Source organism: Streptomyces sp. NPDC001728, assembly GCF_040297565.1.
In the GTDB taxonomy this organism is placed as follows: Bacteria; Actinomycetota; Actinomycetes; order Streptomycetales; family Streptomycetaceae; genus Streptomyces.
The window spans coordinates 55,909-156,243 of sequence record NZ_JBEOZK010000019.1; the positions used below are offsets into that span (position 1 = coordinate 55,909).

The 100,335-nt window shown below is 71.3% G+C and carries 88 protein-coding genes and 1 pseudogene (1 of these 89 only partly in view); 30 read left to right on the forward strand and 59 right to left on the reverse strand.

The features are described 5' to 3' along the window. Positions 1–398, forward strand: the 3' portion of a protein-coding gene (locus ABT154_RS25430) for a helix-turn-helix domain-containing protein (RefSeq protein WP_351859376.1). 475 nt of this gene lie to the left of the window's left edge; 398 of the gene's 873 nt are visible here — the last part of the coding sequence; its start codon lies off the left edge, out of view; the stop codon is at positions 396–398. A gap of 268 nt (positions 399–666) precedes the next feature. On the opposite strand, the gene ABT154_RS25435 is transcribed toward ABT154_RS25430, so the two are convergent. From ABT154_RS25435 to ABT154_RS25460, 6 genes are all read right to left on the reverse strand, one after another. Beyond that, positions 667–1,296, reverse strand: a complete 630-nt coding sequence (locus ABT154_RS25435; protein WP_351859378.1) for an HAD-IA family hydrolase — start codon at positions 1,294–1,296, stop codon at positions 667–669. A gap of 290 nt (positions 1,297–1,586) precedes the next feature. Further along, positions 1,587–2,822, reverse strand: a complete 1,236-nt coding sequence (locus ABT154_RS25440; RefSeq protein WP_351859380.1) for an MAB_1171c family putative transporter — start codon at positions 2,820–2,822, stop codon at positions 1,587–1,589. 148 nt (positions 2,823–2,970) lie between these two features. After that, positions 2,971–3,492, reverse strand: a complete 522-nt coding sequence (locus ABT154_RS25445; RefSeq protein WP_351859382.1) for a hypothetical protein — start codon at positions 3,490–3,492, stop codon at positions 2,971–2,973. A gap of 585 nt (positions 3,493–4,077) precedes the next feature. Further along, entirely contained in the window at positions 4,078–5,298 is a 1,221-nt protein-coding gene (locus ABT154_RS25450) for a damage-control phosphatase ARMT1 family protein (RefSeq protein ID WP_351859384.1), read from the reverse strand. A gap of 60 nt (positions 5,299–5,358) precedes the next feature. After that, on the reverse strand, positions 5,359–5,805 hold the full coding sequence (locus ABT154_RS25455; protein ID WP_351859386.1) for a hypothetical protein: 447 nt from the start codon (positions 5,803–5,805) through the stop codon (positions 5,359–5,361). Between the two features lie 32 nt (positions 5,806–5,837). After that, positions 5,838–6,524 (reverse strand): hypothetical protein, encoded by a 687-nt coding sequence (locus tag ABT154_RS25460; RefSeq protein ID WP_351859388.1) that lies wholly within the window; start codon positions 6,522–6,524, stop codon positions 5,838–5,840. A 290-nt stretch (positions 6,525–6,814) separates the two neighbouring features. On the opposite strand from ABT154_RS25460, the gene haaT reads away from it, so the two are divergent. The 5 genes from haaT to ABT154_RS25485 all read left to right on the forward strand — a co-directional run bounded on the left by haaT (position 6,815) and on the right by ABT154_RS25485 (position 12,315). Further along, the gene (gene haaT / locus ABT154_RS25465) at positions 6,815–9,586 is read left to right on the forward strand and encodes a cyclophane-containing RiPP biosynthesis TPR protein HaaT (protein ID WP_351859390.1); all 2,772 of its coding nucleotides are present in this window, start codon (positions 6,815–6,817) and stop codon (positions 9,584–9,586) included. 110 nt (positions 9,587–9,696) lie between these two features. Next, positions 9,697–9,876, forward strand: a complete 180-nt coding sequence (gene haaA / locus ABT154_RS25470; protein WP_351859392.1) for a HaaA family cyclophane-containing RiPP peptide — start codon at positions 9,697–9,699, stop codon at positions 9,874–9,876. Positions 9,877–9,889: 13 nt separating this feature from the next. Further along, the gene (locus ABT154_RS25475) at positions 9,890–11,050 is read left to right on the forward strand and encodes an FxsB family cyclophane-forming radical SAM/SPASM peptide maturase (RefSeq protein WP_351859394.1); all 1,161 of its coding nucleotides are present in this window, start codon (positions 9,890–9,892) and stop codon (positions 11,048–11,050) included. Positions 11,051–11,135: 85 nt separating this feature from the next. Beyond that, on the forward strand, positions 11,136–11,612 hold the full coding sequence (haaN, locus tag ABT154_RS25480; RefSeq protein WP_351859396.1) for a cyclophane-containing RiPP N-acetyltransferase HaaN: 477 nt from the start codon (positions 11,136–11,138) through the stop codon (positions 11,610–11,612). Between the two features lie 463 nt (positions 11,613–12,075). Continuing rightward, positions 12,076–12,315, forward strand: a complete 240-nt coding sequence (locus tag ABT154_RS25485; RefSeq protein ID WP_351859398.1) for a DUF7660 family protein — start codon at positions 12,076–12,078, stop codon at positions 12,313–12,315. A 29-nt stretch (positions 12,316–12,344) separates the two neighbouring features. Here ABT154_RS25485 and ABT154_RS25490 read toward each other — a convergent pair whose 3' ends face one another. The 10 genes from ABT154_RS25490 to ABT154_RS25535 all read right to left on the reverse strand — a co-directional run bounded on the left by ABT154_RS25490 (position 12,345) and on the right by ABT154_RS25535 (position 22,125). After that, a complete protein-coding gene (locus tag ABT154_RS25490) occupies positions 12,345–13,157 on the reverse strand; it encodes a class I SAM-dependent methyltransferase (protein ID WP_351859400.1) in 813 nt (270 codons plus the stop codon). A 44-nt stretch (positions 13,158–13,201) separates the two neighbouring features. After that, positions 13,202–14,053, reverse strand: a complete 852-nt coding sequence (locus tag ABT154_RS25495) for a phytanoyl-CoA dioxygenase family protein (RefSeq protein ID WP_351859402.1) — start codon at positions 14,051–14,053, stop codon at positions 13,202–13,204. Next, positions 14,053–16,209 carry a phosphoketolase family protein gene (locus ABT154_RS25500; RefSeq protein WP_351859404.1) on the reverse strand — a complete coding sequence of 719 codons (2,157 nt, stop codon included), beginning with the start codon at positions 16,207–16,209 and terminating at the stop codon, positions 14,053–14,055. Before ABT154_RS25500 ends, ABT154_RS25495 begins: the two co-directional genes overlap by 1 nt. Further along, positions 16,206–17,282, reverse strand: a complete 1,077-nt coding sequence (locus tag ABT154_RS25505; protein WP_351859407.1) for a nucleotidyl cyclase domain-containing protein — start codon at positions 17,280–17,282, stop codon at positions 16,206–16,208. The genes ABT154_RS25500 and ABT154_RS25505 overlap by 4 nt, the downstream gene beginning before the upstream one ends. Before the next feature lie 86 nt (positions 17,283–17,368). After that, positions 17,369–18,079 carry an HAD family hydrolase gene (locus tag ABT154_RS25510; protein WP_351859409.1) on the reverse strand — a complete coding sequence of 237 codons (711 nt, stop codon included), beginning with the start codon at positions 18,077–18,079 and terminating at the stop codon, positions 17,369–17,371. Continuing rightward, complete coding sequence (locus ABT154_RS25515) at positions 18,076–19,239, reverse strand: enolase C-terminal domain-like protein (RefSeq protein ID WP_351859411.1); 1,164 nt, start codon at positions 19,237–19,239, stop codon at positions 18,076–18,078. Before ABT154_RS25515 ends, ABT154_RS25510 begins: the two co-directional genes overlap by 4 nt. After that, positions 19,239–20,303 carry a radical SAM protein gene (locus ABT154_RS25520; protein ID WP_351859413.1) on the reverse strand — a complete coding sequence of 355 codons (1,065 nt, stop codon included), beginning with the start codon at positions 20,301–20,303 and terminating at the stop codon, positions 19,239–19,241. The genes ABT154_RS25515 and ABT154_RS25520 overlap by 1 nt, the downstream gene beginning before the upstream one ends. 73 nt (positions 20,304–20,376) lie before the next feature. Then, entirely contained in the window at positions 20,377–21,294 is a 918-nt protein-coding gene (locus ABT154_RS25525) for a Fe(II)-2OG oxygenase family protein (protein WP_351859414.1), read from the reverse strand. Positions 21,295–21,325: 31 nt separating this feature from the next. Then, entirely contained in the window at positions 21,326–21,511 is a 186-nt protein-coding gene (locus tag ABT154_RS25530; RefSeq protein ID WP_351859416.1) for a hypothetical protein, read from the reverse strand. Positions 21,512–21,591: 80 nt separating this feature from the next. Further along, the gene (locus ABT154_RS25535; RefSeq protein ID WP_351859418.1) at positions 21,592–22,125 is read right to left on the reverse strand and encodes an ATP-binding protein; all 534 of its coding nucleotides are present in this window, start codon (positions 22,123–22,125) and stop codon (positions 21,592–21,594) included. A gap of 235 nt (positions 22,126–22,360) precedes the next feature. Between ABT154_RS25535 and ABT154_RS25540 the strand changes: the two genes are divergently transcribed. Next, positions 22,361–23,719, forward strand: coding sequence for an NsdA family TPR-like regulatory protein (locus ABT154_RS25540; RefSeq protein ID WP_351859420.1), 1,359 nt, complete (start codon positions 22,361–22,363; stop codon positions 23,717–23,719). A 6-nt stretch (positions 23,720–23,725) separates the two neighbouring features. Here ABT154_RS25540 and ABT154_RS25545 read toward each other — a convergent pair whose 3' ends face one another. Further along, the gene (locus ABT154_RS25545; RefSeq protein ID WP_351859422.1) at positions 23,726–24,520 is read right to left on the reverse strand and encodes a fumarylacetoacetate hydrolase family protein; all 795 of its coding nucleotides are present in this window, start codon (positions 24,518–24,520) and stop codon (positions 23,726–23,728) included. Positions 24,521–24,824: 304 nt separating this feature from the next. Between ABT154_RS25545 and ABT154_RS25550 the strand changes: the two genes are divergently transcribed. After that, complete coding sequence (locus ABT154_RS25550) at positions 24,825–25,412, forward strand: DUF3558 domain-containing protein (RefSeq protein WP_351859424.1); 588 nt, start codon at positions 24,825–24,827, stop codon at positions 25,410–25,412. 19 nt (positions 25,413–25,431) lie between these two features. Here the strand turns inward: ABT154_RS25550 and ABT154_RS25555 are convergent, their stop codons facing one another. Further along, on the reverse strand, positions 25,432–26,022 hold the full coding sequence (locus tag ABT154_RS25555) for a hypothetical protein (RefSeq protein ID WP_351859425.1): 591 nt from the start codon (positions 26,020–26,022) through the stop codon (positions 25,432–25,434). Positions 26,023–26,154: 132 nt separating this feature from the next. Between ABT154_RS25555 and ABT154_RS25560 the strand changes: the two genes are divergently transcribed. Beyond that, complete coding sequence (locus ABT154_RS25560) at positions 26,155–26,517, forward strand: hypothetical protein (protein WP_351859427.1); 363 nt, start codon at positions 26,155–26,157, stop codon at positions 26,515–26,517. Next, the gene (locus ABT154_RS25565; RefSeq protein ID WP_351859429.1) at positions 26,507–26,923 is read left to right on the forward strand and encodes a DUF6093 family protein; all 417 of its coding nucleotides are present in this window, start codon (positions 26,507–26,509) and stop codon (positions 26,921–26,923) included. Before ABT154_RS25560 ends, ABT154_RS25565 begins: the two co-directional genes overlap by 11 nt. Positions 26,924–26,940: 17 nt before the next feature. On the opposite strand, the gene ABT154_RS25570 is transcribed toward ABT154_RS25565, so the two are convergent. Together ABT154_RS25570 and ABT154_RS25575 are read right to left on the reverse strand one after the other, a co-directional pair. Further along, positions 26,941–28,407, reverse strand: coding sequence for a hypothetical protein (locus ABT154_RS25570; RefSeq protein WP_351859431.1), 1,467 nt, complete (start codon positions 28,405–28,407; stop codon positions 26,941–26,943). A 24-nt stretch (positions 28,408–28,431) separates the two neighbouring features. Beyond that, a complete protein-coding gene (locus ABT154_RS25575) occupies positions 28,432–28,716 on the reverse strand; it encodes a hypothetical protein (protein WP_351859433.1) in 285 nt (94 codons plus the stop codon). Positions 28,717–28,957: 241 nt separating this feature from the next. On the opposite strand from ABT154_RS25575, the gene ABT154_RS25580 reads away from it, so the two are divergent. From ABT154_RS25580 to ABT154_RS25600, 5 genes and pseudogenes are all read left to right on the forward strand, one after another. Beyond that, a complete protein-coding gene (locus ABT154_RS25580) occupies positions 28,958–29,290 on the forward strand; it encodes a hypothetical protein (protein ID WP_351859435.1) in 333 nt (110 codons plus the stop codon). Further along, complete coding sequence (locus tag ABT154_RS25585) at positions 29,287–29,712, forward strand: hypothetical protein (protein ID WP_351859437.1); 426 nt, start codon at positions 29,287–29,289, stop codon at positions 29,710–29,712. The genes ABT154_RS25580 and ABT154_RS25585 overlap by 4 nt, the downstream gene beginning before the upstream one ends. Positions 29,713–30,005: 293 nt before the next feature. Then, positions 30,006–31,070: a lipoate-protein ligase LplAB gene (gene lplAB / locus ABT154_RS25590; RefSeq protein ID WP_351859439.1), complete on the forward strand. Its 1,065-nt coding sequence runs from the start codon at positions 30,006–30,008 to the stop codon at positions 31,068–31,070. Between the two features lie 72 nt (positions 31,071–31,142). After that, positions 31,143–31,664 (forward strand): annotated as a pseudogene (locus ABT154_RS25595) (lipoate--protein ligase family protein); the annotation flags it as partial. A gap of 225 nt (positions 31,665–31,889) precedes the next feature. Next, on the forward strand, positions 31,890–32,702 hold the full coding sequence (locus tag ABT154_RS25600) for a serine protease (protein ID WP_351859440.1): 813 nt from the start codon (positions 31,890–31,892) through the stop codon (positions 32,700–32,702). On the opposite strand, the gene ABT154_RS25605 is transcribed toward ABT154_RS25600, so the two are convergent. Together ABT154_RS25605 and ABT154_RS25610 are read right to left on the reverse strand one after the other, a co-directional pair. Next, positions 32,656–34,197 carry an NCS1 family nucleobase:cation symporter-1 gene (locus ABT154_RS25605; RefSeq protein ID WP_351859442.1) on the reverse strand — a complete coding sequence of 514 codons (1,542 nt, stop codon included), beginning with the start codon at positions 34,195–34,197 and terminating at the stop codon, positions 32,656–32,658. The two genes, ABT154_RS25600 and ABT154_RS25605, sit on opposite strands and share 47 nt — an antisense overlap. 192 nt (positions 34,198–34,389) lie before the next feature. After that, positions 34,390–35,943, reverse strand: coding sequence for an SDR family oxidoreductase (locus tag ABT154_RS25610; RefSeq protein WP_351859444.1), 1,554 nt, complete (start codon positions 35,941–35,943; stop codon positions 34,390–34,392). Between the two features lie 179 nt (positions 35,944–36,122). On the opposite strand from ABT154_RS25610, the gene ABT154_RS25615 reads away from it, so the two are divergent. Next, entirely contained in the window at positions 36,123–37,160 is a 1,038-nt protein-coding gene (locus ABT154_RS25615; RefSeq protein WP_351859446.1) for a MerR family transcriptional regulator, read from the forward strand. A 20-nt stretch (positions 37,161–37,180) separates the two neighbouring features. On the opposite strand, the gene ABT154_RS25620 is transcribed toward ABT154_RS25615, so the two are convergent. The 8 genes from ABT154_RS25620 to ABT154_RS25655 form a co-directional block, all read right to left on the reverse strand. Continuing rightward, positions 37,181–38,047, reverse strand: a complete 867-nt coding sequence (locus tag ABT154_RS25620) for a DUF1295 domain-containing protein (protein ID WP_351859448.1) — start codon at positions 38,045–38,047, stop codon at positions 37,181–37,183. Continuing rightward, positions 38,044–39,354 carry a class I SAM-dependent methyltransferase gene (locus ABT154_RS25625; protein ID WP_351859450.1) on the reverse strand — a complete coding sequence of 437 codons (1,311 nt, stop codon included), beginning with the start codon at positions 39,352–39,354 and terminating at the stop codon, positions 38,044–38,046. Before ABT154_RS25625 ends, ABT154_RS25620 begins: the two co-directional genes overlap by 4 nt. Beyond that, complete coding sequence (locus ABT154_RS25630) at positions 39,351–40,094, reverse strand: DUF1365 domain-containing protein (protein WP_351859452.1); 744 nt, start codon at positions 40,092–40,094, stop codon at positions 39,351–39,353. The genes ABT154_RS25625 and ABT154_RS25630 overlap by 4 nt, the downstream gene beginning before the upstream one ends. Then, a complete protein-coding gene (locus ABT154_RS25635; protein ID WP_351859454.1) occupies positions 40,091–41,350 on the reverse strand; it encodes an NAD(P)/FAD-dependent oxidoreductase in 1,260 nt (419 codons plus the stop codon). The genes ABT154_RS25630 and ABT154_RS25635 overlap by 4 nt, the downstream gene beginning before the upstream one ends. A 96-nt stretch (positions 41,351–41,446) precedes the next feature. Beyond that, positions 41,447–42,079 carry a sigma-70 family RNA polymerase sigma factor gene (locus ABT154_RS25640; RefSeq protein ID WP_351859456.1) on the reverse strand — a complete coding sequence of 211 codons (633 nt, stop codon included), beginning with the start codon at positions 42,077–42,079 and terminating at the stop codon, positions 41,447–41,449. A gap of 134 nt (positions 42,080–42,213) precedes the next feature. Then, on the reverse strand, positions 42,214–43,587 hold the full coding sequence (locus ABT154_RS25645) for a cryptochrome/photolyase family protein (protein ID WP_351859458.1): 1,374 nt from the start codon (positions 43,585–43,587) through the stop codon (positions 42,214–42,216). Between the two features lie 210 nt (positions 43,588–43,797). Then, positions 43,798–44,460, reverse strand: coding sequence for a fasciclin domain-containing protein (locus ABT154_RS25650; protein WP_351859460.1), 663 nt, complete (start codon positions 44,458–44,460; stop codon positions 43,798–43,800). A gap of 84 nt (positions 44,461–44,544) precedes the next feature. Next, positions 44,545–46,314, reverse strand: a complete 1,770-nt coding sequence (locus ABT154_RS25655) for a molybdopterin-dependent oxidoreductase (protein ID WP_502969585.1) — start codon at positions 46,312–46,314, stop codon at positions 44,545–44,547. A gap of 307 nt (positions 46,315–46,621) precedes the next feature. Between ABT154_RS25655 and sigK the strand changes: the two genes are divergently transcribed. From sigK to ABT154_RS25675, 4 genes are all read left to right on the forward strand, one after another. Next, positions 46,622–47,209, forward strand: coding sequence for an ECF RNA polymerase sigma factor SigK (gene sigK / locus ABT154_RS25660; RefSeq protein WP_502969586.1), 588 nt, complete (start codon positions 46,622–46,624; stop codon positions 47,207–47,209). Next, a complete protein-coding gene (locus ABT154_RS25665) occupies positions 47,206–47,952 on the forward strand; it encodes an anti-sigma factor (RefSeq protein WP_351859462.1) in 747 nt (248 codons plus the stop codon). The genes sigK and ABT154_RS25665 overlap by 4 nt, the downstream gene beginning before the upstream one ends. Positions 47,953–48,248: 296 nt before the next feature. Next, positions 48,249–48,452, forward strand: coding sequence for a hypothetical protein (locus tag ABT154_RS25670; protein ID WP_351859464.1), 204 nt, complete (start codon positions 48,249–48,251; stop codon positions 48,450–48,452). 111 nt (positions 48,453–48,563) lie between these two features. Continuing rightward, the gene (locus ABT154_RS25675) at positions 48,564–49,361 is read left to right on the forward strand and encodes a TrmB family transcriptional regulator (RefSeq protein ID WP_351859466.1); all 798 of its coding nucleotides are present in this window, start codon (positions 48,564–48,566) and stop codon (positions 49,359–49,361) included. Between the two features lie 22 nt (positions 49,362–49,383). Here the strand turns inward: ABT154_RS25675 and ABT154_RS25680 are convergent, their stop codons facing one another. After that, positions 49,384–50,370 carry a helix-turn-helix transcriptional regulator gene (locus tag ABT154_RS25680; protein WP_351859468.1) on the reverse strand — a complete coding sequence of 329 codons (987 nt, stop codon included), beginning with the start codon at positions 50,368–50,370 and terminating at the stop codon, positions 49,384–49,386. Positions 50,371–50,722: 352 nt separating this feature from the next. Here ABT154_RS25680 and ABT154_RS25685 point away from each other — a divergent pair, with 352 nt between their 5' ends. Both ABT154_RS25685 and ABT154_RS25690 read left to right on the forward strand, forming a co-directional pair. Then, a complete protein-coding gene (locus ABT154_RS25685) occupies positions 50,723–51,508 on the forward strand; it encodes an AfsR/SARP family transcriptional regulator (RefSeq protein ID WP_351859470.1) in 786 nt (261 codons plus the stop codon). Next, positions 51,505–52,035, forward strand: coding sequence for a hypothetical protein (locus tag ABT154_RS25690; RefSeq protein WP_351859472.1), 531 nt, complete (start codon positions 51,505–51,507; stop codon positions 52,033–52,035). The genes ABT154_RS25685 and ABT154_RS25690 overlap by 4 nt, the downstream gene beginning before the upstream one ends. Here ABT154_RS25690 and ABT154_RS25695 read toward each other — a convergent pair. The 17 genes from ABT154_RS25695 to ABT154_RS25775 form a co-directional block, all read right to left on the reverse strand. Further along, entirely contained in the window at positions 52,008–52,964 is a 957-nt protein-coding gene (locus tag ABT154_RS25695; protein ID WP_351859474.1) for an LLM class flavin-dependent oxidoreductase, read from the reverse strand. The genes ABT154_RS25690 and ABT154_RS25695 overlap by 28 nt on opposite strands. 47 nt (positions 52,965–53,011) lie before the next feature. Continuing rightward, positions 53,012–55,831: a type 2 lanthipeptide synthetase LanM gene (gene lanM, locus ABT154_RS25700; protein ID WP_351859476.1), complete on the reverse strand. Its 2,820-nt coding sequence runs from the start codon at positions 55,829–55,831 to the stop codon at positions 53,012–53,014. Next, positions 55,828–58,014, reverse strand: coding sequence for a peptidase domain-containing ABC transporter (locus ABT154_RS25705; protein ID WP_351859478.1), 2,187 nt, complete (start codon positions 58,012–58,014; stop codon positions 55,828–55,830). The genes lanM and ABT154_RS25705 overlap by 4 nt, the downstream gene beginning before the upstream one ends. Positions 58,015–58,241: 227 nt before the next feature. Next, a complete protein-coding gene (locus tag ABT154_RS25710) occupies positions 58,242–58,415 on the reverse strand; it encodes a class II lanthipeptide, LchA2/BrtA2 family (RefSeq protein ID WP_317873406.1) in 174 nt (57 codons plus the stop codon). 256 nt (positions 58,416–58,671) lie between these two features. Continuing rightward, positions 58,672–59,409, reverse strand: coding sequence for an ABC transporter permease (locus ABT154_RS25715; protein ID WP_351859480.1), 738 nt, complete (start codon positions 59,407–59,409; stop codon positions 58,672–58,674). Next, positions 59,406–60,323 carry an ABC transporter ATP-binding protein gene (locus ABT154_RS25720; protein WP_351859482.1) on the reverse strand — a complete coding sequence of 306 codons (918 nt, stop codon included), beginning with the start codon at positions 60,321–60,323 and terminating at the stop codon, positions 59,406–59,408. Before ABT154_RS25720 ends, ABT154_RS25715 begins: the two co-directional genes overlap by 4 nt. 58 nt (positions 60,324–60,381) lie before the next feature. Continuing rightward, positions 60,382–62,523, reverse strand: a complete 2,142-nt coding sequence (locus tag ABT154_RS25725; protein WP_351859484.1) for a peptidase domain-containing ABC transporter — start codon at positions 62,521–62,523, stop codon at positions 60,382–60,384. After that, positions 62,523–65,462, reverse strand: coding sequence for a type 2 lanthipeptide synthetase LanM family protein (locus ABT154_RS25730; RefSeq protein WP_351859486.1), 2,940 nt, complete (start codon positions 65,460–65,462; stop codon positions 62,523–62,525). The genes ABT154_RS25725 and ABT154_RS25730 overlap by 1 nt, the downstream gene beginning before the upstream one ends. Positions 65,463–65,564: 102 nt before the next feature. Continuing rightward, positions 65,565–65,735 carry a plantaricin C family lantibiotic gene (locus tag ABT154_RS25735; protein ID WP_332436736.1) on the reverse strand — a complete coding sequence of 57 codons (171 nt, stop codon included), beginning with the start codon at positions 65,733–65,735 and terminating at the stop codon, positions 65,565–65,567. 845 nt (positions 65,736–66,580) lie between these two features. After that, positions 66,581–67,594 (reverse strand): TIGR03842 family LLM class F420-dependent oxidoreductase, encoded by a 1,014-nt coding sequence (locus tag ABT154_RS25740; protein WP_351859488.1) that lies wholly within the window; start codon positions 67,592–67,594, stop codon positions 66,581–66,583. Between the two features lie 47 nt (positions 67,595–67,641). Further along, positions 67,642–69,045 (reverse strand): dihydropyrimidinase, encoded by a 1,404-nt coding sequence (gene hydA / locus ABT154_RS25745; protein WP_351859490.1) that lies wholly within the window; start codon positions 69,043–69,045, stop codon positions 67,642–67,644. 83 nt (positions 69,046–69,128) lie between these two features. After that, positions 69,129–70,409: an aspartate aminotransferase family protein gene (locus ABT154_RS25750; RefSeq protein ID WP_351859491.1), complete on the reverse strand. Its 1,281-nt coding sequence runs from the start codon at positions 70,407–70,409 to the stop codon at positions 69,129–69,131. Then, positions 70,406–71,248, reverse strand: coding sequence for a nitrilase-related carbon-nitrogen hydrolase (locus ABT154_RS25755; RefSeq protein WP_351859493.1), 843 nt, complete (start codon positions 71,246–71,248; stop codon positions 70,406–70,408). Before ABT154_RS25755 ends, ABT154_RS25750 begins: the two co-directional genes overlap by 4 nt. Before the next feature lie 194 nt (positions 71,249–71,442). After that, positions 71,443–72,894 carry a UL36 very large tegument protein gene (locus ABT154_RS25760; RefSeq protein WP_351859495.1) on the reverse strand — a complete coding sequence of 484 codons (1,452 nt, stop codon included), beginning with the start codon at positions 72,892–72,894 and terminating at the stop codon, positions 71,443–71,445. A 118-nt stretch (positions 72,895–73,012) separates the two neighbouring features. Then, positions 73,013–73,396, reverse strand: coding sequence for a PPOX class F420-dependent oxidoreductase (locus ABT154_RS25765; RefSeq protein ID WP_351859497.1), 384 nt, complete (start codon positions 73,394–73,396; stop codon positions 73,013–73,015). Positions 73,397–73,406: 10 nt separating this feature from the next. Then, complete coding sequence (locus tag ABT154_RS25770) at positions 73,407–73,598, reverse strand: hypothetical protein (protein ID WP_351859498.1); 192 nt, start codon at positions 73,596–73,598, stop codon at positions 73,407–73,409. 190 nt (positions 73,599–73,788) lie between these two features. Further along, entirely contained in the window at positions 73,789–74,163 is a 375-nt protein-coding gene (locus ABT154_RS25775; RefSeq protein ID WP_351859500.1) for a winged helix-turn-helix transcriptional regulator, read from the reverse strand. A gap of 61 nt (positions 74,164–74,224) precedes the next feature. On the opposite strand from ABT154_RS25775, the gene ABT154_RS25780 reads away from it, so the two are divergent. Next, a complete protein-coding gene (locus tag ABT154_RS25780) occupies positions 74,225–74,899 on the forward strand; it encodes an NAD(P)-dependent oxidoreductase (RefSeq protein ID WP_351859502.1) in 675 nt (224 codons plus the stop codon). A gap of 34 nt (positions 74,900–74,933) precedes the next feature. On the opposite strand, the gene ABT154_RS25785 is transcribed toward ABT154_RS25780, so the two are convergent. After that, positions 74,934–75,185 carry a helix-turn-helix domain-containing protein gene (locus tag ABT154_RS25785; protein WP_351859504.1) on the reverse strand — a complete coding sequence of 84 codons (252 nt, stop codon included), beginning with the start codon at positions 75,183–75,185 and terminating at the stop codon, positions 74,934–74,936. A 32-nt stretch (positions 75,186–75,217) separates the two neighbouring features. Between ABT154_RS25785 and map the strand changes: the two genes are divergently transcribed. Beyond that, positions 75,218–75,985 carry a type I methionyl aminopeptidase gene (gene map, locus ABT154_RS25790; protein WP_351859506.1) on the forward strand — a complete coding sequence of 256 codons (768 nt, stop codon included), beginning with the start codon at positions 75,218–75,220 and terminating at the stop codon, positions 75,983–75,985. Between the two features lie 119 nt (positions 75,986–76,104). Here map and ggt read toward each other — a convergent pair whose 3' ends face one another. Continuing rightward, entirely contained in the window at positions 76,105–77,913 is a 1,809-nt protein-coding gene (gene ggt / locus ABT154_RS25795; protein WP_351859508.1) for a gamma-glutamyltransferase, read from the reverse strand. 105 nt (positions 77,914–78,018) lie between these two features. Here ggt and ABT154_RS25800 point away from each other — a divergent pair, with 105 nt between their 5' ends. Next, the gene (locus tag ABT154_RS25800) at positions 78,019–78,750 is read left to right on the forward strand and encodes a hypothetical protein (RefSeq protein WP_351859510.1); all 732 of its coding nucleotides are present in this window, start codon (positions 78,019–78,021) and stop codon (positions 78,748–78,750) included. Here ABT154_RS25800 and ABT154_RS25805 read toward each other — a convergent pair. Further along, positions 78,701–79,957: a cytochrome P450 gene (locus ABT154_RS25805; protein ID WP_351859512.1), complete on the reverse strand. Its 1,257-nt coding sequence runs from the start codon at positions 79,955–79,957 to the stop codon at positions 78,701–78,703. The two genes, ABT154_RS25800 and ABT154_RS25805, sit on opposite strands and share 50 nt — an antisense overlap. A gap of 131 nt (positions 79,958–80,088) precedes the next feature. On the opposite strand from ABT154_RS25805, the gene ABT154_RS25810 reads away from it, so the two are divergent. Then, positions 80,089–80,454 carry a CocE/NonD family hydrolase C-terminal non-catalytic domain-containing protein gene (locus ABT154_RS25810; RefSeq protein WP_351859514.1) on the forward strand — a complete coding sequence of 122 codons (366 nt, stop codon included), beginning with the start codon at positions 80,089–80,091 and terminating at the stop codon, positions 80,452–80,454. A gap of 37 nt (positions 80,455–80,491) precedes the next feature. Here ABT154_RS25810 and ABT154_RS25815 read toward each other — a convergent pair whose 3' ends face one another. The 8 genes from ABT154_RS25815 to pcaDC all read right to left on the reverse strand — a co-directional run bounded on the left by ABT154_RS25815 (position 80,492) and on the right by pcaDC (position 87,140). Next, positions 80,492–81,349 (reverse strand): amino acid ABC transporter permease, encoded by an 858-nt coding sequence (locus ABT154_RS25815; protein WP_351859516.1) that lies wholly within the window; start codon positions 81,347–81,349, stop codon positions 80,492–80,494. After that, entirely contained in the window at positions 81,346–81,990 is a 645-nt protein-coding gene (locus tag ABT154_RS25820; RefSeq protein ID WP_351859518.1) for an amino acid ABC transporter permease, read from the reverse strand. Before ABT154_RS25820 ends, ABT154_RS25815 begins: the two co-directional genes overlap by 4 nt. A gap of 31 nt (positions 81,991–82,021) precedes the next feature. Beyond that, the gene (locus ABT154_RS25825; RefSeq protein WP_351859520.1) at positions 82,022–82,939 is read right to left on the reverse strand and encodes a glutamate ABC transporter substrate-binding protein; all 918 of its coding nucleotides are present in this window, start codon (positions 82,937–82,939) and stop codon (positions 82,022–82,024) included. A 14-nt stretch (positions 82,940–82,953) separates the two neighbouring features. Then, entirely contained in the window at positions 82,954–83,700 is a 747-nt protein-coding gene (locus ABT154_RS25830) for an amino acid ABC transporter ATP-binding protein (RefSeq protein ID WP_351859521.1), read from the reverse strand. 135 nt (positions 83,701–83,835) lie between these two features. Continuing rightward, entirely contained in the window at positions 83,836–84,279 is a 444-nt protein-coding gene (locus ABT154_RS25835; RefSeq protein ID WP_351859523.1) for a DUF6278 family protein, read from the reverse strand. An 80-nt stretch (positions 84,280–84,359) separates the two neighbouring features. After that, positions 84,360–85,139, reverse strand: coding sequence for an exodeoxyribonuclease III (locus tag ABT154_RS25840; RefSeq protein WP_351859525.1), 780 nt, complete (start codon positions 85,137–85,139; stop codon positions 84,360–84,362). Positions 85,140–85,235: 96 nt separating this feature from the next. Continuing rightward, positions 85,236–85,868, reverse strand: coding sequence for an MBL fold metallo-hydrolase (locus tag ABT154_RS25845; protein ID WP_351859527.1), 633 nt, complete (start codon positions 85,866–85,868; stop codon positions 85,236–85,238). Positions 85,869–85,877: 9 nt separating this feature from the next. Next, positions 85,878–87,140, reverse strand: coding sequence for a bifunctional 3-oxoadipate enol-lactonase/4-carboxymuconolactone decarboxylase PcaDC (gene pcaDC / locus ABT154_RS25850; RefSeq protein ID WP_351859529.1), 1,263 nt, complete (start codon positions 87,138–87,140; stop codon positions 85,878–85,880). A 362-nt stretch (positions 87,141–87,502) separates the two neighbouring features. Here pcaDC and ABT154_RS25855 point away from each other — a divergent pair, with 362 nt between their 5' ends. From ABT154_RS25855 to ABT154_RS25870, 4 genes are all read left to right on the forward strand, one after another. Then, positions 87,503–88,114, forward strand: coding sequence for an RNA polymerase sigma factor (locus ABT154_RS25855; RefSeq protein ID WP_351859531.1), 612 nt, complete (start codon positions 87,503–87,505; stop codon positions 88,112–88,114). After that, entirely contained in the window at positions 88,111–88,437 is a 327-nt protein-coding gene (locus ABT154_RS25860; protein WP_502969587.1) for a hypothetical protein, read from the forward strand. Before ABT154_RS25855 ends, ABT154_RS25860 begins: the two co-directional genes overlap by 4 nt. Positions 88,438–88,742: 305 nt before the next feature. Continuing rightward, positions 88,743–98,225, forward strand: a complete 9,483-nt coding sequence (locus ABT154_RS25865; protein ID WP_351859533.1) for an SDR family NAD(P)-dependent oxidoreductase — start codon at positions 88,743–88,745, stop codon at positions 98,223–98,225. Positions 98,226–98,410: 185 nt separating this feature from the next. Next, on the forward strand, positions 98,411–100,335 hold a 1,925-nt coding region (locus ABT154_RS25870; RefSeq protein WP_351859535.1), incomplete at its 3' end, for a type I polyketide synthase.

Genomic DNA, 100,335 nt, shown 5'->3' on the forward strand with positions numbered 1-100,335 from the left:
ACCTCCTGCAGCACGGGTACGTTGGTCAGGAAGCGCCCTCCGATGAGGAGATTGCGCGGATCGTCAACGAGCATGCGGGCGTGGCGGCCGTCACCGCCGACGACATCGCCGCCCTTCGTGCGGGCGCCACGACGGAGGCTTCTGATGTGGTGCGTGCCGGCCTAGCTGAGGCGCTTCAGGTCGACGCAGCCCTCTTCCAAGATGATGCCGAGGTCGACCCTGCGGCCCGCGAATTCCTGGAGGCACTCCGCTTCCTCGGCTCGATTCACCGAGGGCAGATCCTCGGCCTGGCTGCCCGCGGCAACGGCGGGGGTCTGTCTGCCGAGATGATGGCCAAAATCAACGAGCTCGTCGGAGAGCTGAAGCACAAGCTGCCAGAGGTGCAGGACGGGCAGTGACGCCGTCGGCGAGTGCTCCTCGGGGTTGTCTGAGGCGTTTCCGCTCGGCTGGCTTAGGGTCTGACGCCGATCGTCGCCCCTGCGTGGACCGGGGCCGGTACGAGCTATTCCGGCAGCCGCGTCAGTGGTCGACAACAGCGAAGGGACTACGGCGATGCCCTTTGTTGGGGCATCGCCGTAGTCCCTTCGCTGTTGGTGTGGGCGAGCAGGGCCAGCGGCTCGGCTCCGACATCGAGGCTGGTCGGACCACCGCGCGTCTGACGCCGGGCTACGACGCCGTGAGGTCCACGCCGAGCAGTTCGGAGAGAGTGGCCACCGTCTGCCGGGGGTCCTGGTTGTGCACTCCCGCGAGACCGAGCTGTTCTGCTGCCTGGACGTACGCTTCGGTGTCGTCGACGAAGACGCACTCCTCGGCCGGCAGATCCATGAGCTTGAGCGTGATCTCGAAGAGCTCAGCGTCAGGCTTGCGCAGCAGGTGCTGCTCGGAGATCACCACGACGTCGTACAGACGCTCAAGCTCGTAGCCGTCGTACAGGTCCCAAGGGGCGAGCCCCACGCTGTTGGACAGGATGCCCACCTTGGTCCCGGCCCGCCTCGCTGCGGCTGCCGCATTGATCATCAGCGGCTCGGGACGAAGGTCGCCGAAGATGCGGCCCATCAGGTTGTCAGCCGGCACGCCCAGCATCTTGCCGGCGAACTCGTTCCACTCAGTCTGGGAGACCGTTCCGCGCTCGAGGTCGCTGGTGATCCGGACACCCTCCTCGTCCTTGTACAGGGCCGTGAGGCAGGCTCCCTGCGGGAGGCCCTCGCGCTGCTCGAACGCGAGCACTGCGGGCAGCAGCGGAGTGGTGAGAACGCCTCCGAAATCGAGGATGAGGCCCGTGCGGCGGTTGGACATGCGAGAACTCCAGATTGCTGAGATTTCGGACGCCCATCCAAACCGGATAGCGTCACTGCCCGGCTACATGTGGCGACGGGAGTAGAGGTGCGTCGCAGGCCGGGGGTGCACTTACGAGGCGGAGCAAGACCTATCAGTCCGCATGACCCACGGTACCAGCCCAGTTCATACGGCGGACGGTGCTAAATCTCACTCACCGACCCGCCATTCAAGATCGCTATGCATCCTGGTTTCGCTCGTCGGGAAATTGAGTCCGGACCGAGAAATGAGACTGTGAAGCTAATAGCGGGCTAGCTACCCGGTTCGGATTCCACCTCTATGGAGTGCAGGAGAAGCTCCCGAGCTTGATCCGTGGTGATGTGCGAGTAGGCCATACTGACTCGCGCAAGCCACGCCGCTTCACTTTCGGTGTCAACGAACGGTTTCTCTCTCAGAGGGGCAGTGGCATACAGGTTGGCTTGCGAGCTGTCAGCGGCCTGGAGTGCGGCCTTAATCCAGTACGCTTCCGCGGCCGGCTCAGGGTCGGGGTGCGCTGCGGTGATGTCCTCGGCGGCGAACATCAGGTCTCGTGGAGCGTAATAGCGCAGCTTCTCACAAGCGTCAGCAATGTCCTGAGTCCATCGGTCCAGGCGAACATCGATGGGGACACGTATGTGCCTGAGTTCAGCGAGACGCCGCCCTGGCGGATACAGGCTCGTCCCGGGAAACGCGTCCACCATGTCGAACCAGAGCGGGTAAGTCCTGTACAGGGTGCGCCAAGTTCTCCACCGGGCCGCCGCCGCACGAGTGGTGGGAATGCTCACACCTACGGCAACGATCAGGAAGAGCAGGTTCATCCATATCGCTGTGGCATCGACCAGGAGCCGGACCGTGGAGGGATTTAAAGGGAACGCGACCGCAGCCCAAAGGATGGCGATGCGCGCCAATGTATGGGTCAGCCCCATCCACATGGAAATCCCCATCAAGCCCAGCCCGACACGCATGCTCGTGTCCTCGACCCGTCGCGCCGCCCTCGTCCACTGATAGCCGCAGACTGCGGTCGTGATGAGTGGGAAGAAGTAGAACACGGTCATGTAGACCGCGACCCCCCATTGCCCGGCGTGGTCGATGAGGAAGTTCTGGCTCGGCTTGTCGCGGTCCACCACCGTGAAGAACAGGACCGTGAGCAGAATGACGCCTATCGCTCCCGTCCCATAGGACGCGCGTGCGATCCGGCGGGAGACCGCTACGTGCCGGGGCACGACCGTCTCCGAGCTCTTCCCGTAGCTGGTGGCGACGTAGGTCAGGGCCGCGATGATCGCCGCGGTGCTGGCGAAGTGCCTGAGCAGGGCGCTCAGGTCCACTACTGGAATGCGATCCACCGCATCCATCACTGCTGGCGTGTAGAGCCAGAGCGCTACGGCGAATCCCGCATAACCGCCCCAGAGGGCCCGACGGTGAGCGTCGGCGTACCGAACTGCAGGGAATCGCCATACGGCGATGAGGGTCATCACGGCCGCAGTAAGGTATTTGATGTAGTCGAACACGGAACCAGTGGGTATCTATGCCGGCTGCACGCATCGCCGGCCCGGAAGGTCGGCCGGCCGCAGCCTTGATTGCCAATAGGTGGACTGCGCGATGTGACGGAAGCCGTAGGCCGAGAGCTGCGCCTCAGTGGTCGCCAGTCGATCGCGGCTAGAGTCGTCGCCGCGGTGGAGCAGCGACCGGGTGAGCAAGTGAATGCTCCAGGAGGCTGACCATGTCATCGCCCGTGAAGGACTGACGGCGCGCCAGCCGCTTGATCAACGAGGCCGAAAGCTCGGCCTGCTTTTCTTCGGAACTGCCGAAATCTACGCGCCCTTGAATCAGGGCCGACGGGAAACGTCGAAGCACTTCCTGACGAACGCGCTCAGGGACGTATCGCTCGATCTCCGCATCCGTCAGGGAGGTCCCGTGGTTCAGCCACTCATGCGCGAGCTCATGGAGAATGATGTGCTCGGTCTGATTACGACTTGAACGGCGGCGATAGAGAATGATCGTGGACTCCGGCGCTTTGACCCGGAGGCCACATGCCGTGCCCAGGCCCCCGTCGGTGTCATCCAGTGGCACTAGCCGAATCTGACGACCCAGCGCGCCCTCCATATTCCGCACCAGCGCCTCGACGCTGAAGGGTGCGGGGATGGGGAGATCGGCGAGCAGGCTCTCACATTCTTTCACGAGGGCGCGCCGTGAAGGGTCCCTACGCCAACGCATCGTTGCTCCATTGAAATGCCACTGAGGTGTTCACTGCCAGCCCGCGAGGCGCTAGTAGCCAGGAGCTTGTGCTTGGGGTGCGCGGTGGTCGGCCGACACACGCTGTCTACTCCCAATCGTACAAGGAGAAAAGTGCGATCAATGCGGGACGGGCTGTTGTGAAGGTCACCCAAGCGCGACAGTCTCGCAAATCTGGATCCCAAGATCGAAATTGAGTGACGGCGCGTTGATTGAATTTTGAATGCTTCTGTAGGGAGGCCGGTCCGCCGCCCTACTTCTTGAGTCGCCTCCAGCAAATGGGGCTGGAGGCGAGGGAGATGAAGACGTTGTGAAGTTCAGTGCGGCGTTCCCAGCGGACAGCGAGGCGTTTGAACTGGTGGAGCAGGGTCGGCTCGACGCCGCAACGGAGCTCGCCCGGCCCCTCGATGTTCGGGGCGCCCCTGCGGGAGATGACCGGAAGGATCCGGCGCCTGCACGGTTCACGGCGGTTGGGGTCGGAGTCGTATCCCTTATCGCCGAGTGATACGGAGTCGGCCCACGCTCTCAGGTCTACGGGCGCACTTGGATCAGCGCGTGGGTGCCGCTCGTACGCCAAACAGCCCCGGACCGTTCGAGGGTGTCCAGCGTTCCTTGCTCCAGGCCGACGATGACGTCGGACTTCAGGGTCCGGAGTGCCGCGACGGCCCCTGGGAAGTAGGCCGTGCGCTCGGCGAACGGCACGGTCGGGTGCCACAGCCGATCGCCCACCAGACGGCGGTAGTTGAGGTCACCCTTCAGGATCGTGAGCGCGGCATCCGCGAACTCCTTCCGCAGGTCCTCGGGCATCTCCTCGTACGGCAGCGGAGCGCAGAAGAACGGGTGGGTGCGGGCCTCCAGGCTTCCCGCGGCCATGGCCTTCCAGAGTCGACCGCCGATCCGGCCGGCTTCGCCGGGTGCCTCGGTGAGGCGGCGCAGGCAGTCGACCACGTCCGCGGTCATCGCGTCGGAGACGTAGTACGGATACGGCTTGACGTGAAGCACGACCCGCTCGGCATGCCCCTGTTCAAGGAGGTGGTCGATGAGGACGAGGTCGGGAATCAGCTCACGTCCCGCGTTGTCGGCCACCACAGCGATGGTGGCCGAGGCACCGGCGGGCAGGAGCTGCCACAGCGTGGCGCTGTCGTCGGCGACCAGCGCCGAGGCTGCGGCGTCATCCACTGCCGGCTCCCCCGCCGAGACCTGGAAGCCGAGGTCCGCGCGGTTGCCCCAGAGCGAGGCGTGCAGGAGGGCCGTGGCCCGCTGCTCGGCCGACGCGCTCGCGAGCGCGTCGAGGGCCCGCAGTTCCCCTTCCACCGCGTCGCCTCGCAGCTCGGCCTGCTTAAACGGCGCGAAGGGGTCGACTCCCTGCCACGGACCGGGACCGAAGTACCCGACCGCGTCCAGGAGCCTGCGATAGAAGTAGCTCTCCGCCCACAGGAACGGGGTGTCGTACCACGAGCGCCCGAAGTGCTCCTGTCCCCAGGCCGCCCAGCGCTCGTGGTCGTGGTCCGCGGGGGCGAGTGGTCGGACGACACCGTCGGTGATCTCGTCCAGCAGGGCGTCGAGGGCCTCCTGCTGCCGGCGGCCGTACGGGAAGGCGTCCCGCACCTGCCGGATGAGGGCGGGGTGGCGCTGGGCCAGCACACCCCGGGCGAACGAGCCGGGCTCGTTACCCAGGACGGTCGGAGCACCAACTGTGCCGGCGTCGCGGACAGCCTCGTCGCCCGAGGCGCGGGAGGTCTTCTCTGTCATGGTGCCGAGGCCCTTCGCATGTCGCTCATGCGGCCATGATCCCCGTGGGCGTGCTTGCTGTCAGTCCAGCCCGCCGGTGGCTTCGAGGTGGGCGAGGAAGGTGGCCACGAGGCGTGGGCGGGGGAGGTCGGGGACGAGCGCGTCGGGCAGGTCGGCTTCCAGACCCCATTCCGTGTTGAAGGTGATGCCGCTGCCGTCCGGGACGACACTTCCCCACAGCCACCGGACGAACTCCGCTGCGGCCTGGGCCGTGCAGTCCTCGACGGCGATGCCTTCCGGGGACAGCTTGGCCATGCCCTCCAGGTCCTCCTCGCCGACCGTGATGCCGAAGTGCATGACAGACCCGCGAACGGGGCCTTCGTCCCCCTCGTCGATACGGACGAACGTATCCGTCTCACGCTCACGCAGCTTGGCCTCGATCCCCTCGTAGGTCAGGCCCCAGGTGGAACCCTCGGCGGGGCCGAAGACGTACATGGTGCGGAGTTCGGCCAGTTCGGACGCATCCACGCGCTCGCTCCCCCATCGTGTGCTGCCGTTGGTCAGGGTACGTATCGCGCATCAGCGCGCTGGCTGGTGAGGTGCTGTTCCCAGCCCTCTTCCAGCAGCCAGGCGGCAGCGCTGATTCTCTCCAGTGCCTCATCGGCCGCTTCGTCGTCGAAGTCCCACGTGGCTGGGTGGCTTCGCCACTGGGGGTCGACGTCGTCGATGAGACGGTGCGCGAACGAGTTGCGGCGCTCCCTCAGCCACGACACGTGGTCTTCGAGTTCCTGGCGATCGACGGTGTCCTGCCAGCGCTCGGCGAGCACTCGGGCCTTTCGGGTGAGACCTGCCCTGTGGAGATCCTCGTCGCCCGGTTGGTCGAGCAGCCGATTCATCAGGGACTCCAGTGCGGCGACGGCAGCCACGACGATGACGCCGGCGCTGATCTGGCGTGTGCTTGTGTCGAGTTCGTACATTGACTCGTCGAGCATCATGTCGCTCTCCCCTTCCCACCCAGCGACCCTGTGACTCCCACTCTCCCGCGCCTCACGGAGCTCGGTCAGTTCCGCATCGATGCTCTTCGCGATCTTGCTGCGCAGCCAGGCGAGAGAGGAGAGGCGGTATTCGAGGTCGACGAACTCGATGCGGTTGTGCCGACTGACGAAGTACTCATCGCCGTATGCGAGGAGATACCAGCCGTCCTTGGTGTCGTCGCCTTCGTGGCTCTCAAGTTCTGCCTCGGTCATCTGCGTGAACCTCTCGTACGGACCTGACATAACTGATCAGCCTCTCACGCTGGAGCCGATCAGCCTCAGGGATTTCGGGGCAGGCCGATGTCGTGATCTCGCAGGGCTGGATCCGGACGCGTTATGGCGCTTCGGTGACCTTGACCGAGGTCGCCTCCGCTGGTCCCCTTGGGCAGTTGAGCGTCGAACTCGGGGGGCTTCGTGAATGGTCCTGATCTTGGAGCGCTGTGTCGCGTGAGTGGCGTGCCAGCAGAAGAGACTCGCTCCCCCAACGAGTGGGCGGATCGCGCATGAGGTTTCGACGCGGGATCTCGATCGCCGTCGTGGCCGCCGGCGGGGTCGTGACGACCATGCTCGTGGGGCTGGTCACGAACGCGGTGTCCGAGTCGGAGTGGCCGGGGTGGCTGGGGTGGCTGCAGAGGCATGCCTGGTTCTCGTTCGTGCTGCTCGGGGGGCTGCTCGTGGTGATGACGGTGTTGGCCGCCCTGTCGGATTCACGGACGACCGTGCGGCAGCCCGAGTCGGCGCCCCAGAACGAGGCCGAGCCGCCGGGAGCCGCGCTCGTGTTGCGGGCGCTGCCGCGCGACACCGCGGCGTTCACGGACCGGGGTGCGGAGCTGGCGGCGCTCGTGGGGTCGGTGAGGGCGGCGCAGGAGAGTGGTGAGGCGCTGCCGGTGCATGTGATCGACGGGATGCCGGGGGTGGGAAAGACGGCGTTCGCCGTGCACGCCGGGCATGTGCTGGCGGAGCGGTTCCCGGACGGGCAGCTGTTCGTGAACCTCAACGGGCACACGACCGGGCGGAGCCCCGTGCAGGCCGGCGAGGCGCTGGCGTCCTTGCTGGCGGCGACCGGAGTGCCCGCGGGGCGTATCCCGGCCGGGGACGACGTGGGGGCGGTCACCGAGGCCAGGGCTGCCATGTGGCGGAGCGGTCTCGCCGGGAAGAAGGCGCTGCTCATCCTCGACAACGCGGCCAGCTATCGGCAGCTGGAGCCGCTGCTTCCCGGCGCGGGCGACTGCCTGGTGCTGGTGACCAGTCGGAAGCGGCTGGCGGCGCAGGAGGAGGTGGTGCTGCCGGTGGTGGCGCTGCCGCAGGACCACGCCGTCGACTTGTTCGTACGACTCAGTGGGCGGCCGGCGGCGTCGCTCGACCGGGACGTGGTCGCGGAGCTCGTCGGGCTGTGCGGGTATCTGCCGTTGGGCGTGTCCCTGCTCGCGGCGCGGCTGCGGCACCACCCGTCTTGGGGCGCCGAGGACCTCCGCGAGCGGCTGGTGGCCGCGCGGGATCGGCTGGGGGAGCTGCGGGCCGGGGAGCGGGCGGTGGCGGCGACGTTCGAGCTGTCGTACCAGGACATGGAAGAGGAGCACAGACGCTTCTTCCGCGGGCTGGGCTTCTACCCTGGGACCGACCTCGACGCCTATGTCGGTGCCGCGCTCGGCGACGTGACCGTGGCGAAGGCGCGGCGCCAGCTCGACGCGCTGTACGACGCCCACATGATCGACGAACATCCGGGGAGCCGGTACCGGCTTCATGATCTGTTACGTGATTTCGCCCGCGGTCTCGCCGACGAGGGAGGCAGCAGTATGGAGCAGACCGAGGCCGTTCAGCGAGTGTGCCTCTACTACCTGGCCGCTCTCGCCGCCGCGAACCGGCACATCGTACGCGGAGGCGTGGTCGCACCCTTACCGCTCGATGAGGCGGCCTCGGTGGAGACCCCACGCATGGAGTCCCGTGCGGCGGCCCTCGGCTGGCTGGAGAACGAGCGGGCCAACGTCCTCGCCTGCATCCGGCGCGCGAGCGGTCTCGCCCTGCACGAGCTCGTCATCCGCATGGCCGCCGCCATGGCCCCGTTCCTGCGGCAGGCCGGCCCCTGGGATCAGGCCGTCGGGCTCCATCGGACAGCCGCCGACGCCGCCCGGCACACCGGCGACCGCAAGGCCCTCGCCGGGGCGCTCGCCGAGCTTGGAGTCGTACGGCGCTTCATGGCCGCCTACCCCGAGGCGGTCGAGGCGCTCAACGAGGCGGTGGAGGAGTACGAGGCCGCGGGCGACCGGCGCGGCAAGGCCGACGCGCTGAACCAGGCCGGCATCGTCTGGCTCATGACCGCCGACAACGACGCCTCTGCCCGTGCCCAGACCGAGGCCCTCGCGCTCTACCGCGAGGTGGGCGACAGGCTCGGGCAGGCCAACGCGCTCGCGGATCTCGGCATGGCGCGCCGGCAGACCGGCCGGTTCGACGCCGCCGTGGAGGCCCAGAGCGAGGCGCTGTCGATCTATCGGGAGCTCCACGATCGGTACGGGGAGGCGAACTCCCTCCGGGACCTCGGCGTCGTGCACCGCCTCACGGGCGAGTACGAGCAGGCGGCGCGCCGACACCGCGAGGCGTACGACATCTACGTGGAGCTCGACGACCGGACCCACCAGGCGTACGCACTCAACGAGCTGGGCGTCGTGAGGAGGCTGACGGGCGACGTCGTCGGTGCCCGGGAGGCGCATGGCCAGGCGCTGGAGCGCTTCACCGAACTCGGGGAGCGGTTCGGTCGCGCCAACAGCATCCGCAACCTGGGGGCGCTGGAGCGCGTGTCAGGGAGCGCCACCGAAGCGGTCCGGATACTGGAAGAGGCTCTGAGTGCGTTCCGCGATCTCGGCAGCCGCGGCGGGGAGGCCGCCGCCCTGAGTGAGCTGGGCGCTGCCCGATGGATGCTCGGCGAGTGGGATGAAGCCATCGAGGCATTCCGACGCAGCCTGGACCTCCACCGGGAACTGGGGGACCGGTGCGGCGAGGCCGAGGTACTGAACCACTGGGGGCCCTTGGTGCGGGCCTCCGGGGAGGCGGAAATTGCACGGGGGTACTTCGAGGAGGCCCTCGCCCTGGCTCGAGACATCCGCTCTCCGCTGGAGGAGGCGCGGGCTCTGGAAGGGGTCGGCCGCTGCGACTTGATCACGACCGGGATGACGCGGGCCGAAGGCTATCTGCGGAACGCCGCCGCCCTCTACCGGCGGCTCGGAGCCGATGCGGCGGCCCAGGAACTCGAAGAGCTGCTCGCCCCACGAGCCGGATAGGTCGGTCGTCAGCTGGCCGGAATCCGTATGCCGCCGACGACAACAGCACTGCTACGGTGCCGAGTCGGTCTGTCGCTTCAACCGCCATCGCACACCACGAGGAGCGTTGAATGTCGCCACGTACGCCCATGCTCGCGCCGCCCGTCTGCCCAGAATCCATCGAGGGCAATGCAGTCCTGGAACGGATCGCCGCCCGCGTACAGCAGCGACTCGACGAGGAGAAGTCCGAGGCGGACGGCTTCGCCGAGGGGCCTCACGCGGCGTCGCTCATCTGGCCCTGGTGGTTCTGAGCGTCGGCATTTGATGAACTCGCTCGAAGAGACCGCACCTTTTCGGACCTTCATCCTCAAGGTCGCAAACCGCTGCAACATCGATTGCGACTACTGCTACGTCTTCAACTCCAACGACCAGTCGTGGCGGCACCTGCCCGTCCGGCTCGGCGTGGACGTGGCGAGGGAGGCAGGCCGGCGCATCGGCGAGCACGCCACGGCGCACGGCCTGCCGGCCGTCCATGTCGTCCTGCACGGTGGGGAGCCGATGCTGGCTGGCCGCCGCCACGTGACCGAGCTCATCGACGCCGTACGCGAAGGCGTCCCGGCGGAAGTGAAGGTCCGCTTCGAGCTTCAGACCAATGGAACGCTCCTCACGAAGGCGTGGCTCGACCTGTTCGAGAAGTACGGGGTGGTCGTCGGCGTGAGCCTCGACGGGCCCCCGACCGCTAACGACCGGCACCGACTGACCCACACCGGTCGGTCCAGCTCGGCGGCCGCCGTGCGCGGCATCGAGCTGCTGCGGAAGCGGCCGCACCTCTTCGCTGGTCTCCTCGCAGTCGTGGACCTGGCCAACGACCCTGTCGAAGTCCACGACTACCTGGCGTCCTTCGAGCCGCCGGTCATCGACTTCGGTCTTCCACACGCCACCCACGAAGACCCGCCGCACCGAGACAACCTCGACGTGCCCGAGTACGGGCTCTGGATGAGCCGGGTGTACGGTGCCTGGCTCGCCCGGCCCGAGCACCGGCACAGCATCCGGATGCTGGAGGACATCGTGGCGCTCAGCTCCGGCGTGCGCGGTGCGGTGGAGACACTCGGCCTGGCCCCGCCGACGAGTGTCGTGATCGAGTCCGACGGGACGATGGAAGCCGTGGACACGCTGCGCTCCGTCGAAGAGGGCGCCTCCCGGCTCGAGCTCGACGTCTTCCAGCACTCCTTCGACGAGGCGTCGCGTCACCCGAAGCTCCTGCACCGGGCAGACGGCAGGGCTGCGCTCGCCGAGAAGTGCCAGAGCTGCCCTCTGGTGGAGGTCTGCGGAGGCGGCTACCTCCCGCACCGCTTCAGCGCTGCCCACGGCTATCGGAACCCCTCTGTCTACTGCGCGGACTTGGAGTACCTGATCCGCCATGTCCAGGGCTCGCTGCGCGCGAGCGGGTGGGACGCGTACGCGCCGACCGCGCAGTCTCCATGAGACGGCGGGCCGTAGCGCCGCTGAGGCGTCGAGCGTTGGAGCAGGTGAGCGAAGTGAACGACGATCGAGGAACGAGGAGTTGTAGATGACGGTGACGATCCGACCTGCCGAGCAGCGGGACGTCCACGCGGTGGCCGAACTGATCGAGGAGATCGAGCGGTTCTACGGATCGACCGAGATCCAGCCCTTCGAGGAGCGGCGCGCGCAGGTGGAGGAGGCGCTGTTCGGCGCCCCGCCGCTGGCCTCCGCCCTCCTGGTCGAGGACGAGGCCGGGGACATCGTGGGGCTCGCCGCATACTCCTTCCTGTGGCCGGCGGCCGGCTCCACTCACTCCCTGTTCCTCAAGGAGCTGTACGTTCGCGACACCCTGCGGCGCCAGGGCATCGGTGCCCAGCTCATGGACGAACTCCGGGCCCTGGCCGCCGCGCGCCCGGGGTGCGGCCGTGTCGAGTGGATGACGGACCGCGACAACCCCGTCGCCCGCGCGTTCTACAAGTCGCTCGGGTTCGCCGAGTTCGATGGGAAGATCGTCTACCGGATCGAGACGACCGGCACGGTGTAAAGGGACGCGGGGCTGTGAAGGAAGAACTCTGCGAACGATGCGAGCTCATCGTGGGACTGGGCTGCTGCTGCCCGGCGAACGGCACCGCGCCCAGGGCGGAGCGGCCCGCGTCGCCGATTCGGCGGGAATGGCGGGGCTTCCCTGCGGACACCATCCTGATCTCGCCCACGCGGTACGCGCACCTGCCAGGGGCTTGTACTCACCTGGAGGACGAGTACATCAAGGCACCTCGGTGGGGATGGATTCCGGACCCGCCGTCCGGGCTCTGGGACCGGCTGAACGTCACCCATCCGGCGACCGCGACAGAGGGCAACACTGCCCGGCAGGCTGTAGTGAGGTGCAGCGCCTGCCAGAAGGCGGTGTCGTAGCGGATGCGCCGTGTGGATGGTCGCCTGGTTCGACCCGGTCGCTGATCTTGTTATGACTCTGGATCCTGAACGATCACGCTGGGTACGTTGTCGCCATGCTCCCCGAACCGCGCAGCCGTGAAGAGCTGGTCACCTTCCTGCGTGACCTACACGAAGACTTCCGTGCCCGTGGCCACGAGTGGGAGAACAACACTCTGGACGACTTCCTCGAAGCACTCGCAGCGTGGGTGAACGACTCCCCAGGTGCGTACCGCCAAGGGGGAGAGCAGATCCCCCCTGACGGAGACTGGACCTTCATTGCCCGAGCCCTCCACGCAGCCACCAGCTACGAGTAGAGCGGGGCTCCGCGGCTCTCCAGCGTCGCTCAGGGCCTGGTGGCGATGACCGCCTCGGTCCGGATCACCTCGTCGAACCGTCCGGACGGGGCGAAGGCGAGCAGCGCCTCGCGCAGGTCGCGCTCGAAGGCGTCCTTCTTCTCGCCGAGCTGGGCGGGGCTGGAGTAGGAGAGGCTGAAGACCCAGCCGATGACCTCGTCCACGGTGCGGGCCATGGTGTGGTCCCAGCGCGCGGTTTCGACCTGGGAGAACGGGCTGCGGGCGAGGACGTCCTGGTGGCGTTCCTTGGGGTGGGTGTAGGTGCCGGAGCCGGCGCGCCGGTCGGGGCCGAGGTAGCGGGTACGGACCTCGTCGGCGACCTGCAGCCAGGGGGCGGGCTCCAGGTCGCCGGGGGCGCCGCCGGAGGCGAGGACGATCGCTCCGCCGGGCTCGATGATCCGGTCGAGATCGCGGGCCACCTGGTCACGGTCCATCCAGTGATAGGCCGCGCCCATGACGGTGAGGAGCACGGGCCCGATGTCCATCGCCGGGAGGGTGATGGAGTCGCCCTCCCGCCAGGTGATGTTGGTGATGCCGCGTTCGGCGGCCAGGCGGCGGCCCTCTTCGAGCATGCCCTTCTCAGGGTCGACGGCGACGACCTCGCTGACGAGCGGGGCGAGTTCGAGGGCGATGATGCCGGGGCCGGCACCGAGGTCGAGGACACGCTGGGTGCCATCCAGGCCGAATCGGTCGGCGAGCAGGGCGTAGAACTCGGGCGCGTAGCGGGGCCGGAAGGCGGCGTAGTACGGCGCGGTGGACGCGAACAGCTCTTTGGGCTTGTACGAGGGGGTGGAGGAGGTCACGGGTCCAGTCTCTCGCGGGGGTGCGGTCAGGGGCGGGTGATCGGTCAACGAGCCGGGGCCGTAGTCAGGTGCTGCCACCACTCGGTGATCGGACGGGCGCCGGAGCCCTCGCGGGCGACGGAGCCGTCGGGGTTGCGGTCGCGGGCGCCGAGAAGCTGCCGCTCGACGGCGTCGAGGTCCAGCCGGTCGAGAAAGCCGGGGACGGGGTCGTCGACCGCGTTGAGCCACCGGTAGCCGTACTGCATCATCACGGCCAACCGGTCGTGGCCGGAGCGGTTGAGGCCGCCGGCGTGCCAGGTGCGGTTCTCGAAGAGCACCACGTCGTACGGGCCGATGTCCGGAGTGATCGCGCCGGGCGGGTCGATGTCCCCCTCAGGGACGGTGACGGGCCCGGTGCAGGTGTGGCTGCCGGGCACGAACATCGTGAACCCGGCGTCCGGTCCCGGATCGGTGAGGAAGTACGCCACCTTGATTGCCAGGCGAGGCGTGTGCTCGACGCCGAGGTCGGCCATGGTGGAGGACATGTCGCGGTGCCATCCGTGCCGGAACGGCACGCGGATGGTGCGCTGCTCGTCGGGCAGGGACGGCATGGCGATCAGGTTGCTCGACATCAGGTGGATGTTCGGGCTGAGCAGGTCGACGAGGGTGGGCAGGACGGCCGGGTTGGCGACGAGCGGTAGGAAGGCGTCGTCCAGGGCGACGACGCCGCGGAAGCCGTCCTTGCCATCGACCGAGCGGTCCCGGCCCACGGTGCGGTCGGTGGCGAGGAGCCGTACGGCTGCCTCGGCCGCGCGGTCGCGGACCTCGGGGGAGAGCGCGCCGCGCAGGATGAGGAGGCCGTCGCGGTCGAAGGCAGCCAGCTGCTTCGGGTCGGGTGTGGACGGCGGGGTCGTCATCACGGCTCCTTGAGCATCGAGAGCGCCCGGGCGGTGAGCGCGGCGGCGGACATGCCGCAGAGCTCCAGCAGGTCGGCGGACGGAAGGGGGCGGCCGGGGTCGCGGTAGCCGACCACCCGGACCCGGGCGGCTTCGCCGCGGGCGGCGAGGAGGGCCCGTACGGCCGGTGCCTGCGTGACGGTGGCCAGCAGTACGGGAACGCCGGCCGGGAACAGGCGGGCGAAGGTGCCGTCGGGCAGCGCGGCGGGCCAGGTGTCCGGTTGGCCGAGAACGGTGAGGTCGTTGATGTGCACGTACTGGATGCGCGTGTCCGGGCGGGCGGCGGCGATCCGGCCGGCCGCGGCAGACAGCTCGCGCGCCGCGACATCGCCGGCGGAAGCCAGGACGATGTCCGGATGCTCCTGATCGGGGTTACTCAGGTGGGGCCAGATCGCGGCGCCGTTCGTCATCTCCTCGTGGAAGGTGTCCGGCGGGAACGTGAGCCTGTGGTGCTTGTCGGCGATCAGGAAGTTCGCCCGGTCCCGCCCGGTGAGCATGGCCGTGAGGGTCGCGGCCGCGCGGGTGGCGTCGGCCGGGGTGTAGACGTGCACGGTGGGGTTCTCGGTCTCCAGCATCGCTGAGACGAGCCCGGGGTTCTGGTGGGTGTAGGTGTTGCGCCAGCCCAGCGAGGTGATCAGGTAGTTGATGTTCGGTAGCCCGCCCATGCCGGTCGCGGTCCGCGCGCCGCGGTGCTTCAGGTGCTGTACGAGCAGGCTGGTGTTGACCGCCGCGAACGCCTCGTACGTGGCCAGAAGCGCGTCGCGGCCGGTCTCGGTGTAGCCCTGGAGCCAGGCGTGGCAGATCTCCTCGTTGAGGATCTCGCTCGCCCATTCCGGCAGCCGGTCGTCCCCGGCGTCGGCCAGGCGCAGTCGGTTGGAGGCGGCCTCGTCCGGGCTGAACAGCCGGAACGAGCCAGCGGCGGCGCGCTCGCGGATCACGGCGCTGACCAGCGGCCACGCCGGTTCTCCCCGGACGGCGAGCGGCGCTACCGGTGGGGCGGGGCGGGGCCGGGCCAGCGGGTGTGGCAGCGCCTGCCGTACGAGGTCGGATGGCTGCCCCCGGTCGGTGAACAGTTCGGCCGGCTCGTACGAGGCAAGCCAGGCGGCGAGGGCGGCGAACTCCTCCCGGTTGCGGGCGGGATCCTTCAACGGGGTCTTGTGGACGGCCGGGGTTCCGGCGATCTGGCGGCCCGCGACCTGCTCGGGGCCGGTCGCGCCCTTGGGCATGGTCAGGACGATGACCGGCTGCAGCCGGGCGACACCGAGCGGCCGCAGCCTGGCGAACACCTCGGCCAGGACCGTCCGGAAGCCGGCGGCGTCGGAGCCGTCGTGGAGGAACGGCTCGTACCCCAGGCCGGTGAAGTACGCGCGCAGTTCGTTCTCGTCGAGCCCGGCCAGGAGGGAGGGGCCGCCCATCCGCAGGCCGTTGGCCAGCACGACGGGCAGTACGGCGCCGTGCAGCCCGGACCCGAGCAGCGCCCGCCGGGCCGTCCAGGCGGCCGCGGCGGCGCCGGTCTCCAGCTCTCCGTCGCCGAGCAGCGCGACCACCAGGCGGTGCGGGGCGTCAAGGACCATGCCCTGCGCGACGGCGAGCGCCGGTCCGAGCTGGCCGCCGGTGTAGCGCACGCCAGGGATGAGCGGCGTGATCTCTCCGCCGTAGGCGCGGGTGTGGGGGAAGCCCTCGGCGAGCGCGCGCAGGTCTGCGGCGGACCAGCCCGGGCCGTTGCCGGTCAGGGTGAGGGTCTTGGTCAGGTACGCGTGAGCCAGCGCCGACGGCCCGGCGTGCCCGGCGCCGTGGACGACCAGGACCTCGCTGCCCGGGGGCCGTCCGGCGGTGAGCGGCCCCAGGTGCGCGAGCATGAAGTTCACCGGTGGGCACACCCCCCAGTGTCCGCTCGGCGCCTCCTTCACGTCCTCCACCCGCAGCGGCCGGGCGGGCAGCACGTTGTCGTTCAGGTACAGCTGCGCGGCGCACAGGTAGTTCAGCGCCCGCCACGCGGCCGTCACGGCCGCGTCCGGCACACGGGCCGCGGCGTGCGCGGCGGCCTGGCTCCAGTCGGGGAAGTCGCCCGGGCCCGCCACGGCGGCGGGCCCGGGGAGCAGGGCGGTCTTGGTCACCGTGCCGCCCCCTTCCGGGCGGCGACCGCGTCCACGGCGGCGGTGACCCGCCCGGCCCGGATCTCCTCCGTGCCGGCCTCGGTGATCAGATGGAGGATCTGCGCCTGCTCGTGAGCGGGCACCGCGCTCCAGTCCAGCCCGGTCCGCTCCAGGGCAGCGGCCAGGTCCTCAGGCACGCTGCGCGGGGTGCGGTCCCGCACGCCCCGCACCGTCAGCGGCACTCCGGTCACGCCGTCGGTGAGGGCCGCGTACGGCACCGCGGCCTGGCCGCGCAGCGCGTAGGCGACGACGGTCTTGGAGCTGCCGGTGGGGAAGGTGACGCGCAGCTGGGCACCGCGCTGGCCGACCGGCCCCCGACAGGGCAGCAGCAGGAAGTCCCGGCCGCCGATCCGCTCCGGCCGGGCCACGACACGCACGACGTCGGACGCGGCCGGCAGCGGGAGCAGGACCACCGGATCAGGCCCCGCCTGGTCGGACTCGGACAGGAGGGGCGGTCGGGTGACGGCGATGATGCCGCCCTGGCCGCCCCCGGCTCGCCGCGCCGCCTTGTGCGTGAACAGCGTCCGGTCCACCGCCGCGAGCAGGGCGTCGGTGAAGGCGTGCTTCCAGCTCCGTTCCCGCTCGGCGGGCAGGTCGTCGGCGGTGACGTACATCAGGGCGAAGGAGACCGTCACCGGCAGTACGGCGCCGAGCCGGTCCCGCAGCACCCCGAGGGCTTGGTGGAACTGGGTGGCGTCGTCCACGACCGCGGCGAGGATCACCTCGTCGCCGCCGAAGGTCGCCGCACATCCGGAGTCGAAGGGCTGCTCGCGGAACCACGCGCGGGTCGTGGCCCCCACGGTCGCCATGACCTCGTTGCCGGCCAAGTGCCCGTAGGAGGTCGGGTTGGTGGAGTTCGTCCGCTCCACGTGGTCCTTCAGCCCGTCGACGTCCCCGATCGCCAGCGCCACCAGCCGTCCCTCGTCCAAGGCGGCGGTCAGGCAGCGCGGGATATGGCTGTGGAAGTCGGGGAACGCGACGAGGCCGGTGACCGCGTCCTCGCGGCTGCCCTCGCACCAGGTGCGCAGCGGCATCTGACTGGGGTCGAACAGCGGCACAGACGAGGTCAGCGGATCGTGGACAGGCGGTGCTTCCGGGTGGGGCGTACGGGACGGCTCCATTAGCCGGCCACCTCCGATGTGATCGTTTCCGCCGCAGCCCGGGCGGGCAGCAGCAGCGGGAGGGTGTTGAGGGAGTGCAGGCGCGGCGTGGACGCGGCCGGCATCTGTGGGCCAGTCGTGTGCTGCCGGTCCAACCAGGCCGTGTGCCAGCTGGCCGCCGTGGCCCCGCGTACGTCGGCGCTCATCGAGTCGCCGACGTGCAGCAGTTCCTCCGGCCGCAGCCCGCTGGCGTGCTCGACAGCGGCGAACGCCTCCGGCTCCGGCTTGATCGCGCCGGTGCGCGCCGAGTAGAAGATGCCGTCCAGCAGCTCGCGGAACGCGGGAGGATCCTGCTCGGGCACTGAGGAACCGAGCGCGTTGGTCATGGCGTACAGGGCATAGCCCCTCGCCCGCAGCTCGGCGAGCATGTCCGGCACGTCCGGGTACAGCTGCGGCTCCTCAGCCCGGCGCCGGGCCCGCTCCAGCACCTCGGTGAGCGGGCCGGTGAGCCCGGGCCGCCCGAAGTCGGCCGCGATCTCGTGGGCGAGGTCCCGCGGGGTGACCAGGCGCCGCTTGGCTCCCTTGCCCATCAGGGCGCGGGCCTCCTCCAAGGAGATGCCGAGGACCTCGGCGACCTGGCCGGTCGTCGCCACCGGCTCCGGGCGCACCAGCGTGCCCCCCAGGTCGAAGCAGACCGCCCGCACCCTGGACCACATCACCCGGCCGCTCACGACCCGATCTCCCACGTCGGGAGCGGCGAGGAGGTGACCGGCAGCGGGGCGAGCCCGGCCCCGGGGCTCGACGGCAGCAGCCCCGCCTCCACGACGGCGGCCTCAGCGAACACCTGCTGCCGCAGCGGCTCCAGCGTCAGATGCCACTCCACCGCCGGAATCTTGTCCCGGCAGCACGCCCCGGCCAGCGCGAGCGCCGCCCACAGCCGGTCGCCGTGCGGGAACGTCGCCATCCCCAGATCGGCGGCGACCTCGGTGGTGTGCAGGGAGCGGGCCAGCCCGCCCGACCAGCCCGGGTCGGTCTGCCACACGTCCACCGACCCGCCCGTCAGCAGCCGCATCTGCTCGTGCTCGTCGACCGCGTGCTCACCGGCCGCCATCGCCACCCCGGCCCCGGCCGCCCGCAGCCGGGCCCAGGCGAAGCCGCCCGACTCCAGCAGCTCCTCGGCGAACGCGACATCCAGGTCGGCCAGCACGGGCATCAGGGCCAGCGCCTCGTCCAGCCGGCATCGGCGCAGCCCGTCGACCATGAACCGGCCGTCGCCCGCCGCCTCCCGCAGCGCCCCCAGCACCCGGCCGACGACCCGCGGCCCCTGGCGTAGCAACTCCTTGGTGAGCGGCCACTTCTGCCCCCAGAACCCCTGCTCGGCGATCCACGCCGCCGCCTTCACCGCCTCCGGACGGCTCGGGTCCAGGCCGAGCGCGGACGCGTACACCGGCACCCGCTCCCGTACCGTGCCGCCCAGCAGCTCCGGCACCGACCGGCCCGAGGCCCTCGACGCCAGATCCCAGCACGCCAGCTCAACCGCCGACACGGCCTGACGGGCATGCGCACCCTGCTGGTGCCGACCCGCCCGCGGCCGGTAGACGAGCTTGCGCGGCGCCGCCGCATCGTGCCCGACGAGCCCGTCGGCGAGGGTGTCCACGACGAGCCGCGCCACGCCCTCCCCGACGGGCGCGTGCCAGCCCGAGACCCCGTCGCCGACCACCTCGATCGCGAACCGCGTCCGGTGCTCCGGCCAGGACGGACCCGCCGGCGCCACCGCCACCGCGGCCACCGCGTCCGACAATCCCTCCGGCATACCGGCCGGCTGCCCGGCCACCGGCCACACCCGCACCGCCCGCACCACCGTCACGGCCCCGCCGTCCCGCCCGGCCATCAGATCCGCGCCCCGGTCAACTGCTCACCGGCGAACGTGTACGCCCACGGCGAGCGGTAGTTCTGCCACCACTGCGGCCGCAGCCTCGTCTCCGCGAACAGCTCCTCAACCGCGCGGCGCATCGTCAGGTTCCACTCGATCGTCTCCGACCCCGGCGTGCGGTAGACGTCCATGTACGGGTTGTGGGCCTGGTACGTCTGGAACCGCGGGAACGTCGTGGTCACCGGCACCAGCCGCTTCAGGTTCTCCACGGCCTCCTCGATCGGGTCCAGGCCCACGATGTACGTGAAGTCCGTGGCGATGCCCCGCTCCTTAGCCGCCCCGAGCGTGGCGACCATCTGGTCGATCGTCAGTGCGGCCTTGGACTGCTTGAGGATGTTCGCCCTGTTGGTGAAGCACTCCACCGTCAGCGTCAGGTGGAACGGGCCGAGCTCGGCGGCCCGGTCCAGCCCCGCCTCGCTGGTGAGGACTGACGACAGGAAGTGCAGGGTCCCCTCGCAGCCGGTGCTGCGCATCGCGGCGCGCACGCCCTCCAGGTGCTCCAGGGCCAGGTGCTCGTAGAGGAAGCAGCCGGTGCACACCGTGACGGTCTCCACGCCCGACAAGTCAGCCATGCCGGAGTTCGCCGCGAGGGTGGCGAAGTAGCCGGGCAGGTCGAGTTCTCGGATCGCCGGGTCCGAGGCGCCCTCCAAGGTGTTCGGGCAGAACGTGCACCCGGTGCACTGCGAACGCGCGTTGGAGTTGAGGGTGAGCATCTTCGTGCCGTTGCGCCAGTAGCCCAGCACGGCGTCGTCGTCCTCGATGCCGACGACCGTGCCGACCCGCTCGCCGTGGAGCCGCAGTTCGCGCTCGTCGATCTCGAAGGGCGAGTCCTCGCGGCCCAGGGAGAGGATCAGGTACGACGGGTCGTCCGGCCGCGAGTCCAGCTCCAGCCGAAACCGCATCCGCGGCTTGTCCAGCGACGAGCGCGCCCCGCAGCTGTTCAGCGCGAGGAGCAGTACGTCCTCGCGGTTGATCTTCCTCTCACGGGCCACCTCTTCCAGGTGGCTAACGGATTCGAGCATCGGCTTCCCTCTCTGGTGTCTGGTGTCTGGTGTCTGGTGTCTGGTGCTGCGATCCCACCCGCCGTGACGGTCGTCATGCCATGGCCTCCGGCGTCGCCGTGTGCCGCGCCTGACCGCGGAGGAAGATCTGCAGGAGGAGGCGGCGCTCGTCCTCGGGTACGTCCTCCTGGCCGCCGCCGAGGGCCTCGCGGCCGTGGCAGCACAGGTGCTGGTTGGTGATGAGCAGGTCGCCTCGCTCGAGCAGGAACCGGCGCTGCCCGACGATCAGTTCGCGCTCCAGGGCCCGGGCCGCCTTGACGTACGGGTCGGCGGGGTCGGCGTCCGCGAGCATCTTGGCCGTGAACCGGACGAAGCCCTCCGACGGCGGCAGGCCGTCGAGGATCGGGAACGGCTGCCACTCCTCCCCGACGCCCGTGAGCTCGAAGAACGACCCGTCGACGTACTGCGGGTGGGTCAGCAGCTCGGCGTCTGCATAGCCGAGCCGGTTTACGGCGCGGCGCACCTGCGAGACCAGGCTGTGGCCCTGGCCTCTGGGATCGGGGCGGACGCACAGCTGGGCGATGTAGTCCGACGGGAGGGTGGAGTTCACGACGTCGATGTGCATCGGGTCGATGGCGAGGTTGGTGCCGAGCGGCTGCCACAGCGGCCAGTGGTCGAAGGCCCGCAGCGGCGTCGCGATCAAGGAGAGCAGCGCGGTCACTGCCCGCAGGCCGGCCTCCTCGGAGTCGGCCGCGTCGAGCAGCGCGGCCAGCTCGAAGACCGCGAAGCCCTCGCCGTCGAGGGCGCCGAGCATCTGGTGGCAGGTCGTGGTGAACTCGGCGAGGCGGGGCAGGCCGGCCAGCACCCCGTGGTACCGCGCGGCGGTCTCGGGCGAGAGCTCGCCGTCGTTGCCGAGCCGCCACTCGGGGAGGCCGGTGGCCCGCCGGGCGAGGTCGGCGACGAGCTCCTTCGGCAGGGTCACCCGGTATTCGGGCACGGAGCGGGAAGTCATGGAGCACTCCTCGTGGGAATCAGCAGGTGGGCTACGGATACGGGAGGTCGGTGCGGTCGACGGCGACCCGGATGATCAGCAGGACCGGCACGACAAGGACCGCGAACTGGAACCAGCCGAAGCCGTAGCGGCGGAGCAGCCGAACGGGGTGGCGGAAGGCCCAGCGCGACCGGGCGAACCGCCGATGGGGGATCGTGGCTCTGGGCGCCGAAATCACCGCGTCTGCGCTTCGATCCGCGTACACGACGACCCGGGTGCCTGGCGAGACTCGCGACGGTGGGTTCTCAAACGCCTCGCTCATGCCGCCCGGCCCCCGTTCATCGGGGAGGTCTCCCGCGTGATCGGAAAGACGCACCAGGCGACCGTGCCGTCGTCGGTGAACCCCCAGCTGCCGCCGAGCTCCGCCACGAGCGCGTCCACCAGCCAGAGGCCGCGCCCCTGCTCCGCCTCGGCCCTGGCCTGCCGGGGTCTCGGTACCTCGGACGGCGAACCGTCGTCGACCTCCAGCCGGACTTCGTCGCCCACGCGGCGCATGCGCAGGCCCACGGCCTCGCTCGTCCCGTGGACGACCGCGTTGCCGACCAGTTCCGAGATCACCACCTCGGCGGAGTCGACCCGCGCCTGCGGCACCTGGCACAGGGCGCGCAGCCAGGCCGTTCCGATGCGCCGCGCCTGCGAGACCCGCGAGGCGTCGCTGACGAAGGAGACGTCCACGGGCGACGGCGCTATGCGCGCGCTGCTGCCGGCCGTGGGGACGCCACGGCAGCCCGTGAGGCTCGCGCTGATGATCGAGGTGGCAACCGAGGACGCCATCGCCCAGCCCTTCCGCATGTCCGATCCTGGTGGCGAGACGTGGCCGGGAGGCCGCGCCGTCGCGGTCCCCGAACGATGACGGGGGGCCGACGGACTTTCCTACGGCCCCGATCTCGTCGTTCTGGCCCCCGGTTGGTCCTGCCGTGGTCTTCTGGGACTCGAGTGCGTCCTGCCGGGCCGAAAGGTGGGCAGGTGATCGACAATCGCCGCGTACAGGCGAGGGGCCTGACGGCGTCCATGCGAAGGGGGCACGGTGGGCGACAGACAGCTGACGGTGTTCGGCGGACTCCTACGGGAACGCGGCTGGGGATACGCGCGGTTCAGCCGCGAGTTCCGGAAGGTCTGCTCCGACCTGCGTCTGGACGACGTCACGCCACAGCGCAAGCAGTACGACCGGTGGCGTACGGGGCAGATCAAGGGCGTGCCGCGCGCCGAAGCGTGCGAGGCACTCGAGGGCATGTTCCCGGGCTGGACGGCCGAGAAGCTGCTCGCCTTAACGGACTCCTCGCCGCTGGTCGCTGCCGGCGACGCCACACCGACACGCACCGAGCAAGAACCGGAGCGCGCCGCCGAGACAGGGGCGAACGTGCTCCTGGAGGAGGACGAGATGAAACGGCGAACGCTCATCCGTGGGCTGGTCGTCGGAACGACCCTCGGCATCACGGAGGCGGCCCTGGAGGTCATGGCCGCCGCACGGCAGCGCATGGACACGGCGCTGGAATCGTCGGCCGTAGGGCCGGCGACCCTGGAGCGCTGGGAGGCCACGGCCTTCGAGTACGCGCACGCCTACCAGACCGTGCCACCGCATCGGCTCCTCGCCGACGTCCTCGCCGACTTCACCGAGGTGGAGCGGCTGTTGGAGCAGCGGCAGCCCATCCGCTATCGCCGACGCCTCTGTCGGGTCGCCGCGCAACTCGCCGCGTTGGCTGGCATCTTCGCCTCTGCCCTCGGCGCCCACCGCGAGGCACGCGGATGGTTCCACACCGGACGCCTCGCTGCCTCGGAGGCCGGTGACAACCAGCTCGAAGGAGCGCTCACCGTACGCTCGGCCATCGTCTCCCTCTACTACGGGACCCCCGCGTCCGCCCACGAGCAGGCCGCCCGGGCACGCCACATCCTCGGCGACACGGTGGGGCCCGCCACCACCCGCGGCCTGCTCGTCGAGGCCCGCGCGCTCGCTCGCATGGGGCGCGGAGACGAAGCGCTGCCGCTGCTGCGCCAGGCCGAGGACGCGTTCGGCCGACTGACCGCCGAGGACCGCGACGACCCTTCCTTCGGCCACACCGAGCGGCAGTTCCTCTGGCACCTCGGCAACGCGTGGACGCACCTGGGCCGCACCGAGGACGCCTGGCAGGTCCAGCGCCGGGCTCTCGACCTGTACCCGCCCACCGAGTACCTCGACCCGACCCTGATCCGATTGGACCGCGCGACGTGCCTGGCCCAGAGCGGCGAGCCGGAGGAGGCGTACCGCAGCGCCACGCAGGCCCTGACGTGCCTACCGGACGAACACCGCACCGGCATGGTCATGAAGTACGCCACTGACTTCAGCCGCACCGCCGGACACGCCCAGATTCCCGCCGGCAGGGAGTTCGCCGAGCTGCTGCGAGCCTGAGCCGAGCTAGGGGCCGACCACGGGATTGACGAGGGCGCCGATCCCGGAGACGTGCACCGCGACCTCGTCGCCCGGGACGACCGGGCCCACCCCGGCCGGCGTGCCCGTCAGGAGCACGTCCCCCGGTTCCAGCGTGACCGCCGCCGTGATGTACGCCAGCAGGGAGGCGACCGGATGCAGCATGGTGTCCGTACCGGCCGACTGCCGCTCCTCGCCGTTCACCTCGCAGCGCACGACGAGCTTCGTCGGGTCGAGGTCTGTGGTGATCCACGGACCGAGCGGGCAGAACGTGTCGAACGCCTTAGCCCAGGACGGCTGCCCGTCCTCCCGCTGGATGTCCCGGGCGGTCACGTCGTTGGCGCAGGTGTAGCCGAAGACGTACTCCAGCGCGTGCTCGGCCGGCACGTCGCGAGCCGTGCGTCCGATGACCACGGCGAGCTCGGCCTCGTAGTGCACTTCGTGAGACTGGGCCGGGTAGCGGATCGGCTCCCCGGGGCCGATCACGGCGGACGGAGGTTTGAAGAAGAGCCGGGGCGCAGCCGGCGTGTCCAGGCTCAACTCGGCGATGTGGTCGGTATAGTTCCTGCCGACCGCGACAATCTTCCCGGGATTGACTGGGGCGAGCAGCCGTACGTCGTGGAGCGGAGCACGGCGGCCAGTGGCCTCCGCCGTTCCCCTCACCGGATCGGCGCTCAGCACCTCCAGGACGTCGTCCCCGTCCTCGGCGATGAGGCGCCCGTGAAGGACGTCGCCCTTCCACTCGAACCTGGCCAGCCGCTGCGATTCACCCGTCAGCCTCATGCCTGAACCGTACCTTCGTGTCGAGAGCTTTGGGCCTGGGAGCCGATCCGAACGCGTGGAGTACACCCGGGTCTTACCGCCTGCCATGGCGCACACGTAGACGTCGATCCACTAGACGCTGCGGCGTCGGAGGCCGGTCCGGGAGCGTACGGTCAGGTTTGGGCCGGGCGATCGGAACTGGCCACCCTGAGCGGTCGCCTGGTCCGGAACTGAGTGATCGGTCCCGTCGTCGAGTGGCGACTGGTTAGGGTGATCAACGCCGCCGCGCCCACGGCCTGGCCCTTCGATCCCACAAGGAGAAGCAGTGCGTCCGCAGTTGCGTATGTGGCCCCTGGTGCCGCTGGCCGTTCTGGCGTCGGCGTGTGCCGCGGCCGATCAGCAGCCGGCCACGTCCGCGAAGGCGGACTCCGGGCAGCACGTGGCCGCGGCGCCGATCAACACCGGCGGAGTGACCGAGAGCTCCGTCTGCGCAGCCAGCCTCACAGAGGCCCAGCAGAAGGCCATCGGGGTGTGGGACGCGAAGCCGATGTCCGGAAAGGGCGAGGTCAGCTGCTACTTCTCCATGACTCCGGATGAAGACAACCCGGCCGGCTACGTGGTCTCCTTCTTCAAGAACGAGGAAGCTCTACTGCAGACCGCCGACGGAACGGACCCCAGCCCCACGAAGGCCGTGCCGGTCACGGTGACGGGACGTGGTGCGGCCCGGCAGGTCATGTACGGCGACGACTGGCGGGCGTCGCTCACGGTGGACATCGGTGCCGGTCAGTTCCTCTTCGTCGAGAGGTATTCGCCGGCTCACGTGGTGTCCGAACAGGACCTCAACGCCCAGGCGCGCAAGGCAGCCGAGCAGGTGCTGGCGAATCTGGAAAAGGGCGGCGCCAAGGGCGCGTGACGGCTGGGGCTCGTGCGCGTCAGCGGCACTGGGTAGGACGCGTTACAGGATGGCACTCGCGCCCGGTTACCGCGCAGACCTGAGGAGGTCTGCCACGGTACTCAGCTATCCGGGCCGCGTGCTCGGCGCGAATGAGTTGCTCCGCTTCGGCAAGGCTGGCGAGGCCGTGCCCTTCGCTCCATACTGCTCGCGCGACTTCGCGGATCGTCATGAAAGCGAGTTCTGGCAGCGGCTCGTCGAGCTGATCCCGTGCGGCCCCCTTCCGCGCGGCTCGAACGCCGGGGTTATTGGCTGCGGGTCGTGACGTGTGGCTGAGCGCGCGTTCGCGAATGATCTGCTCTCTGGCCCGGTCGATCGATCTGGCGATCGAGGTGCCCCAACTGCCCGAGAAGAACCCGTGGTCCGCTTGGGCCATGCACATCCGGGCGGCGATGCTCCCTTCGCGTAGTTCGATGATCAGGGCCTCCAGCTCCTCAACGGAGCTTCCACCGGAGGAGTGGGCACGCTCAGCGGCCAGGCGCGAGGGCAGGAAGTCGCGGAGAACCGCCGCCTTCACCATCACCTCGGCCGCGCCTCGGATCGCGACCTCGTACGGAACGACGTCATTCATAGAGCCAGCATGCGCTCGACGGCCGCACAACGCGCTGGGCTACGAGGAAGCTGGTTCGGCGGAGCGCCCGCAGAGCTATCCTGCGCGGCTCATTCGACTTGACTGCGACGAGCCGGAGCTTAGGCTCCCCCGGTGACGACGCCGAATCGCTTCCAACTCACCTTTGACGGACGTTCCTACGCTGTGGCGGTCGACGGCCGGGACGTGAGCGAGCACGTAGCCGGAATGGATGTCCACGCCGTACCTCACGAGCTGCCACGTGTCGTGCTGCAGCTGAGTCCCATGGCCACGTGGCCCGCCGAACTGGACCTTCTGGCTCGGGTCGAGATCGGCGCGCCGCCGGATCCCGGCCCGGCCGCCGCCGCGTTCCTGGAGGCGATGGACCCGGTGGAGGTGGAGCGGGCGGCGCTTGCGCGGATGGACCTGGAGAACGCGAAGGGCGGGGGGACGGCCGCGGTGCTGCGGCAGTTGGTGGAGTGGGCCCGTGGCACTTGATCTGTCAGGGGTGCGTCGGGTGGTGGAGGGGATGCTCGAGGACGAACTCGAGCTCTGGAGGGACAGCGGCGGGACCTCCCCGCCGGTTCTCAACGAGGAATCCGGAGCGCTCGTTCAGAGGGAAGAAGGCCAGGTGATGGTGTGGGCTGGTCCAGGTGCGATCCTGCGCCGCGGGCAGCTTGCCGGGGCACCGCCGCTTGCCGGTGCAGTCGCAGCGCTTTCCACCACAACCACGTATCAGGCGCTGCTCCCTCTGGCTGCCCCGCCTGTGGTGAAAGATGATGGGCTGCGTGTTGCCCGCTCGGCGCGGGATGTTGAGCTGGAGCGGCTGCGGTTTCGTGTCGCGGACGTGGACGTTGGAAAGTTTGTTGTGGCACGAGTACTTCTTCTGGAGCCCCTGTTCTGAGCCGACTTCGCCTCGGGTCAGCATGTCCATCCGATATTTACCCCGAGATGAAATCGGGCCATGGAGTTCAGTGCCGCAGCTTCATCTGGGTCACGAAACGGGGCCGCTGGTAGATGATCGCGGCCGAGGGGGCCGACGCCATTCACGACGTCGTCGTATGCCGATGAGACGGCGGACCCGATGAATAGCTCACTGGCCTCGTCGAGAGTGAGACGCTCGGCAGGCCAGCCGAACACTCCGTCGTTAATGACTTTCAGGGGCGGGAAGAACCACCACGGATAGTCCGGAGCTCCTGGGTCCAGTAGGCGATATCCATCGATGTCGATCAATAACGAGCCGAAATGAGATATAGACCTGCCGTCGGCGCGCCGTTCATTGTGAAGCTGTTCGGCTGCAAGAAGAGGAATGCCCATCATCCTACGGGCAAAGGAGCGCCTGGGGTCCGCGATGTCACGCAGGTGCGAGTCCTCCGTTAGTCGGCAATCGATCGACCCTATGCGGATGTCGGTGTCTCGAGTGACCGCGCTGAAGAAATCACTAACGTGGTCAATTGTAGGTCGCGTGGCGACTGCCTCTGAATGCTTATATGTGTGCCGATCTGCCATTTCTGCTGCGGCGAAGAGAAAGCGATACGGCGGGTAGAGCTCGCGCCAGTCAATGGTGCGTACGCCCTCGTGCAGGCCAGGCAATGGAGGGTTCAAGGCGAAGTCGATAAGGGTCAGAACTTCAGAGTGAGAGAGGCTCCTGCCCGCCATGGCTTCTGCGAGGCGGTAAGGTTCCCCGTACTCTCCTCGCCGATTGATGTCCCACATCCTTTGGAGCCCTCGCTCCATGATGCCTGGGTAAGGTCCGCGAAAGTGATAGCCCTCGTCCAGTAGGCCGGCACACTCGAAGAGGAGCCGGGTTGTGATCGGCTCGTCGCCGTTAAGGAGGGGTTTGAAACTGTGTACGTGGGCGTAGTCTTCACTCTCCAGAGGCAGCATGCCCCTTCCTGCCCATTGCCTCCAAGTGGTGTGCAACGCCAGCGTCAGTGAATCCTGCATTGCTTCCTGGTTAATTTTCGACCAGTTGAGAGGCTCGAATCCGAGGAGGACTGAGTAGGTGCGGTGCAGGGACAGCCATGTGAGGCAGTTGTCGGCCATTTCGCTTCCGAGCGCATAGGCGGTTGCCTGCGGGTTCCAAGCGAAGAGAGGGATACCGTCCTTGCGGCGCCTCTCGAAAGTGGCTCGGTCGTCACTGTCAAGGCTGCGGATCGAATAGTCGGCAAGAGAGTCCCGGGTGGCGCGAAGGAGGGTCAGAAGTACGCCAATGGTGGAGCCGTGAAAGCGAACCCAGTGGCTCGTCTCGTGCGCATGCACCAAGTTCCACGACATGAGCGATGTGACTAGGTCGTTTGGATTGTCGCGCATATTGTCGTGGAATAAGAGCTGGCTTCTTAGGTTCAGTTGAGCGCCAGCTGTACTACGCAGGATGTGAGAGCTCATTGGGAATCCTGTTCTCTGCTGCGACTACTCGCTGCCCTCGTGCCCGGTTGAATCGACCGATTCCACGGACCCGCGGTCGCGGGCTCGGTCAATGAGAGCTCGGATCGCGTCGTACAGGGCATTGGTGGCAACTCCTGCTGCTACCGAGATGGCGATATCCGCCAGCTGTCCGTGATGCAGTGAATCGCTCTGTGCCTCTCGATGTGTCACTTCGACCGTGCAATGCTGGCGCAATTCTGGGGTTTCCTGGATCTCTTCCGCCAAGAGCTGCAGGTTGGCCGCCCCTCCGCGGTACATCATCTTGATCATGAGTGGAGCATACGAGGAGTACGGATGGCAGGTTGGAGGATCAGGGAAACCGGCGACCGGCGCTCCGGGCAAAGCTGGAGATTCGGTGCGTCTTCACAGCTCGCCCTCAGGTTGACGGCTGACTCTGTGGATAGGCTCTGACACGCCCAACCCCACCCTCCGTCCCCACGCGCATCCCGACGCTGCCGCTTTCCGGGATCCGATCGAGCTGACGGCGACGCTGACGGGGCTGGGGCCAGCGGTGCGGGCGCGGACGCGGGCGATCACGCGGCACCACGCGATGCTGTTGTGGGTCCGGATCCAGAAGAACGCCTCCGGACGGCCGGGCCCGAACGTGATCACCGGGCAGTACCGGGCGTCGTGGGACGTGAAGGTGACCACGGCCGGCGGCCAGGTGAGCGCCGTGGTGTTCACGGAGGCGCCGCAGTCCCGGCGGCTGAAGTACGACTTCGTCGGCGTCGACCAGCTGGGGCGGCAGTACCGGCAGCCGCCGTATCCGCACATCGAGCCCGCGTACCGGCAGACCGAGCCCGGGGTCGTGCAGGCCCTGCGCACGGGAGTGCTGCCCCGGTGAGCCCGCCTCGACTGCCGCTGACGAGGGCACTCGTCGGCACTCTCGCGGCCGGGACCGGCCGACCGTGCGGGCTCGGGGTGTTGCCGAGGGCGGCGGACGGGCAGCCCGCTGCCTACCCGTACCTCATCTTGGGCAGCCTGCCGGGCGAGTTCTCCGGTCCGTCGTTCGGCGACTGGCAGGCCGACGCGACCTGGACGTACCAGGCGACCAGCGTGGGAGAACGCGCCGACCAGGTGCAGTGGCTGGGGGACCGGGTGCGCGTGGTGGTCGCCGAGCGGCTGCGAGGCTTGGCCGTCCCCGGAATGCGGGTGATCGACCGGGAGTTGACGTACGACGCCGACGGGGAACCGGTTGACGGTTCGCAGGGCAGTATCGTTACCTACGTGCAGCGGTTCACGGTCACCGTGACGCCCGCCGCCTGATCCACGAAACCTCACCGCGGAGCCACGCGGACGCCCGGCCCACGAGCCCGGCGCAGCACCCTTCTGGGAATGCCCCCGTGGCTCAGCAGCGCTTCGTGCGGCGCGGCATCACCAAGATCCTCTGGCTGAAGAGCGTCGCCGCCGCGACCAAGATCCCCATCCGCCCATCACCCGCGTCAACAACGCTGCGGGTCAATACACCTAGCGCGCGATGCACGGTATGCACATGCCTGTCCGTATCCTGAGGCCGTGAGGACCAGGGGCCCCGCCGCACGCTGGAAGGGAACGAAACGGTGCACGGTGAATACAAGGCGCCCGGCGGCAAGCTCGTCGTCGCCGATCTGGACGTCGAGGACGGGGCACTCCGCAACGTGCGGGTAGCAGGGGACTTCTTCCTGGAGCCCGACGAGGCGATACTCGCGATCAACGGCGCCCTGGAAGGTGCCCCTTCCTCCGCGGACGCCACGGAGCTGGCGGCCCGGATCACCGCGGCCCTGCCCGAGTCGACCGTGATGTTCGGGCTGACCGCGGAAGGAATCGGCATCGCTGTCCGGCGGGCCCTCGCCCACGCGACCGAGTGGAGCGACTACGACTGGCAGCTGGTGCACGCGGGGCCTCAGGCCCCGGCCCTGCACATGGCGCTGGACGAGGTGCTCACCGCCGAGGTCGCGGCCGGGCGCCGGGCGCCCACCTTGCGGGTCTGGGAGTGGGCCTCGCCCGCCGTTGTGATCGGCAGCTTCCAGTCGCTGCGGAACGAGGTGGACCCCGGCGGGGCGGCGAAGCACGAGATGACCGTGGTGCGTCGCATTTCCGGTGGTGGGGCCATGTTCGTAGAACCCATGAGTACGATCACCTACTCCCTGTCCGTGCCGGAGTCCCTGGTGTCGGGCCTCTCCTTCGCCGACAGCTACGCCTACCTCGACGACTGGGTCCTGGGCGCCCTCGGCGACATGGGGATCAAGGCCTGGTACCAACCGCTCAACGACATCGCCACCGAGGCCGGGAAGATCGCGGGCGCCGCGCAGAAGCGGGTGGTCGGCCTGGACGGCGGACCAGGGGCCGTCCTGCACCACGTGACCATGTCGTACGACATCGACGCCGACAAGATGCTGGAGGTCCTGCGCATCGGCAGGGAGAAGATGTCCGACAAGGGCACCAAGAGCGCCAAGAAGCGCGTCGACCCGTTGCGCCGCCAGACCGGCCTCGCCCGAGAGCAGGTGATCGAGAACATGATCACCTCCTTCCGTGACCGCTACGGGCTGACCACCGGGGAGGTCACCGAGGAGGAGCTGGTCCGGGCGGAGGAACTGGTGCGGACGAAGTTCGCCACCGAGGAGTGGACCGCGCGGGTGCCGTAGGCGGCTGGACAGGGCCGTACAGCGAGGGTGGCCGGCCGCCCATGCGGCTTGTAGTGTCTTCGCCGTCCGACCTTCATCGAACCGGGCAACACGATCACGTACTCGCTGTCCGTGCCCGACGCCCTCGTGGAGGGCCTGTCCTTCACCGACAGCTACGCCTACCTCGACGACTGGGTGCTCGGCGCGCTCGGCGACATGGGCGTCCGGGCCTGGTACCAGCCGCTCAACGACATCGCCACGGACGCGGGCAAGATCGCGGGCGCGGCGCAGAAGCGGATGGTGGCGGGGCAGGGCGCGGTCCTGCACCACGTGACGATGGCGTACGACATCGACGCCGACAAGATGACGGAGGTGCTCCGCATCGGCCGCGAGAAGCTCTCCGACAAGGGCACGAAGAGCGCGAAGAAGCGCGTGGACCCGCTGCGCCGCCAGACGGGCCTGCCGCGCGAGGCGGTCATCGAGCGGATGATCTCCTCCTTCCGCGGCCGGTACGGCCTGTCGGAGGGCCATGTCACGGAGGACGAGCTGACGCGCGCGAAGGAACTGGCGGAGTCGAAGTTCGGCACGCCGGAGTGGACGGCGCGGGTGCCGTAGCGGGGCGGGGCCTTAGCGCGCGGGCCGGGGCCACCGGCCCACCAGGTCCGGCCCCGTGATCGGTGCGGGGTGGCGCCCCGTCACCGGTCCGGCCCCGTGATCGGGTGACCGTATCCCTCTCCCGTCGTTGAGCCCTCGCGGGCCGGAACGGCGTGCGGCAGACGTGCTGAAACGTCTCCTCACTCCCTCCGCCCCGGAGCACGGTGTCGACGGTACGGAGATCAGGTGGGACGGGCGAGGAAGCTCATGGCGGCGGTCGCGGGCGCCGTCGTGGCGGCGTGTCCCCTGGGGGTCGCGCCGCCCGCGCGGGCGGTCGTCGGCGGGCAGGAGGCGCGGCCCCACCAGTACCCGTTCATGGCGGGGCTCGTGGACGTCCTGGAGCGGCGGGTGATGTGCGGGGGCTCGCTGATCGGCGACCGGTGGGTGCTGACCGCCGCCCACTGTCTGACCGGGTCGTACGGCAGCACCGCACGGGTGGGCGTACTCCTCGGTGACCACGATCTGACGACCGGTGACGACAGCCCGCACGCGGTCCTGGTGACCCCGGACCGGTTCGTCGAGCACCCCGGGTACGACCCGGAGACCCAGCGGAACGACATCGCCCTCGTCCGGCTGTCCGCGCCGGTCGCGCTCAACCGTGATGTGCGCCCGATCGCGCTGCCCGCCGCGTACGCCCCCGGCACCTTCGACCACACGCAGGTCGAGGTCCCCGGCTGGGGCACCACCTCGTTCGGCGGCCGTACCTCCGACGTCCTGCGGACCGTGGCGCTCGGGACGATGAGCAACGCGGACTGCGCGAACCGGGGCATGGCGCAGGTGGCCCCCACCCAGATCTGCACGTACTCCCCCGGGCGCGACACCTGCCAGTACGACTCCGGCGGCCCCCTGGTCCGGGCCGTCGGGGGGCGGCCGTACGTCGTCGGTCTGGTGTCCTACGGCAAGGAGTGCGCGACCGCCACCCCCGCCGTGAACACCCGTGTCCGGTCCTACGTCAGCTGGATCGAGCGGACGACCGGGAGGCTTCCCCGCGCCTCATGAGCGCGGTGTAGAGGAGCAGGGAGGCGGCGAGTCCCACGGCCCAGCCGTAGTCGGCGAGGGGCTTGAGGAAGGGGATGAGGCCGTCCTCGGGGAAGGGCCCGGTGCCGGGCGCCGAGTGCGAGCCGCCGACCGCGAGGACGCCACCGACCACGAAGGCCAGCACGGCCACCGGGTTCCAGCCGCCCCGGTACCAGTAGGGGCCGTCGGCCCGGTAGAGGCCGTCCAGGTCGAGGACGGTCCGGCGGACGAGCCAGTAGTCGGCGATGAGGATGCCGGCGACCGTGCCGAGCAGTCCGCCGACGAGGCCGAGCCAGGTGAAGATGTACAGCTCGGGGGTGGCGGTCAGCTTCCACGGCATGATGAGCACACCCACGACGCCGGTGATCAGCGCGCCGGTACGGAAGTTCACCAGCTTCGGCGCGAGGTTGGCGAGGTCGTACGCCGGGGAGACGACGTTCGCCGCGAGGTTCACCGACAGGGTGGCGACCAGGACGGTCACCAGGGCGAAGAGCAGCCCGAAGACGTTGTCGGTCTTGGCCGCGAGCGCCACCGGATCCCAGACGGGAGCCCCGTACACGGCCTGCGAGCCGGAGGTGACGAGCACCGAGAGCAGCGCGAACAGGGTCATGGTGGTGGGCAGCCCGAGGGTCTGACCGAGGACTTGGGAGCGCTGGCCGGCGCCGAAGCGGGTGAAGTCGGGGATGTTGAGGCTGAGGGTCGCCCAGAAGGCGATCATGCCCATGAGGGCGGGGAAGAAGACGGGCCAGAAATCGGCGCCCCAGCCGAGTTCCGACGGCTGGTCGAGCAGCGGACCGAGGCCGCCCGCCTTGACCGTGATCCATACGAGGAGGGCGATCGCGCCGAGGACGACGAAGGGCGCGGCCCAGTTCTCGAAGCGGCGCAGGGCCTCCATCCCCCGGTAGATGACGGCCAGTTCGAGCGCCCAGAAGAGTACGAAGCAGAGCCAGAGCGTCCATGGCTGGCCGGCGATGCGCGAGGCGTCCGCCCAGCCGCCGCCGAAGATCTTGTCGAGCAGGACGAAGACGCCCTGGCCGCCGATCCAGGTCTGGATGCCGAACCAGGCGCAGGCGACCCCGGCGCGGACGAGCGCGGGCAGGTTCGCCCCGCGCAGCCCGAAGGAGGCGCGGGCCAGGACGGGGAACGGGATGCCGTACTTGGGTCCGGCGTGCCCGGTGAGCAGCATCGGCAGCAGGACGACGACATTGGCGAGGGCGATCGTGAGGACCGCCTGCTTCCAGTCCATGCCGAGGGCGACGAGACCGGAGGCGAGCATCCAGGAGGGGATGTTGTGCGCCATGCCGACCCAGAGGGCGGCGAAGTTGTAGGTGGTCCAGCGGCGTCGGGCGACGGGGACGGGGAGCAGGTCGTCGTTGACGAAGCGGGGGTCGGCGGGGGCGGCGCCGGGCGCGAGTTCGACGGGTGCGTCGGACGGGGCGGGGGCGCTGGGTCTTCCCGGGGGGACGGTTGCCGTCATGCGGAGGAACCCTTCGTTCGGCGGGGAGGACGGAACGAGGCCCGGTCGGCCGGGGTAGCGCTGGTTTTCGGACACGGTTCAGGGGGTGTCCCTACCCGCGCGACGGCGATCCGGAACCATGGGGGTCCGTATCGCCGTTGTTGCTGACGTCCACTCAAAATGCTTCTGGGGAGGGCTGGTTCGGGCCGACTGTCACCTCCGTCCACGGCGTGTCCCGCCGCCCGTCCCCTTCTCCGTCTCGTTCTCCGTCTCCGTCTCCGTCTCGGCGGTCCGGGCGATGTTCCTGGCCATACCGCCGAAGACCACGGCGTGGAACGGGGCCACACTCCACCAGTACGCCTGCCCCGCCAGGCCCCTGGGGTGGAAGAGCGCCCTCTGCCGGTACAAGGTCCGGCCCCGCTCGTCCCGGTCGACGGCCATCTCCAGCCACCCGAGGCCCGGGAGGCGCATCTCGGCCCGGAGGCGCAGCAGGCGTCCGCGCTCGATCTCCTCGACGCGCCAGAAGTCGAGCGCGTCACCGACCCGGAGGCGTACCGCGTCACGGCGCCCCCTGCGCAGCCCCACTCCCCCGGCGAGCCGGTCCGCCCACCCCCGGACGGCCCAGGCGAGCGGGAAGGAGTACCAGCCGTTCTCCCCGCCCACCCCCTCGATGACGCGCCACAGCGCCTCGGGACTCGCGTCGACGGTGCGCGACCGTTCGTCGGTGTAGAGGCTGCCGCCCGCCCAGTCCGGGTCGGTCGGCAGCGGGTCGCTCGGCGCCCCGGGCGGTGAGGCGGAGGACCAGCGGGTGGTGACCCGCGCCTCACGCACGCGGCGGAGCGCCAGCCGCAGCGACTCGTCGAAGGGGATGGGTTCCCCGGGGCCGTCCGGGACGTACCGGGCGATGTCGTTCTCGGTGCAAACCACCTCGTGCCGGAGCGATTCGGTGAGGGGCCGGGCGAGGGAGGCCGGGACCGGGGTGACGAGACCGATCCACTGGCTGGACAGCCGGGGTGTGAGGACCGGTACGGGGACGATCAGGCGTCTGCGGAGACCGGCGACCTCCGCGTACCGCGTCATCATCTCCCGGTACGTGAGCACGTCGGGGCCGCCGATGTCGAAGGTCCTGTTGACGTCCGGAGGCATGCCGGCGCTCCCCACCAGATACCGCAGCACGTCGCGGACGGCGATGGGCTGGACCCGGCTGTCGACCCAGCTCGGCGTGACCATGACCGGCAGGCGTTCCGTGAGGTACCGGAGCATCTCGAACGAGGCCGATCCGGAGCCGATGACGACGGCGGCCCGCAGCACGGTGGTGGGGACGCCCGAATCGAGGAGGATGCGGCCCACCTCGGTACGGGAGCGCAGGTGGGGCGAGAGCTCGTCCTCCGCCGCTCCGGGCGGGACGAGGCCGCCCAGGTAGACGATGCGCCGCACCCCGGCGGATCGCGCCTCGGCGGCGAAGGTACGGGCGGCGAGCCGGTCGGTGCGCTCGAAGTCCGAGGTCGAGCTCATGGAGTGCACGAGGTAGTAGGCGACGTCGATGCCGGCGAGCGCGTCGCGGAGACTCGCTCCGTCGGTGACGTCCCCGCGTACGGTCTCCGCACGGTCCGCCCAGGGAAAGTCACGGAGCTTGTCCGGGTGCCGGGCGAGGCAGCGCACACGATGGCCGGCGTCGAGCAGCTCGGGCACGAGGCGGCCCCCGATGTAGCCGCTCGCGCCGGTGACCAGGCAGCGGGCGCCCTCGGACGGGATGGAAGTGTCCATGCGCTGATCCGTTTCACCGATTGCGGCGGCGTACACGCCCTGCACCGCTTCTTCGTCGTCGTGGGGGCACGCGGATGCGGGCCGGGCGGCTCGACCGGAGCTCGTCCCCTGCCGGACGGCTTCGCCCTACGGGAACGGGCCTCCCCTTCGCATCGTTTCCGCGTCGTATGATGAACGACATGTCCGATGCGGCTCACGGGATCACGACGGGCGCCGTGGCACGGCGTCTGGGCGTCTCCCCCACCACGGTCCGGTCCTGGGACCAGCGGTACGGCATCGGCCCGGCCGTGCGCGCGGACGGACGGCACAGGCGGTGGAGCCCCGAGGACATCGCGATGCTCGAGGAGATGTGCCGCCTCACGGCGTCGGGCGTCCCGCCCGCCGAGGCGGCCCGGGCTGTCCAGCGGACACGGCCCGCTCCCGGAGCGGCCGTTCCCGGGGCTGCGGTCCCGGCCACGTCCCCGCAGGACGTGCCCCCGGCGAGCACCGGAGGCGCCGGGCTACCCCTGGGGAGCAGCGGGCGGGCCGGGCCCGGCAGCGGTCTGCCGCTGGGCGACGTACGGCAGGAGTGCCGCGGGCTCGCCCGCGCCGCCGTACGCCTCGACGGCCCGGCCATGGAGCGGATGCTCCAGGAGGTGCTGGCGGAGCACGGGCTGGTCACCGCCTGGGAGGAGATCATGGCCCCCACGCTGCACGCCGTGGGCCGGAAGTGGGAGTCGTCCGGCGACCGCTACGTCGAGGTGGAGCACCTGCTCTCCTGGCATGTCTCCACCGCGCTGCGGCGGGCCGCCGTCACCGGGCCGGCGGTCGCCTCGTCGGCCGCTCCGGTCGTGCTGGCCTGCGTCCCCGGGGAGCAGCACACACTGCCGCTGGAGGCGTTCGCCGCGGGACTCGCCGAGCAGGGGCTGCCGACGAGGATGTTCGGCGCGGCCGTCCCCGCGGAGGCCCTCGACGCCGCGGTGCGGCGGTCCGGGCCGGCCGCCGTGGCCCTCTGGTCGCAGGCGCGGTCCACGGCGAACCACTCCCTGGCCCAGCACGTCGCGGCCACGGCCTTCGGGGTGCGGGGAGCGCGCACCGCGCCCCTCGTCCTGCTCGCGGGCCCGGGCTGGCTCGGCCGGACGCCCGCTCCCGGGATGGTGCGTCCGACCGGACTGCGCGAGGCGATCGGCGTGGTCTCACGGCTGTACGGCGCGCAGGCCGGGAGCGCCGAAGCCTGACAGGGCCCTCACGCGGGCCCTCACGCGGGAGGAGGGCTCGTCTCCCGTCCCCGGGTCCCGTCGCCGCCGGAGCGTTGCCCGTCCGTCTGCCGGCGGGGAGGCCGGGGGACGAAACCGCTCGTGCGCGCCCGGTAGGCCGCGTACCCGGGGCGATCGGCCATGTGGGCCTCCAGGAGCCGTTTGCCGCTGCCCCAGATGAGCAGGGCGCTCATGACGAGGGGCGAGACGAGGGTGAGCACGGCGGTCGGCCAGGTGGCGCAAGCCATCAGGTACAGGCCCCACCAGACGAGGAAGTCGCCGAAGTAGTTCGGGTGACGGGTCCAGCTCCACAGGCCCCGGTCCATGACACGGCCCCGGTTCGCCGGATCGGCCTTGAACCGGGCGAGCTGCCGGTCCCCCACCGCTTCGAAGGCGAGGCCGGCCGCCCACACGGCGAGGCCCAGCCAGGCCGTCGCGTCCAGGGGTTCGGGAATCAGGACCGCCACCTGGACGGGGAGGGACACGAGCCAGACCAGGGCGCCCTGGAGGAGGTACACCTTCCACAGCGCGTAGAGGGTGGGGTTGCCACGGGCGCGGGCGAGCATCCGGGCGTACCTGGGGTCCTCCCCGTGGCCGCGCCCCCGGCGGGCGATATGGGTGGCGAGCCGCAGCCCCCAGACGGAGGTGGCGAGCGCGACGACGGTCCGGCGGACGTCGTCGCCCTGACCCGCCGCGAGGAACCACGCCCCGACGGCGACCGCCGTGAAGGCGACTCCCCAGGCGACGTCGACGATCCGGTGCAGGCCCTTCGCGGTGCCGATCGCGAAGGTCACCAGCATGACCGTCAGGGCGACGGCCGCCGAGGCGCCGAGGACGAGACCCAGGGTCCCGGTGTCGACGGCGCTCATCGGGCGGCTCCCGGGTCGTCGGCGGTGAGCCGGAACTGGCGGACGTCGAGGTAGTGAGAGCGGAATCCGGCCTCGGAGTAGGCGAGGTAGAACTCCCACATGCGCCGGAAGACGGGGTCGAAGCCGAGCGCCGCGACGGCGGCCTCCTCACGGAGGAAGCGGGCGCGCCACTGGCGGAGAGTCTCCGCGTAGTGGTCGCCGTAGCTCGTGTCCCGGGTGACGCGCAGGCCGGCCGCGGCGCTCTCGCGGGCGATGGCCTCGGGAGAGGGGATCAGGCCGCCGGGAAAGACGTACTTGCTGATCCAGGTATGGGTACGGGCGGTAAGCAGCATCCGGTCGTGCGGCATGGTGATGGCCTGGAGCGCGACGCGACCGCCCGGGGCGAGGAGGCGGCGGAGCGCGCCGAAGTAGTCGGACCAGTACTCGGCGCCGACGGCCTCGATCATCTCGACGCTCACGACGGCGTCGTAACGGCCTCGGATGTCACGGTAGTCCAGCAGCTCGACGGTGACGCGGTCGCCGACGCCCGCGCGCGCGACGCGTCGGCGCGCGAGGGCGAGCTGTTCCTCGGACAGGGTGACGGTGCGGACGCGGGCGCCCCTGGCGGCGGCGCGGATCGCGAGTTCGCCCCAGCCGGTGCCGATCTCCAGGAGTTCGGTGCCAGGACCTGTCCCGGCCAGGTCGAGGAGCCGGTCGATCTTGCGGTGCTGGGCGGCGGTGAAGTCGGAGTCGGGGAGGAGCACCGGCTGCGCCGGGAGGGGGTCGAAGACCGCCGAGGAGTAGCTGAGACCGGGGTCGAGGAAGAGGGCGAAGAGCTCGTTGGAGAGGTCGTAGTGGCGGTGGATGTTCTCGCGTGCCCCGTCGGGGGTGTTGCGGTCGGCCGCGGGCCTCCGCCGGACCCAGGCGCCGCGGAGCCGGCGCAGCGGGGCGGGAACGAGGTCGTCGACGTGGCGGGCGAGCACGGTGAGGACGTCGACGAGGTCGTCGGCCTCCCATTCGCCGGCCATGTAGGACTCTCCGAAGCCGATCAGCCCGTCGGCGCCGATCCGTCGGTGGAACGCGTCCGGATCGTGGAGCGTGAGGGTCGGCAGGGGGTGGTCGTCACCCGTCCGCTGGTGCCCGAGGGGCGTGCCCCGGCCGGTCCGTATCCGCAGCGGCAGCCCGGCGAGGGCGCGCTCCACGAGACGGCGGGCGACGGCGGTGCGCACGGCGGAGGCGCGCGGCGGCCCGGCGACGTCGGGCCAGCGGTCCGGGTCCACCGGGAGCCGGCCGGCGGACGGCTCGGCCGGAGGGAGCGAGAGGGTCACGGGGTGCCTTCCTGCGGGGCGGGGCGGGGACGGGGGCGGAGCCCCTTGAGGTAGAGGCGGATGCCGTGGCGTCTGATGCCGAGGGAGACGGCGGCGGTCGGCCAGGGATGGCGGAGCGCGGCGGCGAGCAGGGTGCTCGGGCGGGCGGGCCGGGGGGTGCCGCGGACCGTGGCCGTCAGGGGGCGCGAGCCGTCCGTGCCGCGGAGCTGGACGGTCAGGTCGAGACGGTCGCCGGGGAGCGGGAGCCGCATGCGGTAGGTGCCCTCGACGTCGAGGAACGGCGACACGTAGAACTCCTTGGCCGTCTCCGCGCGGCCCCGTTCGTCGGGGTGCAGCAGGTAGGTGTGGCGGCCTCCGTAGGTGTTGTGCACCTCGGCGACGACGTGGACGGGGCGGCCGGCGCGGTCGTGGCACCAGTACAGGGTGAGCGGGTTGAAGACGTGCCCGAGGACGCGGGCGTGGGCGAGCATCAGCACGCGTCCGCCCGCGTCCGCCACCCCGTGGGCCGCGAGGCAGGCGTCGAGGCCGGCCCGCAGGGTGGGGGCGTCGCCGTCGAAGTGGTCGGACGGATCGAAGCGGGCGAGGGGACGCAGGGGCAGGGGGAGGACGGGCGGGTGGTCGAGGTCGATCAGCCACATGTACGTGCGGTGGCGCAGCGCGTAGTGGAAGGGGGTGACGCGGGTGTGGGCGACCTCGGTCTCGTACAGGGCGGGGACGGGTGGGGCGGCCGAGCCGGTCATGGCGACTCCACCCCCAGGTGGCGGGCGGCCTCGACGCCGGACCGGCAGCCGTCCTCGTGGAAGCCCCAGCCGTGGTAGGCGCCGGCGTAGGCGGTGACGGGGGTACGGAGGGTGGGCAGGAGGCGTTGGGCGGCCACGGACTCCGGGGTGTAGACGGGGTGTTCGTACGTCATGCGGGCCAGGACGGTGGACTCGTCGACGCGGTCGCCGGGGTTGAGGGTGACGATGTGGGGCTCGCTGGTGGGGAGGCGCTGGAGCCGGTTCATGTCATAGCTGACCTGGACGGATTCCGGGCGGGCGGCGCAGGAGGGCAGCCAGTAGTTCCAGGAGGCCCTGGCGTGCGGGGAGCGCGGCAGGAGGGTGGTGTCGCGGTGCAGGACGGTCGGGTTGCGGGAGTAGGTGAAGGCTCCGAGGACTCGCCGTTCCTGTGCGGTCGGGTCGGCCAGGAGGCGCAGGGCCTGGTCGGGGTGGACGGCGATCACCACGGCGGTGTGTTCGGCCGTCTCGCCGTCGGCGGTGACGACGGTCGCGCGGTCGGCGCCGCGCACGACGGCGCGCACCGGGGTCGCGGTCCGTACGGAGACGAGCCCCTTGGCGATCCGTTCGACGTAGGCGGCCGACCCGCCGGTGACGGTCTTCCACTGCGGGGATCCCGTCACCGCGAGGAGGCCGTGGTGGTCGAGGAACCGGAACAGGTAGGCGGCCGGGTAGCGCAGCGCGGTGTCGGGGGCGCACGACCAGACGGCGGAGACGAGGGGGATCGCGAAGTGGCTGACGAAGTGGGCGGAGAAGCGGTGGGCCCGCAGGAAGTCGCCGAGTGTCCTCGTGGTGTCGTCGCCCGACAGGAGGCGGCGCGCGGCGCGGTGGAAGCGGGGGACGTCGGCGAGCATCCTCAGATGGCGACCGCGGCGGGCGCCGTCGCCGCCGAGAAGTCCGCGGATCCCGCGCGCGCCGGCGTATTCGAGGCCGCATCCGTCGCAGCGGACGGACATGCTCATCTCGGAGTCCTGCGTGGTGACGCCGAGTTCGCGGAAGAGGCGCAGGAGGTGGGGGTAGGTCCGCTCGTTGTGGACGATGAAGCCGGTGTCCACGTGGAGCGTCCCTCCCTCGGCGGTGGGCAGCTCGTGGGTGTGGGCGTGGCCGCCGAGCCGGTCGTCCGCCTCGTACAGCACCACGCTGTGGGCGCGGGACAGGACGTGGGCGGCGGTGAGACCCGCGACCCCCGACCCCACCACCGCGACGGTTCGTCCGTTCATCGTCTCCACTCTCCTGTGGCGGCCGTCGGCCGGTCGGCGCGCGGCCTGGGTTCCGCTGTCGGTTGTTCGGAGCCGTCGGGCGTCCGGATGGGCCGGTCAGGCGACGGGCGCGGCGGGGGCGACCGGCACGGCGGGCGCCAGGCTGTGGCGCATGCGCCGGAGGCCGCGCCGGGCGTGGCTCTTGACCGTGCCCAGCGGCAGGCCGGTGCGGTCCGCGATCTGCGTCTGGGTCAGGTCGGCGAAGTAGGCGAGTTCCAGGACGTCGCGCTGGACGCGGGGCAGCCTGGCCAGCTCTTCGGTGACGACCATCCGGTCGAGGACCCGCTCGGGCTGGTCCTCGGTCCCGGCCTCGTGCTCCAGGGCGGCGCCGAGGGTCGCCGCGAGCTCGGTGCGGCGGGTGCGGGCGGTCAGCGTGTCGGCGATCTTCCGGCGGGTGATGCCGGTGAGCCACGCGGGCAGGGTGCCGCGCTCGGGGCGGAAGGTGGACCGCCCGCGCCACGCGGCGACGAACACCTGCTGGGTGATGTCCTCCGCCTCACGGGGGTCCCCCAGCGCCCGTGCCGCCAGGGTGTGGACCAGGCGGCCCCAGCGGTGGTACGCCGCGGCCAGACAGTGCTCGTCGCCGCGGACCAGGCCCCGGGCGATCCAGTCGTCGCCGTCCTCGGCCGGTGTGCGACCGTACGGCTCCGCCGCTTCGACGAGGTGGCTGGTGATCCGGTGTGCGGTCATGGCGCTTCCTCCTGCGGATGGACCTCGTCGGCCTCGTACGCCCTCACGTTCCGGCCGACACCCTTTTCCGCACAACTCGCATCGTTTTCGCATCGAAATCGAGGCCGCGCCCGCCGGTCCGCGACGGAGACCGGTCAGGACCTGCTCCGGGCCTCCCGGAAGCGCGCCAGGCCCTCGGAGAGCTCGACCACCGGGTCCGGATAGTCGAAGGACGCCCGGTCGAGTCCGGTGAGCCGCCAGGGTTCGTGGACGGCCGGCCCTTCGAGTTCAGCGAGCTCCGGGACCCAGCGGCGGACGTAGCTGCCGTCGGGGTCGTACCGTCTGGCCTGCCGCACCGGGTTGAGGACGCGCTGCGGCCTGGAGTCCGTGCCCGTGCCCGCCACCCACTGCCAGTTGAGCTGGTTGTTCGCGACGTCACCGTCCACCAGCAGGGACAGGAAGTGCCGCGCCCCCTCCCTCCAGTCGATGTAGAGCGTCTTCACCAGGAAGGAAGCGGTGATCAACCGGCCTCGGTTGTGCATCCACCCCTCGTGGGCGAGTTGCCGCATGGCGGCGTCGACGACGGGATAGCCGGTCCGGCCCTCCCGCCAGGCGGCGAGGTCCGCCTCGGCGTCGGCGCCCCGCCTCCAGCGGTCCTGGCGCGGACGGTAGTCGGCGCCCGCGGCCTCGGGCCGCGCGGCCAGGACCTGATGGTGGAAGTCGCGCCAGCACACCTGCCGTACGAAGGCGTCCGCTCCCGGGCCGCCCCGCCCGCTCGCCCTGTGCACCGCCTCGGCCGCGGAGACCGTACCGAAGTGGAGATGGGGCGAGAGCCTGGACGTGGCATCGCCCGCCAGGTCGTCGTGACGGTCCTGGTACGTGTCGACATGGTCCGCCAGCCACGAACCGAGCAGCCTGCGCCCCTCGCTCTCCCCGCCCACGGCGAGGGCGGGCGACACACCGGTGACCGCCGTACGCCGTGGAAGGCGCTCGGACCGCACCCCCGAGGGGACCCGCACCGTTCCGGGGGCGGCGAGCGGTGCCCGGAGCGGCTCGGCGGTCCAGCGCTTGTAGTAGGGCGTGAACACGGCGAAGTGATCCGATCCGTACGGAAGGACCTCACCGGGCGGTACGACGTCGACCACGCCGTCGTGCACGTACAGCCGGCAGCCGTCGGCTTCCAGCGCACGGCGCAGCCGGGACTCCCGCGCCCTGGCGAACGCCGTCGCGCCGGCGGCCATGTGCACCTCGTCGGCGTCGGTCTGCCGCACCAGGGCCCGCACCTCGGACACCGTGTCGCCCTCCCGCACCACGAGCCGGCCGCCGCGGTCCCGCAGTCCCCGGTCCAGATCCGTGAGGCAGTCGGCGAGGAAGGCCAGCCGGTTGGGGGCCGCGAACCCCGCGCGGTCCACGGCCGGGTCACGGACGAACACCGGAAGCACCTCCTGCGCCCCTTCGAGCGCTGCCCTGAGGGGCGGATGGTCGTGGACCCTGAGGTCGGAGGTGTACAGAACGACGGAGACGGTCATGGCGCCTTCCCTGATCGGCCACCGGCCGCGAGCGCACCGCGCCGCGCCGGGGTACTGGTGTCGCACTCCTGTATCCGGCGTTCCCCGGGGCTTCGTGCGGCGGATGCACGCGGTGCGGCCCGACCTCCCCGACCCGGGCACACCGGTGGCCCCGCACCCCTCGGGCGAGGGTTGCGGGGCCGTCGCGTGCTCCGGGCCGCCCGAGCGGTGCTACCGGGGCATGAGGACGGTGTCGACGACGTAGACGTTCGCGTTGGCGGTCCTGACGTTGCCGCAGACGACCTTGGAGGTTTCATTGACGGTGTAGGACTCGCCGGAGCCCTTGGTGGTGATCATGCCCTTCTGGAGGGTTTCGAAGGTGCCGTTCTCCAGCTGCTTCGGGGTGAGCCGCTGCCCGACGACGTGGTACGTGAGGACCTTGGTGAGCATGTCCTTGTCGGCGAGGACCTTGTCCAGATCGGCCTTCGGGATCTTCGCGAAGGCGTCGTTCGTGGGCGCGAAGACGGTGATGTCCTTCGCGTTGTTGAGCGTGTCGACCAGGCCGGCCTTCTTGACGGCGCTGACCAGAGTGGACAGGGCCGGGTTGTTGGACGCGGCGGTGGCCACCGGGTCCTCGGCCATGCCGTCGAACGAGCCCGCGCCCTCCTTCGGCACGCCCGCGCAGGCCGGGCCGAAGGGCTCGTCCGTCGTCATCGCGTCCTCGGTGGGCGCCTGGCCGGTCCGGGCCTGATCGCCGGCGGCGCTCGTGGCGGCTCCCGCCTCGGTGCCGCTGCCGCTGCCGCTGCCGGAGTCGGAGCACGCGGCGAGCGAGAAGGGGAGGAGGGTCGCGGCGGCCACGGCGAGCGCGCTGCGGCGGATGCGAAGGGTGTTCATGTGGGGTGCTCCTTGAAGGATCGGTTGTCGTTCTGCGGAAGGGGAGTGGTGATCGCCGGGCCGGCGTCGGGCCGGTCCGGTGGTCTAGGTGACGGTGACGAACACGCTGTGCCGGCCGCTCGCCCCGTCGGGGACGGTCCGGGTGCGCTGCTCGGACTGGACGGCGCCCGTCCCGTCGGTGGCGCGGACGGCGAGGGTGTGGCTGCCACGTGTGGCCTGCCAGCGGTAGACCCACTGCCGCCAGGTGTCGACGGTGTCCTGAGCGGCGAGGTCCGCGTCCTGCCAGGGCCCGTCGTCGACACGGACCTCCACGCGGGTGATGCCTCTCCGCTGGGCCCAGGCGACTCCGGCGACGAGGACGGTGCCGGCGGGCGGTCGCGCGAAGGGGCGTGGGGTGTCGATGCGGGACTGGGTCTTGACCGGCGCCCTGCGGGCCCAGTTCCGCTTCACCCAGTAGGGGTCGTACCTGTCGAAGGTGGTGAGTTCGATGTCCTCGATCCACTTGCAGGCCGACACGTATCCGTAGAGCCCCGGGACGAGCATGCGGACCGGGAAACCGTGGTCGAACGGCAGGGGCTCGCCGTTCATGCCGACCGCGAGCATCGCGTCCCGTCCGTCCATGACCTCCTCGACCGGGCTGCCGAAGGTCATGCCGTCCACGGACCGGGCCACCAGCTGATCGGCTCTGCCGCCCTTCGACGGTGGTCTCACCCCGCAGTCGTCCAACAGGTCCGCCAGCGGGACGCCGAGCCAGCGGGCGTTGCCCGCGTAGGGGCCGCCGACCTCGTTCGACACACAGGTGAGCGTGATGTCGCGTTCGATCAGAGGTCGCGCGAGGAGATCGGCGAGGGTGTACGTACGGGCGCGGGCGAGGCCCTCGCCGTGGATCCGCAGCCGCCAGGTGCCGGCGTCGACCTCGGGCACGACGAGCGCGGTGTCCACACGGTAGAAGGCCCGGTTCGGTGTGGTGAACGGAGTGATCCCGGCGGCCCCCAGCCGCGCACCGGCCGGGACCGGAGGCGCGGCTGAGGCAGGGGCGGGCAGGACGAGACGGTCGCGTGAGGCCACCGCGTCCTGGCCACGCCGCGCACCGAGGAAGCGCCCCAGAGCACCGGCTCCCGCCGCCGCCCCGGCCGTGACGGCGGCGGCGGTGAGGAAACCGCGCCGGTTCCAGCGGCCAGCCCCTCCACCGCCTTCCGGCCGGCCGGTCCCCGGCCCGGGAACCGCTCGGGACCGGTCCGCCCCTCCACCGCCTTCCGGCCGGCCGGTCCCCGGCCCGGGAAGCACCCGGGACCGGTCCGCCTCTCCATCGCCTTCCGGCCGGCCGGTCCCCGGCCCGGGAACCGCTCGGGACCGGTCCGCCTCTCCACCGCCTTCCGGCGGGCCGGTCCCCGGCCCGGGAACCGCTCGGGACGCCAGCAGGCAGAGCACCGCCGCTCCCGTCAGCGAACCGATCACGGACGGCAGTACGTCGGCGGGGCCCGCGTCCGGCCGGCTCATCGCCGCGAGCGCCCCGACCAGGCCGAACAGCAGGACTCCGGCCGCGCCGGTACGCCGATGACGCGGGGCGACCAGACCGAGCCCCATCGCGATGAGGACGACGACAGCGAGGATGCCGAGCCGCAGGACCGACTTGTCGTTCTCGCCGAACGAGCGGATAGCGAAGTCCTTCACCGCGGACGGTGTCCTGTCGATCACCGCCCCGCCCACCACCGCGACCGGCGCGGCGGCCGGGCGCACGAGGCCCGCGACGAGTTCTGCCGTCCCCAGGGCGGCGAACCCTGCGACCAGACCGGCCAGAACCCCGGGCCACGCCCTGCCGACGATGTTGCGGAAGTTGCTCACGACCGGCATTCGGCGGCCACCGCCCCGCGGATGGGTCCGTCAGCCGAAAGAGTGAGAGCCCGCTGCTCCGTGACGGACGGACCAGGACGCGCGGCGGGCCCGCGGGGCACGGGTGACGTCACGGCGGACATCCCGCTCATCGGCCCCATCCGGATGCGTGTCCGCTACGAAGGGCTTGCAGAGACATCCGTGACGCTGCGACCGGCCCGTGCCGGGCCAGGCCCTACCGACGAAGGACCAGCATGCGATGGACAGCCCTCCCCCACCCGGCCCCGCCCGCCCGCTTCGTCTCGTCGCGGGCCACGGAGCGCGCGAGGTGAACCGACCGCTCCCCTTCGACCGCGCCACGGACAGCACCGAGCCCGATCTCGCCGCGGTCATGCACCGGGTCGCCCGGGGCGACAAGGACGCCTTCTCCGCCCTCTACGACGCGCTCGCGCCGGTGGTCTTCGGCATCGTCATGAGGCTCGTGCGCGACCGCGCCCAGTCCGAGGAGGTCGCCCAGGAGGTCATGATCGACCTGTGGCGGCGGGCCGCCCGCTACCGCAGCGAGGCCGGATCGGTCATCTCCTGGGCGGCCACCATCGCCCACCGCCGGGCGGTGGACCGGGTGCGCTCCGCCCAGGCCGCGACGGACCGCGAGAACGCCCAGGCCGCCCACGGTCACCACACCGCCTACGACGACGTCGCCGAACGGGTCGAGACCCGCCTGGAGAGCGAGCAGGTCCGCCGCTGCCTGCGCGGCCTCACCGAACTCCAGCGCCAAGCAGTGACATTGGCCTACTACCAGGGACTGACCTACCGTGAAGTCGCCGAAACCCTGCGCACGCCCCTGCCCACCGTCAAGACGCGCATGCGCGACGGCCTCATCCGGCTCCGCGACTGCATGGGGGTGACCGCGTGAACGCGTCCGACATCCACATCCTCGCCGGCGCCTACGTCCTCGATGCCCTCGGCACCGAGGAGGCCGAGTCCTTCACCCGCCACCTCGCCCGATGCGAGGCCTGCCGACGAGAGGTGGCGGAGTTCCGTGCCACCACCGCACGCCTTGCCGGCGCCGCGGCCAAGGAACCGCCCGCCACGATGAAGCAGCGCACCCTGGACGCCGTCACCGGCGTACGCCAACTGCCCCCACGGCTCAGCACCCCGCAGGTCACGAAGACCATCGGCGGCCGGCTGCGCCGCGGAGCCAGGCCTCTGGGGCTGGCCGCCGCCCTGGCCGCGGCCGTGTCCTTCGCCGGCCTCGCCGGCTGGCAGTACCGGGAGGCCCAGCAAGCCGAACAGCGCACCCGGCAGGCGGAACAGGGCCTCGCCACCATCAGCGGTGTCCTGGCCGCACCGGACGCGCGCACGGCACACGGCAAGGCCACCAACGGGGCCTTCACCACCGTCGTCGCCTCCGCGCGCCAGAGCCTGGCCCTCTTCACCGCGACCGGACTCCCGGCACCCGCCCCGGGCCGCACCTACCAGCTGTGGCTCCAGCAGGACGGCATCATGCGTCCGGCCGGATTCATCCACGAGGACGGCACCGTCGCCCTCGACGGCGACCCCACCACCGCCACGGCGATCGGCCTCACCCTCGAACCCGACGAAGGATCGCGTCGGCCCACCACAACCCCACTGCTCCTCATGAGGATGCCCACCTGACGCAACACGGGTCGGGATGTGCTCGATTCACGTGGCAGTGCGCCGACCGGGGTCACTCGTGCCGGTGGTGTCGCCGGCGGCGGACACCTCGCCGGCGCCGGCTGAAGCAGATGAGGGCCGGGGCCCGTCCGCGGTGCCCCCGGTTGGCAGGATCGTGCACGGCGGAGAGGCAGGAGCGTGCCAACGCGGGGCCTGTGGGGGAAGGGGGGATCGCTGCGATGCTTCCGACATCGTCAGGGATCTCGTCCCGGGCACTTCCGAAGTTGCGGCGCCCGGGCGCCCGGAGGGGAAGAACCATGATGCGCGCCGTCATCGGCAGGGCCGTCCTGGGGATCGTGGCGGCGGGGCTGATCGTGTCGGCGACACCAGGTACGGTCCGCGCGCTCACTGGGGACACCGAGCCGAGGGACATGGCCGTCGTACTGGCGGAGGACCGCTGCCTCGGCGCCCCTGACCCGTGCCGGCCGGTCAACGGCTGGCAGAAGAAGCCCGGCAACTGATCCCGGGCCGCGAGCCCGCCCGGAGGCGGTCCAGTGGCCCGGGTGCCGAGCACCACACCCGGACCACCACCTCTCCACTCATCGTCACCGACCGACTGTGGAGCACCACCGATGCACCGCATGCAGTTCCTGGGAATCACCTCGGCGGAGGAGGAGACGTACCGCCACCTGCTGAGGCACCCCGGCAGCAGCGTCGACGAGATCGTCGCCGCGCCATGGCACCCCCGCGGGACCGGCGCCGCGGTCGTGGGACGGCTGAAGGCCCTGGGGGCCGTCGTCGAGGGCGACGGAGCGCTGTGGCCGGAGAAGCCGGAGCTGGTGGTGGGCCGGCTGGCGGAGCGGCTGCTGACCGAGCTGCACACCATCACCCGCGGCCTCGCCCAGATCTACCCCATGGTGCTTTCCCTCCAGGACGAGGCCGCCGCCGGCAGCCGGCCCGAGGAGGTCGACACGCCACCGCCGGACGGCCGGTCGGTGGAGCGGATCACCGATCCCGCCGCACTGCGCGCCAGGGTGGAGGCGCTCGCCCTGGGCGCCCGCCACGAGGTCCTCGTGGGTGGACTCTGCGAGGAGTCCGAACACCGGCCCCCCTGGGTGACGGCGTCCCTGTGCCTGCGGATGCTGGACCGCGGCGTCACCGTACGACTCCTGGTGTGGCGGTCCGCGCTCGCCGGCCCGGCGGTCGTCGCCCATCTGCGCCGACTGGCCGACGCGGGCGCGCGGGTGCGCGTGCTGCCCGCCTCCGACGGCCCGATGGTGGTGCACGACGGCCGGACCGTACTGGTTCCGGTCGTGCCCTCGGACATCGGCAGGGGCGCGTTCGTGACGGGTGAACCCGGCATGGTCAGCATGGTCGTCAACCACTTCGAGCGACTGTGGGCGGACGCCGGGGAGTTCGAGGACGGCTGACGGCCGGGCGGACGACCGGCGGTCAGACCCACCCCCGTTCTCTGGCCAGCAGCGCCGCGTGGGCGCGGTTCTCCGCGCCGAGGATCCGCATCAGCTCCGAGATGTGGCGGCGGTAGGTGCGCAGCGCGGCGCCCACCTGGCGGGCGCCGGTCTCGTCCTTGGCGACCGTGCACATCGCCCGCAGCACCTGCACCTGCAGATCGGTCAGTTCGGGTTCGCCCGACGGGCTCTCCCCCTGCCCCACGAGGTCGGCGAACTCCACGGCCCCCGCCCACAGCCGCTCGAAGTTGTTGACGACGGCGGTGACGATCCCCTCCTCGCTGGAGCAGAGGGCGCCCTTGGAGGTGACCTTCGGGTCCACCGGGACCAGCGCGGTGTGCCGGTCGTACACGATCATCAGCTCGCTCAGGTCCTCGATCACCCGGATCCGGGCCCCGGCGTCGGTCAGCTCCTGGAGGTAGGCCCGCGTGGTGGCGTCCGCCACCGCGGAGGCGCGGACCAGGGTGCGAAGGACGACGCCACGGCGCAGGCAGCGCAGGTCCAGTTCGCGGGAGCGCTCGATGTTCTCCGGGGTGAGCGCGGTGTAGGGCTCGGAGGACAGAACCTCCGTACGGGCGAAGAACGCCAGCTCGTCCAGGCGATCGCGGATGGCCGACAGCCCCATCAGCCGTTCCATCGGCGCCTGTTCGGAGTTCGAGCCACGGTCGTGCGCCTCACGCCGCAGGGCGTCCACGAGGGGGTTCAGGTCGGAGAGGGTGCGGATGGTGCTGTAGAACTCGTCCAGGCGTTGCTGGGCCAGCCGGTTGACCACCAGCTCCGGTTTGTGCGGCCACGCCTTGCCGTCGCCCTCACGGATGACCTGCAGCTCCCGCAGCCGACGCACCGCCGCCTCCGTGACGAGCCGGTCCTGCCGTACCAGGACGTGCACGTCGTCGAGTTCGACTCCGGGGTTGCGCAACAGGTGCCGGTAGATCTCCTCTTCCGCCGCCGTGAGGCCAAGGACCGCCATGTGGTACACGATCAAGAGGCACTCCGCGGGAGAAGACTGAGAGGGGTGGCCGACGTCTGCTGCCCGGATTGTAGAAGGTGCGTGCACGAAGGGTAAAGGTTTCCCCATGCGTCGATGGTGACCACATCGTGAGATCCGCAGGAGAGGGACGATCGGGCCGGATCCTGCATCGGGTTGGCCGCATGCGGCCAACAGGCCTTGTTCCTCCCCGCCTGAGGCACTGCCATATTCGGCCCGGAGGGAGGCGTGGTACCGGCCACCGACGTCAGGGGACACGATGCGATCGGCGGCGACCCTGCGGCCCGGGGCCAGTACGTGCCTCAGCACCCGACACGAGAGGTGACGGAGCCAGATGCTTTTCCGACTGCTGGGGCCTGTGAGAATCGCGGGCGGTGCCGAGATGCAGTCGGCCGCCCGCCGCGCCCTGCTCACCGCGCTGCTGCTGCGCCGGGGACAGTTCGTCGGCATGGGCGAGCTGACCGAGCTGTTATGGGACGAACCGCCGAGCTCCGCCGTGGCCAACATCAGGAGCCACCTCACCGGACTCCGCCGCGGCCTGGACTCCGCGCAGCCGGGACTGAGCAAGCGGCTGACCACCAGCCGGGGCGCGGAGACCGGGTACGCCCTCACCGTCGACGCGGACGAACTCGATCTGTCGCGTTTCCTGGGGCTCGCCCGGCAGGGCCGGGAACTGCTGGCCGCGGGCGACCACCAGAAGGCGGTCGGTGTCCTGGACGAGGCCCTCGCCCTCTGGCGCGGCCCCTTCGGTCAGCGGCTTCCGGCCACCCGGTGGTTCCACGCGCACACCGTGGGCCTCAGCAACACCCGCTTCGAAGCCTGCCAGGACTTCTTCACCGCCTGTCTGCTGACCCACCGGACCGAGATGCTGGCGTACCGCATCGAGACGGTCCTCGCCGAGGCCCCCTACCGGCAGAAGTTGTGGCAACTGCTCGCCGCCACCTACTGCGCGCAGGGCGACGTGGCCAGCGCGCTGGGCGTGATCGAGAGATGTCAGGCCGTCTTCGCCGACGAACTGGGCCTGGACGTCCCTCCCGGCGTCGAGGCCATCCGGGCCGCCGCGCTCTCCTGGGACACCGAGCGAGCACACCGCCTGGTCGCAGAGATGGCGCGCCGGTGAGGGCGGGCGTCCGGCCGGCCGGGGTCCGGAGGCGGCTCCTCTCGCTCGCGTTGGGGGAACTGGTCAACGTCCCCCTGCAGACGGCCATCTGGTTCGGCGTGGTCGGCGTGCCGGCGACCGCCGCCAACCTCCTCGGGTTCGCCCTGGTCATCCTGCTGCTGCTGGAGGGCGCCGCGTACTGGACGGTGAAACTCCGTGCCCTGTCCGCCGGCAGCGGTGCGCCGCTGCCCGCGGCGGCGGTGTTCGCCGCCGCCCGGGTGGTCAACATGGTGCTGCTCGGGCTCGGCGTGCCGCTGACCGTCCTCATGGTGGCCCACGAGCCCGGGACCGGAACCGTCCCGGGCCTGCTGTTCGCCCTCTTCGCCGTCCTGGAGCACATCAACTACTTCCACACCCAGTTGATGTACGACACCCGCGAGGACCGGCGCAGCCGCCGCAGGAACGGCCGGCGCCGGGCACATCTGGCCCGTGACCTGGAACGGGCCCGGAAGCGGCCCGGTCAGGGGGCGGACTTCAGGATCTCGTAGAGGTCGGAGGCGGCGGCCCGGGGCCCGTGGACGGCGCCGACCCCGGTGACGTTGAGGACCACCTCGTCCACGCCGAGCGCTCGGTAGGCGTCCAGCCGCTGGTGGATCTCCTCGGCCGTCCCGTAGAGGAAGATCCCGCCGTCCACCAGGGCGCGGACGTCGTCGGGCCCGCCGTCGCCGACGACGGGGATCCCGGCCCGCCGCAGCACGGCCTGATAGTGGGGGAACTGAATGTGCCCTCCACAGGTCGCCCGCAGCAGTTTCGCCATGTCCCGGTCGGGGCCGGCCAGCGCCACCGGAACGTACGCGGTGACCTTGGCCGGCTGCTCCGGGCGCCGCTCCTTGGCCCTCAGCACCGCCGGGATCAGGAAGTCCTCCAGGTACGCCGCCGAGGCCATCCAGGTGATGACCACATCGGCCAGCTCTCCGGCGAGTTCGGCCATGCGCTCCCGCAGGACGCCCAGGCCCAGCGACACCTCCGGCTTGTGGAACGGCATGAGCTGCGCCCTGGCGGAGAAGATCTCTCCCTCGCGCTCGCTGATCCCGCCGTCCAGCAGGTCCCGGACGATGGTGATGTACTCCCGGCAGGCGGTGAGCTGGCTGGGATAGGGCCGTCCCATGGCACAGGTCTGCGCGGCGAGCGAGCCCGGACCATAGCCGGCCACCACCTCGTGCCCGGTGGCCAGCGCCACCGACCGGGCCTCGATCGCCGCGTTGTACGGCGAGCGGTAGGGCATCAGGGACACCCCGAACCCGGCGGGCACCCTGATGCCGGCGCCGGCCAGCCAGTTCACGATGTGATGGCTTTCCAGCACGAGGCCCTGCCCCTGCCACAGCCGGGCCGCGCCGCCCCATCTGACGAGATTGGCGAAGGGGATCACCTGCTCGGGACGGGTGGCGTTGACGGGGAGGAGGATCGAGTGCCGCATCCCGGCAGCCCTTTCGACGAGTGGTGGAGCGGTTGACAGGCGGGCGGTCAGCCCCGGGGAGGCGCGGACAGTTCCAGGGGGAGGCGCAGTCCGGCCGGGTCGGCGCCGCGAAGCAGGGCGTCGACCATCAGGTCGGTGTCGCCCACGCCGGCCCAGCCGAGCATGTAGCCGATCAGCGAGGTCCGGCCGGCCGCGCCGGTGAACCAGCCGTCCTCGCGGATCCGGTCGAGGACCTCGGTCTGGTGGGCGACCGCCCGCTCGAACAGGTGCGGGCGTCCCAGCGTGCGGCCCGCGCCGATCAGGCACTGGACGACGCCGCTGCTGCCGTGGCAGGCGGAGAGGTCCACCGCGCGGCCGGGCGGCAGGGCGGTCGCCCGGCCGATCAGCTCGGCAATCCGGGACTCGGTCAGCCAGTCCGTCCTGTCCGCCGCGGCGAGGATCTCCGAGCCGGCCAGCAGGAGGCCGGCGGCGCCCTTGCACCAGCCGTGCTCGGCCGGGACGCCGTCCCGCTCCCAGCGGCCGATCAGCCAGTCGGCCGCCTCCTTGGCGGTGCGTTCCAGTCCCAGGACACGTCCGATCCGGGCGGTCGTCCAGCGCAGTCCCAGTTCGCCGTGGGCCAGGTCCGACCAGGGGGCGTCCCGCTCCTGGACCAGGTGGGACAGGGCCAGGTCGGTCAGCCGCTCGACCGTCGCGGCGTCGGCGGGGAAGGCGGAGCCGTCGCGGCGGAGACGGTCGAGCAGGACCATCAGCAGTCCGGCCGGGCCGTTGGAGAGGTCGGTCTCCAGCACTCCTTCCGCCGCGCGCTCCTGGAGGGCCTTCAGCAGGGCGGCCAGCCGCTCGGACTCGGTCCGCGGGTCCTCGGGGCGGACCAGCAGAAGCGAGGCGGCCCCCGTGAACACCGACTCAGGGCGCTGCAGGAGGGCCTCTCCGTACTCGGCGAGCAGGGTGGTGAGCCCCCGGTCGGCGCTGCCGGCCGGTCCGGCGAGGCTCTCGTCGCGGGCGGCGGCGCGCCCCAGGAAGGCGGCCACGCCGGCCGAGTCGTGGAAGGAGACGAAGTTGCCCGGGGTGATGGTGGAGGCGTCGCGGTCCGGGCCGATGCCGCCGACCCATCCGCACTCCTCCCGGCCGTCGGGAGCGGTGGACGGCACGCGTATCTCGGCGATCCGGGCGGCGATCCCCCGCCACCAGCCGCCGGGACGGGCGCCGGCCAGCAGGGGCCCTCCGAAGACCCCGGAGGCCGAGAGGCCGCCGGGGGTGTCCTCGCCGCACAGCTCGCTGAAGCACTCCTCCAGGAGGAAGTGGTGGTAGGCGTCGGTGCGGGCCGCGTTGTGGGCGGCGCCGCGCCGGGCGAAGTCCGACGCGGTCGCCGAATACACCCCGGGCGTGGACCCGTTGACGGTGCCGAGTGCGTCGGAGTCGCCCCGGGTGACGAAGTAGGGCACGTTGCCACCGCGCAGCGAGGCGTGTTCCTGGTCCGCCGCGAAGCGCTCCGCCTCCGGGGACAGGTAGTCCTGGTGCATCTTCAGGAGTCCGAACAGCCGCTCGGCCTCCTTGGGGTCCGTCAGGTACTTCGGGTGCGTGGAGGCGTCGATGAACCGCCCGTAGATCATCGTGGAGCGCAGCAGCAGCCGCACCGGCACCTCGGGGTGCGCGTCGAGGACTCGGGTGACCGCGCCGTCCCGCAGGGCCCGCAGGGCCGCGCGGCAGCCGGCCAGGATGGCGTCGAACCACTCGGTGGCGACCAGGTGGTCCCCGCCGAGACGGGGCACGTTGTCACCCTGTCGGTAGTTGAACGGCTCCCGTGACACCGCGATGGCGTCCGTTGCCGGGTCGCGGATCACGGCGCTGGTCATGGACGACGGCTGGTCGCCCGCCACTCCGACGCCGGCCATGATGAAGTCGACCGGCGAGGTCGGGTTCACCATCGGCACCAGCATGGTGGAGGCGACGGACAGCTTGGTGTGGTTCATCAGCACGTCGGGGAGCGAGTCGTCGCCCACCCCGGCGTCCGGCCGGAGCATGGTCTCGGTGTCGATGACGCACGGGTGCTCGCCGCGGGCCAGCAGGTTCTCGTCGTGGAGGTCCGTGGCGCCGATGGCGCCGAGCAGCACCGCCAGCGCTCCGATCCGGTAGAAGTAGCGGCCGGGCTGGTCCGCCTCCTCCATGGGAGTCGGTACGGTGAACTCCTGCCAGCCGTGCGTGCCCACGGTGAGCGACCGGGGGACGCAGCGGGACAGCGAGTGCTCCAGATGCGGGTCGACCGCCCGGTACAGGTCGCGGACGAAGTCGTCCGCGGTGAGCGGCCTCGGCTTGAACACCAGCCGGGTTCCGTTGGCCAGGTGAAGGATGTGCACCTGACGGTTGTCGTTGTGCAGGTCGGAGCCGCTGGGCGAGATCGCGGACAGCAGGCGGCCGTCTTCGCCCGGCTCGCCGAGCAGTCCGGCCTCCGCGAGGAGCGGCCCGTCGTCGGCGAAGGCGGTGAGGAACTCACGGTACGCGTCCAGGGAGTGCGCCAGCATCGTGGCCAGCCGCCCCCGGAGCACCGGGTACTCCGCCAGCAGGGAGTCCGGGACGCCGGGCTCCTCCAGGCGGGCCGTGAAGCGGCGCAGAGCGGTGTCGGCGCCGGACTCCATCGGCAGGCCGAGGCGCTCCCTGAAGGTGTGGAACTCGCCGATGAGCATCCGGTAGGACTGGGTCTCCACCATCCGCAGCAGGGCGTCGTGGGCCTGGTCCACCACGCCCTCGTGGCGGTCCGGGGCGGCGGCCCGCAGCAGCGGTGCGCCCAGCTCCCGGGCGACCGCGGAGCGGGAGGCCACATGGGAGTAGAAGGGAAGGAAGGCCTCGACGGCCACGGCGCTCTCGCTCATGCCCCGGCACCTCCCGCCAGCAGTTCGGCCGTCCGGCCGGTTCCCTCGGCCGTCAGGCCGGTCTCCTCGGCCGTCGCCGCGTACAGATCCCGGTACACGCTGCCTCCGTCCATCAGTTCTGAATGTGTTCCTTGCTCGACGATCCGGCCCTGGTCGAACACGTAGATGAGGTCGGCGGACTCGATGGTCGACAGACGGTGCGCGATGACGATCTGGGTGGCGCCGATGCTCTCGATCAGCCGGGTCACCCGGCGTTCGTTGACGGTGTCCAGGGAGGCCGTGGCCTCGTCCATGACGAGGATCGACGGCCGCTGCAGGAGGGTGCGCACGATGGCCAGCCGCTGCCGCTGCCCGCCGGAGAAGTTGGAGCCCATCTCGGCGACCAGGGTCTGCAGGCCCATCGGCAGGTCGTCGAGGAAGTCCAGGATGCCGACCTCACGGCAGAACTCCCGGACGGTGTCCTCGGGGATGTCCTGGCCCAGGGTGAGGTTCTCCAGGATCGACCGGTTGTGCAGGTGGACCTCCTGCGGGATGTAGCCGATCACCCGGCGCAGGGAGTCCCGGTCGTAGGCGGCGGCGTCCCGTCCGCCGAAGCGCACCGAGCCGGAGGTGGGTTCGTGCAGCCCGCAGACGATCCGGGCCAGGGTGCTCTTGCCGGAGCCGGACTCGCCCACCAGGGCGACGCGGGCGCCGGCCGGGATGTCCATGGTGACGTCGCGGACCACCGCTTCGCTGTGCCTGGTGTAGCGGAAGGACACCCGGTCCAGCTCGACCGAGGGGGACGCCAGCTCCTTGACGTCGCCGCCCGTGCCCTCGGGCTCGGTGCGGGTGATGTCGCTCAGCCGGGACATGTAGCGGCTGGTCTCGGTGAACTCCGCGTACGCCTGGAACACCGAGGTGGAGATCGCGAAGTAGGTGGCGGAGACGGTCTGCACCGCGATCGCCCCGCCGATGGTGATGGTTCCCCGGCCGACGAAGTACAGGCTGGCGAGCAGCAGCACCAGGGGCCCGAAGGTCTGGATGGTGGCGGCCACTCCGGACACCTGGCCCTGCTGCAGCCGCATCCGCGTCCTCATCGCCTCCAGCGAGTCGGCGTAGGTCTCGCGCCAGGTGTCCAGGTACTGGTCGGCGTAACCGCCCATCTTGATGGTCGGGATGGAGACGATGGCGTCCAGCTGCAGCGACTGGCTCCTGCCAAGGTGGGTGATCTCCATGTCGACCGCCTCCACCACCCGCAGCCGGGTGGTGGCCAGATAGCCGGCGTTGGCCAGCACCAGGGCGAGTGCCATCAGCCCCAGCCGCCATTCCGCGTGCAGCAGGTAGCCGCTGACGCAGACCATGGTGCCGAGGTCGAGCACGCCCTGGGCCACCCGGGAGGAGAGCATGTCGCGGACGGCGTTGACGCTGCCGAGCCGGAAGAGCAGTTCGCCGGGCTGACGGGTGGTGAAGAACCGGTACGGCAGCGCCAGCAGCCGGGTGAACGCGTGGTCCATCAGATGCCGGCCGAGGACCGAGACCAGCGAGGACAGCAGCAGGATCCTCAGCAGGTGCAGCACGTAGTAGCCGACCGCGGCGCCGACCACCATGCCGATGACCCACAGATGGTCCCCGAGCTCCGTCCAGCCGGAGAACCGGTCCACGGACCACTCGGTGAGCATCGGGATCCCCAGCACCGCGGCGTAGGCGGCCAGCGACAGGACGCCGACACCGGCCATCCGGCCCTTCGCGCCCTCCGGCATCAGGGGCATCGTCCGCCAGTCGGCGAAGGGCCGGCGGCGCAGCCGGCGGAACGCCGGCCCGGGCTCGGCGGTGACGACCACGCCGCTGAAGTGCCGGGCGAGTTCGTCCCCGGTCAGCCGGCGCCGGCCCACGGCCGGGTCCATGACGACGGCCCGGTCGCCGTCGAAGCTCTCCAGGACCACGAAGTGGTGGTCGTCCCAGAAGAGGATCACCGGTGAGGAGAACCGGGTGAGCGCGGCGACGTTCCGGGCGCTCAGCAGCCGGCTCCGCATGCCGCGGGACTCCAGGAACCGCGCCAGCTGCCGGGCGCTCAGTCCGTCCCGTCCCGCGTCCATGTCCTCCCGGACCTCGGAGACGCCCTCGTCCCGCCCGTAGTAGCGGAGCAGGGACACGCAGCAGCACAGACCGCACTCGGTCTGGGCGACCTGGGTGACGGCGGGCACGCGTCGTGCGGTCCGACGTGATTCCGGGCGAGCGCCCATGGCTACCGCACCTCCGGGTTGTGGGATGTCGGGCGGGAAGGGGGGGGTTCGGGTGGACGGGACGTCGGACGGGGCGGAGGCCCGGGAAGCCCGGCCCGGGTCGTGAGACCCGGGTCCGCCCCGCCCCGTCCGGCGTCACCGACGCGGCGGTCCGGCTCAGCCGGCCGCGCGTATCAGAGCAGCCTGGTTCAGCACTGGCTGGTGCACTTGGTGGTCGGGCAGGCGGAGGCGGACACCAGGGTCGCCACGGCGGTGACGATCGCGCAGCTCCAGGTCGTGCCGCCGTACACGTCCGCCTCGCCCATCTCGACGAGCTCGAACTCGTCGTAGCCGCCGAGGACGTCGGCCTTCATCTTCTCCATGGTCTTCTCCTTCGTGATGGTCAACGGACATGCGTCCGGATTTCGTTGTGCCGAAATACCGAACGCTTTTCCTCCGTCTCCGGAGGACGCCTCCCAGCCTGGCCGCTCCCCATTCGCTGAACGCATAGACCGGACGACCCCGAGCGCACACACCGAAATACCTCCGGAAAAACGGTCCGGCCCCCACGCATTCGCGCGGGGGCCGGACCTCGGAGATATGCGATGGGCTTATTCTTTCGCGGCTGCGGCAGAGCTCTCAGGCATCCCGCCGTACGATCGCCCCATGGCCGGCCCCCACCGCCCCCGCCGTCCACAGAACGAGCACGCCGAGGCCCGACCACGCCCCGAGTTCCCCCTCGCCCGCCGAGCCGCGGAGCACCATTCCCCCCGCCACGTCCGGCAGGAAGCGCGCTGCCTCGCCGACCACCGGGATGTTGCTCAGGATCGTGGAGAGCATGAAGAACAGCGGAAGCAGCAGGGACAGCGTCGCCGCCCCCGAGCGCAGCAGCGTCGCCACGCCCATGGAGAACGCCACGAGGAGGGCCGTGTAGAGCACCGCCCCCATCACGTGCCCCGCCGTGGCCGCTCCCGCCGGCGCCCCGTGCTCCCCGATGCCGTTCTGCACGATCAGGAAGGACGGTACGACGCCCACCACCGCCAGCACTCCGCTGACCAGGCTGACCAGTCCCACCTTGGCGTAGTAGAAGCGGGCCCGGTCGGGGACGGCCAGCAGGCTGGTCCTGATCGACCCCGACGCGTACTCGCCCGTCACCGCGAGAATCCCCATGACCACCAGGACGATCACCCCGAGCGGCACGGCCGAGAGGCCGAGCCCCACCGGGTCGAACCCGGGCGCCGTGAGCTGACTTTCGCCGGGAAACGTGGCGTAGACGAATGCCAGCGCGATCATCAGACCGAGATAGACGACCAGCGACCATTTCGGGGACCGCAGCGTCGTCAGTTTGACCCATTCGGAGGCCACCGCGTGCTTCATCGGACCCCTCCGGTCGAGGCACGGTATTCCGCGTGTTCCCGGGTGAGATTCATGAACGCTTCCTCCAGCGAACCGCCGGATTCGGTCAGCCCGAATACGGTGATGTTCTCCGTGCTCGCGACGAGCCCGACCTCCTCCGCGGACGCGCCGCTCACCGCGAGCGTCGCCTCGTCCTGCCGCACGGACTCGATGCCCCGCTCCCGCAGCGCCCGCCGCATTCCCTCGGGATCGGACACCCGGGCCAGTACGGTCATGTCCGAGTGCGCGGCGACGAACGCGTCCACCGGGGTGTCCGCGAGCAGCCGCCCCCGGGCCACGACCACGAGATGGTCGGCGGTCACCGCCATCTCGTTCATCAGGTGGGAGGAGACCAGCACCGTCCGGCCCTCCGCGGCCAGCCCCCGCATCAGCTCTCGGATCCACCGGACACCCTCGGGGTCGAGCCCGTTGACCGGCTCGTCGAGGAGCAGCACCTCGGGGTCGCCGAGCAGCGCCGCCGCCACGCCGAGCCGCTGCCCCATCCCGAGGGAGAAACCGCGCACCCGCTGCCGGGCCACCGCGAGCAGGCCGACCCGGTCCAGGACCTCGTCGGCCCGCGTGGCGGGCAGGCCGTGGGAGGCGGCCAGCACCCGCAGGTGGTCCCGGGCGCTGCGGCCCGGATGCGCGGCCCGGGTGTCGAGCAGTGCCCCCACCCGGGTCAGCGGGCGTGCCAGGCTCCGGTAGGGGACGCCGCAGACGGTCGCCCGGCCGGCCGTTGGCTCGTCCAGACCGAGGATCATGCGCAGGGTGGTGGACTTGCCGGCGCCGTTGGGGCCGAGGAATCCGGTCACCTTCCCCGGGGTCACGGTGAACGACAGGCCGTCCACGGCGACCCTCTCGCCGTACCGCTTGGTGAGGTTCTGGACCTCGATCATCACAGCACCTTTCGTCTACGGACGGGCCGGCCGGGACGGCCGTGCCCACCACCGGCCGTCACACGGCCCGCGCCACCGGCTCCGCGTACAGCCCCGCGTACACCCCGCCCAGGGCCAGCAACTCCTCGTGCGTCCCCCGCTCCACGATCCGGCCGCGGTCGAGTACGTGGATGAGGTCCGCGTCCTGAATCGTGGCCAGCCGGTGCGCGATGACGATCTGCGTGGCGCCGGTCTCCGCGATGATCCGGGAGACCCGTCGCTCGTTGGCCGTGTCCAGCGAGGCGGTCGCCTCGTCCATGACGATGATCCGCGGCCGTTGCAGCAGCGTCCGCACGATGGCGAGTCGCTGCCGCTGCCCGCCGGAGAAGTTCGCGCCCAGCTCGGACACCAGGGTCCGCAGCCCCATGGGCAGTTCCTCGACGAAGTCGAGGATCCCCACGGCGGCGCAGTACTCCCGGACCGTGGCCTCGTCGATGTCCTGGCCCAGGGTCAGGTTCTCGAGGATGGTCCGGTTGTGCAGGTGCACCTCCTGCGGGACGTACCCGATCTGCCCGCGCAGGAAGTCGGTCCGGTAGGCGCTCATGGGACGGCCGCTGAACTCCACGGTCCCGCCGGTCGGCTGGTGGAGGCCGCAGACGATGCGCCCGATGGTGGATTTGCCCGAACCGGACGCGCCGACGAACGCCACCTTCGCGCCGGCCGGGATCTCCAGCGACACGTCCTCGAGGACCGGCCTGCTGTGCCGGGTGTACCGGAACGACACATCCCGCAGCCGTACCCAGGTGTCGGGGAGTTCCGCGAGGGACCCGCCCTCCGGCTCGCTCTCCTGCTCCGTGATGTCGCTGAGCCGGCTCACGTAGCGGGAGGTCTCGGTGATCTCCGTCAGCATCTGGAAGACGGAGGCGCTCAGGGCGAAGAAGGTGCCCGCCACGGCCTGCACGGCGATGGCCGAGCCGACGGTCACCGTCCCCCGCGCCACGAAGTGCAGACCGGCGAGGAGCAGCGCCAGCGGGCCGAACATCTGTGTGGTGGCGGCGATTCCGGAGATCCAGCCCTGCTGCATCCGCATCCGGACGCGCATCGCGTCCAGCGAGGCGCGGTAGGTCGCCTCCCATTCGTCGGCGAAGCGATCGGCGTAGCCGCCCATCTTGATGGTGGGCACGGACACGACGGCGTCGAGCTGCGTGGACTGGGAGCGGGAGAGCAGTGCGAGCTCGGTGTCCGTCACCTCCTTCACCCGGTGCCGGCTCACCCACAGCACGCCGCCGTTCAGCAGGAGCAGCAGGAACGCCAGGAGTCCGATGCGCCACTCGGTGACGAACAGGTAGACACCGATGCAGACCAGGGTCCCCACGTCCAGGACGCCCTGGGCGATCCGCGAGGAGAGCAGGTCCCGGACGCTGTTCACGGTGTTCAGGCGGAACAGCAGCTCGCCGGGCTGCCGGGTGGCGAAGAACTTGAAGGGCAGGGAGAGCAGTCTCCGGAAGACGTGGCTCATCAGATGCCGGCCCATCACGGCGATCAGCCCCGCCAGCGCGGCGGTACGCAGCAGCCACAGCAGCAGGTAGCCCGATGCGGCAGCCGCGACCACCCCCGCGACCAGACCCGTATGGGAGAGGTCGCTCCAGGCGTCGTCCCGGTCGACGGCCCATTTGGTCAGTGCCGGTATGCCCAGCACCGCCGCGTAGGAGCCCAGCGACAGCAGGGCGACCAGGGCGATCCGGCGGCCGGCCTCGGCCGGGACCAGCGGCAGCGACCGCCAGTGCCGGAAGGCGGGGAGGGACTGCCGGACGAAGTCCGGGCCCGGGGAGGCCGCGATCACCACCTTGGAGAAGCCGGCCTCCAGTGCCTCGCGGGTGAGACGCCTGCGGCCGACGGCCGGGTCCATCACCCAGGCCGTCGTGCCGTCGAAGCGCTCCAGGACCAGGAAGTGGTAGTCCTCCCAGAAGAGGATCACCGGTTCGGTGAAACCCCGCAGAGCCTCCACGCTCCGGGCCCGGAACGCCTTGACGTCCATGCCCCGCGAGCGCAGGAAGTCCGCGAGCTGCTTGGCGCCGAGCCCGTCCCGGCCGGCCTCCAGGTCCTCCCGCACGGTCCGGAAGTCCTCGGTGCGGCCGTGGTACCCCAGCACCGCGATGCAGCAGCACAGCCCGCACTCGGTCTGGGTGACCTGGGTGACCGAGGGAACCCGGCGCCCCATCAGAGGGATCCGTGCCAGATCGGCGACACCCGGGGCCGCGTGGCGTCGAGGCGCCCGAGGAGGTGCAGCAGCACACCGGAGGAGCCCACCATGACGCTGTCGGTGTGGGCGTAGCGGGAGCCGGTGTCGGCGAGTTTCTCCGCGATCACGTCCGGTCCCAGCCGGCGCGCCTCGACGGCGGCGGCCCGGTCGAGGAGCTCCTCGTCGGAGCCTGCGATCCGCCGGACCACGTCGATGTTGCCGAGGTCGCCGTGGCACCAGGTGAGGTTGCGCCCGAAGCCCTGCCGGAAGGTGTCGGCGAGGGCCGTCTCCAGCCGCTCGGCGGTCCGTTCGTCCGCCGTCCGGGCGGTCACCGCGGCCAGCCCCATGGCGATGCCGGCGGCGCCGTGGCACCAGCCGGTCGAGAAGCGGCCCGGAAAGGCGGAATTGGTGGACCAGTTCCGCTCCTCGGGGACGTAGAAGGACTCCAGACGGTCGGTCAGAACGCCGCACGCGGCATCGACCCGGTCCCCGACGTGGTCGCGCAGGGTGGCGAGGGCATGCAGGACTCCGGCGACGCCGTGCGCGAAGCCCGACTGCTCCCACCAGGAGCCCGCCGGCTCGGCCACATGGCGCAGCAGCCGGCCGGTGAGCGCGTCCAGGGTCGCGGCGGCGTGGTCGCCGCCGATCGAGGCGACCATCGTGGCGATGCCGGAGATCCCGGAGATCACCTCCGGGGTGTCCCCGGGGCCGAGCTGCTCCACGACCAGCGGTACGGCGTCCTGCGCCGCGGTCACCCAGCCCGGCTCCCCCAGGATCCGCCCGGCCTCGGCCAGGGCGAACAGCAGGCCGGTGGTTCCGGTGTAGGCACCGGCACCGCTCTGCCGGATGCTGCGGAGCTCGTAGACGCCGTCGGTGAGGATTCCGGCGCTGCGCGCGAAGACCTCACGCGCCACCCGCTCGTAGCGTGCGTCGCCGAAGTGGGCGGCGGCTGCGGCCAGGGCGAGCGCGGGGCCGGTGCGCCCGGTGTACAGGTCGTACCCCAGGACGCCGGAGGGCCAGGGCCGGGCGGCCTGCGCGGAGGCCAGCGGGCCGATCCAGGTGGTGGGCAGATGACCGAACTGGTCGGGGAGACTGCCCGCGGTCAGGGAGTCGGCCAGCGACCGGGCGAGCCGCTCCAGGCCGGTGCGCTCGCCGGGGGCGGCCCGACCGCTCCAGGAGGTCCGGCCGGAGAGGTGGTTGTCGGGGAAGCGGGAGCAGAAGGCCGAGTGGAGCAGCCGCAGCTGCCGGCTCACCATCTGCTCGTCGAGCGCCCCGGCCTTGGCGAGCGCCCGGGAGAGGGGGGTGCGGTCGAGCCGGACGCCGGTGTCCTCGCCGTCGCAGTCGAGGACGGTGGCGCCGGTGGCGGGCACGGTGAAGTAGGGGACGTCGCGTTCGGCCATCTGCTGCAGCTCCGAGCCGACCAGCCGGCGGTCGGAGAACCGGGAGGGGATGGCGATCCGGTGGAGCAGGGCACGGGCGAGCGCCGGATCGGCCATCGCGGCGGCGGCGGCCGTCATCCGCAGGATCTGCGCGTACTGCGACGTGGGGTTGTGGATGTAGCGGATGCGCATGGCCGGCGCGATCCGCTCCAGGAGGGCGGTCCACCAGGAGGGCCGGCGCATCACCGCCTCGCAGACCTGTCGGAACCCGTCGGCCATCTGCCCGGCGAGCCCGTGGATCTCCTGCTCGGTGCTCTCCCGGACCACGGTGGAGCGCTGCTCGGCCGGACGGGCCTGGAGGTGCACCCTGATCCGGTCGGTGAAGGGGTGCTCGAAGACCATCGTCTTGAAGGGGGAGACGCCCTGGTTGTCGCCGCCGAGGAAGCCGAGGTCGACGTGGCCGGAGTCCTCGTCCTTGCCGGCCAGGACCAGCGGGAGGATCCCGATGCCGTAGACGCTGCGGCCGATCTCGTCGTACGCGTTCCCCTCGGCCTCGGGGGTGGGGCCGGTGTGCACGCGGGCGGGGTGCAGCAGCGTCTCCAGGTCGATGGCGACCGGGCCGCGGCGGGTGGGCAGGATGTTCTCGAAGTGCATGTCCCGCGCGTCCATCAGGTAGAACACGGCGGCCAGTTGGCCGCAGGCCCGCATGAAGGGCACGCTGCTCGCGCCGACGTCCTGTCGCTCGACGTACTCGACGTACCCGTATCCGTCGCGCACCAGGGTGCGGGCGGCGGGCAGCGCGCAGCCGACCTCGGCGTTGACGCGCTCGACGACGGTCTCGAAGGCCGCCTCGCAGGAGATGTCCCGGGGCTTGTAGACCAGACGGGCCCCCGAGGCGAACGTCAGGATGCTGACCGCCCTGCCGTGGGCGTGCGAGTCTCCGTCGGCCCCACCGATGGACAGCAGCGGGTCGACGGGGGCGATGCCGGAGAACCGGAAGACCGCCTCCCGGTCGGTGTGCAGCCGCCGGACCAGTTCCCGCGCAGCCGCACGGGCGTTGCGCACGACGTGGCCGGCCGCGGAACGGAGCACCGGGAACGGCTCCACCGCGTCGCTCCACACCCGGGTGACGAAGTCCTGGTAGCGCTCCTCGGGGGTGTCCCCTCTCAACGACCCTTCGCCGGCGGCCTTGTTGACCGCGGCCACCAGGGTGCGGGTGGCCGCGTCACGGAGCCGGGCCTCGGCCCTGCCGAGCACCTGGAGGGTGAAGGCGTCCAGGTCGGCCACGGCCCCCGTGAGGTCCTCGGGGAGGAGCCGGTCGGCCGCCGGCAGTGCCAGTCGCCGGATCACGCGCTGGAACGGATACGACTCCGGCTCCCGCGCCCAGGCGAGCGCGGAGGCCGAGGGGGCCTCCGGAGCGATGTCGGACGGAGCCGAGAGCTTGCCGTGGACGGCGGACGCGAAGACGCCGAGGGGCTCGATGGTTTCGCGGATCTCGATGCTGTCGAGTTCTGGGTAAAGATTCGCGGGCGAGATCATTGCTCCGGCTCCCTGCGCGGAAAGTGATAGATTGGCGCGTTGCGCCGGGGGCGGGGAGCATGAGCCGCTCCCCGCCCCTGGTCCGTGCCCGGCCCTGCGGGCTCAGTTGCAGTTGGGCTGGCACTCCTTGGTCAGCGTGCACCAACCGCCGTGGTTCCCGAGGAAGTCGGAGAGCGAGAACGTGTTGGTCGAGCACGCGCCGTAGGCGACGCCGTCGAAGTCCTGCTCCGCGATCTCCTCGATCAGCGAGATGTCACCGTCGTAGTTGTTCATGTGAATTCACATCCCATCCGGCCGCGTGTGTCCAAGGGGCCTTTCCACGAGAAAACCGTGGCCCGTTGCTCGTCGCCCGGCCCAGCGACGGGGAAAAGCTATGCCGCCGATAGCCGGTCCACAACCCATAGGTCACCGACAACGCTCCGAAAAATGTTCGAGCGATTCCGCGGTAGCCCCGGGTGACGCCCTTGAACTGCGACTTCGATGCCACGTGGCCGAATCCTGCCAGGGCGATGGCAGCTTGGTGCACTTCCACTTCCACAGAATTCATGCGGGCGCGTATGCGCGAACGGATGCGTGGCACATGCGCGGCGAACGGCCGACCGAGTGCGGTCGGTCAATTTCGGAGCATGACGCCGCCCGAGGAAATTCATTTCACGGGACTCGGCCGCCCGGCATCCGCCGAAGTGGTGGGCGGCGACCTCACGAAGCCGCGGACGTTGGCGGCGGCCCTCGACGGAGTCTCCGCCGTGCACCTGCTCGGAGAGCCACCGGACACGACCACGCCCCGTTGCGTACAGGGCCGCAGATCACCGCGATGGCCGCCGAGGCGGGTGCACGGCGGCTGACGGTCTTGTCGGTCGGTGAAGAAGGCGGCCACGCGGGAAGGAGCCTCATCGTGCCGGGGCCCGAAGCGCTCACGCCGGCCCCACGCCTCGCAGCCGTATTTCCTGGCGAGATCGACGGCGGCTTCCCGCACGACGGTCGCGCTGTCGCGGATGGCGGTGTCCCGGTCGACGAGGCCCTTCCCCTCCTCCTGCGAGGGCGCCTTGAGCGTGACGGTCATGCCTCGACAAGAGGCTGTACGCCTGCTTCGGCTACAGCAGGCCGGGGCGCAGTCGTCAGTGAAGGGCGGGGATGATGTCGGTGCCGTAGGCGTCGATGGTGCCCTCGCGGTTGTCGTGCATGTTGTAGACGGCGAACTGGTCGACGCCCAGGTCGCGCAGGTGCCGGAGCTTCTCGATGTGGGCCTCGGCCGGGCCCAGGAGGCAGAAGCGGTCGACGATCTCGTCGGGGACGAAGGTGGTGTCGGGGTTGTCGGCGCGGCCGTGGTGGGAGTAGTCGTAGCCGTGCCGGTCCTTGATGTACGCGGTGAGCTCCTCGGGGACCATCGAGGAGTGCTCGCCGTACTTCTGCACGAGGTCGGCGACGTGGTTGCCGACCATGCCGCCGAACCAGCGGCACTGGTCGCGGGCGTGCGCCAGGGCCTGCGGGGAGTCGTCGGCGGTGACGTACGCCGGGGCGGCGACGCAGATCGTGAGGCCGTCGGGGTCGCGGCCAGCGTCCGTGGCGGCCTGCCGGACCGCCTTGACCATCCACTCGGTGAGGAAGGGGTCCGCGAGCTGGAGGATGAAGCCGTCGGCCTTCTGCCCGGCGAGCGCCAGGGCTTTGGGACCGTACGCCGCCATCCAGACCGGCAGCCGGCCGTTCTTGATCCAGGGGATGCGGATCGCTTTGCCGTCGACCTGCGCTTCCCGCCCCTCCGCGAGGTCGCGGATGACGTCGATGGCCTCGCCCAGGCGGGCCAGGGTGTTCGGCTTGCGGCCGGCGACGCGCATCGCCGAGTCGCCGCGACCGATGCCGCAGACCGTGCGGTTGCCGTACATGTCGTTCAGGGTCGCGAAGGTGGAGGCCGTCACCTCCCACGTACGGGTTCCCGGGTTGGTCACCATCGGGCCGACGTGCAGCTTGGTGGTGTGTTCGAGGATCTGGCTGTAGACGACGAAGGGTTCCTGCCACAGCACGGCGGAGTCGAAGGTCCAGCCGTAGCGGAAGCCGTTGCGCTCCGCCCGGCGCATCAGGCCGACGACCTGCGAGGCGGGCGGGTCGGTCTGCAGGACGAGTCCGAAGTCCACGCGGGACCTCCAAGTTCGGTTCGGTGCGGTGCGGTTCTGAGGGAGGGTCAGCCCAGGTACTGGCAGGTGGAACGGGGCACGAAGGTGCCGTGACCGGCGTGGCCGACGTACTTGCGCTGGTCGATGACGACCTCGCCCCGCGAGAGGACGGTCTCGACCTGGCCGGTGACCGTCTTCCCCTCGTACGCCGAGTAGTCCACGTTCATGTGGTGCGTCTCCGCCGACAGCGTCTGGGTGGCGTGCGGGTCGTAGATCACCACGTCCGCGTCCGCGCCCGGCGCGATCGTCCCCTTCTGCGGATAGAGGCCGAACATCCGGGCCGGGGTCGCGCAGGCGATCTCGATCCAGCGACGGCGCGAGATGTGCCCGTCGACGACGGCCTGGTGGAGCAGGTCCATGCGGTTCTCCACGCCCGGAAGGCCGTTGGGGATCTTGGAGAAGTCCCCGCGGCCCAGCTCCTTCTGGCCAACGAAGCAGAACGGGCAGTGATCGGTGGAGACCACCTGGAGGTCGTTGGTCCGCAGCCCCCGCCACAGCGCCGCCTGGTGCTCCTTCGGCCGCAGCGGGGTGCTGCACACGTACTTCGCGCCCTCGAAGCCCGGCTCCGCGAGGTTGTCGGTGGAGAGGAAGAGGTACTGGGGGCAGGTCTCGCCGAAGACGGGCAGCCCCTTGTCGCGGGCGGTGGCGATCTCGGCGACGGCCTCCTCGGCCGAGACGTGCACGACGTACAGCGGCGCCCCGGCGACCCGGGCCAGCTGGATCGCCCGGTGGGTGGCCTCGGCCTCCAGCAGGGCCTTGCGGACCTCCCCGTGGTAGCGGGGGTCGGTCTCGCCCCGGGCCAGCGCCTGTTCCACGAGGACGTCGATGGCGATGCCGTTCTCGGCGTGCATCATGATCAGCCCGCCGTTCTCGGCGGAGCGCTGCATCGCCCGCAGGATGCGGCCGTCGTCGCTGTAGAAGACGCCCGGGTAGGCCATGAAGAGCTTGAAGGAGGTGATGCCCTCCTGGACCAGCCGGTCCATCTCCTTGAGCGTGTGCTCGTTGACGTCGGAGAGGATCATGTGGAAGGCGTAGTCGATCGCGCAGTTGCCGTCGGCCTTCGCGTACCAGGCGTCGAGGCCTTCGCGCAGGGACCGGCCGACGGTCTGGACGGCGAAGTCGACGATGGTGGTGGTGCCGCCCCAGGCGGCGGCGCGGGTGCCGGTCTCGAAGGTGTCGGAGGCGGAGGTGCCGCCGAAGGGCAGCTCCATGTGGGTGTGGGCGTCGACGCCGCCCGGCAGCACATAGCGGTCGGTGGCGTCGAGGGTGCGGTCGGCGGTCCAGCCCGCCGCCGCGTCGGAGCCGTGGGCCGCGAGGGCGACCACGCGGCCGTCCTCGATCAGCACGTCGGCGTGGAGTTCGTCGGCGGCGGTGACGACGAGGCCGCCGCGGATGGCGGTACGGGTACTCACGGGGGCTCTCCCTGCTCGATGCGGCGGCGGGACGACGTGACTGCTGGACCTGGACGGGGCGAGTGCGGTTCGGGGGCCGGCGACTACAGCACGCCCAGGGCCTGTTCGAGGGCGGCGGCGCCCTCCTCCGCCTCGGCGACGGTGAGGGAGAGCGGCGGGGCGATGCGCAGGGTGCTGGTGCTGTGGCCGCCTCCCTTGCCGATGAGCAGGCCGTTCTCGCGTGCGGCCTCCGCCACGGCTCCCGCCGCCTCCCGGTTCGCCCGGTCGGTGCCCGGTTCGGTCAGCTCGATGCCGATCATGAGACCGCGCCCGCGGACCTCCCGTACCGCATCGACTCCGGCGCAGGCCGCCCTGATCCGCTCGATGAGCAGACCGCCGACCCGGCGCGCGTTGCCCTGGAGGTCGTTCTCCAGGAGGTGGCCGAGGTTGGCGAGCCCGGCGGCCATCGTGACGGGTGAACCGCCGAAGGTGGAGATGGAGCTGGCGTCCAGGCAGTTCATGATCTCGGCGCGGGCCACGACGCCGCCGACGGACATGCCGTTGCCGATGCCCTTGGCGAAGGTGAGGATGTCGGGCGGCCCGGCCTGGCCGTGCGCCTGCCAGCCCCAGAAGTTGTCGCCGGTACGGCCCCAGCCGGTCTGCACCTCGTCGGAGATCCACAGGATGCCGTGCCGGTCGAGGACCTGGCGGAAGGCGGCGTAGAGACCGTCGGGCGGCGAGGTGAAGCCGCCGACGCCCTGGATGGGTTCGGCGATGAGCGCGGCCACGTCACGGGTGTGCCCGATGAGGTCCTCGAGATCGGCGACACAGGCCTCGGTGAAGCGCTCGTCGGTGTACTGGGCGTACGGGCCTCGGGTGCGGACGCCGCCGTGCACGTACAGGGTCTGGAGCGGCGAGAGGCCGGTGGGCGACCAGGTGCGGTTGCCGGTGATGCCGACGGTGGAGAAGGAACGGCCGTGGTAGCTGTTCCGCATGGCCAGGATCTGGTTCGAGCGCCGGTACGCGGTCGCGAGGAGGAGCGCCGTGTCGTTGGCCTCGGTGCCGGAGGTGGTGAAGAAGACACGGGCGTCGGGGATGCCGGAGAGTCCGGCGATCCGCTCCGCCAACTCCACCATCGGGCGGTTGAGGTAGAGCGTGGAGGAGTGGATGATCCGCCCGGCCTGCTCGGCGACGGCCTTGGTGACCTCGGGCAGGGCGTGGGCGGTCATCGTGGTGAGGATGCCGCCGAAGAAGTCGAGGTACTTGCGGCCCTCGGAGTCCCAGACGTGGCGGCCCTCGCCGTGGGTGATCTCGATCGGGTCCTTGTAGTAGAGGGCGACCCAGTCGGGGATGACGGCCTTGTGCCGGTCGTAGAGGCTGCTCACGGCTGCACCAGCCCGTCGTACGCGTCGGGGCGGCGGTCCCGGTAGAAGGCCCACTGCTGGCGCACCTGCTCGATGAGCCCGAAGTCGAGGTCGCGGACGAGGAGTTCCTCGGTCTTGTCGGAGGCGACCTCGCCGACGAACTGCCCGCGCGGGTCGACGAAGTAGCTGGTGCCGTAGAAGTCGTTGTCGCCGTACTCCTCGATGCCGACACGATTGATGGCGGCGACGAAGTACTCGTTGGCGACGGCGGCGGCGGGCTGTTCCAGCTGCCAGAGGTAGGAGGAGAGACCGCGGTGGGTGGCCGAGGGGTTGTATACCAACTGTGCTCCGTTGAGGCCCAGTTGGCGCCAGCCCTCGGGGAAGTGCCGGTCGTAGCAGATGTAGACGCCGACCCGGCCGACGGCGGTGTCGAAGACCGGCCAGCCGGCGTTCCCCGGGCGGAAGTAGTACTTCTCCCAGAAGCCCTTGACCTGGGGGATGTGGTGCTTGCGGTACTTCCCGAGGTAGCTGCCGTCTGCGTCGATCACGGCGGCGGTGTTGTAGTAGAAGCCCTCGCTCTCGACCTCGAAGACGGGCACCACGATCACCATGCCGGTCTCGCGGGCGAGTTCCCTCATCCGGGTGACGGTGGGGCCGTCGGGGACGGGCTCGGCCCAGCGGTAGTGCTCGGGATCCTGGACCTGGCAGAAGTAGGGGGCGTTGAACACCTCCTGGAACCCGATCACCTTGGCGCCCTGCCGGGCCGCCTCCCGGGCGTGATCCTCGTGTTTGGCGATCATGGATTCGGTGTCGCCCGTCCAGGTCGCCTGGACGAGCGCGGCGCGTACGACGTCGGTCATGAGCTGCTCCTTCGGCACGGCGTCAGAGAGCCTCTACGCACGTAGACGCGGTGCGTAGGAGGAGAACGTAAGCCCCGTCACACCCCGGAGCAAGACCGCCGCCGCGAAGTGGCCGGGTCGATCATGTTTCATACCCGAGTGGTCCACGTCGGACACGTACCGACACGTGGGGACACCTACCCGAACCTGCCAGGTCAGGCTCCGGCGAGCCCCGCCACCCGGAAGGCGTGCCGAAGGTCGCGTTCCCGGGCCACGGACACCCCCCGGGCCGCTTCGAGCAGCTGCGGCACCAGCCCGCGCGGGTCCGCGCCCGCGAGCCGGGCCGCGTCCCCGGGGGCGCGTACCCGCACGAACGCGGTGAGCAGCGCGCGGGCCTCCCGGTGGTGGTCCTCGGCCCGCAGCGCGGCGCAGGCCCCGGCCAGTTCCTCGACGGGGCGCGCCACCCCCTGGCGCAGCAGCCGCTCGCAGTCCGCGGCACGGCCGGCGTCGGCGAGCGCGCCCGCGACGGCCGCGAGCCGTCCGGGCGGCAGCGACGCCGCCTCCCAGAGCAGCGTGGACCAGTCGGCTCCCAGCCCGGCCCGGTGCAGTTCCGCGGCGAGGGCGGGGAGCCGGGCGGCCGGCCCGCCGAGCGCCTCGCAGAGCAGGGCGTGCGCCTCACCCGTACGGCCCTGGGCGCGGAGGCGCCGGAGCGCGTAGACGGCGTTGGCGGCGGCGCGGGCGTCCTGGACGGGGTCGGGCGCGGAAGCCTCCCCGGGGTCCGCCCGTGAGTACGCCCCGGAGTACGCCCCCGAGTCCGCCACCCGGCTCACCCCGGAGCCCGCCCCCGGGTCCGCCGCGGGGACGGCCGCCCGGGTTCCGGCGGGAGGCCGGACCGCGCCCCGCCCGGTGGCTCCGCCGAACCGGGCCCCACGCGGGGGCGCCCCTCCGGCCGGGAGGAGGGGTACGGGCATGGGCGCGGGCACCGGCACGGACCCCGCCGCCGCACCCACCGGCCCCGGCTCCTCGGCGCCGCCCTCCAGCCAGGCGTACCGGGCGCCCCGTGGCCGGCGCCCCGCCCCGAAGGGCCGCGCGACCGATGCCGAGGCCGCCGCCACCGGTGCCGCCGTCGCTGGGTGCCCCTCCCCCGGCGTCACGGACGAGGACGACGACGGACCGAGCCTGACCAGTCGCGAGGTCAGCTCATCGACCCTGGCCGCCGCCCTCGCGCGGTCGTCGCGCGTCCACGCGAGGTCGTGTTCCAGGCGGGCCGTCTCCGCGGGGCCCGGAGCGGGGGTCGCGTGGAGCCGGGCGTCCAGCTCGCGGGCGCGGGCCTCGGCGTCCCGGCGTGCGCGTTCCATGAGGTCCCGGCGCTCGGCGAGCGCAGCCGCACCGCCGGGCCCACGGTCATGGGCGCCGGTCGCCGCCGCGTACAGCGCCCCGCCCCGCACGGCGCACGGCCCGTCGCCGGGCTCGCCCGCGTCCTGGAGGAGGGACCCGACGACGTCCCAGGGCAGGAGTTCCGCCCCGTCGAAGCAGGCGCGCATCCCCTCGGGATCGCGTGCGGAGAAGACTCCGTACCAGCCGCGACCGGGCGCCAAGCGCTCCACCAGCTCGATGAGCCACTCTCTGAACTCGGTAATTTCTAGGGAGAGTTGAGACACTGTCACGCGTTACGCACCTGCCCCGCGGTCGACTGGAGCTACCTTCCGGTCCGCGGGTATTGGACCGCAGTCGCGTTACGGGACGACTACGGAACGTTTTCGTGTGCGTGCCCCGCCGGTCCGTTCACTCGAAGGAGACGACGATCCCGGTGTGCGGGCGCTTCCCGAGCCGGACGATCATCGCCGGCACGTCCGTCAGCCAGAACTGCCAGGTGTACTTGCGGGACAGCAGCCCCCGGATGCGGCGCAGTTCGTCCCCCTCGACCAGCCGGCCGGTCCCTGTGACGCGCTCGGCGCCCTCCGCGACGTTGCCGCGCACGTCACAGACGGCGACGACGACCCTCGGATCGTTCCGCAGGCGCTTGACCTTCCAGGAGTCGCTGCGCGTCCAGGCGTACAGCTCGGAGCCCTCCACCGCGTACCAGACGGGTGTCGCGACCCCGGTGCCGTTCTTGCGGTAGGTGGTCAGGCTGACGTAGCGGCCTCGCCGCAGCTCTTCGGGCATCATGCCGGGGAGCCTATGCCGGGGTCGGGTCGGAGGCGTGGGTGAGGGTCTCCCCGGCGACGAACAGGTCGTCGGTGCCCCCGGCCGCCGGCTCGCGGCGCTCCGCATCGCACCGGGGGCCGGTGCTCCCCGCACCGCAGGCCGTGCCGGGCAGCGGCGCCGGGCCGAGGAGTGCGGCGAGGAGGACCATCTGTCGACGATGCACGGCTCCACGCCCAGCTGGGCCACCGGGGGCACGCATCCGGGACTGGGCCACCGGGTGGCCCACTCCGGGCTCGGTCGCTCGCCGGGTACGCGGTCCGGGATCGGTCTCACCTCGCGAACGCGCTCCGGGCTCAGTCGCTCCTCGCGAACGCACTCCGGGCTCAGTCGCTCCTCGCGAACGCACTCCGGGCTCAGTCGCTCCTCGCGAACGCGCTCCGGGCCTCGGTGATCTCCGGGACGTGGGCGCGGGCCCACGCGCAGGCAGTGTCGAGCGGCTCGATCAGCGAGCGGCCGAGGGCGGTCAGCGCGTACTCGACGCGCGGCGGGTTCTCCTCGTACGCGGTGCGGGTGAGGAAGCCGTCGCGCTCCATGGTGCGCAGGGTCTCGGTGAGCACCTTGGGGGTGATCCAGTGCAGCGGGACGCGCAGCTCGGAGAAGCGGCGCGACTGTCCGTCCTCCAGGCAGCGGAGCACCACGGCGGTCCACTTGCCGCCGACCCGGATCGGCTGGGCGCGGTCGAAGCAGTCCGGGTCGTGGAAGAGATCGGCGGGCAACTGCTGGCTCATGCGTCCGAAGCTAGCCCAGTACCGTTGAAGTAACCAGGTGGTCCGGTTCTACGGTCCTGCCATGACCAACGACATGAGCAGCGGCGACAGCAGCAGGAACATCATCGTCTTCGGAGCGGGCGGACGGGTCGGCCGGGCCGCCGTCGCGGAGGCGGTGGCACGCGGCCACCGCGTGACGGCCGTGGTGCGCGATCCGTCGAAGTACGCCGATCTGGCCGGGAGTCCGGTCATGCTGGTACAGGGTGACGTCACCGATCCGGCGTCGGTGGCCGCGCTGGCGGCGGGCCACGACGCGGCCGTGAACGCCTCGGCGAGGCTGGACGTCTCCTCGGAGGAGTACTTCACGGCGGCGGCGAAGGCCCTGATGGCGGGTCTCGGGGAGGCGGGCGTGCGCCGCCTGTTGGTCCTGGGGATCGCCACGACGCTGGAGACGGAGCCGGGCGTGCGCATCATGGACGCGCCCGAATTCCCTGAGCAGTGGCGGCTGTTCTCGCAGGGGCACGTCGCCGAGTTCGCCCTGCTGTCCGCCGAGGCGGGGCCGGAGCTCGACTGGCTGATGGTCGTGCCGGGGCAGGACCTCGACGCGGAGGCCGAGGTCACCGGGGGCTACCGGACGGCCGTGGGCACGGTGATCGAGGGCCCCGGCCGGATCGCGCACCGGGACCTCGCCCTGGCGCTGCTCGACGAGATCGAGCGCCCGCGCCACAGCCGCGTACAGCTGGCGGTCTCGGTCTGACTCCCCGCGGACCGTCAACCAGCCACCCCGCCCGTCAGACGGGCACGAATGCGCACCGGGTGACCAGCTCGTCCATGGAGAGGCCGAGGACCCCGGCGAGGGCCGCGACGGTGAAGAACGCCGGAGTCGGGGCCCGGCCGGTCTCGATCTTGCGGAGGGTCTCGGCGGAGAGGCCCGCGGTCGCGGCGATCTCCGCCATGGACCGCTCGCCGCGCGATTCGCGCAGGAGTCGGCCGAGGCGCTCGCCGCGCTCGCGCTCTTCCGGGGTCAGGGGTGTGCGCACCATGCGGCCATTCTAATACCGGTATAGTAATTGGCATGGTGGAGATCAAGACGAACGAGAACCTGGCCTCGATGCGCGAGGCGGGACGGGTCGTGGCCCGCGCCCTCGCGGCCGTACGGGAGAAGGCCGCGCCCGGGGTGGCTCTGTCCGAACTGGACCTCGCGGCGCGGGAGGTCCTGGCCGAGGCGGGCGCCGGCTCGCCCTTCCTCGACTACCGCCCGGAGTGGGCGCCCGTACCGTTCCCGGCGGTCGTGTGCGTCTCCGTGAACGACGCGATCGTGCACGGCATCCCGGACGGGACCGTGCTGGCCCCGGGCGACCTGGTCTCCGCGGACTGCGGGGCCCTGCTGGGCGGCTGGGCGGGCGACTCGGCCGTCAGCTTCACGGTGGGTCCGGCCCGGCCCGAGGACACCCGGCTGATCGCCGCGGCGGAGGAGGCCCTGGAGGCGGGCATCGCGGCTGCCGTCGTCGGCAACCGCATCGGGGACATCGCGCACGCGGTCGGCCGCGTCTGCCGCGCCGCCGGGTACGGCGTCCCGGACGGCTTCGGCGGCCACGGGATCGGCCGCACGATGCACGAGGACCCGGGCGTCCCCAACGAGGGACGGCCGGGCCGGGGCATGAAGCTGCGCCACGGGATGGTCCTCGCGATCGAGCCGATGCTCATCGGTGGCGGCACGGACGACCACTACACGGCGGCCGACGGCTGGACGATCCGCACCCTCGACGGCTCGCGCGCCTCGCACGCGGAGCACACGGTGGCGATCACGGACGCCGGCCCGCGCATCCTCACGGCGCTGTAGCCGTCGGGACACCGACGCGGCCGGCGCCGGGACGCCGACGCCCGCGCCCCGGCGGCGCGGCGGCGGTCGAGGGCCCGCCCGCCCTCACCCCGCCGCAGTCGATCGGGAACCGCGCGTCCTCACCGCGCCGGCCGTACGACCATGGCCGAGCCGCCTCCCCTGCGGACCGTCTCCGCGGCGGCCACCCAGCGGCCGTCCGGCAGGCGCTGCACGCCCGTCGCCGCGCCGATCTCCGGGTTCTGCCGGAAGCCGTGCCCGATCGCCTCCAGTTCGGCCCTGACCGGGCTGTTCCACAGGGCCGGTTCGAGTTCGGTGGTCGCCTGGTTGCGCTGGCTGGCGCGTGGGGCGGCGATGGCGTCGACGAGGGGCAGACCCCGGTCGACGACCCCGGTGAGCGTCTGGAGGACCGTCGTGATGATGGTGGCGCCGCCCGGCGAGCCGAGCGCGAGGACGGGCCTGCCGTGCCCGTCGAGGACGATCGTCGGGGAGATCGAGGAGCGCGGTCGCTTGCCGGGACCGGGCAGGTTCGGGTCGTGGACCGCCGGGTTCGCCGGGGCGAAGGAGAAGTCGGTCAGCTCGTTGTTGAGCAGGAAGCCCCGGCCGGGCACGGTGATCCCGCTGCCGCCGGTGGACTCGATGGTGAGCGTGTAGGCGACGATGTTGCCCCACTTGTCGGCCACCGTGAGGTGAGTGGTGTTCTCCCCCTCGTAGGTGGTCGGGGCCGCCGTGCCGCCGCTCGCGCACGGCACCGGGCTGCTCGGGTCGCCGGGAGCGAGGGGGCTGGTCAGGGCGGCGTCGTCCCGGATGAGGCAGGCCCGGGAGTCGGCGTACCGCTGGGAGAGCAGTCCGCGCGTGGGCACCTGCTCGAAGGCCGGGTCGCCGACCCAGCGGCCCCGGTCGGCGAAGGCGATGCGGCTGGCCTCGATGTACCGGTGCAGATAGCCGGCCGGTGAGGCGGCGGCGAGGTCGGTGCCCTCCAGGATGTTGAGCGCCTCCCCGACGCTGGTGCCGCCGGAGGAGGAGGGGGCCATCCCGTAGACGTCGAGTCCGCGGTACGAGACCTTCGTGGGCTTCCGGAACTCGGTGCGGTATGCGGCGAGGTCACGCTCCGTCAGGTCGCCGGGGCGGACCTTCCGGGTGGCGCCCTCACGGACCGGGGGCGTGCGGACGGTGTCGACGATGTCCCGGGCGAGCGGTCCCCGGTAGAGCGCTCCGACGCCTTCCCGGCCGAGCTTCTCGTACGTACGGGCCAGGTCGGGGTTCTTGAACACGGATCCGACGACGGGCAGTTGCCCGCCCGGCAGGAACAGCTGGGAGGTGGCGGGGAAGTCACGGAAGCGTGCTTCGTTGCCCGCGGTCTGCGCGCGGAAGGTGTCGTCGACGGTGAAGCCCTCGCGGGCCAGCCGCTCGGCGGGTTCGAGCAGCGCACCGAGCCGCTTGCTGCCCCAGGCGTCGAGTGCGGTCTGCCAGGTCGCCGGGGTGCCGGGGGTGCCGACGCCGAGGCCGCTCGTCATGCCCTCCTCGAAGGGGATGGGCGCGCCGTTCTCCTGGAACAGGCCGGCGCCGGCGGAGCGGGGCGCGGTCTCGCGTCCGTCGATGGTCCGCACGGTGCGGCTCTTCGCGTCGTAGTACACGAAGTAGCCGCCGCCTCCGATGCCCGCCGAGTAGGGCTCGGTGACACCGAGGGCCGCCGCGACGGCGACGGCGGCGTCCACGGCGTTGCCGCCCTTGCGGAGCACCTCGACTCCCGCGGCGGAGGCGTCGGCGTCGACACTGGCGACGGCGCCGCCGTACCCGACGGCGACCGGTGCCTTGACCGGTGGCGGCGCCGCGGTCGGCGGGGCCGTGGGCGGGGCGGCGGCACCCATCGAGAGCACCGTCGCCGCGACGGCGAGAACAGAGACCTTGCCAGCGGCGGAGCGACGCATTCCCTACCTCCAGTCAATGACCGTCCGCGCAGCGTAACTTCCTTGGGCCTCTCCCGTCAGGACCGCCTCGAACAAGGGGCCGGTGTCCCGCTACCATGCGCGCCCATGAACGAAGACGTGCGCAACATCGTGCTCGGGGTGCTGGCGACGGGCGTCAGCGCGTCCTTCGGCTGGCTGGGCCGCACGTACCTCTGGCGGCGCGGGCTCCGCCGCAAGCAGGCGTTCTTCGGGCTGCCCGGGAGTTCCGAGTGCCTGCTCGTGGTGAACAGGGAGTCGGGTGGCGAGCGCTCGGTGCACCGCTTCGACGTCTTCGCGCTGCTCGAACTCTCGGCGCTCATCAAGGACTGCGGGGCGCAGGCCCGGATCCTCTCCCACGACCAGGCGCACCAGGGCTTCGGGGACCGCACCGAGTTCTGCGTGGGCGGCCCCTACTCGAACCGGCGGATGGACGCCCATCTGGCCACGCTGCTGCCCGGGGTGACGGTGAACGTCGAGGTGGAGCCGAGCCCGGTCCGCGGCATGTTCCGGATCGGCTCACAGCGCTACCTGTCGGAGGTGGGCGTCTCCGAGTACGTGATCCTCGCCCGGCTCACGGCGGGCGAGGGCGGGCGGCCGGTCTTCCTCTTCTGCGGGCAGCGGGCCATCACCAACCAGGCAGCGACCCGCTATCTGGCCCGGCACCACGAGGAGTTGGCACGGCGGCACCGCTCCGGCTCCTTCGTGCTCCTCCTGAAGGTGGTCAACTCGCAGGCGTACGGCCCTGATGTGGTGGAGCTGGTGGCCGATGTCACCCGCGAGGCGCTGACGGCTCCCGCAGCCGAACCGGCAGCGACTTGATTCCGTTGATGAAGTTGGAGACGAGGCGGCGGGGAGGTCCGGCGGGTTCCAGGCCGCCGCAGGCCCGGCGTACCTCCTCGTGGAGCACCCGGAGCTGAAGCCGGGCGAAGTGGGCGCCGAGGCAGACGTGCGGGCCGTCACCGAAGGAGACGTGCGGGTTCGGGTCGCGGCCGAGGTCGAGGCGGTGCGGGTCGGGGAAGACGCGCTCGTCGTGGTTGGCGGAGGCGTGGAAGACGACGACCTTGTCGCCGCGCCGGATCGGCTGTCCGGCGAGTTCCGTGTCGTGGGCGGCGGTGCGGCGGAAGGAGAGCACGGGCGGGTGGACCCGCAGGAGTTCGTCCACGGCCGTGTCCATGGAGACCTCGCCGTTCCACAGCCGGCGCTGTTCGTCGGGGTGTTCGGCGAGGGCGAGGACGCCGCCGGGGGCGGCGCTGCGGACGGTGTCGTTCCCGGCGACGGTGAGCAGGAAGAAGAACATCTCCAGTTCGGCGTCGCGGAGTTCGGAGGCGGCGAGGACGCTCATGACGTCGTCGGCGGGGTGGGCGCGCTTATGGGCGGCGAGCTGCTGGGCGTACTCGAACATCTCGGCCAGCATGGCGGGTGAGCGGGGGTTGACCGGTCGCCCCTCGGCGTCGAGGACCGGCGGCTCGTCGGGGTCCTGGTACGCGATGACGCGTTCGGTCCAGGTGTGGAGCAGCTCCCGGTCGCTCGCGGGGACGCCGAGCAGATCGGTCAGGTTGAGCAGGGCGTAGTCGTCGGTGACGGCCCGGACGAGGTCCACCTCTCCCCCGGTGTCGACCGCCGCCGCGAGCAGCCGCCGGGCCCGCTCCCGCGCGGTGGCAGCGAAGCGCTCGATCCGTCCGGGGGTGAAGGCGCGGCTGACGAGGCGTCTCAACGAGCCGTGTTCCGGAGGGTCCTGATTGAGCATCATGCGCCGGATGAAGGGCAGGTCGGCGGGGTGGGGGTCGCGGATCTGGGTGGCACCGAGGCACGAGGAGTACGTCCCCGGGTCCTTGAGCACCCGGACGACGTCGGCGTGCCTGGTGACGGCCCAGAACCCGGGACCGGCGGGCCAGCCGAGGATCTCGGGCTCGTCCTGGCGGGCGACGGGGGCGCGGTCGCGGAGCGCGCGGAAGCGGTCGTGCGGGATGCCGGCGGCGTAGATCCGCGGATCGAAGACGTCGGGCGCGTCGGCCGTGTTCCCCACCGGCTCTCCCCTCGGGGTGAAGACGTCACCATCATGACAGGTCAGAGCCGTTCTTCGTAGGACGGAGCGCACAGTTCGAGAGCCTTGTCCGGGGTGTCCCCCGACTCCCAGAATCTCCCGCGTCGCATCACATGGAGAGCGGGGGGCACATGGATATCGCGGGGAAGTTCAGCCAGGACGCGGTGCTGCGGGGCGCGGGTACTGCCGCGAGCGGCGCCCTCGTCGCGTACCTCTACGACGTGGGCCCGCTCGGCGTCGGCAAGCTGGTCAGCAACGCCCCGTACACCTTCCACGACCGGACCCCGGGCAAGCCGTTCGGCGTCGACCTGGAGCTGTTCTCCACGGCGTACGACGTACCGGCCGGGCACCGGCTCGCGCTGGTCGTCGACACCGTCGACCCGCTCTACATCGAGCACAACCCGACCGGCGCGCAGCTGACCTTCTTCTCCCCCTCGGCCGACCCGTCGTACGTGTCGGTACCGCTATGGAAGGAGTGATCACCGGCTGCTGCCGGGCGGGTGCGGCTCTCGCTCGCTACTGCGGTCCCGGCAGCAGCGTCCCTGGTTCGGCCGGAGCGACCTCGACGGCCTTCGTCTTCGGACTGTGGCGCTCCCTCCTGGCCACCCAGGTGGCGAACCAGGAGAGCAGCATGCACATCCCGATGTAGATCGGCGAGATCACCATCACGACCGGGATGAAGGGCAGGTCGTAGTCCAGGTTGGAGGCGATCAGCTTGCCCGCGTGCAGGAACTCCTCGTAGGTGATGAGGTAGCCGAGCGAGGTGTCCTTGAGGGCCACCACCAGCTGGCTGATGATGGCGGGCAGCATCGCGCGGACGGCCTGCGGCACCAGGACGTAGGTCATGACCTGCGTCTTGCGCATGCCGAGCGCGTACGCGGCCTCGCCCTGGCCGCGTGCGACGGCGTGGATACCGGTACGGAAGACCTCCGCGAGCACGGAGCCGTTGTAGAGGGTCAGTCCGGCGACGAGCGCGGGCAGCGGCTGCACCTTGAGCGCCACGAAGATGAAGAAGATCATCACGAGGACGGGCATGGCGCGGAAGAACTCGACGAGCACGGTCGACACCCAGCGCAGCGCCCGGTGTTCGGAGAGGCGCCCGGTGGCGAGGACCGCGCCGAGGGCGAGGGAGAGCACCGAGGCGTAGGCGAAGGCCTTGAGGGTGTTGGCGAGCCCGCGCAGCAGCAGTTCCTGGATCCCCTTGTAGAGGAAGGGGGACCACTTGGTGGAGGTGAACTGCTCGGTGTCGAAGAGGAGATAGAGGATCCAGCCGGCCAGCGCGAGGAGCACCACGGTGGAGGCGAGGCCATAGAGCAGGTGGCGCCGCCGGGCGTGCGGGCCCGGGATGTCGTAGAGGGCGGTGGACTGGGTCATCGGGCGACTCCCCAGCGCTTCTCCATGATGTGGAAGAGGGCGCTGATGGTGAGGGTGATGATCAGGTATCCGACGGCGATCCAGACGAAGGTCCAGATGATGTTGTAGCCGAGTTCGCTCAGGGTCTTGTAGGTGCCGAGGAGTTCGGTGACGCTGAACGCCCCCGCGATGGCCGAGTTCTTGGCGAGGGCGATCAGGGTGGAGCCGATCGGCGGGATGACCGTGCGGAAGGCCTGGGGCAGGACGACGGTGCCGAGGGTCTGGGTGAAGTTCATTCCGAGGCTGCGGGCCGCCTCGCCCTGACCGAGCGGCACGGTGTTGATGCCGGAGCGCAGGACCTCGCAGATGAAGGCCGAGGTGTAGCAGCCGAGCGCGAGGACGGCGAACACCTCGAAGGGCAGCACGAGTCCGAACCGGGGCAGGCCGAGCATGACCGCGAAGAACAGCAGGGTCAGCGGGGTGTTGCGCAGGATGGTGACCCAGACGGTGCCGAAGACCCGGAAGGAGCCCACGGGCGCGACCCGGAAGGAGGCCATGACGAAGCCCAGGACGAGGGCCAGCGCCGAGGCGTAGACGGTGAGTTCGACGGTACCGAGGAATCCCTTGCCGTAGAGCGAGAAGTTCTGGGTCAGGACATCCATGGCGATGGCTCCATGTCGGGGGTTCCTCCGGTCAGCTCGCCGGGTATCGGTCGATGGCGGGCGGCTTCGGGGCCGGGACCCCGGAGAGGCCGAGGGTGGCGTCGTACGCCTTCTTCCAGTCGCCGTTCTTCTCGTGGGCGGCGATGGCGTCGTCGAGCGCGAAGCGCAGCGCGTTGTCCCCGCGCGGGACGCCGATGCCGTACGGCTCCTCGGAGAACGGCTTTCCGACGACCTTGAGTTCGTCGGGGACCTTGGCGGCGTAGCCCATCAGGATCGTGTCGTCGGTGGTCACCGCGTCGACCTGGTAGGTCAGCAGGTTGTCCACGCAGGCCGAGTACGTGTCGTAGGCGACGAGTTCGGCCTTCGGGTAGTCCTTCTGGATCCGCTGGTACGGGGTCGAGCCGGCGGCCGAGCAGACGCGCTTGCCGGCCAGGTCCTGGGGTCCCGCGATGTCGGTCTCGTCGGTGCGGACCAGGAGGGACTGGCCGGCCAGATAGTAGGGGCCGGCGAAGCCGACGAGCTTCTTGCGGTTGTCGTTGATGGTGTAGGTGCCGACGTAGTAGTCGATCTGGCCGTTCTGCAGGGCGGTCTCGCGGTTGGCCGAGGCGATCGTACGGAAGTCGATGCCTGCCGGGTCGAAGCCGAGGGAGGCCGCCATCATCTTGGCGATCTCGATGTCGAAGCCGGAGTACCGGCCGGTGGCCGGGTCCTTCTCGCCCATGTAGGGCTGGTCCTCCTTGGCGCCGACGATCAGCCGGCCGCGCTTCTTCGCCCGGTTCCAGGTGGCGGAGTCGGGCAGGGTGAACCCCGACTGGACCTGGTAGACAGGGAGTCGGTCGGGCTGCGGGCCCTTGACGGGCGGGCTGCCCTCCCGGCCGCAGCCGCCGAGCGCCGCCGTCGCGGCGAGCAGCAGGGCGAGCGCGACCAGGGTGCGGTGCGTACGCTGCATGGTTCCCAACCCGCTCAGTGCTTGAGGATCTTGGAAAGGAAGTCCTTGGCGCGCTCGCTGCGCGGGGCCGTGAAGAACTCCTCCGGCGTGCGGTCCTCGACGATCTTCCCGTCGGCCATGAAGACGACCCGGTTGGCGGCCGAGCGGGCGAAGCCCATCTCGTGGGTGACGACCACCATCGTCATTCCCTCGTGGGCGAGTTGCTGCATGACCTCCAGGACCTCGTTGATCATCTCGGGGTCGAGGGCCGAGGTCGGCTCGTCGAAGAGGAGGGCCTTGGGGTCCATGGCGAGGGCGCGGGCGATGGCCACGCGCTGCTGCTGGCCGCCGGAGAGCTGGGCCGGGTACTTGTCGGCGTGGGCGGCGAGCCCGACCCGTTCGAGGAGTTCGCGCGAACGCCGGTCGGCCTCCTCCTTCTTGCGCTTGCGGACCTTGATCTGCGCGAGGGAGACGTTCGCGAGGACGGTCTTGTGCGCGAAGAGGTTGAACGACTGGAAGACCATGCCGACTTCGGCCCGCAGCCGGGCGAGCTCCTTGCCCTCCTCGGGGAGGGGCTGTCCGTCGATGACGATCTCGCCGGACTCGACCCGCTCCAGGCGGTTCATCGCCCGGCAGAGGGTGGACTTGCCGGATCCGGACGGGCCGATGACGACGACCACCTCACCCCGGCCGACGGTGAGATCGATGGACTGGAGGACGTGCAACGTGCCGTAGTGCTTGTTGACGCCACGCAGTTCGATCAGCGGATCGACGACGGCCATACGCTGCCCTGCCCCATTTCTCAGCGGTGTCGAGTCAGCGCAAGCTATCCACCCGAAAAGGGACTTCAGGCCCGACACGCATAAAACAGGAATAAGCCGTATTTACTGCAAAAGGGTGGTGGGGTGTACCCGGAATCAGTACTCGGCGGCCTCCGCGTAGACCTGCGAGAGCTCCGGCGAACCCGTCATCGCCCAGCCGAGACCGGCCTCCACGACCTGGATCTCACGCCCCGAGGCGAGCCGGACCACCGGCCCGCCGCCCGGCCACACCTGCCAGCGGGCACCCGGCACGTTCCGGACGATCACGGTGCCGAGGTAGAGCCCCGCGTCGTTCCCGACCCAGGGCAGTTCCTCCGGATCGTCCCGCCAGCGGGGCGGCAGCTGGTCGAGCTCCTGGAGCGAGCGCGGGGTGTCGTCGAGCGCCACCCCGGACTGCGCCACCCGGGTGCGCAGCAGCTCGCACTCGGCGAGCAGCTCGCCCACTCCCTCGGGGTCGCGGTCGTAGGCAGCGACCAGCGGGGGCTCGGCCGGCTCGGGCTCATGCCGCTTGCGCCAGTTGTCCAGAAACGGGATGTTCATCCGACCAGCCTCGCACCGCCACCCGCCGGTCGACCACCCGGCGCGCGGAGATCATTTCCGCCGCCGGGCAGCCGCCCGCGCTACACGTCGAGATCGACGACGACCGGCGCGTGGTCGGACGCGCCCTTGCCCTTGCGCTCCTCGCGGTCCACGTAACTGTCGGTGACCGACTCGGCGAAGGTCTTGTTGCCGTAGACCAGGTCGATGCGCATGCCCTTGTTCTTCGGGAAGCAGAGCTGGCGGTAGTCCCAGTACGTGAAGGGGTGGTCGTACTTGAGGGGGCGCGGGACCACGTCGGACAGACCGGTCTCGCGGAGTCCGGCGAGCGCGGCCCGCTCCGGCTCGGTCACGTGCGTGGCGCCCTCGAAGACGCCGATGTCCCAGACGTCGTCGTCGGTCGGGGCGATGTTGTAGTCACCGAGGACCGCGAAGGGGCGGTCCCCCGCCGCGTCCTCCCCTACGGCGGCCTTGAGCGCCTCCAGCCAGCGGAGCTTGTAGGCGTAGTGCTCGTGGGCGACCTCCCGGCCGTTCGGCACGTACACCGACCAGACGCGGACCGGGCCGCAGGTCGCGGAGATCGCCCGGGGCTCCTCGGCGCCGTCGTACTCGGGTCCACCGGGCAGACCGGTGACCACGTCCGCGAGGCCGACGCGGGAGACCAGGGCCACGCCGTTCCACCTCCCGGTGGCGTTGACCACGGACTCGTACCCCAGGGCGCGCAGCTCCTCGGTGGGGAACTGCTCGGCGGTGCACTTGGTCTCCTGGACGCACAGCACGTCCGTGCCGGTGCTCTCCAGCCAGGCGAGCAGCCGGGGCAGCCGGGCGGTGATCGAATTGACGTTCCAGGTGGCGATGCGCATGAGCGCAAGCCTACGTGCGGGCACTGACAATCGGCGTCGCAGCGGGCTCCGGGCCGGTCGTGCGGCCCCCGCGGGGCCGCCCTCGGAGGTGGGTGCTCAGACCTCCGTGGACGTGCCCGGGGCGAGGCGGTTGTGGTCGGTGCCGCCGAGGGCGCCGATCTGGCGGTCGTAGATGGGGCGGGCCAGGTCGGTCAGCAGCGCGTCGTGGATGTCGTAGGCGCGGCGCGGCCCGACCTCGCGGACGTAGTCGATGACCTCGGAGATCTTGTTCCACGGGGCCATGACGGGCAGCAGCAGCGTGTCCACGGGGTGGTCGGGCACGGTGAGGGCGTCTCCGGGGTGGAAGACGGAGCCGTCGACGAGGAAGCCCACGTTGGTGACGCGCGGGATGTCCGGGTGGATCACTGCGTGCAGCTCGCCGTGCACCTGGACGTCGAACCCGGCCGCCGTGAACGTGTCGCCGTGACCGACGGTGTGCACCCGGCCGGGGAAGGCCGCCGAGAGCTGTTGGGCGACGCTGCGCAGCGTCCAGACCTCGGCGGCCCCGTTCGCCTCGAGGGCCGCGCGCAGCCGGCCCTCGTCGAAGTGGTCGGGGTGCTCGTGCGTGACGAGCAGGGCGTCGGCCCCGAGGACCGCGTCCTCCTCGGTGAACATGCCGGGGTCGAGGACGAGCGTCCGCCCGTCCTTCTCCAGCCGCACGCAGGCGTGGGACTTCTTCGTCAGCTTCACACGGCCAGGTTACGCCGGGGGCCTGGTCTCCTCCTCGACGACGCGGGCGACCACGCCGAGCGCGGTCTCGGCGGCGGGGAAGCCGCAGTACACGCCCGCGTGGACGACGATCTCGCGCAGTTCCGCGGCCGACAGGCCGTTGCGGAGGGCGGCACGGGTGTGGTCGGCGAGGGCCTCGCGGTGACCGCCGGCGATCAGCGCGGTGAGGGTGACGACGCTGCGGGTGCGCCGGTCGAGGCCGTCCCGGTCCCAGACCTCGCCCCAGGCGTACCGGGTGACGAGGTCCTGGAAGCTGCCGTCGGGGTCGCCGGCCAGCGCCTGGTCCACACGGGCGTCGCCGAGGACCTCGCGGCGCAGGGCGATCCCCTTGTCGTACGGGTCGGGCCGGCCGGCCTCGGCGGACTCGACGGCCGGGACGGGCTCGGGCGCGGGGGCGGCCGGCAGCGGCGGCACGGTGAGGACGCCGCTGGTGTCCGGCGCGGTGCCCGCGAAGTGCTCGACGAGCAGGTCGGTCACGGCGGCGGGCTGTTCGACGGGGGCGAGGTGCGAGGCGCCGGGCACGACGGCGAGCCGTGCGTCGGCGATGCCGGCGACGAGGGTACGGGCCTCGGCGGGCCCCGTGACCTGGTCCTCCGAGCCGACGAGGACCAGCACGGGGACGCCGATCCGGTCCAGGGCCTCGCGGACGTCGAAGACGGCGAGGGCCTCGCAGGCGGCGACGTAGCAGGCGGGGTCGGTCGTCCGGACCATCTGCACCGCCCAGTCCACGATGGCGGGCTGCGCACCGGCGAACACGGGGGTGAACCACTGCTCGGGGGCGGTGCGGGCCATCGGCTCCAGGCCGTTGGCCCGGACGATGACACCGCGCTGGCGGAACTCGTCGGCGCTGCCGAACCGGGGCGAGGTCGCGACCAGGGCGAGCGAGGCGACCCGGTGCGGTGCGCGCAGGGCGAGGTCGAGGCCGACGGCGCCGCCGAGGGAGCAGCCCGCGTACCCGAAGCGCTGGATGCCGAGTGTGTCGAGGGTGGCGAGGAGCCGGTCGCCCAGCTCGGCGACGGAGGTGAAGGGCTCGGCGGGGGCGCCGCCGTGCCCGGGGAGGTCGAACCGGACGACCCGCCAGTCCTTGATGAGTTCGGGTATCTGCCGGTCCCACATGTGGCGCGTGGTGCCGAGAGAGGGTCCCAGGACCAGGACCGGGGCGTCTTCCGGCCCGTCAGAGCCGTACTGCAGGGTTTCCGTGTTCTTCTCGTTCACCCGCTCACGCTCGCACATCCCGCCCGCCGGGCGGGACGCGGGTGCGGGCCGGCCGCCGCGCGGGGGCGGGCGCCGGGGCCGTACGGGCGGGGCCGCGCACGGGGTCCCCCACGGCTCCTCCACGGGCCGGGTACGGGTCGCGCACGGGTCTCGGGAAAAAAACTTCGGCCGGGGGCGAATCCTTTCGGGACCCCCCCGTCTCTTATCCGTGTACCGGCCGAACGGGCCGGCTGAACCGGGAGGAAACACTCATGGTCACCGCCATCGTCGTCATCGGAGTCCTGCTCGTGGGCGCGTGCAGCTGGCACCTGATGCGCCGCTTCAAGAGCCGCAGCTGACCGCGGTCCGCGTGCGGGGCGCCCTCCGGGTATGAGTAGCACATGAACCCACGCTTCCCCTGGCCGGACGAGCGGCTCATCAAGGCCGCTCAGGACGGCGACGTCAGCTCGCTCACCACCGTCGTCATGGAATCGCAGCCACATGTGCGCAAGTTCGCCATATCACTGTGCGCCTCGCCGCAGGACGCCGAGGACGCGGCGCAGGAGGCGCTGATCATCCTCTACCGGAAGATCGGCACCCTCCGGGCCAGTGGCGCGCTCGCCTCATGGATGTTCCGCATCGTGCGCAACGAGTGCCTCAGACAGGTACGGCTGCTCGTGTCGTGGAGCGACCTGGCGTCGGCCGAACCGGAGGGGTGCGCCGAGCCGTCCGCCGAGCAGGCGGTGCTGCACCGGCTGGAGGTGGAGCGGATCGCGGCCGCGGTCAGCGCCCTTCCCCGTGAGCAGCGGCAGGTCCTGATCATGCGGGACGTCCAGGGCCTGCCCGGTAGGACCGTCGCCCGTTCGCTCGGTCTGAGCACCGCCGCGATGAAGTCGCGGCTGCACAGGGCGCGAACAGCACTGCGTCACTCGCTGGAAGTGACCGACCAAGCACCCGATCAGGCATCAGATTCAGCCATCGGACCACCAGTCGGAGGAGAAACGCAACCGTGAACACCGTAAAGACCGCACCCGGCGTGCTGATCGAGACCCCCGCCGCCAAGCCCGCGGGGCCCGACTTCGCCAGCAAGTCCGTGCCGCGCCACCTGGCGCGCGGCGCCATCGGCTTCGGGCTGATCATCGGCTCGATCGCCATGGTGCCCGTCGCCGGCCCGGCGACCCTGCTGGCGGCGCCGCTGGCGCTGATCGCCTTCCGCGGCTGCCCCACCTGCTGGATGGTCGGCCTGGCGCAGACCATCTCCCGCGGTCGTCTGGAGCGTCAGTGCGTGGACGGCGTCTGCACCCTCACCAAGGCGCAGCCGGGACCGAAGTCCTGACCCCGTGAACCCATGAGCCCGCCGCCCCTCGGTCCCCCGGACCGACGGGCCCGCGGACGCCTGCGGGAAAGCGGCCGATAGCGGTTGCGAGGCAATCGCGCAAGCCCCCTCGGATTCCGTCTGGTTGACCAGACGGTTACACGCAAGCCCTGCCCCCGAAATGCCCCCCGTGCATTGTTTTCGTATGCCAACTCCGGCCCGTGGCCATTGGTTTACGGAGCGCCGACTCGGTGCTAGGGTCCAAATGCCGGACCGCCGAGTCGGCAGTGCCGTTGATGATGCTTCACGGGGGGAGCAACAACACCATGATCCGCCATGCCCGGATTCAGGAAACACCATCACCTTTGGCCGACGCGGTTGCCGTCGTCGGTCTTTCCTGCCGTTTTCCCGGTGGCGCGAGCCCTGCGGAATTCTGGGACCTCCTCAGGTCCGGTCGCGACGCCATTGCGGAGCCACCCGCGGATCGCGCCCATCTCGCCGCATTAGATGACGGTTCACCGCGCCCCGGAGGCTTTCTGCCCCAGGTCGACACCTTCGATGCCGAGTTCTTCGGGATATCCCCGCGCGAGGCCGCCGCGATGGATCCGCAGCAGCGGCTCGCGCTCGAACTCGCCTGGGAGGCCCTTGAGGACGCCGGGGTCGTCCCGGCCACGCTCGCCGGCACCTCCACCGGTGTCTTCGTCGGCGCGATCGCCGACGACTACGCGGCCCTGACCCACGCGGCGGGCCCCGGCGCCACCTCCGCGCACACCGTCACCGGACTCCACCGGGGCATCATCGCCAACCGGATCTCCTACGTCCTCGGCCTCCAGGGCCCCAGCATGGTGGTCGACACCGCGCAGTCGTCCTCGCTGGTCGCGGTGCAGTTGGCCTGCGAGAGCCTGCGTCGCGGCGAGTCCGTCGTGGCACTGGCGGGCGGTGTCAACCTCAACCTCGCGCCGGAGAGCACCCACGCCCTGGCGGCCTTCGGCAGCCTCTCGCCCGACGGGCGATGTTACGCACTCGATGCCCGGGCGAACGGCTATGTCCGGGGCGAGGGCGGCGGCGTGGTCGCGCTGAAACTCCTCAGCCGGGCGATCGCGGACGGCGACCGCGTCCACTGTCTCCTGCACGGCGGGGCCATCGGCAGCGACGGAGCGAGCGAGACCCTCCCCACCCCGAACGGAAATGCCCAGGAGCGCGTCATACGCGCTGCCTGGGCCGACGCATGTATACCGTTGGAACAAGCGCAGTACATAGAAATACACGGCTCGGGAACCCGCGTCGGCGATCCTGTAGAAGCTTCCGCTCTGGGCGCCGTATTCGCTTCGTCCCGTACTCCCGGTAATCCCCTCGCACTCGGTTCCGTCAAGACGAACATCGGGCACTTGGAAGGCGCGTCGGGCATAGCGGGACTGGTCAAGACCATCCTCTGCCTCAAAGAGCGGGAAATCGTTCCAACCCTCAACTATCAAACACCCAATCCGGCCATCGCGTTCGATGAACTGAAGCTCGCCGCCGTCACCGAGGCAGGTACGTGGCCGAATCCCGACGGGCCGCTCTTCGCCGGTGTGACATCGGTCGGAATGGGCGGAACCAACTGCCATCTGGTACTCGGCGAGTGGCCGGGAACCGCCGCCGAGAACATCGAGAACAAGCCAGAGCAGATCCCTGAGCACGCCGGTGTGTCGGACGTACGCGCATCCGTCCCCTGGGTGCTTTCCGGGCACGGCGACAAGGCGCTGCGCGCCCAGGCCGCCCGGCTGCGCGAGCACCTCGCCGCACACCCTGACGCGGGCGCCGTCGAGATCGCCCGGGCCCTCGCCCACGACCGCACCGCGTTCAGCCACCGGGCGGTCCTGGTCGGCGCCGACCGGAGCGAACTGCTGACCGCCCTGGACGCCGTCGCCGACTCCGGCGTCACTCCGTCCGCGGTCACCGGCAGCAGCCACCGGGCCGCCCGCAAGGCCGTGTTCGTCTTCCCCGGCCAGGGTTCGCAGTGGGCCGGCATGGCCGCCGAACTCCTGGACAGCGCCCCCGTCTTCGCCCGGGTCGTCGAGGACTGCGAGCGCGCGCTGCGCCCGTACCGCGACTGGTCGCTCACGGATGTGCTGCGCGGACGCCCCGGCGCCCCCGCCCTCGACCGCGACGACGTCGTGCAGCCCGCACTGTGGGCCGTGATGGTCGGTCTCGCCGCGCTGTGGCGGGAGGCGGGTGTCGAACCGGCCGCGGTCGTCGGTCACTCCCAGGGCGAGATCGCCGCCGCCACCGTCAGCGGCGCCCTGAGCCTCGACGACGCGGCCCGGCTGATCGCCGTGCGCAGCGCCGCCCTCGGCGCGCTCGCCGGCCGCGGCGGCGGCATGCTCACCGTGTCGCTGCCCGCCGACCGGGTCCGCGACGACCTCGCCGCCCACCCGCAGTTGAGCGTGGCCGCCGTCAACTCCCCCGGCATGACCGTGGTCGCCGGTGACGGCGCCGCCCTGGACGCACTCGCCGCGCGGTACGGCGAGGACGTCCGCACCCGGCGTGTCCCGGTCGCCTACGCCTCGCACAGCCCGCACGTCGACGCCGTGCGCGACGCGCTCCTCGCGGACCTCGCCGGGATCGCCCCGCGCCCCGGGACCGTACCGCTGCACTCGACCGTGACCGCCACGGAGGTCGAGGGCTCCGAGCTGGACGTCGACTACTGGTACCGGAACCTGCGGGAGCCCGTACGGTTCGCGCCGGTCGTCCGTGCCCTGCTCGACGCGGGCCACGAGCTGTTCCTCGAGATGAGCCCCCACCCGGTGCTCGCGCTCGCCGTCCGGCAGACCGCTGAGGCCGCGGATCTGCCGGTCACCGCGCTGGGCACGCTGCGGCGCGGCGAGGGCGGCCCGCGGCGGCTGACGCTCGCGTTCGGCGAGGCGTTCTGCCACGGCGCGGAGGTGGACTGGTCCGCCGTCCTGCCCGCCGCCCCGGCCGCCCGCACCGAGCTTCCGACGTACGCCTTCCAGCGGCGCCGCCACTGGATCACCGCGCCGCCCGGCGCCGCCCGTGTCGCCCCGCCGTCGGCCGGCACCGCGCCGGCGAACCCGGCCGAGGCGTTCCAGGACGACCCGGCGGACGGCGACGGGACCGAGGCGATCCGCTCGCTGACCGGCCCGGCCGCCCTGGAGCTGGTACGGGCGCACAGCGCCGCCGTCCTCGGCTACGAATCCCCCGCCGAGATCGAACCCCGGCGGACCTTCAAGGAGTTGGGCATCGACTCGGCGATGGTCGTCGAGCTGCGCGACCGTCTCGTCGCCGCCACCGGCCGCAAGCTCTCCACCACGGTGGTGTACGACCATCCCAGCCCCGCCGCGCTGGCCGCCCTGCTCGCCGACGAGCGGCAGGACGCGGCGGCCCCCGAGGCGGGTCCCGATCAGGACGACCCCGTCGTGATCGTCGGCATCGGCTGCCGTTTCCCGGGCGGCGTGGACTCGCCCGAGGCCCTGTGGCGGGTCGTCGCCGAGCAGCGCGACGTGATCTCCGGCTTCCCCGCCGACCGCGGCTGGGACCTCGACGGCCTCTACCACCCGGACCCCGCGCATGTGGGCACCACGTACGTGCGCGACGGTGGCTTCCTCGAAGGCGCCGCCGAGTTCGACGCCGAACTGTTCGGGATCTCGCCGCGCGAGGCGCTGGCGATGGACCCGCAGCAGCGCGCCTTCCTCGAAGTGTGCTGGCAGGCCCTTGAGCGGGCCGGAATCGCCCCGGACTCCCTGCGCGGCACCCAGGCGGGGGTGTTCGCCGGTGTGATGGCGCAGGAGTACGGTCCGCGGCTCGGTGAGGCGGGCGTGGGCGCCGCCGGGTTCGGGCTGACGGGCACGACGTCCAGCGTGACGTCGGGCCGGGTGGCCTACACGCTCGGACTCCAGGGCCCGGCGCTGACCGTGGACACCGCCTGCTCGTCGTCCCTGGTCGCGCTGCACCTCGCGGTCCGCGCGGTGCGGTCCGGTGAGTGCTCGCTCGCCCTCGCGGGCGGTGTGACCATCATGTCGACGCCCGGCATCTTCGTGGAGTTCTCGCGTCAGCGGGGCCTCGCGGAGGACGGCCGCTGCAAGTCCTTCTCCGCCGACGCCGACGGTACGGCGTGGGCCGAGGGCGTCGGTGTCCTCGTCGTGGAGCGGCTGTCCGACGCCCGGCGCCTCGGACACGACGTACTCGCCGTGGTCGCCGGAACCGCCGTGAACCAGGACGGCGCCTCCAACGGGCTCACCGCCCCGAGCGGCCCGGCCCAGGAGCGGGTGATCCGCGCCGCCGTCCAGGACGCCGGGGTGTCCTTCTCGGGTGTCGACGCGGTCGAGGCCCACGGCACCGGCACGGTCCTCGGCGACCCCATCGAGGCGCAGGCACTGCTCGCCACCTACGGCACCGAGCGCGACGGACAGCCCCTGCTGCTCGGCTCCCTCAAGTCCAACCTCGGGCACGCCCAGGCGGCGGCCGGAGTCGGCGGCGTCATCAAGATGGTCATGGCCCTGCGCAACGGGCAGCTGCCCGCCTCGCTGAACGTGGGCGAGCCCAGCAAGCTCGTCGACTGGGAGGCGGGCGGCGTCGAGATCCTCACCGAGCCCCGCCCCTGGCCCGCCACCGACGACCGGGTCCGCAGGGCCGGTGTGTCCTCCTTCGGCATCAGCGGCACCAACGCCCATGTGATCCTCGCCGAAGCCCCCGCCCCGCAGCCCGCCGCCGAGCCGCTGGCCACCGGCCCCGACGCAGCCACCCCGCTGTGGGTGCTGTCCGGCCGTACCGAACCGGCGCTGCGCGCCCAGGCCACCGCCCTCGCCGGCGCCCTGGACACCCTCGGCGTCGTGAGCGACGGCGACCTCGGCCGCGCCCTCGCCACCACCCGTACCGCCCTCGACCACCGTGCCGCGGTCACCGCCGAGGACCGGGCGGAGGCCGTCGCGGCGCTCACCGCGCTCGGCCGGGGCGAACCGCACTCCGCCCTCACCGTCGGTGCGGCACGCCCCGACGACGGACTCGCCTACCTCTTCACCGGGCAGGGAAGCCAGCGTGTGGGCATGGGGAGGGAGTTGTACGAGAGCGAGCCGGTGTTCGCCGCCGCCCTGGACGAGGTGTGCGCCGAACTGGACGCCCGCCGCGCGTCCGTGCCCGGCACACCACCGATCCTCGAGGTGATGTTCCACGACGCCGAGGCGCTCGACCGCACCGAGAACACACAGAGCGCCCTCTTCGCCCTCCAGGTCGCGTTGTTCCGGCTGCTCGAACACCGGGGCCTGGCTCCGGACGCCGTACTCGGCCACTCCATCGGCGAGTTCGCCGCCGCCCACGTCGCCGGGATCCTCACCCTGGCCGACGCCTGCACCCTGGTCGCCGCACGCGGCCGGCTCATGCAGGCCCTGCCGGCCGGCGGCGCGATGGTGGCCGTCCGGGCTTCCCGGGACGAGGTCTCCGTCCTCCTCGAAGGCCGCGGCCACGAAGTGAGCATCGCCGCCGTCAACGGCCCCGCGGCCGTCGTCGTCTCCGGTGACGTCGAGGCCGTCGAGGAGGTCGCCGGGGTCTTCGCCGCCGCCGGCCACAAGACGCGCAGGCTCGTCGTCAGTCACGCCTTCCACTCCCACCGCATGGACGGGATGCTCGACGCGTTCGCGGCCGTCACGGCGGGAGTGCGGTACGCGCAGCCGCGCGTCACCATGGTGTCCACCGTCACCGGCCGGCCCGTCGACATCACCGCCGACTACTGGGTCCGGCAGGTGCGCCGGGAAGTACGGATGTCCGACGGCCTCGCCACCCTCCACGAGCTGGGGATGCGGACCTTCCTCGAACTCGGCCCGGACGGTGTGCTGTCGGCCCTCGGCCAGGACTGCCTCGACGACGAAGCAGTGGCGTTCGTCCCGGTGCTGCGGCGCGGGCGGCCCGAGCGCCGCACCCTGTCCCAGGCACTCGGCGCCCTGCACGTCCGGGGCCGAAGCCCCGACTGGCACGCCGTGTTCGGCCCCGGACGGACACCCGCCCTGCCCACGTACGCCTTCCAGCGGGAGCGCTACTGGCTGACCGCTCAGGGTGCCCAGGGAGCGGCCGGGCACCCGATGCTCGGCCCCGTCGTCGAACTCGCCGAATCCGGACAGGCCGTACTGACCGCCCGGCTCGGCAGGCGTACGCATCCCTGGCTGGCCGACCACGCCGTCCTCGGATCGGTCCTGCTGCCCGGCACCGCGTTCCTGGAAGTCGCCGCCCACGCCGGCGCGCAGACCGGCATGCCGCACGTCGCCGAACTCACCCTGGTCGCACCCCTGGTGATCCCGGCGGAGGGCCGTGCCGAGGTGCAGGTCGTCGTGGCCGCGCCCGGCGACGACGGTCAGCGCGCGCTGACCGTTCACGCCCGCTCCGAGACTCCGGACGGCGCCACCGAGCCGTGGACCCTGCACGCCACCGGTGCGCTCGCCCCGCACGACGGCCCGCCCGCGAAGGCCGCGGTCCGGCCCGACGGCGGGACCGAGCCCCTGCCCGTGGAGGGCTGCTACGACGATCTGGCCACCGCCGGATACTCCTACGGCCCGGTGTTCCAGGGCCTGCGGGCCGCCTGGCGGCAGGGCGAGGCGGACCTGCTCGCCGAGGTCGCCCTGCCGTCGTCCGTCACCGACGCCGGTTCCTACGGGGTGCACCCGGCCCTGCTCGACGCGGCCCTGCACCCGATCGTGATGACCGCGCTGGCCGACGGTGAGCGCCGTCTCCTGCCCTTCTCCTGGCGGGGTGTGACCGTCCGTCAGCCCGGGGCCCGAAGTGCTCTCGCCCTGATCGCGCACACCGGTCCGGACACCGTCTCGCTGACCCTGCTCGACGAGTCCCGCGCGGTGGTCGCCGAGATCGAGGAGCTGGTGCTGCGCCCGGTGAGCGACGAAGTGGCCGTTCCCCGGTCACTCCACCGCCTGGACTGGAAACCGGTCACGGCGGAGCGGGAATCGTCCCCGTCGGCCGTCGTCCTGGGCTCCGCCGACCTCGGTGTCGGGCAGGCTTACGCCGATCTGGCGGCGCTCGGGCGGTCTCTCGACGCGGGCCACCCGGCGCCCGAGGTCGTCTTCGCCCCGCTCGCGGGACTCACGGGCTCGGTGGACGCCAGCAGCGCGGCAGCCGACACCCGGCCCGCCGCCGTGCACCGTGCGCTCGCCGCGCTCCAGGCGTGGCTGGCCGACGACCGGTTCGCGGACTCCCGGCTCGTGCTCGTCACGCGGGCCGCCGTGGCCACGGAACCGGACGCCGACGTCGACCCCGACGTGGCCGCCGTGTGGGGTCTGGCGCGCTCGGCCCAGACGGAGAACCCCGGGCGGATCGGTCTGCTCGACGTGGAGTCGGCCGCCGACTGCCGTACCGCACTGCCGTTGATCGGCACCGAACCCCAACTAGCCGTACGAGAAGGATCGTTGCTGGTTCCCCGGCTCGGCCGGGCGGCGGGCGACGGCGCCCTCGTCCCCCCCGCCGGGGTGTCCGCATGGCGCCTCGCGGTACGCGACCGGGGGACGCTCGACCATCTGACGCTCGCCCCCTGCCCGGAGGCCCTGGCCCCGCTGGCCGAGGGCGAGGTCCGCATCTCCGTGCGCGCCGCGGGCGTCAACTTCCGCGACGTCCTGAACACCCTCGGCCTGTACCCCGGCGACCCCGGCCTGCTGGGCCTCGAAGGGGCCGGCGTGGTCACCGAGGTCGGGCCGGGCGTCGTCGGACTGGGCGTCGGGGACCGGGTGATGGGTCTGCTCTCCGGGGCGTTCGGACCGGTGGCCGTCGCCGACCACCGGCGGGTCGCCGCCATGCCGGACGACTGGTCGTACGCCCAGGCGGCGTCCGCGCCCATCGTGTTCCTGACCGCGTACCACGCCCTCGTCGGCCTGGCGGGTCTGGCGGAGGGCGAGCGCGTCCTGATCCACGCCGCCGCGGGCGGGGTCGGCATGGCCGCCGTCCAGCTGGCCCGGCACCTGGGTGCCGAGGTCTACGGCACGGCGGGTCCCGGCAAGTGGGACGCCCTGCGTGGTCTCGGCCTGGAGGGGACGAACCTGGCGTCGTCCCGCACCCTGGACTTCGAGACCTCGTTCGGCGCGGCCACCGAGGGCCGTGGCATGGACGTCGTACTGAACTCGCTCGCGGGTGAGTTCGTGGACGCGTCCCTGCGGCTGCTGCCGCACGGCGGTCGGTTCGTGGAGATGGGCAAGACGGATCTGCGCGACCCGGAGCGGGTGGCGGCCGACCACCCGGGGGTGGACTACGGCTTCTTCGACCTGCTCCAGGAACCGACGGAGCGGATCGCGGAACTCCTGGCGGACGTAATGAAGTTGCTGTCCTCGGGGGCACTGAAGCCGCTGCCGGTCAACACATGGGACGTCCGCCGTGCACCGGAGGCGTTCCGTCACGTCAGTCAGGCCAAGCACATCGGCAAGGTCGTCCTGACCCTGCCGGCGGCACTCGACCCGGACGGCACGGTGCTGGTCACCGGGGCCACCGGAGCGCTCGGCGGACTGGTCGCACGGCATCTGGTCACCGAGCACGGCGCCCGCCGTCTGCTCCTGGTCAGCCGCCGTGGCCCCGAAGCCCCGGGATCCGGTGAACTGGCCTCGGAACTCACCGATTTGGGCGCTGAGGTGATGGTCGCCGCCTGTGACACCGCCGACCGGAACGCGCTCTCGGAGCTGCTGAACGGCGTACGGCTCACCGCCGTCGTCCATGCCGCGGGCGTGCTCGACGACGGTGTGGTCACCGCGCTCACCCCCGAACGCCTGGACACCGTGCTCGCCGCGAAGGCGGTGGCGGCCCGGAACCTCCACGAGCTGACCACGGACCAGGATCTCGCGGCGTTCGTCCTCTTCTCCTCCGTCATGGGGGTCATCGGTGGCGCCGGCCAGGGCAACTACGCCGCCGCCAACACCTACCTGGACGCGCTGGCCCAGTACCGCAGGGTGCGTCGTCTGCCGGCGCTGTCCCTGGCCTGGGGCATGTGGTCGGACACGGCGGGGAGGCCGGGTGCCGCCGGCATGGCGGGCGCCCTGTCCGAGGCCGACCGGGTGAGGATCGCCAGAACCGGACTCGCGCCCATCGACCGGGCGGAGGGCCTGGCCCTGCTCGACGCGGCTCTCCGCACGGACGCCGCCGCGCTCGTACCCGCCCCCCTGGACCGTGCCGCGCTCGGCGCGCTCGGGGACCAACTGCCCACCGTGCTAAGGGATCTGGCGCCGGTGGCGGTCCGGCCGGCCCAGGTGCCGACGGCCGCGGCGGCCCCGACGACCGGGACCCTGAGCGACCGGCTCGCCGTACTCAGCCCGCCCGAGCGGGAGGAACTGCTGCTCGACCTCGTCCGGGTACAGACCGCCGCCGTGCTCGGGCGGTCCTCGGCGGCCGGCATCCCCGCCGACCGTCCCTTCAAGGACATGGGCTGCGACTCGCTCACTCTCGTCGAACTGCGCAACAGGATCCAGACCGGCTCCGGTCTGCGCCTGCCCGCGACCTTCCTCTTCAACTACCCGACACCCCTTGCGGTCGTGGCCCAGCTGCACTCCGAACTGGCCCCGGACGACGAGGACTCCGACGCCACCACCGAATCCATCGACGCGACCGGCGGCACGGCCGTACCCGGACTGATCGAGCTCGGCCGGCTGGAAGCGACGCTCGCCGAACTGCCGGACGACACCCGGGACGACATCAGGGACGAGATCGTCCAGCGACTCCAGGCACTGGTCGCCCGCGTACCGGCCCAGCGGGCCCCGGCCGACGACATGGACCTGACCGAACGGGTCCAGTCCGCGTCGGTCGACGAACTCCTCGCGTTCATCGACTCCGAACTGTGACGCACGCCATCTCCGCACTCTGACGGCACCTCCCACTCCGACGCCGCCTCCGCCCCGCGCGGAGGACCGGCACCCTGCTCACCCTGCTCGCTGCGCGCGGCACACCCGGGCACGTCTCACGGGCAGCCGTGCCCGGATTCCGCGCGCACGCACCACTTCACGACGCCTACGGGGGCACCTTCACCATGACAACGACGGACAACGACAAACTCGTCGAATACCTCAAACGACTCACCGTCGACCTCCACCAGTCCCGTCAGCGGATCCGCGAGCTGGAGGCGGGCGCCGGATCGGGCACGGAGACGAGCACGAACGCCGACGATCCGATCGTGATCGTCGGCATGGGGTGCCGATTCCCGGGCGGCGTGGACTCGCCCGAGGCGCTGTGGCGGGTCGTCGCCGAGCAGCGCGACGTGATCTCGGGCCTCCCGGTCGACCGTGGCTGGGACCTCGAAGGCCTCTACCACCCGGACCCGGAGCACTCCGGTACCTCGTACGTGCGCGACGGCGGGTTCCTGACCGGCGCCGCCGAGTTCGATCCGTCCTTCTTCGGGATCTCGCCGCGCGAGGCGCTGGCCATGGACCCGCAGCAGCGGCTCCTCCTCGAAGTGTCCTGGGAGGCCCTGGAGCGGTCCGGCATCACGCCCGGGTCGCTGCACGGTTCGTCGACGGGCGTGTTCCTCGGCGCCATCGCCCAGGAGTACGGCCCCCGGCTCGGCGAGGCGGCGGCGGGGGCCGCCGGGTTCGGCCTGACGGGAACCACGTCCAGCGTGGCATCGGGCCGGGTGGCCTACACCCTCGGACTCCAGGGCCCGGCGCTGACCGTGGACACCGCCTGCTCCTCGTCCCTCGTCGCCCTGCACCTCGCGGTGAACGCCGTACGGTCCGGTGAGTGCTCGCTCGCCCTCGCGGGCGGTGTGACCATCATGTCCACGCCCGGCATCTTCGTCGAGTTCTCCCGGCAGCGGGGCCTCGCGGCCGACGGCCGGGCCAAGTCCTTCTCCGCCGACGCCGACGGCACCGCGTGGGCCGAGGGCGTCGGCGTCCTCGTCGTCGAGCGGCTCTCGGACGCCCGCCGCCTCGGACACGACGTACTCGCCGTCGTCGCCGGAACCGCCGTCAACCAGGACGGCGCCTCCAACGGGCTCACCGCCCCGAGCGGCCCGGCCCAGGAGCGGGTGATCCGCGCCGCCGTCCAGGACGCCGGTATCACCTTCTCCGGCGTCGACGCCGTCGAGGCCCACGGCACCGGCACCGTCCTCGGCGACCCCATCGAGGCACAGGCACTCGTCGCCACCTATGGCACCGAGCGCGAGGGACAGCCGCTCCTGCTCGGCTCCCTCAAGTCCAACCTCGGACACTCCCAGGCGGCGGCAGGCGTCGGCGGCGTCATCAAGATGGTCATGGCCCTGCGCCACGGCGAACTGCCCGCCTCCCTCAACGTGAGCAGGCCGAGCGAGCTGGTGGAGTGGGACGCCGGCGTCGAGCTGCTCACCGCACCGCGCCCGTGGCCCGCCGAGGAGGACAGGGTCCGCAGGGCCGGTGTTTCCTCCTTCGGCATCAGCGGCACCAACGCCCACGTCATCCTCGCGGAGGCACCGGCCGAGCCCGCCACCGAGGAGACCGCGCCCGTACCGCTGCGGGAAACGGACCTTCCGTGGCTGGTCTCCGCGCGCTCGGCGGACGCGCTCGCGCAGGCCGCCGGACAGCTGGCCGCACACGTACGGGCGAAGCCCGAGCTGACCCCCGCCGATGTCGCGTGCTCCCTGGCCACCGGGCGGTCCGCCTTCGAGTCGCGGGCCGTCGTCCCCGGTACCGACGGCCGTGAGGGGCTGCTCGCCGGTCTGGACGCGCTGGCCTCCGGGGAGCTCACCGCCGAGAGCGGCGTGTCGGCCTCCCGGGCCGTGTTCGTGTTCCCGGGGCAGGGTTCGCAGTGGGTGGGCATGGCCCTGGGCCTCCTCGACTCCTCGCCCGAGTTCGCCCGTGTCATCGCCGAGTGCGAGACGGCCCTCTCCCCCTTCGTGGACTGGTCGCTCACGGCCGTGCTCCGTGGTGAGGACGGCGCACCGGGCCTGGACCGGGTCGATGTCGTCCAGCCCGCCTCCTGGGC

Excerpts from the sequence above, each read along its gene's own strand:
- ABT154_RS25435 (WP_351859378.1), bottom strand. The coding sequence starts at position 1,296 with ATGTCCAACCGCCGCACGGGCCTCATCCTCGATTTCGGAGGCGTTCTC.
- ABT154_RS25450 (WP_351859384.1), bottom strand. The coding sequence starts at position 5,298 with ATGACAGAGAAGACCTCCCGCGCCTCGGGCGACGAGGCTGTCCGCGAC.
- ABT154_RS25460 (WP_351859388.1), bottom strand. The coding sequence starts at position 6,524 with ATGACCGAGGCAGAACTTGAGAGCCACGAAGGCGACGACACCAAGGAC.
- haaT (WP_351859390.1), top strand. The coding sequence starts at position 6,815 with ATGAGGTTTCGACGCGGGATCTCGATCGCCGTCGTGGCCGCCGGCGGG.
- haaA (WP_351859392.1), top strand. The coding sequence starts at position 9,697 with ATGTCGCCACGTACGCCCATGCTCGCGCCGCCCGTCTGCCCAGAATCC.
- ABT154_RS25475 (WP_351859394.1), top strand. The coding sequence starts at position 9,890 with ATGAACTCGCTCGAAGAGACCGCACCTTTTCGGACCTTCATCCTCAAG.
- haaN (WP_351859396.1), top strand. The coding sequence starts at position 11,136 with ATGACGGTGACGATCCGACCTGCCGAGCAGCGGGACGTCCACGCGGTG.
- ABT154_RS25485 (WP_351859398.1), top strand. The coding sequence starts at position 12,076 with ATGCTCCCCGAACCGCGCAGCCGTGAAGAGCTGGTCACCTTCCTGCGT.
- ABT154_RS25495 (WP_351859402.1), bottom strand. The coding sequence starts at position 14,053 with ATGACGACCCCGCCGTCCACACCCGACCCGAAGCAGCTGGCTGCCTTC.
- ABT154_RS25505 (WP_351859407.1), bottom strand. The coding sequence starts at position 17,282 with ATGCCGCTGCGCACCTGGTGCGAGGGCAGCCGCGAGGACGCGGTCACC.
- ABT154_RS25515 (WP_351859411.1), bottom strand. The coding sequence starts at position 19,239 with ATGGCCGGGCGGGACGGCGGGGCCGTGACGGTGGTGCGGGCGGTGCGG.
- ABT154_RS25520 (WP_351859413.1), bottom strand. The coding sequence starts at position 20,303 with ATGCTCGAATCCGTTAGCCACCTGGAAGAGGTGGCCCGTGAGAGGAAG.
- ABT154_RS25525 (WP_351859414.1), bottom strand. The coding sequence starts at position 21,294 with ATGACTTCCCGCTCCGTGCCCGAATACCGGGTGACCCTGCCGAAGGAG.
- ABT154_RS25535 (WP_351859418.1), bottom strand. The coding sequence starts at position 22,125 with ATGCGGAAGGGCTGGGCGATGGCGTCCTCGGTTGCCACCTCGATCATC.
- ABT154_RS25545 (WP_351859422.1), bottom strand. The coding sequence starts at position 24,520 with ATGAGGCTGACGGGTGAATCGCAGCGGCTGGCCAGGTTCGAGTGGAAG.
- ABT154_RS25555 (WP_351859425.1), bottom strand. The coding sequence starts at position 26,022 with ATGAATGACGTCGTTCCGTACGAGGTCGCGATCCGAGGCGCGGCCGAG.
- ABT154_RS25570 (WP_351859431.1), bottom strand. The coding sequence starts at position 28,407 with ATGAGCTCTCACATCCTGCGTAGTACAGCTGGCGCTCAACTGAACCTA.
- ABT154_RS25575 (WP_351859433.1), bottom strand. The coding sequence starts at position 28,716 with ATGATCAAGATGATGTACCGCGGAGGGGCGGCCAACCTGCAGCTCTTG.
- ABT154_RS25605 (WP_351859442.1), bottom strand. The coding sequence starts at position 34,197 with ATGACGGCAACCGTCCCCCCGGGAAGACCCAGCGCCCCCGCCCCGTCC.
- ABT154_RS25610 (WP_351859444.1), bottom strand. The coding sequence starts at position 35,943 with ATGGACACTTCCATCCCGTCCGAGGGCGCCCGCTGCCTGGTCACCGGC.
- ABT154_RS25615 (WP_351859446.1), top strand. The coding sequence starts at position 36,123 with ATGTCCGATGCGGCTCACGGGATCACGACGGGCGCCGTGGCACGGCGT.
- ABT154_RS25620 (WP_351859448.1), bottom strand. The coding sequence starts at position 38,047 with ATGAGCGCCGTCGACACCGGGACCCTGGGTCTCGTCCTCGGCGCCTCG.
- ABT154_RS25630 (WP_351859452.1), bottom strand. The coding sequence starts at position 40,094 with ATGACCGGCTCGGCCGCCCCACCCGTCCCCGCCCTGTACGAGACCGAG.
- ABT154_RS25635 (WP_351859454.1), bottom strand. The coding sequence starts at position 41,350 with ATGAACGGACGAACCGTCGCGGTGGTGGGGTCGGGGGTCGCGGGTCTC.
- ABT154_RS25640 (WP_351859456.1), bottom strand. The coding sequence starts at position 42,079 with ATGACCGCACACCGGATCACCAGCCACCTCGTCGAAGCGGCGGAGCCG.
- ABT154_RS25645 (WP_351859458.1), bottom strand. The coding sequence starts at position 43,587 with ATGACCGTCTCCGTCGTTCTGTACACCTCCGACCTCAGGGTCCACGAC.
- ABT154_RS25650 (WP_351859460.1), bottom strand. The coding sequence starts at position 44,460 with ATGAACACCCTTCGCATCCGCCGCAGCGCGCTCGCCGTGGCCGCCGCG.
- ABT154_RS25655 (WP_502969585.1), bottom strand. The coding sequence starts at position 46,314 with ATGCCGGTCGTGAGCAACTTCCGCAACATCGTCGGCAGGGCGTGGCCC.
- ABT154_RS25670 (WP_351859464.1), top strand. The coding sequence starts at position 48,249 with ATGATGCGCGCCGTCATCGGCAGGGCCGTCCTGGGGATCGTGGCGGCG.
- ABT154_RS25675 (WP_351859466.1), top strand. The coding sequence starts at position 48,564 with ATGCACCGCATGCAGTTCCTGGGAATCACCTCGGCGGAGGAGGAGACG.
- ABT154_RS25680 (WP_351859468.1), bottom strand. The coding sequence starts at position 50,370 with ATGGCGGTCCTTGGCCTCACGGCGGCGGAAGAGGAGATCTACCGGCAC.
- ABT154_RS25685 (WP_351859470.1), top strand. The coding sequence starts at position 50,723 with ATGCTTTTCCGACTGCTGGGGCCTGTGAGAATCGCGGGCGGTGCCGAG.
- ABT154_RS25695 (WP_351859474.1), bottom strand. The coding sequence starts at position 52,964 with ATGCGGCACTCGATCCTCCTCCCCGTCAACGCCACCCGTCCCGAGCAG.
- lanM (WP_351859476.1), bottom strand. The coding sequence starts at position 55,831 with ATGAGCGAGAGCGCCGTGGCCGTCGAGGCCTTCCTTCCCTTCTACTCC.
- ABT154_RS25710 (WP_317873406.1), bottom strand. The coding sequence starts at position 58,415 with ATGGAGAAGATGAAGGCCGACGTCCTCGGCGGCTACGACGAGTTCGAG.
- ABT154_RS25715 (WP_351859480.1), bottom strand. The coding sequence starts at position 59,409 with ATGAAGCACGCGGTGGCCTCCGAATGGGTCAAACTGACGACGCTGCGG.
- ABT154_RS25720 (WP_351859482.1), bottom strand. The coding sequence starts at position 60,323 with ATGATCGAGGTCCAGAACCTCACCAAGCGGTACGGCGAGAGGGTCGCC.
- ABT154_RS25725 (WP_351859484.1), bottom strand. The coding sequence starts at position 62,523 with ATGGGGCGCCGGGTTCCCTCGGTCACCCAGGTCACCCAGACCGAGTGC.
- ABT154_RS25730 (WP_351859486.1), bottom strand. The coding sequence starts at position 65,462 with ATGATCTCGCCCGCGAATCTTTACCCAGAACTCGACAGCATCGAGATC.
- ABT154_RS25735 (WP_332436736.1), bottom strand. The coding sequence starts at position 65,735 with ATGAACAACTACGACGGTGACATCTCGCTGATCGAGGAGATCGCGGAG.
- ABT154_RS25755 (WP_351859493.1), bottom strand. The coding sequence starts at position 71,248 with ATGACCGACGTCGTACGCGCCGCGCTCGTCCAGGCGACCTGGACGGGC.
- ABT154_RS25765 (WP_351859497.1), bottom strand. The coding sequence starts at position 73,396 with ATGATGCCCGAAGAGCTGCGGCGAGGCCGCTACGTCAGCCTGACCACC.
- ABT154_RS25775 (WP_351859500.1), bottom strand. The coding sequence starts at position 74,163 with ATGAGCCAGCAGTTGCCCGCCGATCTCTTCCACGACCCGGACTGCTTC.
- ABT154_RS25780 (WP_351859502.1), top strand. The coding sequence starts at position 74,225 with ATGACCAACGACATGAGCAGCGGCGACAGCAGCAGGAACATCATCGTC.
- ABT154_RS25785 (WP_351859504.1), bottom strand. The coding sequence starts at position 75,185 with ATGGTGCGCACACCCCTGACCCCGGAAGAGCGCGAGCGCGGCGAGCGC.
- map (WP_351859506.1), top strand. The coding sequence starts at position 75,218 with ATGGTGGAGATCAAGACGAACGAGAACCTGGCCTCGATGCGCGAGGCG.
- ggt (WP_351859508.1), bottom strand. The coding sequence starts at position 77,913 with ATGCGTCGCTCCGCCGCTGGCAAGGTCTCTGTTCTCGCCGTCGCGGCG.
- ABT154_RS25800 (WP_351859510.1), top strand. The coding sequence starts at position 78,019 with ATGAACGAAGACGTGCGCAACATCGTGCTCGGGGTGCTGGCGACGGGC.
- ABT154_RS25810 (WP_351859514.1), top strand. The coding sequence starts at position 80,089 with ATGGAGAGCGGGGGGCACATGGATATCGCGGGGAAGTTCAGCCAGGAC.
- ABT154_RS25815 (WP_351859516.1), bottom strand. The coding sequence starts at position 81,349 with ATGACCCAGTCCACCGCCCTCTACGACATCCCGGGCCCGCACGCCCGG.
- ABT154_RS25820 (WP_351859518.1), bottom strand. The coding sequence starts at position 81,990 with ATGGATGTCCTGACCCAGAACTTCTCGCTCTACGGCAAGGGATTCCTC.
- ABT154_RS25825 (WP_351859520.1), bottom strand. The coding sequence starts at position 82,939 with ATGCAGCGTACGCACCGCACCCTGGTCGCGCTCGCCCTGCTGCTCGCC.
- ABT154_RS25830 (WP_351859521.1), bottom strand. The coding sequence starts at position 83,700 with ATGGCCGTCGTCGATCCGCTGATCGAACTGCGTGGCGTCAACAAGCAC.
- ABT154_RS25835 (WP_351859523.1), bottom strand. The coding sequence starts at position 84,279 with ATGAACATCCCGTTTCTGGACAACTGGCGCAAGCGGCATGAGCCCGAG.
- ABT154_RS25840 (WP_351859525.1), bottom strand. The coding sequence starts at position 85,139 with ATGCGCATCGCCACCTGGAACGTCAATTCGATCACCGCCCGGCTGCCC.
- pcaDC (WP_351859529.1), bottom strand. The coding sequence starts at position 87,140 with ATGTGCGAGCGTGAGCGGGTGAACGAGAAGAACACGGAAACCCTGCAG.
- ABT154_RS25855 (WP_351859531.1), top strand. The coding sequence starts at position 87,503 with ATGAACCCACGCTTCCCCTGGCCGGACGAGCGGCTCATCAAGGCCGCT.
- ABT154_RS25865 (WP_351859533.1), top strand. The coding sequence starts at position 88,743 with ATGATCCGCCATGCCCGGATTCAGGAAACACCATCACCTTTGGCCGAC.